This window comes from Pseudomonas zeae, assembly GCF_014268485.2.
Taxonomy (GTDB): Bacteria; Pseudomonadota; Gammaproteobacteria; order Pseudomonadales; family Pseudomonadaceae; genus Aquipseudomonas; species Aquipseudomonas neuropathica.
Genome location: NZ_CP077090.1, coordinates 1644544 through 1756071 on the forward strand (window position 1 = coordinate 1644544; position 111528 = coordinate 1756071).

Annotated in this window: 119 protein-coding genes and 2 tRNA genes (2 of these 121 cut by a window edge); 67 read left to right on the forward strand and 54 right to left on the reverse strand. The window is 59.2% G+C overall.

The annotated features are described in order from the left end of the window. From surE to rpoS, 4 genes are all read left to right on the forward strand, one after another. Positions 1-85, forward strand: partial view of a 5'/3'-nucleotidase SurE gene (gene surE, locus HU754_RS07170; RefSeq protein ID WP_007908831.1) — the 3' portion only. The gene continues 665 nt to the left of window position 1, outside the view; 85 of the gene's 750 nt are visible here — the last part of the coding sequence; its start codon lies beyond the left edge, outside the window; the stop codon is at positions 83-85. A gap of 41 nt (positions 86-126) precedes the next feature. Next, positions 127-762 carry a protein-L-isoaspartate(D-aspartate) O-methyltransferase gene (locus HU754_RS07175; RefSeq protein ID WP_171057346.1) on the forward strand — a complete coding sequence of 212 codons (636 nt, stop codon included), beginning with the start codon at positions 127-129 and terminating at the stop codon, positions 760-762. A gap of 212 nt (positions 763-974) precedes the next feature. Next, the gene (locus HU754_RS07180) at positions 975-1844 is read left to right on the forward strand and encodes a peptidoglycan DD-metalloendopeptidase family protein (RefSeq protein WP_093436549.1); all 870 of its coding nucleotides are present in this window, start codon (positions 975-977) and stop codon (positions 1842-1844) included. Positions 1845-1950: 106 nt separating this feature from the next. Next, on the forward strand, positions 1951-2961 hold the full coding sequence (gene rpoS / locus HU754_RS07185) for an RNA polymerase sigma factor RpoS (protein WP_038357938.1): 1011 nt from the start codon (positions 1951-1953) through the stop codon (positions 2959-2961). 511 nt (positions 2962-3472) lie between these two features. On the opposite strand, the gene fdxA is transcribed toward rpoS, so the two are convergent. Continuing rightward, positions 3473-3796: a ferredoxin FdxA gene (gene fdxA, locus HU754_RS07190; RefSeq protein WP_007908827.1), complete on the reverse strand. Its 324-nt coding sequence runs from the start codon at positions 3794-3796 to the stop codon at positions 3473-3475. A 163-nt stretch (positions 3797-3959) separates the two neighbouring features. Continuing rightward, positions 3960-6542 carry a DNA mismatch repair protein MutS gene (mutS, locus tag HU754_RS07195; RefSeq protein WP_186622054.1) on the reverse strand — a complete coding sequence of 861 codons (2583 nt, stop codon included), beginning with the start codon at positions 6540-6542 and terminating at the stop codon, positions 3960-3962. 211 nt (positions 6543-6753) lie between these two features. Between mutS and HU754_RS07200 the strand changes: the two genes are divergently transcribed. The 38 genes from HU754_RS07200 to recX all read left to right on the forward strand — a co-directional run bounded on the left by HU754_RS07200 (position 6754) and on the right by recX (position 36919). Continuing rightward, the gene (locus HU754_RS07200; protein WP_123374600.1) at positions 6754-7488 is read left to right on the forward strand and encodes an XRE family transcriptional regulator; all 735 of its coding nucleotides are present in this window, start codon (positions 6754-6756) and stop codon (positions 7486-7488) included. A 526-nt stretch (positions 7489-8014) separates the two neighbouring features. Then, positions 8015-8437, forward strand: a complete 423-nt coding sequence (locus HU754_RS07205; RefSeq protein WP_186622055.1) for a tail fiber assembly protein — start codon at positions 8015-8017, stop codon at positions 8435-8437. A gap of 143 nt (positions 8438-8580) precedes the next feature. Next, positions 8581-8928 (forward strand): phage holin family protein, encoded by a 348-nt coding sequence (locus HU754_RS07210; protein WP_186622057.1) that lies wholly within the window; start codon positions 8581-8583, stop codon positions 8926-8928. Between the two features lie 24 nt (positions 8929-8952). Further along, positions 8953-9144: a hypothetical protein gene (locus HU754_RS07215; RefSeq protein WP_186622059.1), complete on the forward strand. Its 192-nt coding sequence runs from the start codon at positions 8953-8955 to the stop codon at positions 9142-9144. A gap of 90 nt (positions 9145-9234) precedes the next feature. Then, positions 9235-9726 (forward strand): phage tail tube protein, encoded by a 492-nt coding sequence (locus HU754_RS07220; protein ID WP_186622061.1) that lies wholly within the window; start codon positions 9235-9237, stop codon positions 9724-9726. Between the two features lie 8 nt (positions 9727-9734). Then, on the forward strand, positions 9735-10085 hold the full coding sequence (locus HU754_RS07225) for a phage tail assembly chaperone family protein, TAC (protein ID WP_186622071.1): 351 nt from the start codon (positions 9735-9737) through the stop codon (positions 10083-10085). A gap of 29 nt (positions 10086-10114) precedes the next feature. After that, the gene (locus HU754_RS07230; protein WP_186622073.1) at positions 10115-10369 is read left to right on the forward strand and encodes a hypothetical protein; all 255 of its coding nucleotides are present in this window, start codon (positions 10115-10117) and stop codon (positions 10367-10369) included. A 56-nt stretch (positions 10370-10425) separates the two neighbouring features. Beyond that, a complete protein-coding gene (locus HU754_RS07235) occupies positions 10426-11652 on the forward strand; it encodes a phage tail tape measure protein (RefSeq protein WP_186622075.1) in 1227 nt (408 codons plus the stop codon). Positions 11653-11689: 37 nt separating this feature from the next. Next, the gene (locus HU754_RS07240) at positions 11690-12028 is read left to right on the forward strand and encodes a phage tail protein (protein WP_186622077.1); all 339 of its coding nucleotides are present in this window, start codon (positions 11690-11692) and stop codon (positions 12026-12028) included. Between the two features lie 66 nt (positions 12029-12094). After that, positions 12095-12778 carry a phage minor tail protein L gene (locus tag HU754_RS07245; RefSeq protein ID WP_186622079.1) on the forward strand — a complete coding sequence of 228 codons (684 nt, stop codon included), beginning with the start codon at positions 12095-12097 and terminating at the stop codon, positions 12776-12778. Positions 12779-12780: 2 nt separating this feature from the next. Beyond that, positions 12781-13584, forward strand: a complete 804-nt coding sequence (locus HU754_RS07250) for a C40 family peptidase (RefSeq protein WP_186622081.1) — start codon at positions 12781-12783, stop codon at positions 13582-13584. 27 nt (positions 13585-13611) lie between these two features. Then, a complete protein-coding gene (locus HU754_RS07255; RefSeq protein WP_186622083.1) occupies positions 13612-14217 on the forward strand; it encodes a tail assembly protein in 606 nt (201 codons plus the stop codon). A gap of 30 nt (positions 14218-14247) precedes the next feature. Continuing rightward, positions 14248-14853 (forward strand): tail assembly protein, encoded by a 606-nt coding sequence (locus tag HU754_RS07260; RefSeq protein WP_186622085.1) that lies wholly within the window; start codon positions 14248-14250, stop codon positions 14851-14853. Between the two features lie 68 nt (positions 14854-14921). Beyond that, positions 14922-18485 (forward strand): TipJ family phage tail tip protein, encoded by a 3564-nt coding sequence (locus tag HU754_RS07265; RefSeq protein WP_186622087.1) that lies wholly within the window; start codon positions 14922-14924, stop codon positions 18483-18485. 49 nt (positions 18486-18534) lie between these two features. Then, on the forward strand, positions 18535-18789 hold the full coding sequence (locus HU754_RS07270; protein WP_225919966.1) for a hypothetical protein: 255 nt from the start codon (positions 18535-18537) through the stop codon (positions 18787-18789). Positions 18790-18878: 89 nt separating this feature from the next. Beyond that, on the forward strand, positions 18879-19679 hold the full coding sequence (locus tag HU754_RS07275; RefSeq protein WP_186622091.1) for a hypothetical protein: 801 nt from the start codon (positions 18879-18881) through the stop codon (positions 19677-19679). A 123-nt stretch (positions 19680-19802) separates the two neighbouring features. Beyond that, positions 19803-21017: a hypothetical protein gene (locus HU754_RS29370; RefSeq protein ID WP_225919967.1), complete on the forward strand. Its 1215-nt coding sequence runs from the start codon at positions 19803-19805 to the stop codon at positions 21015-21017. After that, positions 21017-21334, forward strand: coding sequence for a hypothetical protein (locus tag HU754_RS07285; protein ID WP_186622093.1), 318 nt, complete (start codon positions 21017-21019; stop codon positions 21332-21334). Before HU754_RS29370 ends, HU754_RS07285 begins: the two co-directional genes overlap by 1 nt. Then, complete coding sequence (locus HU754_RS07290; RefSeq protein ID WP_186622095.1) at positions 21331-21684, forward strand: phage tail protein; 354 nt, start codon at positions 21331-21333, stop codon at positions 21682-21684. Before HU754_RS07285 ends, HU754_RS07290 begins: the two co-directional genes overlap by 4 nt. A gap of 91 nt (positions 21685-21775) precedes the next feature. Next, positions 21776-22744 carry a hypothetical protein gene (locus HU754_RS07295; RefSeq protein WP_186622096.1) on the forward strand — a complete coding sequence of 323 codons (969 nt, stop codon included), beginning with the start codon at positions 21776-21778 and terminating at the stop codon, positions 22742-22744. A 96-nt stretch (positions 22745-22840) separates the two neighbouring features. Next, a complete protein-coding gene (locus tag HU754_RS07300) occupies positions 22841-23425 on the forward strand; it encodes a phage tail terminator protein (protein WP_186622097.1) in 585 nt (194 codons plus the stop codon). Then, entirely contained in the window at positions 23422-23601 is a 180-nt protein-coding gene (locus HU754_RS07305; RefSeq protein WP_093436496.1) for a DUF2635 domain-containing protein, read from the forward strand. Before HU754_RS07300 ends, HU754_RS07305 begins: the two co-directional genes overlap by 4 nt. Further along, positions 23601-25097, forward strand: a complete 1497-nt coding sequence (locus HU754_RS07310; protein WP_186622101.1) for a phage tail sheath subtilisin-like domain-containing protein — start codon at positions 23601-23603, stop codon at positions 25095-25097. Before HU754_RS07305 ends, HU754_RS07310 begins: the two co-directional genes overlap by 1 nt. Positions 25098-25164: 67 nt before the next feature. After that, positions 25165-25512 (forward strand): phage tail tube protein, encoded by a 348-nt coding sequence (locus HU754_RS07315; protein ID WP_007908779.1) that lies wholly within the window; start codon positions 25165-25167, stop codon positions 25510-25512. Continuing rightward, entirely contained in the window at positions 25509-25805 is a 297-nt protein-coding gene (locus HU754_RS07320; protein ID WP_007908778.1) for a phage tail assembly protein, read from the forward strand. Before HU754_RS07315 ends, HU754_RS07320 begins: the two co-directional genes overlap by 4 nt. Before the next feature lie 130 nt (positions 25806-25935). Next, on the forward strand, positions 25936-27507 hold the full coding sequence (locus HU754_RS07325) for a phage tail tape measure protein (RefSeq protein ID WP_186622103.1): 1572 nt from the start codon (positions 25936-25938) through the stop codon (positions 27505-27507). Further along, positions 27494-28732: a DNA circularization protein gene (locus tag HU754_RS07330; protein WP_186622104.1), complete on the forward strand. Its 1239-nt coding sequence runs from the start codon at positions 27494-27496 to the stop codon at positions 28730-28732. Before HU754_RS07325 ends, HU754_RS07330 begins: the two co-directional genes overlap by 14 nt. Positions 28733-28735: 3 nt before the next feature. Further along, on the forward strand, positions 28736-29785 hold the full coding sequence (locus HU754_RS07335) for a phage baseplate assembly protein (RefSeq protein WP_186622106.1): 1050 nt from the start codon (positions 28736-28738) through the stop codon (positions 29783-29785). A gap of 61 nt (positions 29786-29846) precedes the next feature. After that, complete coding sequence (locus HU754_RS07340) at positions 29847-30356, forward strand: phage baseplate assembly protein V (protein WP_186622108.1); 510 nt, start codon at positions 29847-29849, stop codon at positions 30354-30356. Then, positions 30356-30754 carry a phage GP46 family protein gene (locus HU754_RS07345; RefSeq protein ID WP_186622110.1) on the forward strand — a complete coding sequence of 133 codons (399 nt, stop codon included), beginning with the start codon at positions 30356-30358 and terminating at the stop codon, positions 30752-30754. Before HU754_RS07340 ends, HU754_RS07345 begins: the two co-directional genes overlap by 1 nt. Beyond that, positions 30744-31787, forward strand: coding sequence for a baseplate J/gp47 family protein (locus HU754_RS07350; protein WP_186622112.1), 1044 nt, complete (start codon positions 30744-30746; stop codon positions 31785-31787). Before HU754_RS07345 ends, HU754_RS07350 begins: the two co-directional genes overlap by 11 nt. Then, positions 31775-32374, forward strand: a complete 600-nt coding sequence (locus HU754_RS07355) for a YmfQ family protein (RefSeq protein WP_186622114.1) — start codon at positions 31775-31777, stop codon at positions 32372-32374. The genes HU754_RS07350 and HU754_RS07355 overlap by 13 nt, the downstream gene beginning before the upstream one ends. A 14-nt stretch (positions 32375-32388) precedes the next feature. Next, positions 32389-33549, forward strand: a complete 1161-nt coding sequence (locus HU754_RS07360) for a tail fiber protein (RefSeq protein WP_186622116.1) — start codon at positions 32389-32391, stop codon at positions 33547-33549. A 120-nt stretch (positions 33550-33669) separates the two neighbouring features. Continuing rightward, a complete protein-coding gene (locus HU754_RS07365; protein ID WP_186622118.1) occupies positions 33670-34236 on the forward strand; it encodes a glycoside hydrolase family 19 protein in 567 nt (188 codons plus the stop codon). Beyond that, positions 34215-34733, forward strand: a complete 519-nt coding sequence (locus HU754_RS07370; RefSeq protein ID WP_186622120.1) for a lysis system i-spanin subunit Rz — start codon at positions 34215-34217, stop codon at positions 34731-34733. The genes HU754_RS07365 and HU754_RS07370 overlap by 22 nt, the downstream gene beginning before the upstream one ends. A gap of 67 nt (positions 34734-34800) precedes the next feature. Continuing rightward, positions 34801-35301: a CinA family protein gene (locus tag HU754_RS07375; protein WP_186622122.1), complete on the forward strand. Its 501-nt coding sequence runs from the start codon at positions 34801-34803 to the stop codon at positions 35299-35301. An 83-nt stretch (positions 35302-35384) separates the two neighbouring features. After that, entirely contained in the window at positions 35385-36440 is a 1056-nt protein-coding gene (gene recA / locus HU754_RS07380; protein ID WP_007908746.1) for a recombinase RecA, read from the forward strand. Positions 36441-36448: 8 nt separating this feature from the next. Further along, a complete protein-coding gene (gene recX / locus HU754_RS07385; protein WP_007908744.1) occupies positions 36449-36919 on the forward strand; it encodes a recombination regulator RecX in 471 nt (156 codons plus the stop codon). A gap of 55 nt (positions 36920-36974) precedes the next feature. Here recX and HU754_RS07390 read toward each other — a convergent pair whose 3' ends face one another. Continuing rightward, entirely contained in the window at positions 36975-38093 is a 1119-nt protein-coding gene (locus HU754_RS07390; protein ID WP_093436427.1) for an LOG family protein, read from the reverse strand. A gap of 350 nt (positions 38094-38443) precedes the next feature. Between HU754_RS07390 and HU754_RS07395 the strand changes: the two genes are divergently transcribed. Further along, positions 38444-38638: a hypothetical protein gene (locus HU754_RS07395; RefSeq protein ID WP_077571372.1), complete on the forward strand. Its 195-nt coding sequence runs from the start codon at positions 38444-38446 to the stop codon at positions 38636-38638. On the opposite strand, the gene HU754_RS07400 is transcribed toward HU754_RS07395, so the two are convergent. Further along, a complete protein-coding gene (locus HU754_RS07400) occupies positions 38639-39064 on the reverse strand; it encodes a PA3611 family quorum-sensing-regulated virulence factor (RefSeq protein WP_016985722.1) in 426 nt (141 codons plus the stop codon). Between the two features lie 186 nt (positions 39065-39250). Between HU754_RS07400 and HU754_RS07405 the strand changes: the two genes are divergently transcribed. Beyond that, positions 39251-40000, forward strand: coding sequence for a tRNA-uridine aminocarboxypropyltransferase (locus HU754_RS07405; protein ID WP_099758165.1), 750 nt, complete (start codon positions 39251-39253; stop codon positions 39998-40000). 72 nt (positions 40001-40072) lie between these two features. On the opposite strand, the gene HU754_RS07410 is transcribed toward HU754_RS07405, so the two are convergent. Then, complete coding sequence (locus HU754_RS07410; RefSeq protein ID WP_157786312.1) at positions 40073-40231, reverse strand: hypothetical protein; 159 nt, start codon at positions 40229-40231, stop codon at positions 40073-40075. Here HU754_RS07410 and erdR point away from each other — a divergent pair. Further along, the gene (gene erdR / locus HU754_RS07415) at positions 40224-40874 is read left to right on the forward strand and encodes a response regulator transcription factor ErdR (protein ID WP_095119237.1); all 651 of its coding nucleotides are present in this window, start codon (positions 40224-40226) and stop codon (positions 40872-40874) included. The two genes, HU754_RS07410 and erdR, sit on opposite strands and share 8 nt — an antisense overlap. Positions 40875-40948: 74 nt before the next feature. Further along, entirely contained in the window at positions 40949-41311 is a 363-nt protein-coding gene (locus HU754_RS07420) for a diacylglycerol kinase (RefSeq protein WP_003222276.1), read from the forward strand. Here HU754_RS07420 and HU754_RS07425 read toward each other — a convergent pair. Beyond that, positions 41308-42234, reverse strand: coding sequence for a LysR family transcriptional regulator (locus HU754_RS07425; protein WP_093436421.1), 927 nt, complete (start codon positions 42232-42234; stop codon positions 41308-41310). The genes HU754_RS07420 and HU754_RS07425 overlap by 4 nt on opposite strands. Positions 42235-42367: 133 nt before the next feature. Here HU754_RS07425 and fpr point away from each other — a divergent pair, with 133 nt between their 5' ends. Next, positions 42368-43147 carry a ferredoxin-NADP reductase gene (fpr, locus tag HU754_RS07430; protein WP_007908723.1) on the forward strand — a complete coding sequence of 260 codons (780 nt, stop codon included), beginning with the start codon at positions 42368-42370 and terminating at the stop codon, positions 43145-43147. Between the two features lie 101 nt (positions 43148-43248). Here fpr and tsaA read toward each other — a convergent pair whose 3' ends face one another. The 6 genes from tsaA to rimO all read right to left on the reverse strand — a co-directional run bounded on the left by tsaA (position 43249) and on the right by rimO (position 48834). After that, entirely contained in the window at positions 43249-43947 is a 699-nt protein-coding gene (gene tsaA, locus HU754_RS07435; protein ID WP_186622129.1) for a tRNA (N6-threonylcarbamoyladenosine(37)-N6)-methyltransferase TrmO, read from the reverse strand. Between the two features lie 183 nt (positions 43948-44130). After that, positions 44131-44901, reverse strand: coding sequence for an SDR family oxidoreductase (locus HU754_RS07440; protein ID WP_186622131.1), 771 nt, complete (start codon positions 44899-44901; stop codon positions 44131-44133). Positions 44902-45030: 129 nt separating this feature from the next. Beyond that, positions 45031-45501 (reverse strand): YehS family protein, encoded by a 471-nt coding sequence (locus HU754_RS07445; protein WP_007908719.1) that lies wholly within the window; start codon positions 45499-45501, stop codon positions 45031-45033. 72 nt (positions 45502-45573) lie between these two features. After that, positions 45574-46284, reverse strand: coding sequence for an rRNA pseudouridine synthase (locus HU754_RS29775; protein ID WP_042704893.1), 711 nt, complete (start codon positions 46282-46284; stop codon positions 45574-45576). A 190-nt stretch (positions 46285-46474) separates the two neighbouring features. After that, entirely contained in the window at positions 46475-46948 is a 474-nt protein-coding gene (locus tag HU754_RS07455; protein WP_186622134.1) for a GNAT family N-acetyltransferase, read from the reverse strand. A gap of 548 nt (positions 46949-47496) precedes the next feature. Then, positions 47497-48834 carry a 30S ribosomal protein S12 methylthiotransferase RimO gene (gene rimO / locus HU754_RS07460; protein WP_034154944.1) on the reverse strand — a complete coding sequence of 446 codons (1338 nt, stop codon included), beginning with the start codon at positions 48832-48834 and terminating at the stop codon, positions 47497-47499. A 350-nt stretch (positions 48835-49184) separates the two neighbouring features. Here rimO and HU754_RS07465 point away from each other — a divergent pair, with 350 nt between their 5' ends. Beyond that, positions 49185-51026 (forward strand): potassium transporter Kup, encoded by a 1842-nt coding sequence (locus HU754_RS07465; RefSeq protein ID WP_437182485.1) that lies wholly within the window; start codon positions 49185-49187, stop codon positions 51024-51026. A gap of 196 nt (positions 51027-51222) precedes the next feature. On the opposite strand, the gene HU754_RS07470 is transcribed toward HU754_RS07465, so the two are convergent. The 5 genes from HU754_RS07470 to HU754_RS07490 form a co-directional block, all read right to left on the reverse strand. Further along, positions 51223-51534, reverse strand: a complete 312-nt coding sequence (locus HU754_RS07470) for a DUF3077 domain-containing protein (protein ID WP_186622138.1) — start codon at positions 51532-51534, stop codon at positions 51223-51225. A 716-nt stretch (positions 51535-52250) separates the two neighbouring features. Then, entirely contained in the window at positions 52251-53546 is a 1296-nt protein-coding gene (locus HU754_RS07475; protein WP_186622140.1) for a virulence factor family protein, read from the reverse strand. Next, a complete protein-coding gene (mprF, locus tag HU754_RS07480; RefSeq protein ID WP_186622142.1) occupies positions 53546-56185 on the reverse strand; it encodes a bifunctional lysylphosphatidylglycerol flippase/synthetase MprF in 2640 nt (879 codons plus the stop codon). The genes HU754_RS07475 and mprF overlap by 1 nt, the downstream gene beginning before the upstream one ends. Before the next feature lie 279 nt (positions 56186-56464). Further along, positions 56465-56541 (reverse strand) — tRNA-Met (locus tag HU754_RS07485). A gap of 222 nt (positions 56542-56763) precedes the next feature. Then, positions 56764-56840, reverse strand: a tRNA-Met gene (locus HU754_RS07490). A gap of 280 nt (positions 56841-57120) precedes the next feature. Between HU754_RS07490 and dinB the strand changes: the two genes are divergently transcribed. Beyond that, the gene (gene dinB / locus HU754_RS07495) at positions 57121-58182 is read left to right on the forward strand and encodes a DNA polymerase IV (protein WP_095049107.1); all 1062 of its coding nucleotides are present in this window, start codon (positions 57121-57123) and stop codon (positions 58180-58182) included. Between the two features lie 110 nt (positions 58183-58292). Here dinB and HU754_RS07500 read toward each other — a convergent pair whose 3' ends face one another. The 4 genes from HU754_RS07500 to HU754_RS07515 form a co-directional block, all read right to left on the reverse strand. After that, positions 58293-59246 carry a hypothetical protein gene (locus HU754_RS07500; RefSeq protein WP_093436376.1) on the reverse strand — a complete coding sequence of 318 codons (954 nt, stop codon included), beginning with the start codon at positions 59244-59246 and terminating at the stop codon, positions 58293-58295. Between the two features lie 17 nt (positions 59247-59263). Then, a complete protein-coding gene (locus HU754_RS07505; protein ID WP_186623644.1) occupies positions 59264-60979 on the reverse strand; it encodes a proline--tRNA ligase in 1716 nt (571 codons plus the stop codon). A 129-nt stretch (positions 60980-61108) separates the two neighbouring features. Then, entirely contained in the window at positions 61109-62668 is a 1560-nt protein-coding gene (locus HU754_RS07510; protein WP_093436370.1) for an AmpG family muropeptide MFS transporter, read from the reverse strand. Between the two features lie 43 nt (positions 62669-62711). Then, positions 62712-63065 (reverse strand): MGMT family protein, encoded by a 354-nt coding sequence (locus HU754_RS07515; protein ID WP_016985281.1) that lies wholly within the window; start codon positions 63063-63065, stop codon positions 62712-62714. Positions 63066-63230: 165 nt separating this feature from the next. Between HU754_RS07515 and HU754_RS07520 the strand changes: the two genes are divergently transcribed. Next, positions 63231-64238 carry a DUF481 domain-containing protein gene (locus HU754_RS07520; RefSeq protein ID WP_186623646.1) on the forward strand — a complete coding sequence of 336 codons (1008 nt, stop codon included), beginning with the start codon at positions 63231-63233 and terminating at the stop codon, positions 64236-64238. A 118-nt stretch (positions 64239-64356) separates the two neighbouring features. Here the strand turns inward: HU754_RS07520 and HU754_RS07525 are convergent, their stop codons facing one another. Further along, on the reverse strand, positions 64357-64566 hold the full coding sequence (locus tag HU754_RS07525; RefSeq protein WP_002554837.1) for a cold-shock protein: 210 nt from the start codon (positions 64564-64566) through the stop codon (positions 64357-64359). 354 nt (positions 64567-64920) lie between these two features. On the opposite strand from HU754_RS07525, the gene dcd reads away from it, so the two are divergent. Then, positions 64921-65487: a dCTP deaminase gene (dcd, locus tag HU754_RS07530; protein WP_093436360.1), complete on the forward strand. Its 567-nt coding sequence runs from the start codon at positions 64921-64923 to the stop codon at positions 65485-65487. A gap of 107 nt (positions 65488-65594) precedes the next feature. Further along, the gene (locus tag HU754_RS07535) at positions 65595-65804 is read left to right on the forward strand and encodes a hypothetical protein (RefSeq protein WP_007918615.1); all 210 of its coding nucleotides are present in this window, start codon (positions 65595-65597) and stop codon (positions 65802-65804) included. 46 nt (positions 65805-65850) lie between these two features. Here HU754_RS07535 and pdeM read toward each other — a convergent pair whose 3' ends face one another. The 11 genes from pdeM to HU754_RS07590 form a co-directional block, all read right to left on the reverse strand. Continuing rightward, positions 65851-66507 carry a ligase-associated DNA damage response endonuclease PdeM gene (gene pdeM / locus HU754_RS07540; RefSeq protein WP_093436351.1) on the reverse strand — a complete coding sequence of 219 codons (657 nt, stop codon included), beginning with the start codon at positions 66505-66507 and terminating at the stop codon, positions 65851-65853. Continuing rightward, positions 66504-68993, reverse strand: a complete 2490-nt coding sequence (locus HU754_RS07545) for a ligase-associated DNA damage response DEXH box helicase (RefSeq protein ID WP_186623648.1) — start codon at positions 68991-68993, stop codon at positions 66504-66506. Before HU754_RS07545 ends, pdeM begins: the two co-directional genes overlap by 4 nt. Before the next feature lie 192 nt (positions 68994-69185). After that, positions 69186-69950: an ABC transporter ATP-binding protein gene (locus tag HU754_RS07550; protein WP_034154958.1), complete on the reverse strand. Its 765-nt coding sequence runs from the start codon at positions 69948-69950 to the stop codon at positions 69186-69188. Positions 69951-69963: 13 nt separating this feature from the next. Next, on the reverse strand, positions 69964-71082 hold the full coding sequence (locus HU754_RS07555) for a succinylglutamate desuccinylase/aspartoacylase family protein (protein WP_099758172.1): 1119 nt from the start codon (positions 71080-71082) through the stop codon (positions 69964-69966). Positions 71083-71110: 28 nt separating this feature from the next. Continuing rightward, complete coding sequence (locus HU754_RS07560) at positions 71111-71821, reverse strand: ABC transporter permease (protein ID WP_093436336.1); 711 nt, start codon at positions 71819-71821, stop codon at positions 71111-71113. Beyond that, on the reverse strand, positions 71818-72546 hold the full coding sequence (locus HU754_RS07565) for an ABC transporter permease (RefSeq protein ID WP_093436331.1): 729 nt from the start codon (positions 72544-72546) through the stop codon (positions 71818-71820). Before HU754_RS07565 ends, HU754_RS07560 begins: the two co-directional genes overlap by 4 nt. 56 nt (positions 72547-72602) lie before the next feature. Then, entirely contained in the window at positions 72603-73385 is a 783-nt protein-coding gene (locus tag HU754_RS07570) for a transporter substrate-binding domain-containing protein (RefSeq protein ID WP_008083900.1), read from the reverse strand. Positions 73386-73608: 223 nt separating this feature from the next. Next, the gene (locus HU754_RS07575; RefSeq protein WP_186623650.1) at positions 73609-75297 is read right to left on the reverse strand and encodes an ATP-dependent DNA ligase; all 1689 of its coding nucleotides are present in this window, start codon (positions 75295-75297) and stop codon (positions 73609-73611) included. After that, the gene (locus HU754_RS07580) at positions 75294-76328 is read right to left on the reverse strand and encodes a ligase-associated DNA damage response exonuclease (protein WP_186623652.1); all 1035 of its coding nucleotides are present in this window, start codon (positions 76326-76328) and stop codon (positions 75294-75296) included. Before HU754_RS07580 ends, HU754_RS07575 begins: the two co-directional genes overlap by 4 nt. 409 nt (positions 76329-76737) lie before the next feature. Then, positions 76738-79188: a penicillin acylase family protein gene (locus HU754_RS07585; protein ID WP_186623653.1), complete on the reverse strand. Its 2451-nt coding sequence runs from the start codon at positions 79186-79188 to the stop codon at positions 76738-76740. A 191-nt stretch (positions 79189-79379) separates the two neighbouring features. After that, positions 79380-80024, reverse strand: coding sequence for a glutathione binding-like protein (locus tag HU754_RS07590; protein ID WP_186623654.1), 645 nt, complete (start codon positions 80022-80024; stop codon positions 79380-79382). A 146-nt stretch (positions 80025-80170) separates the two neighbouring features. Here HU754_RS07590 and HU754_RS07595 point away from each other — a divergent pair, with 146 nt between their 5' ends. Next, positions 80171-80728, forward strand: a complete 558-nt coding sequence (locus tag HU754_RS07595; RefSeq protein WP_186623811.1) for a cysteine hydrolase family protein — start codon at positions 80171-80173, stop codon at positions 80726-80728. Positions 80729-80882: 154 nt separating this feature from the next. On the opposite strand, the gene HU754_RS07600 is transcribed toward HU754_RS07595, so the two are convergent. From HU754_RS07600 to HU754_RS07615, 4 genes are all read right to left on the reverse strand, one after another. Beyond that, positions 80883-81086 carry an SEC-C metal-binding domain-containing protein gene (locus HU754_RS07600; protein WP_034154967.1) on the reverse strand — a complete coding sequence of 68 codons (204 nt, stop codon included), beginning with the start codon at positions 81084-81086 and terminating at the stop codon, positions 80883-80885. Beyond that, complete coding sequence (locus HU754_RS07605) at positions 81083-81577, reverse strand: LEA/WHy family protein (RefSeq protein WP_186623657.1); 495 nt, start codon at positions 81575-81577, stop codon at positions 81083-81085. Before HU754_RS07605 ends, HU754_RS07600 begins: the two co-directional genes overlap by 4 nt. Before the next feature lie 115 nt (positions 81578-81692). Then, positions 81693-82169: a YchJ family protein gene (locus HU754_RS07610; protein WP_095049121.1), complete on the reverse strand. Its 477-nt coding sequence runs from the start codon at positions 82167-82169 to the stop codon at positions 81693-81695. A 4-nt stretch (positions 82170-82173) separates the two neighbouring features. Then, on the reverse strand, positions 82174-82671 hold the full coding sequence (locus tag HU754_RS07615) for a DUF6231 family protein (RefSeq protein ID WP_186623659.1): 498 nt from the start codon (positions 82669-82671) through the stop codon (positions 82174-82176). A gap of 199 nt (positions 82672-82870) precedes the next feature. Here HU754_RS07615 and HU754_RS07620 point away from each other — a divergent pair, with 199 nt between their 5' ends. The 4 genes from HU754_RS07620 to HU754_RS07635 all read left to right on the forward strand — a co-directional run bounded on the left by HU754_RS07620 (position 82871) and on the right by HU754_RS07635 (position 85576). Beyond that, positions 82871-83566 carry a PA1041 family peptidoglycan-binding anchor lipoprotein gene (locus HU754_RS07620; protein WP_186623662.1) on the forward strand — a complete coding sequence of 232 codons (696 nt, stop codon included), beginning with the start codon at positions 82871-82873 and terminating at the stop codon, positions 83564-83566. A gap of 91 nt (positions 83567-83657) precedes the next feature. After that, complete coding sequence (locus HU754_RS07625) at positions 83658-84380, forward strand: PA1041 family peptidoglycan-binding anchor lipoprotein (RefSeq protein WP_186623664.1); 723 nt, start codon at positions 83658-83660, stop codon at positions 84378-84380. A 163-nt stretch (positions 84381-84543) separates the two neighbouring features. Further along, positions 84544-84825, forward strand: coding sequence for a DUF1145 domain-containing protein (locus tag HU754_RS07630; RefSeq protein ID WP_095049124.1), 282 nt, complete (start codon positions 84544-84546; stop codon positions 84823-84825). Continuing rightward, positions 84818-85576: a collagen-like protein gene (locus HU754_RS07635; RefSeq protein ID WP_186623666.1), complete on the forward strand. Its 759-nt coding sequence runs from the start codon at positions 84818-84820 to the stop codon at positions 85574-85576. Before HU754_RS07630 ends, HU754_RS07635 begins: the two co-directional genes overlap by 8 nt. A 236-nt stretch (positions 85577-85812) precedes the next feature. Here HU754_RS07635 and HU754_RS07640 read toward each other — a convergent pair whose 3' ends face one another. Further along, positions 85813-86277, reverse strand: a complete 465-nt coding sequence (locus HU754_RS07640; protein WP_093438783.1) for a CopD family protein — start codon at positions 86275-86277, stop codon at positions 85813-85815. A 99-nt stretch (positions 86278-86376) separates the two neighbouring features. Here HU754_RS07640 and dinG point away from each other — a divergent pair, with 99 nt between their 5' ends. The 5 genes from dinG to pdxH all read left to right on the forward strand — a co-directional run bounded on the left by dinG (position 86377) and on the right by pdxH (position 94365). Next, positions 86377-88521: an ATP-dependent DNA helicase DinG gene (dinG, locus tag HU754_RS07645; RefSeq protein WP_038358136.1), complete on the forward strand. Its 2145-nt coding sequence runs from the start codon at positions 86377-86379 to the stop codon at positions 88519-88521. 95 nt (positions 88522-88616) lie between these two features. Next, on the forward strand, positions 88617-91097 hold the full coding sequence (locus HU754_RS07650) for a beta-galactosidase (protein ID WP_186623672.1): 2481 nt from the start codon (positions 88617-88619) through the stop codon (positions 91095-91097). 236 nt (positions 91098-91333) lie between these two features. Continuing rightward, a complete protein-coding gene (locus HU754_RS07655) occupies positions 91334-92479 on the forward strand; it encodes a serine hydrolase domain-containing protein (protein ID WP_093438768.1) in 1146 nt (381 codons plus the stop codon). 113 nt (positions 92480-92592) lie between these two features. Then, positions 92593-93693: an OmpA family protein gene (locus tag HU754_RS07660; protein ID WP_093438763.1), complete on the forward strand. Its 1101-nt coding sequence runs from the start codon at positions 92593-92595 to the stop codon at positions 93691-93693. Positions 93694-93717: 24 nt separating this feature from the next. Next, entirely contained in the window at positions 93718-94365 is a 648-nt protein-coding gene (pdxH, locus tag HU754_RS07665) for a pyridoxamine 5'-phosphate oxidase (protein WP_186623676.1), read from the forward strand. Between the two features lie 5 nt (positions 94366-94370). On the opposite strand, the gene HU754_RS07670 is transcribed toward pdxH, so the two are convergent. Further along, positions 94371-94607 carry a hypothetical protein gene (locus HU754_RS07670; RefSeq protein WP_186623678.1) on the reverse strand — a complete coding sequence of 79 codons (237 nt, stop codon included), beginning with the start codon at positions 94605-94607 and terminating at the stop codon, positions 94371-94373. A 168-nt stretch (positions 94608-94775) separates the two neighbouring features. Here HU754_RS07670 and HU754_RS07675 point away from each other — a divergent pair, with 168 nt between their 5' ends. Then, positions 94776-95240: an outer membrane lipoprotein gene (locus tag HU754_RS07675; protein WP_007969461.1), complete on the forward strand. Its 465-nt coding sequence runs from the start codon at positions 94776-94778 to the stop codon at positions 95238-95240. 60 nt (positions 95241-95300) lie between these two features. On the opposite strand, the gene HU754_RS07680 is transcribed toward HU754_RS07675, so the two are convergent. The 3 genes from HU754_RS07680 to nhaA all read right to left on the reverse strand — a co-directional run bounded on the left by HU754_RS07680 (position 95301) and on the right by nhaA (position 98098). Further along, positions 95301-95534 (reverse strand): DUF7683 domain-containing protein, encoded by a 234-nt coding sequence (locus HU754_RS07680; RefSeq protein WP_095119200.1) that lies wholly within the window; start codon positions 95532-95534, stop codon positions 95301-95303. Beyond that, complete coding sequence (locus tag HU754_RS07685; protein ID WP_186623686.1) at positions 95531-96742, reverse strand: colicin E3/pyocin S6 family cytotoxin; 1212 nt, start codon at positions 96740-96742, stop codon at positions 95531-95533. The genes HU754_RS07680 and HU754_RS07685 overlap by 4 nt, the downstream gene beginning before the upstream one ends. Before the next feature lie 171 nt (positions 96743-96913). Beyond that, positions 96914-98098 carry a Na+/H+ antiporter NhaA gene (gene nhaA / locus HU754_RS07690; RefSeq protein ID WP_116254522.1) on the reverse strand — a complete coding sequence of 395 codons (1185 nt, stop codon included), beginning with the start codon at positions 98096-98098 and terminating at the stop codon, positions 96914-96916. Positions 98099-98348: 250 nt separating this feature from the next. Between nhaA and HU754_RS07695 the strand changes: the two genes are divergently transcribed. Next, on the forward strand, positions 98349-99443 hold the full coding sequence (locus tag HU754_RS07695) for a PLP-dependent cysteine synthase family protein (RefSeq protein WP_186623687.1): 1095 nt from the start codon (positions 98349-98351) through the stop codon (positions 99441-99443). Positions 99444-99574: 131 nt separating this feature from the next. On the opposite strand, the gene HU754_RS07700 is transcribed toward HU754_RS07695, so the two are convergent. From HU754_RS07700 to HU754_RS07710, 3 genes are all read right to left on the reverse strand, one after another. Next, complete coding sequence (locus HU754_RS07700; protein WP_186623688.1) at positions 99575-101188, reverse strand: NAD(P)/FAD-dependent oxidoreductase; 1614 nt, start codon at positions 101186-101188, stop codon at positions 99575-99577. A gap of 97 nt (positions 101189-101285) precedes the next feature. Further along, entirely contained in the window at positions 101286-101939 is a 654-nt protein-coding gene (locus HU754_RS07705) for a COG3650 family protein (RefSeq protein ID WP_186623692.1), read from the reverse strand. Between the two features lie 59 nt (positions 101940-101998). Beyond that, positions 101999-102598 (reverse strand): short chain dehydrogenase, encoded by a 600-nt coding sequence (locus HU754_RS07710; protein WP_186623694.1) that lies wholly within the window; start codon positions 102596-102598, stop codon positions 101999-102001. A 104-nt stretch (positions 102599-102702) separates the two neighbouring features. Between HU754_RS07710 and HU754_RS07715 the strand changes: the two genes are divergently transcribed. Next, entirely contained in the window at positions 102703-103617 is a 915-nt protein-coding gene (locus tag HU754_RS07715) for a LysR family transcriptional regulator (protein ID WP_186623696.1), read from the forward strand. Positions 103618-103728: 111 nt separating this feature from the next. Here the strand turns inward: HU754_RS07715 and HU754_RS07720 are convergent, their stop codons facing one another. The 4 genes from HU754_RS07720 to HU754_RS07735 are packed head-to-tail and all read right to left on the reverse strand — an operon-like array spanning position 103729 to position 106175. Beyond that, positions 103729-104205: a DoxX family protein gene (locus HU754_RS07720; protein WP_116254517.1), complete on the reverse strand. Its 477-nt coding sequence runs from the start codon at positions 104203-104205 to the stop codon at positions 103729-103731. Continuing rightward, positions 104202-104960, reverse strand: coding sequence for an HvfC/BufC N-terminal domain-containing protein (locus tag HU754_RS07725; protein ID WP_186623702.1), 759 nt, complete (start codon positions 104958-104960; stop codon positions 104202-104204). The genes HU754_RS07720 and HU754_RS07725 overlap by 4 nt, the downstream gene beginning before the upstream one ends. Beyond that, positions 104957-105844, reverse strand: a complete 888-nt coding sequence (gene bufB, locus HU754_RS07730) for an MNIO family bufferin maturase (protein ID WP_186623703.1) — start codon at positions 105842-105844, stop codon at positions 104957-104959. The genes HU754_RS07725 and bufB overlap by 4 nt, the downstream gene beginning before the upstream one ends. 25 nt (positions 105845-105869) lie before the next feature. Beyond that, entirely contained in the window at positions 105870-106175 is a 306-nt protein-coding gene (locus HU754_RS07735) for a BufA1 family periplasmic bufferin-type metallophore (protein ID WP_186623704.1), read from the reverse strand. Between the two features lie 267 nt (positions 106176-106442). Here HU754_RS07735 and HU754_RS07740 point away from each other — a divergent pair, with 267 nt between their 5' ends. Together HU754_RS07740 and HU754_RS07745 are read left to right on the forward strand one after the other, a co-directional pair. Next, the gene (locus HU754_RS07740) at positions 106443-106694 is read left to right on the forward strand and encodes a hypothetical protein (RefSeq protein WP_186623705.1); all 252 of its coding nucleotides are present in this window, start codon (positions 106443-106445) and stop codon (positions 106692-106694) included. A gap of 32 nt (positions 106695-106726) precedes the next feature. After that, on the forward strand, positions 106727-106993 hold the full coding sequence (locus HU754_RS07745; protein WP_437182479.1) for an acyl carrier protein: 267 nt from the start codon (positions 106727-106729) through the stop codon (positions 106991-106993). 118 nt (positions 106994-107111) lie between these two features. Here the strand turns inward: HU754_RS07745 and HU754_RS07750 are convergent, their stop codons facing one another. The 5 genes from HU754_RS07750 to HU754_RS07770 all read right to left on the reverse strand — a co-directional run. Continuing rightward, positions 107112-107813: an ABC transporter ATP-binding protein gene (locus tag HU754_RS07750; RefSeq protein WP_008082262.1), complete on the reverse strand. Its 702-nt coding sequence runs from the start codon at positions 107811-107813 to the stop codon at positions 107112-107114. Next, a complete protein-coding gene (gene livG / locus HU754_RS07755; protein ID WP_041478028.1) occupies positions 107814-108581 on the reverse strand; it encodes a high-affinity branched-chain amino acid ABC transporter ATP-binding protein LivG in 768 nt (255 codons plus the stop codon). Beyond that, positions 108578-109834 carry a high-affinity branched-chain amino acid ABC transporter permease LivM gene (locus HU754_RS07760; RefSeq protein ID WP_093438700.1) on the reverse strand — a complete coding sequence of 419 codons (1257 nt, stop codon included), beginning with the start codon at positions 109832-109834 and terminating at the stop codon, positions 108578-108580. Before HU754_RS07760 ends, livG begins: the two co-directional genes overlap by 4 nt. After that, positions 109831-110754 carry a high-affinity branched-chain amino acid ABC transporter permease LivH gene (gene livH, locus HU754_RS07765; protein ID WP_007918526.1) on the reverse strand — a complete coding sequence of 308 codons (924 nt, stop codon included), beginning with the start codon at positions 110752-110754 and terminating at the stop codon, positions 109831-109833. The genes HU754_RS07760 and livH overlap by 4 nt, the downstream gene beginning before the upstream one ends. Positions 110755-110985: 231 nt before the next feature. Next, a protein-coding gene (locus tag HU754_RS07770) for a branched-chain amino acid ABC transporter substrate-binding protein (protein ID WP_016986598.1) crosses the window boundary here: on the reverse strand, positions 110986-111528 show its final stretch. Its footprint extends 585 nt past the window's final position; the window shows 543 of its 1128 coding nt (coding positions 586-1128); its start codon lies off the right edge, out of view; it ends in the stop codon at positions 110986-110988.

Consider the following 111528-nt stretch of genomic DNA (forward strand, 5'->3'; position numbering starts at 1 on the left):
CGTTTCCATCACCCCGTTGCAGCTCGATCGCACCTTCAACGATGCGTTCAGAAGCCTCGATGGCTGGCTGGAGGGACTGCGCTGATGGCCCGTGAACATGAAGACAGGCTGCGCAGCGGGATCGGCATGACCTCTCAGCGTACCCGCGAGCGGCTGATCCAGCGCCTGTACGAAGAGGGCGTGTCCAACGCCAAGGTGCTGGAAGTGATCCGGCGTACGCCGCGTCACCTGTTCGTTGATGAAGCGCTGGCACACCGTGCTTATGAAGACACGGCGCTGCCGATCGGCAATAACCAGACGATTTCCCAGCCTTATATGGTGGCGCGCATGAGCGAGCTACTGCTGGAGGCGGGCCCACTGGATAAGGTGCTGGAGATCGGCACCGGTTCCGGTTACCAGACGGCGGTGTTGTCACAACTGGTTGAGCGGGTGTTCTCGGTTGAGCGCATCAAGGTACTGCAGGATCGCGCCAAGGAACGTTTGGTTGAACTGAACCTGCGCAACGTGGTGTTCCGCTGGGGCGATGGTTGGGAAGGGTGGCCGGCGCTGGCACCTTATAACGGCATTATCGTCACCGCCGTGGCCACGGATGTACCGCAAGCCTTGCTTGATCAACTGGCTCCGGGCGGACGCATGGTGATTCCGGTAGGCTCCGGGGAAGTACAGCAATTGTTGCTGATCGTGCGTGAGGAAAACGGCTTTTCCCGGCATGTTCTCGGGGCTGTCCGTTTTGTGCCTTTGCTCAATGGGCCACTGGCCTGAGCATTTGTTTACGCGCGCTGAATTCCTTTCGTTCGCCTGTGTCTTACTCGGGCAACGATGGTTTAAACGCAGCAGATTGTCAGCTGGCAAACGTGTGCGTGAAGCGATTTCGCTTCATTAAAGGTAAAGCCGATCCGGCCCGTTATACTTGCGACACCTCATGCCGAAAACCGGCATTCCACATTTTTCAGCCACCACAAAGGGAGCGGCGGGTGAGTCTCACAGTCATTGCGCAGCGTATGGGTAACACGAGCTTTCAGCGCCTGGTGACTGGCCTCGTCTTGAGCACCTTGCTGGTCGGTTGCTCCAGCACCAAATCGAGCAATGTGCGGGTGGTCGATCGCAACAACGCGGTGGCCCAGCGTCCTACGGTGACGACCGGACAATATGTAGTCCGTCCGGGCGATACGATGTTTTCGATCGCATTTCGCTACGGCTGGGACTACAAAGCCCTCGCGGCCCGGAACAATATTCCTACGCCATATACGATCCATCCGGGTCAGACGATTCGCTTCGACGGCCGCACCGGTTCAACGCCGACGGCGGTGGTGAGCAACAGCAGTTCTTCACCTTCTTCGTCGAGTAAAACCACGGTAATCCGGCGCCAGGCAAATGGCACCACGACCACTACAACCACCGGTTCTACGGGGGCTGTACCGTCCGTCGCCAACAAGCAAGCGCCCGCGCCGTTGCCTCCGGCAGGCCCAGCCCCGACCGGCTGGGGATGGCCATCTAATGGCATTCTGATTGGAAAATTCTCTTCAAACGGTAGTTTGAATAAAGGAATTGATATCGCCGGAGATTTGGGACAGCCTGTTTTAGCTGCGTCTGATGGGACGGTGGTATACGCCGGGAGTGGCTTAAGGGGCTACGGCGAATTAGTCATCATCAAACACAGCGAAACCTACGTCAGTGCCTACGGACATAACCGCAGGCTGTTGGTTCGGGAGGGACAGCAGGTCAAGGTCGGACAGACAATTGCCGAAATGGGGTCAACGGGTACAGACCGGGTGAAACTGCATTTTGAGATTCGCCGCCAAGGTAAACCTGTAGATCCGCTGCAGTTCCTGCCAAGACGTTGATTTGTAAGCCAGCCTGTTCCGTCGCGTAGAGGGGACAGGCTCCAGCGCTGCCAAGGATAAAGGCGTCGCTTGAGCTTGGGGTCGAACTCACCAAAGGACTATAACAATGGCTCTCAGTAAAGAAGTGCCGGAGTTTGACATCGACGATGAGGTTCTCCTTATGGAGACCGGCATCGATTCGGAATCTTCGATGTCGAATGATGAAGGGGCTGCTCCACCTTCCGTTCGTTCCAAATCCAAACACTCCGCTTCACTTAAACAACATAAGTACATCGACTACACGCGTGCACTTGATGCCACGCAGTTGTATCTCAACGAAATCGGCTTTTCCCCACTGCTCTCTCCGGAAGAAGAAGTTCATTTTGCGCGACTGTCGCAAAGTGGCGATCCGGCCGGACGCAAGCGCATGATTGAAAGTAACCTGCGGCTGGTGGTCAAAATCGCCCGGCGTTACGTCAATCGGGGGCTGTCGCTGCTGGATCTGATCGAAGAGGGCAACCTCGGATTGATCCGGGCGGTGGAAAAGTTCGATCCCGAGCGCGGCTTCCGCTTCTCGACCTACGCGACCTGGTGGATTCGTCAGACCATCGAGCGCGCGATCATGAATCAGACCCGGACCATCCGGTTGCCGATCCATGTGGTCAAGGAACTCAACGTGTACCTGCGGGCTGCACGGGAGCTGACGCAGAAGCTCGACCACGAACCTTCACCCGAAGAAATTGCCAACCTGCTGGAAAAACCGGTGGGCGAGGTCAAGCGCATGCTTGGCCTGAATGAGCGGGTTTCTTCGGTCGACGTCTCGCTGGGTCCGGATTCGGATAAAACCCTGCTGGACACCCTTACCGACGATCGTCCGACCGATCCTTGTGAACTGCTGCAGGATGACGACCTGTCGCAGAGCATCGATCAATGGCTGTCGGAGTTGACCGACAAGCAGCGCGAAGTGGTCGTACGCCGCTTCGGCCTGCGCGGTCATGAGAGCAGCACGCTGGAAGATGTAGGCCTGGAGATCGGCCTGACCCGGGAACGGGTGCGGCAGATCCAGGTAGAAGGCCTCAAGCGCCTTCGTGAAATCCTCGAGAAGAATGGCCTGTCGAGCGAGTCGCTGTTCCAGTAAGCGCCTCACACGCTCGCCCGCAAGAAGCCCCGACTGGTTCGGGGTTTTTTGTTGGCCTCGATTTGCTGGGCATTCCGCCGCTCTTTTTCATTGTCGGACGTACGGTTGGCATTTCCATCCTTTGTAGTCTCGGGGTGTAAGCCTTGGCTTACTCTCTCGTAAGTGTTCCCTATTTTTACAAGACGGCAGACGTCGATTACGGCCATCGCCGCAATTTAACTTATTGTTTTATATGTTTATTTTTTAACATTAAGTGCTTATGACAATCTTTTTCGGCACCCACAGCCGATTGCTCTTGTCAGGGAACTCTCTAGTATCGGGGCTGTGTCGACGGACAGACACGCCCTTCAAGGAAGAGGGGAACGGACATCGCAGGACGCGATTCATCAGGACGATGAAAAGGAATACAGGGAATAGGGAAAAAATGTGGGCGGGTCATACCGCCCCTTTTTTCGCCTGCAGAAAAGTAAAAAGGCCCGCGAGGGGCCTTTTCGTTCGAGCGCGTGGCTGATCAGCGTTCGAGGTCTTTGATCTTGCCTTTGACGCCATCCCACTCTTCGGCATCCGGCAGCGATTCTTTCTTCTCGGTGATGTTCGGCCAGATTTCAGCCAGCTCAACGTTGAGTTGAATGAATTCCTGCATCTCTTCCGGAACTTCGTCCTCGGAAAAAATAGCTACAGCCGGGCATTCCGGTTCGCACAGGGCGCAGTCGATGCACTCATCCGGGTGAATCACCAGGAAGTTCGGGCCTTCGTAAAAGCAGTCCACCGGACACACTTCTACGCAGTCGGTGTACTTGCACTTGATGCAGTTGTCGGTGACGACGAAGGTCATTTCTAATTTTCTCCTCAGGCGGCGGCAGCGTTGCCCCTTCACGGTTGGGGTCGCCAGGTTCGGGAGCGATACCTGCTGGCCAGGCTATTAGCCAGCAGCATCCCAAACCGCGCGAGATTCTAACAGCTTGAAGCCGTTTGCGTTATATCCGCTTCTTCAGTGCTTATATCCGGTTCTTCAGTGCATAGAGCATTTCGAGAGCTCGGCGCGGGGTCAGGTCATCCAGATCCAGTTTAGCCAGTTCATCGAGCACCGGGTGTGGCAAGCTGGCGAACATGTCGCTTTGCTGTGGCGTCGCCGGTTTGCCCTTGGCGGCAGGTTTCGGCGCTTCATGCGGCAAAGCGGTTTCTTCCAGTCGGCTCAAGTGCTCACGGGCACGCACGATCACTTCACTTGGCACACCGGCCAGTTGCGCCACCGCCAGACCGTAGCTCTGGCTGGCAGGTCCCGGCAGCACGTGGTGCAGGAAGACGATGCGTTCGTTATGCTCGGTCGCATTGAGGTGGACGTTGGCCACCAGTGGCTCGGCTTCCGGCAACACGGTCAGTTCGAAGTAGTGGGTGGCAAACAGCGTATACGCGCGCAGATGCGCCAGACGCTCGGCCGCCGCCCATGCCAGCGACAGACCGTCGAAGGTGCTGGTGCCGCGCCCGACTTCGTCCATCAGCACCAGGCTGCGCTCGGTAGCGTTGTGCAAGATGTTGGCGGTTTCGCTCATCTCGACCATGAAGGTCGAACGGCCACCGGCCAGGTCATCGCTGGAACCGATTCGAGTGAAGATGCGGTCGACCAGCGACAGTTCGCAACTGGCTGCGGGCACGAAGCTGCCAATGTGAGCGAGCAACACGATCAATGCGGTTTGGCGCATGTAGGTGGATTTACCACCCATGTTCGGGCCGGTGATCACCAGCATACGGGTGTTGTCATCCAGGCTCAGGTCGTTGGCCACGAACGGCGTGGTCAGCACTTGCTCGACCACCGGGTGACGACCCTGGGAGATGCGCATGCACGGCTCGCTGACGAAGCGCGGGCAGTTCAGGTCAAGATTCAGCGCACGCTCGGCGAGGTTGCTCAACACGTCCAGTTCGGCCAGCGCACTGGCGGTGTCCTGCAGCGGTGGCAACTGGCTGATCAAGTCTTCCAGCAGGGCTTCGTAAAGCATCTTCTCGCGCGCCAGGGCACGGCTCTTGGCAGAGAGCGCTTTGTCTTCGAACTCTTTCAGCTCAGGCGTGATGAAGCGCTCGGCGCCTTTCAGGGTTTGCCGACGGATATAGTCCGCCGGTGCTGACTCAGCCTGCTTGCTCGGCAGTTCGATGAAGTAGCCGTGAATGCGGTTGTAGCCGACTTTCAAATGGCTCAGGCCGGTACGGGCCTTCTCGCGGGCTTCCAGATCGATGAGGAACTGGCCGGCGTTTTCGCTCAGCGATTGCAGCTCGTCGAGTTCACTGTCGTAACCGGTTTTCAGCACGCCGCCGTCACGGATCACCGCCGGCGGGTTGTCGATAATGGCTTTTTCCAGCAACGCCGCCAGCTCCGGGTAAGTGCTGGTGATGGTCGCGAGGTTTTGCAGGTGCGGCGCTTCCAGATCGGTCATTGCCACTTGCAGTTCAGGCAATGCGCCAAGGGCGTCACGCAGCCGGGCAAGGTCACGAGGACGCGCGTTGCGCAGGCCGATCCGCGCGAGAATTCGCTCGATGTCGCCGATTTCCTTGAGCTGTGGTTGCAGCTTTTCGAAACGATAGCGATCGAGCAGGCAGGTGATCGAGGTCTGGCGCGCCAGCAACACAGTCAGGTCGCGCAGCGGGCGATTCAGCCAACGGGTCAGCAGGCGGCTGCCCATGGCGGTCTGGCAGCGATCGACGACTGATTGCAGAGTGTTGTCGCGACCACCGGCCAGGTTGGTGTCGAGTTCGAGGTTGCGACGGCTTGCACCGTCCAGCACCACGGTGTCATCCAGACGTTCGTGGCGCAGGCTGCGCAGGTGGGGCAGGGCGGTGCGCTGGGTTTCCTTGGCGTAGGCCAACAGGCAACCCGCAGCGCCGATGGCCAGGGTCAGGTTCTCGCAGCCAAAACCCTTCAGGTCTTGGGTGGAGAACTGCTGGCAAAGGCTTTTCAGTGCTGAATCACGCTCGAAATCCCACGGCGCACGACGACTGACGCCACGGCGTTTTTCCGCTGGCAGATCCCTCGGCCAGTCATCCGGGATCAGCAACTCCACCGGATTGATCCGCTCCAGTTCCGCCAGCAGGTTTTCCCAGCCTTTGATTTCCGACACGCTGAAACTGCCGCTGGTGATGTCCAGCACGGCAAGGCCGAACAGACGTTCGTCACCCAGCAGGGCTGCAATCAGGTTGTCGCGGCGTTCATCAAGCAGCGCTTCATCACTGACCGTACCCGGCGTGAGGATCCGTACGACCTGACGCTCAACCGGGCCTTTGCTGGTGGCCGGATCGCCGACCTGCTCACAAATCACCACGGACTCGCCAAGCTTCACCAGCTTCGCCAGATAGCCTTCCGCCGCGTGGTAAGGAATCCCACACATCGGAATCGCCTGCCCCGCCGACTGGCCGCGCGCGGTCAGAGTGATGTCCAGCAACTTGGCCGCCTTCTTCGCGTCTTCGTAGAAGATCTCGTAGAAGTCGCCCATGCGGTAGAACATCAGCTGATCTGGATGCTGATTCTTCAGGCGCCAGTACTGCTGCATCATCGGGGTGTGGGAGGACAGGTCGGAGACGGCTTTATTCATCGGATTGTCAGGCAACTCGTTAAAAGATGTAGGGCAAAAGCGAGGGCATAAGCCGGGCTTTTCCGCGATGGGCGCAAGGTTACCATGGGCAGTCTGTCGGACGCAGGCATCGCGGCCGGGTGAGGGCTTTCTTCATCGGAAAGTGTATTTATGCATGATTTATGCAAATCAGCATTTGTCTTCGCGAATAACTTCAAGCACTATGCGCGTTATGCAAAAACGCAACGTAGCCTCCGTCTTAAGAGCACTGCTCGACCAGCACGGGATCTCCCCCACGGAGCTCCACCGTCGCACCGGCGTGCCTCAATCCACTCTCTCGCGGATTCTCAGCGGGAAGATCGTCGATCCCTCGGATAAACACATCTCGAAGATCGCCGAGTACTTCGCCGTGAGTACCGATCAATTGCGCGGGCGCGCGGATGTCGCGCCGTCGGCCGGTGCCGTGCGTGATGACGTGCACGCGGAACTCAAGGACATAATGCTGTGGGACGACGATACGCCTGTCGATGATGACGAAGTATCGGTGCCGTTCCTTCGCGAGGTTGAATTGGCTGCTGGATCAGGAAGATTCGTCATCGAAGAGAGCGAGCGCTCTAGTCTGCGCTTCGGCAAGCGCAGCCTGCGTCATAACGGTGTGCAGTTTGACCAGGCCAAATGCGTAACAGTGCGCGGCAACAGCATGTTGCCGGTGTTGCGTGATGGCGCCACTGTTGGCGTCAACGCGGGCAAGTGCGGCATCGGTGACATCATTGATGGCGACCTGTACGCGATCAATCACAACGGCCAGTTGCGCGTGAAGCAACTCTATCGCCTGCCGACCGGCATTCGTCTGCGCAGCTTCAATCGCGATGAGCATCCGGACGAGGACTACAGCTTCCAGGAAATCCAGGAAGAGCAGATCGTCATCCTCGGTCACGTCTTCTGGTGGGGCATGTACGCCCGCTAACCCGACCCTTCTCAGATAAACCCGCCTCGCAGGCGGGTTTTTTTTCGCCTTGATGAAACCGCCAAACCCTTGAGTTGCGGGGCTTCCATGCATCTGCGCATTTTCAATGCATAAATAAATGCATTTACGCATTGACTGGATATGCATGAATGCATATCCTTGCCACCAAGCCGCTCGACAAAGCGGCTGGCAAGAAAGCTCTTTAGTTCCACAAGAACAGGCAGCGATGAACCGGCCTCAACGGTTCAGAGGGTTGGCAACTGACCCGGGTGTGCAGCGTAAAGCACCAGAAGCAGTTATCCGGCGGGCAGGGACCGCGGTCGGAAAAACAATTTGAATGGACTCGTACCGCGCCAGTAGCGCCGAACAGTCAGCTTCCTTCTTGAACACAGGATTTGAAGGAAGGCGAAGGAGCGCATTACTGAAAAGCCCGGTGCATTGCCGGGCTTTTTGGAATGCTCCTCCGAGCAGATCACCATGAATGGTGTACAGCAGGGCCTGGTTAAATAAACAAGAGGAAACAGGAATGAATCGTTACGCACTTACGACCACCGTGATGGGGTACACCGTGATTCTTCAGATAGTCGACTCTGAGGGGGAGGCGCCCGCAGTGCCGGCAAACGAACCCTATGCCGGATGGCGGGACATCACCGGTAACGACACTGCGCAGCCGGGAATGAAAATCACCTGGGGACCTACTGGGGAAGAATATGCTGAGACTACGCTCCCCGAGCAACAACTGATCACCACCGGTCGCATGCAACAACGCTTTGATGCAGCCGAGCGCTGGCTGATGTTTAACCCTTTGCAATACAAGTTGGACCTGGGCATCGCCACTCCAGCGGACGAGTCGGCGTTGATCGCCTATAAGCAGTACTTCGTTGCCGTCAGCGAAGTTGTCGAGCAAAACACATTCCCGACGATCAATTGGCCAGTCGCTCCGTTCTGATTCGGCATATCCCCCGTAATCAAGTCTGGAGAGCATTACTGAAAAGCCCGGCTCTAGCGCCGGGCTTTTTGGAATGCCTACCTGAAGAGACATCGCTTGAACCCAACACACAACACTCATCAACTAAAAACAGGAGGCGTGACATGACAAACGAGCAACAAGCGTTGGCGGACATGCCGATCTGGCTGGTCATCCTCCTTGCTGTCGTCGGCGGGGTGTCCGGCGAAATGTGGCGTGCCGACAAGGAGGGGGCACGCGGCTGGTCATTGCTGCGGCGCCTGGCCCTGCGTTCCGGCGCCTGCATGATCTGCGGCGTGTCGGCGATCATGCTGCTGTATGCCGCAGGATTATCAATCTGGGCCGCCGGCGCGTTCGGTTGCCTGACCGCGATGGCCGGTGCTGACGTAGCTATCGGCCTCTATGAACGTTGGGCTGCCAAGCGCATTGGTGTCTGCGAAGTACCGTCGCGCGATTCCCCCACCGATAAATGATCCTCTCGAAGAGAACTATTGACGATGAATGACGAAGATCTGGCCGCAATCAACAGGCTGGTCGCGGCGCTGCAAGTTCAGACTGACGGCCAGGCAGCGCTGAATGTTTCTATCCGATTATTGGCGCAGAGCAATCAGGCTCTGGTGGATCTGATCAAGAGTCGGGAGCCAGATCCGAATGCGCCTCCCTACCTTGATGGTACGCCTGCGCCCTGATCCACCTCGTGTCTTTCAGGTCGTCCCCAAACCAAGCAACACAACCCACCCCGCTTGTGCGGGTTTTTTATGTTCATTGGAGAACGTTATATGTCGATCCTCACCCAAGGTACGCAAATTTTCGCCCTGGTGCCGCCAACTCCCGGTACCGGTCCTCACACTGTTCTGGAAATTGAACACGCCACGTCTTTTGATCCGGGTGGTGCTCCAGCGGAACAGATTGAGGACACCAGTCTCGATGCTGAGGCGCGCACCTATAAAAAAGGTCTGCGTACCCCTGGTACCGCCAGTCTGGGCCTCAACGCCGATCCTACCAATGCCAGTCACATTCGCCTGCATCAACTCTCCGAAACCGATGGCGACAACGGTATCAAATGGGTGGTGGGTTGGTCCGATGGCAAGGGTGTAGTGCCCACCGTGAATACTCAAGGCAATGACTTTGAGCTGCCAACGACCCGTACCTGGTTTTCGTTCGACGGTTATGTTTCGGACTTCCCATTCAATTTCGCGCTGAATGCTGTGGTCACGACCACTGTCACGATTCAACGCACCGGCGGTTCCGCCTGGATCAAGAAAGCCTGAGAGACGTCATGAACCTCAAACAACTTAAAGCCAAGGGCGGTATCGTCGATGCTCAGCTCGTCCGCAAAGATGTGAGCTGGACGCATCTGGACAGCAAATCGGGCAAGGAAGTAACGGATACCTTCACTTTGCATATTCGCCGACAGTCGTTTGGCGTCATCGAGCGGCTGTTTGCTCAAGGCGAAAACGAGCAGAGCCGAAATGCGAGCTACATCGCCGCTTCGGTGTCTTTGGGGGCCGAGGGCACGGAAGCGCTCTCCTACGACGATGCCTACAGTCTTGAGCCCGCCCTGGGCTTTCTAATGCTCAATGCAGTCAATGAGGTGAATGGCACGGGTGGTCACGCAGCAAAAAACTGACTGCCGCCGATGAGTTCTGGCACGAGTTGGTGCTTAACGGAATCGGCGGCCGGACGATTGTCGAAGCCAAGGAGCGCATGACCTACCATGAAGCTCTGGCGTGGGGCCGCTATATCGATCGATATGGTTCGCTTCATACCGGTAGGCGGCTGGAGGCGGGTAGTGCGATGGTCGCGCTACAGACTTACCGGCTGGGCGGTGGCCTCGCAGAACTGCTGGACTTCATGCCCCATGAGCAGCGTCAGGGGCTCTCCCTTGAACGCGCGATTGAGCAATGGCGATAGGCAGACAACTACATGACCCGTTTCGGCGGGTTTTTTTATAGCCCGGAGAAATGCACATGGCAGTTACTTCCTCAGCGGGTTTGACGCCGAACCTGGACGGCCTTGAACAAGCCTGGACTCAGGCGTCACGTATCACTGAACAAAAGCTGCGCCAGATGCAAAAGCAGATCGCGGATGCAGCAAAGAAAATCGGCGTGACGTTGCATACGTCAGCCAGCTCGATTGCCCAAGCCAATATCGCTACTTATGTCGATGTTCAGGAGCAAGCCAGTAAGCAAGTCAACTATTCAAACGACTTCGACAAGTTGCGGCGCGATGGCTCATTGGCTGCCGCACTCGTTGGAATGGGCTCACGGGAAGGTGAGCGTGCGAAAGCGTTGAGTGAAATCGACCAAAAATATGCAGTCTCGCGAAAAGCGCTGGATACTCCTGTGTCTGGAGGTGTTGCGCCTCAAGACGGTGCCGACTACGGCACTCGACTGGCGGCGTTGAAGTCCGAGCACGACTCAATGACTCTTCAGGTTCAAAGCAATTATGAGTCGATGACCGAGGCTCAGGGCAATTGGATCAACGGGGCCACTTCGGCCTGGGATGATTACCTGACCAGCTCCAACAATGTTGCAGCCAAATCCAAGGCAGTGTTTACCAATGCGTTCAACACCATGGGCGATGCGGTGTCGACATTTGCGCTGACGGGCAAGTTTTCGTTTTCCGATTTTGCCAAATCGGTGCTTGGAGACATGGCCAAGCTGGCCGCTCAAACAGCGATGTCCAAAGGTCTGAGTTCGTTGTTCGGTCTGGTCGGAACGGCGGCGACGTCGCTGTTTGGTGGTGGTAGCGCACCTGGGGTGACGACCGCCAGAGTAGGGTCGGACACCACCATCTTCAACCCGGCTTTATCGCTTGGGTCGGATTTTAGATACACCGGATTCGCCAAGGGGGGTGCCTTTACAAACGGCGTTGCCACGGGGCCGATCCTGGCGCCGATGGCCATGTTCGGCGAAGCCGGAGCAGAAGCCATCATGCCGCTCAGTCGAGGTTCCGATGGCTCCCTCGGCGTGCAGGTGCAGGGTGGCGCATTGGGCGGTAACAGCAACCATCAAGTAGTCATCCAGCAAACCATCAATGTGGGTGACAGTTCGGGGGGGAGCGTAGCAGGCGACATGAACTCGCAAACCGTCGCCAAGGCCTACGCCGGTGCCGCCAAACTGGGTGCCGCCGAACAGATTGCTCGTGACCTTAAACCGGGTGGGCAGATCTGGTCCGCCATCAACGGCCGCTGAAGATCAGCGGCTGCAACCACTCACGCCCGGAGGAAACATGAGCACGGAAACATTCAGTTGGCTTCCAAAAGTAGAGCCTGTCGGCAATGTCGAGTTTCGCCTCAAATCGGCGAAGTTTGGTGATGGTTATCAACAAGTGGCCGAAGACGGCATCAATAACAAAACACAATCCTGGCCGCTGACCTTCGTCGGTGACGAAGTGCGGATCAGATCCATTGTGCAGTTTCTTGATCGTCACGCCGGAGCCGCACCTTTTTACTGGACGGCACCGTTGAGCGAGCCGGCCCTCTATCGCTGCAAAGGTTATCAACCGACTCCGATGGGAGCAGGTCTCTATACCTTGGTAGCCACCTTCGAGCAGGCATTTCACCCGTAAATCGGGATACGCCTGACGCCAAAACCACCCTGCCTTGCGCGGGGTTTTCTTTGCCCGGAGATTCAAATGTCCATTACTGCAGATATCCAGGCGCTGGAACCGGGTGCCTGGGTCGAGCTGTTTGAGCTCGATGCCACCAGCCTCGGAGCCGAGCTATACCGCTTCCACGGTTATCCACAGCAAACCTCGATTTTCTGGCAAGGCCTGGAGTATTCACCCTGGCCCATTCAGGCCGAAGGCTTTGAAATGACCGGGCAGGGCACACAACCGACTCCATCGCTTTCGGTTGGTAACGTCGGTGGTTTCATCACTGCTCTGGTGTTGTATTTCGATGATCTGGTCGGGGCGCGGCTGATCCGTCATCGCACGTTGGGCAAGTACCTCGATGGTCAGCCTGAAGCCGATCCCGAAGAAGAACTGCCGCCAGATGTCTGGTACATCGAGCGCAAGGTCAGTGAAGACAGCGAAGTGGTGAAGTTCGAACTCGCCAGTGCACTGGACTTCAACGGCGTACAACTGCCGCGTCGGCAAATCGTTGCCAATGTCTGCTGGTGGCTCAGTTGCGGCGGTTATCGCGGTCCGTACTGCGGCTACAACGGCGGCCCCGTTGCGGACGCCAATGACGTAATCGTCAGCGACGCGGCCAGGGACAAGTGTGGTGGACGCCTGAGCAGCTGCAAGCTGCGTTTTGGCGAAAACAATCCACTGCCCTACGGCTCGTTTCCGGCGGCGGGACTGATTCGGAGCTGATCATGAACAAGACCACACTGGCCGCCATCGAGCGTCATGCCATCGCGCAGTATCCCGACGAATGCTGCGGTTTGCTGATTCGCGAGGGGCGCAGACAACGTTATGTGCCTTGCCGCAATACTGCGACGACGCCCAGTGAACACTTTCGTCTGGCACCACAAGACTACGCGGCGGCCGAGGAGTGCGGCGAGATCCTCGCCGTCGTTCACAGTCATCCGGATTATCCGGCGACGGCCAGCGAGGCAGACCGGGTTTCTTGTGAGGCCTCCGGGTTGCCTTGGCACATTCTCGAAGTGCGCAAGGATGATGCGGGGCGGGTTTGCAAGGGTGAACTGGTCACCATCACACCCAGTGGATATCTGGCGCCCTTGATTGGGCGCGCATTCGTCCACGGGGTACATGATTGCCTGAGCATCATTCTCGACTATTACCGAAGGGAAATGGGTATCGAACTCGGAGACTATGACCGCGAGGACGGCTGGTGGGACAAGGGCGCAAATCTCTATCTGGAGAACCTGCCCGCCGCGGGTTTTGAACAGGTCAGCCAATTGCAGCAGGGCGATATCGTGCTGATGCAGATTCGTTCGCCGGTGCCCAACCATGCCGCCATTTATCTTGAAGATGGCGTACTCAAGACTGATCCCGATCACTTCCCCGCGCCGGGTTCAATCCTGCATCACCTTTATGGGCGAGACAGCCGGCGCGATACCTATGGCGGATATTGGGCAGAAGTGACGGTGAGCTGTTGGCGGCATCAATCGAAAATTTCTCATCACCAGCCCTCTGACTCAATGACTGAAACCTGACTGGAGGTCTTCTCCTGGAGCTGTGAAATGCATCAGCAAAAACTTAGGACTATTCGCCTTTACGGCACCTTGGGTGCCAGTTTTGGTCGCGTGCACCGGCTCGCTGTGAACAACGCCGCGGAAGCCATTCATGCCTTGTGCATTCTGGTTCCGGGGTTCGAGCGCTTTCTGATGGAGTCCCGGGACCGGGGGCTTACGTACTCGGTTTTCCTGGGCCGCGACAACATTGGCCAGGACCGGCTCAAAGCGCCGAGTGGCACGATGGATATTCGTATTGCGCCAGTGGTTATTGGCAGCAAGCGAGCGGGCTCATTGCAGACGGTTGTCGGTGTCGTATTGATCGCCGCAGCAACATTTTTCACCGGTGGTTTTGCTGGTATTGCCGCTGGTGGTACCTGGGGAGCAGTGGGGTCTGTAGGCATATCCATGGTGATTGGGGGCGTCATGCAGATGCTTTCTCCACAAGCCAAAGGCCTGGGCGCCCAGGATGGCCCTGCCAATCGAGCCAGCTACAGTTTCAACGGCCCCACCAATACCAGTGCTCAAGGCAACCCGGTGGGTCTGCTCTACGGCCAGGCCATTGTCGGCAGCGCAGTGATCAGTGCCGGGATCTACGCGCAGGATCAACTGTAGCGAGCGGCTTTTTTACTGCCGGAGAAATCTATGGCAATGCAAACAGATCAACAAAAAATTCAGACGGTCCTGTTATCCGGATCCCTGGCGCGATTGTTTGGGCGCAAGCATCGTTTGACAACTTCCGGCGGGTTTCGGGATGTCATGGGCTACTTCAAGCAGTTCCCCGGTTTCGAAAGGTACATGAACGAAAGCGTTGGCAAAGGGCTCCGGTTTGCGCTGTTCAATGGTCGAGAAAATCTTTCGCAAGATGAACTGGGTAAGCCTACCGGCAAAGAGGTGCTGCGAATTGTGCCGGTCATCGCAGGGTCCAAGCGCGCAGGATCACTTCAAACCATGGTCGGCAGTGTGATGATCGCTGCCGCATTCGTACTGTCGTTTACGCCATTCGCCGGTGCTTCACCCTTTCTGTACCAAATGGGAACCGCGATGGTGATCGGTGGTGTTTTGCAAATGCTGTCCCCCCAAGCCAAAGGCCTGGGGTCTCAGGACAGCCCCGCCCATCGGGCCAGCTACAGCTTCAACGGCCCGGTCAACACCAGCGCCCAAGGTAATCCGGTAGGTCTGTTGTATGGCCAGTTGGTCGTCGGCAGTTCCGTGATCAGCGCAGGTATCTACGCGCAGGATCAACTCTAGCGTTCGATCTTTTATTGACGTCCACCCAACCCGCCCTGTGCGGGTTTTATTTCGCCTGAAGGAAAGCCATGACTGACCTCATTCTCGCTGGCAGCAAAGGTGGCGGCGCCAAGCCGCGCCCCTCCGTGGAGGCGCCAGACAGCCTGCAAAGCACGGCTTACGCTCGTATCCTCGATCTCGTCAGCGAAGGCGAGATTGTCGGTCTGAAAAACGATGCCCGCTCGGTGTTTCTGGATGAAACACCGCTGGCCAACGACGACGGTAGCCTGAACTTCAATGGCGTCACGCTGGATGTTCGTACCGGTAGCCAGGATCAGGCACATATCCCCGGTTTTCCCGCAGTGGAAAACGAGACGGTCGCAGCGGTCGAGCTGCGTAGTGATCAACCGTGGACCAAGGCCTTTACCAACCTGCAACTGTCGGCTGTGCGGATTCGTCTGGCGGTGGCGCGACTGGCGCAGACCAATACCAGCAACGGCGACACTAACGGTTATACAGTCAAATACGCGATCGATCTGGCCACCGATGGCGGTGCCTTCGTCGAAGTGCTGACGTCTGCGTTCAGTGGCAAAACCACCACCAAGTACGAGCGATCGCACCGTATCGATTTGCCTGTGGCCAAAAGTGGCTGGACCGTGCGGGTACGCCGGTTGACCCCCAATTCCACCAGCGGCGCCATTGCCGACACCACCAGTGTCGAATCGAGTACTGAGGTGATCGACGCCAAGTTGCGCTATCCCGGCTCGGCGATCATCGGTTTGCAATTTGATGCTTCGCAGTTTCAGTCGATTCCTTCACGTTCGTTTGAATTGCTCGGACGAATCATTCGGGTGCCCAGCAACTACGATCCGCAGAGCCGCACGTACAGCGGCAATTGGGACGGTACGTTCAAATCGGCCTGGACCGACAACCCGGCGTGGATTTACTACGATTTGCTGCTGCATCCGCGTTATGGCTTGGGCCATTTGCTCAATGCCGGTCAGGTCGATAAATGGGAGCTGTACCGCATCGGTCAGTACTGCGACCAACCTGTTTCCGACGGCAAGGGCGGGACTGAACCGCGCTTTACCTGCAACCTGTATTTGTCGGTGCGTGCCGATGCCCTGAAGGTTTTGCAGGATCTGGCGACCACGTTTCGTGGCATGTCGTATTGGGGGGCGGGCTCGGTCATGGCAGTGGCCGACATGCCGGAAGACCCGGTGTACACCTACTCCAACGGCAACGTCATTGATGGCAAGTTCGTCTATGGCGGGTCGGCGAAAAAGACCCGGTTCACCGTGGCGCTGGTCAGTTGGAATGATCCGACGGACTTCTACCGGCAGAAGGTTCAGTACGTCGATGATGCTGATGGTATCGCCCGTTATGGTGTACAGCAGACGGAGATCACTGCTACCGGTTGCACGTCTCAGGCCCAGGCCCAACGCATTGGCAAGTGGGCACTGCTGACCAATCGCCTGGAAACTGAAAGTGTCACTTTCTCGGTCGGTCTGGATGGGACGCTGGCGCGTCCGGGGCAAATTATCCGTGTGGCTGACAACGACCGTGCCGGCCGACGGATTGGTGGTCGCCTGCGCGGTGCAACACTCGATACGCTGACCCTGGATGCCCACGTGACCGCCGAAGCTGGCGATACTCTCACCTTGGTCATGCCGACCGGTAAAGCCTTGTCGCGTGTGATCAAGTCAGTGAGTATCAGTGACGAGGCGCAGCGTGTGGTCCTTACTCAGCCTTTGAGCGAGTTGCCGCCGGCGCAGTCGATGTGGGCCATTGATTCCGTTTCTCTGGCTGCACAGCAATTTCGCGTGTTGTCGATTGCTGAAGACTTCACCGACACTGAAATCAAGTACAGCATCAGCGCCGTAAAACATGTGCCGAGCAAGTACGGCGCGATCGACAACGGCTCCCGCATCGAGCGCCCCCCTGTCACGGTCATACCGCCAGGCGTTCAGGCTCCGCCGACTTCAGTCACGATCAGCAATAACCACTTTGTCGATCAGGGCAGTGCAGTCGGTGTGATGACCATCGAGTGGGCGCGCCCGGCCAACGCCATTGCATATGAAGTTTACTGGCGCAAGAACGACAGTGAATGGGTATATGCCGGTCGAACCGGTGGGTCGTCGATGGAGGTACGCGGCATTTATGCCGGACGTTACGTGGCCAAAGTGCGAGCCATCAACGCGCTGGACATCGGTTCGATCTATGCGACTTCGGTGGAAACGCAACTGTCCGGGAAAACCACGCCACCGCCTTCAGTGACGTTCCTCAAGGCTGACAGCCTGCTGTTCGGTATCGGCCTGAAATGGGAGTTTCCCGAGGGCGCTGAAGACACGCAGCGAACTGAAATCTGGTATGGGCCAACGGCAAACCTTGAGGCCGCTACCAAACTGGCGGACTTGGCGTATCCGCAATGTGATTACACGATGCAGAGCCTGTTGGCCGGTTCGTCGTTCTTCTTCTGGGCAAGACTGGTCGATCGTACGGGCAATATCGGGCCGTGGTATCCGACCGGTAATGGCGTGCTGGGGCAGGCCAGTTCGGAGGCTGGACCGATTCTCGACATGCTCGCGGGCAAGATCTCGCAGACCGAACTGGGGAAAGATCTGCTCGGTGAAATCGAGAAAATTCCCGGATTGCAAAGTCGGGTTGATGCCCTGGATGAAAGCTATGATCCGACGAGGACTTATGCGAAATATGCCGTCGTCCGTCAGGGCGATCGCTTGTATCAGGCCAAGGCGCTGGTCCCCGTCAATCTGCCACCGCCGAACGCCGAGTATTGGGTCGATGTAGGGCAAACGGTCGAGACCGCTACCGGACTGGTTCAGCAGGTCGAGACCAACACCGCCGATATCAGCAAGATCGATGGCGCGGTAACGGCTCAGGCCGCCGCATTTCAGTCGCTACGCGCAGCGTCTCGGGACGACAACGGTGAAGGCGAGCTGGCAGATGCGCTCAAAGGCTGGACCAGTACGGCGGCCATTGCTATGGAAAGCAGCGTCCGTGCGTCCCAGAACGAGGCAACCGCCCAACGTGTTTCAACGCTGGAAGTCGGTATTGGCAATAACGCGGCAAGTATCCAGTCGCTCGAGAAAGTTGTAACAACCAATAGCTCGGCCACGGCGACGAAGCTCGAACAGTTGAACGTGTCCGTTGGGCAAAACACTGCCGCCGTTCAGCAAGCCTCAAGTGCCATTGCCGATACCAATGGCAAGTTATCGACAATTTGGTCGGTGAAGATGGATACGACGGCGGGCGGCCAAAAATATGCTGCGTCGTTTGGTTTGGGGCTGCAGGTCGATCCTTCTGGCGTTTCGTCACAATTCGTCGTGCGCGCCGATACGTTTATGTTATTGAATCTGGCAAATGGCGTACCGGTGTCTCCGTTTGCGGTGAGTGGTGGCCAGACCTTTATTAGAGATGCATTCATTCAGGACGGCACTATCACCAATGCCAAAATTGGTGAGTACATTGCCTCAACTAACTACGTGCCAGGCAAATCCGGCTGGGCCATCAATAAAAGTGGTGGTTTTGAAATGAATGGGCAGGGCGCGGGATCAAGCAGAATTGCGATAACTCCAAGTAGTGTGAAGCTCTTCCATCCTAACGGTGTTCTGGCCATTGATATGAGTGTCTGAAATGACGGGACTAATAATTAGAAGTCCTACGGGAGCGCTCCTGGTCGATATGACTATGAACATTAGTCAGGATCAAGGTTATGTCGACACTGGGGGATTAAATGGTTCTGTCGCCATTCCTCCACCGCCCGCCGGGAAAACCCGATTTTTCGGAGTTGTTCCACTGGTTGACATGCAGCGAGAGGCGGGCCATCTGCCGGGCGTCACACTGTCGTCTAATGTGCTGTCGTGGAACTACCGTTTTGTCACCAGTGGCTGGGGCTTCTTTGCGGCCAATGCCAGAATCTTCTATGGGTACTATTAGGTATGACGGGCTTAACTGTATATAAAGATAACGGTCAGATGCTCTTTGATACTACTAAGATATCTTACGGGCTCGTGAAAAGTGGAAACATGACTTACCAGCAGTCGTGGTCACGCAGACAGCTAAGGTCGGCCCAGCTTGACCCGTCACAAGGCTCGAACTGGTATCCAGTGCAAAATGTTGCTCAAGATAAGGGTGACAATCTGTTCGGTTTTACTTTGAATAATGCACGTAATCCGATTGTGTTTCTTGTGGGGTCGGGAACCCTGAACGGATCCCAGCGATCAGGCAATACCATCACGTTTCTCTATTCGAACGCGAGTGCTGATACCCGATATTATTGTTTCGATTTGATGTCCGATAATATTGCTGGAACAACATTTCTGAAAATCTATAACGATGATCGAATATTAACGTTCAACTCTCTGCAAGCACCGCTGAATGTGATTGGTCAATATACGGCTCCGCCGCCGGATCCTCGTACGCAGGCCGGCCGGTATTATCTCCTTTACCAAGGGGGGAGAACCCAGAGGCGACAGCTGAGAATACCTCCCGACTATAGAGTGCCGCAGGCCGATTGTATTTTTGATGTGCCTATGACGCCAGGCGTTGAGTATGCTGTCTTTCTCCCATGGTCCAGAGGGTCGAGCATCATGGATTTCAGCTCTGGATATCAAGGTGATGCTGCAGCTTATGCAGTTTTGGAAGGCGCATATGGTCGTACGGGAGGAATAAGCTTCATGTTTGGAGCTTCAGCCGGAACGACGGACTCCCGAGCCATGGCCGGAGGTGGGGTACCTGCCGGGATAAGTTATGGCGGAGTAGCAACGGACAAATACCCTACGGCTTTGATTATTCAAACAGCGTCCCTTCCGATTCCGTTTGGTTGAATAAAGTTAAACTACTGGCGAATGTGGTTTTAGATTTTTTGCATTTAAGGCTAAGTTCCAGCATTTGTCTTTGAGAGCGCAAGTGCTGAGTAATTAATGTTTTTTTCGTTACTGGAGATATCTATGCCATGGTACAAGGCTGGAACAGTTTCTGTTGTCCGGAATTCAACTTCCGTATTGGGAGACGGTACGGCATTTATTGCCAATAGTCGTGTGGGCGATGCTTTTCGAGGGCCTGATGGCGGATGGTACGAGGTCGTCAATATCGCCAGTGATACAGCACTGTCCATCGCACCGGAGTACAAGGGGGACACCAGCAATGGCGCATACACGCTGGCCCCTATGCAGGGCTATGTCAAAGACTCGGCTGACCAATTGCGAACTTTTGTCAATCAGGCTGGAGCAAAACTCGCTGCACTTGGGAGCTCCGGCAACTACGAAGTATTGCCCGTTTCAAAAGGCGGAACCGGTGGCACAACGCCCGCTGAAGCCCGGGCCGCTCTGGAGCTCGGCACCACTGGCAACTTCGACGTCTTGCCTATTTCGAAAGGTGGTACCGGCAGCGTGACAACTGCAGCTGCGAGGGCTGCCCTGGAACTGGGTTCTGCCGCAACAGCCACTCTTCAAACGACTCCCAGCGATGCAACGGCTGGCCGCGTCATGCAGGTCGGCGCATTCGGCATTGGAGGGAACCCCCCGGTCTATACCGGCAACATCGACGACACCGCGGCTGTTCCGGCGGGACGCTGTTTTGTCATTAACACCGCAACCGGGGTGAAACCGACGGGGTCCCCTTACGGTTTGATGGACACCATCAAGTACGCTGGTCAGCCGGTTCATCAGGCCTGGCACGAGGTCAACGGCACCGCAGGTGGTGGCACTTTACGCACTTGGGAGCGAGATCAATACGGCACGGGGGGGTTCGGCCCCTGGCGCATGGTTTATCGGCAGAACAACATCCTCGGCGTCGTTTCAGGGGCAGGAGCCCCCACGGGAGCGATCATCGAGAGGGGTGCCAACGGCAACGGTGAATACACCAAGTTTGCAGATGGCACCCTTGTTTGCTGGAGAGTTATCCCCACCAACTCAACCGGCACGTACGCCGTGGGCGCTCTGTTCGGTAGTGATGCCTATGCTCCTGGCCCGTTTCCTTCGGCTTATGCATCGGTGCCTACAGTCACGTCGGGGGCCACAGGGGCCGTACACGCGGACTGCATTTTCGCCAGTGCCTGGATTCCCCCAGCGCTTAACAATTGGGGGGGGTGGCGTGCTATGGCAACCACGAACGTAGCCGCGGCTGCCCAAATTAACCTGATCGCCATCGGGAGGTGGTACTGATGAATATTGTTTTGTCTCCACAGCGCAGAGAGGATTCTCTGGCGCTTTACAAATCGGGTGACGTGCTCACCATCAACGGTGAAGCGTTCGATTTCACGCTGCTCTGCGACGGCGATACGTTGCCACAAGGCGCGATCAAATCTGAATGGTTCGTGGGTGACGTTACTCGCGAGCAGGGGCAACTGACGCTTCATCTGTTGTTGCCTATTCCCGCCCATTACAGTCAGGCGCAAGCGTTTCCTGCCGACCTGATCGATATTCCTGACGGTGACGTGGCATTGCCACAGCCTTTGCCGGAAAAGGAGGTTGAAGTATGAACATCGACTGGTCGCAATTGATCACCAAAGCCATGAAAGATGCGATGGCTGCCGCAGCACGATTGACCGAAGCTCAAGCGCTGCTCAAGAGCAAAAACGAGGGGGCTGCAGCACAGGTCGCTCGCATTCAGGATCGGATCGACACCCTCGGTTACGGCATCGATCTGGGGGAGGCGACGACTGAAGATAAGGCGGAACAGCAAGCACTGCTTGCCAACCTGAAACAATGGAAAGCCTACAAGTTCAGTTTGGGCAAAGTGAGCACGCAAGCGGCATGGCCCGTTGCGCCAGAGTGGCCTGTTCAGCCCGATGTTCCGGTGATTGTGGTTGACGCGGTCCTGGCGGGCTGACTGGCTTTCTTACAGCTACCTGATTGAGATCGTCATGAACATCCCATACCGCCGAGTGCGGTTTTTTTTCGCTTAAAAGAAGGACTGCACCATGCCATGGCTTAGAACAGGTACGGTCAATGTCACCAATAATTCGCCCGCAGTCATTGGCCTCAACGTTGATTTCGTGACTAACGTCCGGGTGGGCGACGCCTTCGTCGGACCTGATGGACGACAATATGAAGTCAGCAACATTGCCAGTCCGCTCATGTTGGCGATCACCCCGGCTTACCAAGGCGCAACGGCAAACGAGGCGTCCTATTCGATCATGCCGGTGCAGGGGTATCCCAAAGCACTGGCTGATGCATTCAACAACCTGAATGTTCAATACGGCCCGAAGCTGGCAACACTGGGTGCCGCCAGTGGCTTCGATGTCCTGCCCGTGCGAAATGGCGGAACCGGGGGAACTGATCCTGTTTCCGCTCGCCTGGGCCTTGGACTGGGCGCAGTGGCAACCGATGCAATCGTACCGCTCATGCGCGGCGGCACCGGTGCGACGGATGCCGCGTCGGCTCGCCAGGCGCTTGGGCTTGGCGCCGTTGCGTCGGACGCTGTGGTACCGGTAGCGAGAGGTGGGACAGGCGGAAGCACTCCGGCCACCGCCCGAGCGGGCCTTGGTCTGGGAAGCGCTGCTGTCGCCGCGTTGGTTGGTACGGTCAGCCAGGACAAAGGCATTGCAACCGGAGCAATCATCGAACGTGGCGCCAATTCCAATGGTGAGTACATCAAGTTTGCCGACGGCACGCTGATTTGCACGCTCTACGGCCGAGGTGGCATCGCGTTCAACAACCCGTCCAACATGGGCTTCAACTGGACTTATCCAATGACCTTTGTTGCACCGGGATTCGTCACCGCAAATCTGGTGGGTGTCCTGGGTGTGGCGAAACAAGTGACCAGCGTAGGTGCTTACAGCAGAAACTCTGGTTTTGCCAGCATCTGTGTTTTTAGTCTTGGTCAGTTCATTGAGACCGACACGTCCATAGTCGCCTTTGATTGCCTCGCCATCGGCAGATGGTTTTAGTCGGATCCCTGCCCAACGCACCTGCGCTGCTGCCCATCGTTAATCCGGGTTGCCTGTTGAACTTGACTGGCGGCGACCTCTATTCGGTATTACCTCATGAAAATGACTCCTCTGGTCACGCAAATGCGTGCTCAGTGCCCGACGCTGGGCAATCGGATCGCAGTAGGCATTGACGTTACGGCACTGCAAGCCGACGCGGCGCTGCAAACCCCATGCGCCAGCATCACGCCCCTGGCCGATCTGGCCAGCAACAGCACCACCCAAAACCTCACCACCCAACCGATCCGCGACCGCTTCGAAATCGTCCTGGTGCTTGACGCCACCGACGCTACAAAAGCGCTGGATCTGTTGCACGACCTGCGCGCCGAGTTGTGGCGCGCGCTAGTCGGTTTCAAACCTGATTCCACCTACAGCGCCATCGTCTACGACGGCGGCGAGATGGTCTCGATCAACAGCAGCCGCGCCTTTTACCGGCTGCGCTTTTTTGCCGAGTTCCAGCTCGGCCGCAATCTGCCGAGTCAGCCTGCGGAGAGTTGGCATGAACGCGAACTGGACGGTTTGTCGTCCTTTACCGGGGTCACCGTGCGTGTCGATGCGATCGACCCGGCCGACCCCAACCTGAAACGCCCGGGCCCCGATGGGCGCGTGGAAATGACTTTCTCTGGAGACGTAACCCCATGAGCAATCGCATCACCGTACTGCCGGCCGCTGGCCGTGTCGTACCGGACCCGGAGGCGGGTGATCTGCTGCCGGCCGAAGGCCGTGAAGTGCTGGACAGCGCCTGGTGGCGCCGACGTCTGGCCGACGGCGATATCACCCTCAAAACCGCACCAGCCAAACAAAAGGGAGCCAAATAATGGCGATCGGATTCAGCAACATCCCCGCGGACATTCGTGTACCGCTGTTCTATGCCGAAATGGACAACTCGGCTGCCAATAGCGCGAGCTCGACCATGCGTCGTTTGATCGTTGCGCAAGTCAACGACAACATCGCTCCGAGCGAAGTCGGCAAGCTGGTACTGGTCTCCAGCACCGCGCTGGCCAAGAGCATCGGCGGTCAAGGCTCGATGCTCGCCTCGATGTACGAGACCTTCCGCAAGGCCGACCCGATCGGCGAAATCTGGTGCCTGCCGCTGCATAACGCTGAAGGCGCCATCGCCAAAGGCGTGCTGACCCTGACCGGCACCGCCACTCAGGCGGGCGTGCTCAATCTGTATGTCGGCGGCGTGCGTGTGCAAGCCACCGTGGTCAGCGGTGCTACCGCAGCCCAAGCGGCCACGGCACTGGCGCAGAAAATCAACGCCACTGCCGATCTGCCGGTCAGTGCGGCGGCCGTCGACGGCACCGTGACCGTGAGCGCCAAATGGGTTGGCGACAGCGGCAATGACATCAGTCTGCAGTTCAACCGCCTGGGCAAGAGCAACGGCGAAGACACACCGGCCGGCCTGGTCACGGCGATCACGGCGATGATCGGCGGCGCTGGCGTACCGGATCAGGTTGCAGCGGTTGCTGCGCTGGGTGACGAACCGTTCGAGTTCATCGCATTGCCATGGTCGGACCTGGCCACGCTCAATACCTGGCAAGCGGTCATGGATGACAGCACCGGTCGCTGGTCGTGGGCCAAGCAACTGTTTGGTCACGTCTACAGTGCCAAGCGCGGCACTGTCGGTACACTGGTCGCTGCAGGTCAGGCACGCAATGACCAGCACATGACCATTCAGGCGCTGGAGCCGGGCGTTCCGCAACCATTCTGGGTACAAGCCGCGGCACTGGCTGCGCGCACCGCGGTGTTCATTTCCGCCGACGCCAGTCGTCCAACCCAGAGCGGCAGCCTGCCGGGTGTCGATCCGGCGCCGGCCAGCGAGCGCTTCACGCTGACCGAGCGTCAGTCGCTGCTCAACTACGGCATCGCCACCGCGTACTACGAGGGCGGTTACGTGCGCATCCAGCGTTCGATCACCACCTACCAGAAGAACGCTTTTGGTCAGGCCGACAACTCCTACCTGGACAGCGAAACCATGCACCAGTCGGCGTTCATCGTGCGTCGTCTGCAGAGTGTGATTACCAGCAAATACGGTCGGCACAAACTGGCCTCCGACGGCACTCGTTTCGGCGCCGGCCAACCAATCGTCACCCCGGCGACCATTCGCGGTGAGCTGATCGCGCAGTACGCCAAGCTTGAACTGGAAGGCCACGTCGAGAACGCCGAGCTGTTCGCCGAGCACCTGATCGTCGAGCGCGACGTGCAGGACCCGAGCCGCGTGAACGTGCTGTTCCCGCCGGATTACATCAACGGTCTGCGCGTGTTCGCACTGCTCAACCAATTCCGTCTGCAGTACGACGACGCGGCTTGATCCGCGCGTTTGACGGCAAGTTTTCAGCCCACCTCGCGTGGGCTTTTTTATGCAAGGGAGTAACACCATGGGTCAACTGATTGCAGGTACCTGCTACGTCAAAGTCGACGGCGCACAACTGACCATCAATGGCGGCTGCGAAGCCCCGCTGATGGCGGTCAAACGCGAAACCGTCGTACCTGGCTTCTACAAGGAAACCGACATCGCGCCGTCGTTCAAAGTGACCGCGCTGCACACCGCCGACTTCCCGCTGAAGAAGCTGATCGAAGGCACCGACATCACCGTCACCTGCGAATTCAGCAACGGCAAAGTCTACGTGCTGGCCGGTGCCTACCTGGTCGAAGAGCCAGTCTCCAAAGGCGATGACGCCACCATCGAACTGAAATTCGAAGGCATCAAGGGGACCTGGCAATGAGCGGCGCCGTGAAGCTTCAGGTTGCGATCGAAGCTCACGGCGAGCCCCTGACCGAACTCGTCCTGCGCCGTCCGACGGTGCAGGAAGTGCGAGCGATCAAGGCGCTGCCGTACAAGATCGACAAGAGCGAAGAAGTCAGCCTCGACATGGACGTGGCGGCCAAATACATCGCCGTGTGCGCCGGCATTCCGCCGTCGTCGGTGAACCAGTTGGATCTGGCTGACCTCAATGCGCTGAGCTGGGCCGTTGCGAGTTTTTTCATGAGTGCGGCGTCGGCGCCATCACCGACCTGATCGCCGTCGCCTATGACCTGGCCTGGTTCTGGAAGGTTGACCCCGAACAGATGATGGCCAGGCCACTGGATGTGCTCCGCGAATCGCTGGAGCACGCGCAACGGATCAATGCGATGCAGCAGGTGCAGTGATGGCTATTACACAGATAAACGCGATCCAGCAAAACGTTCAGACCACGGTCAATATGCTCGTGGTCATGCAAGGTCTGCAGAAAATGGAGACCGAGATGAAGGGCGTCCGGGGCAAAGTCGCGGCGTTCAAGAAAAGCCTGGAAAGCACTGGGATCAAGCCGCTTGATCTGTCTGGGTTTATCTCGGGCGGTGGCTTGCTCAAGCCGTTTCAGGAGGGCTTGAAAAAGGCGATCAAGGCCGAGGACGAACTGGCGAGCAAAAGCAAAAATATTAAAACCCCGACGCTGGGCAAGGACGCCCTGATTCCCGCGCCACTGGGGGCACCTGCAACGGCGCAGGTGCCCGCCGTGGTGAAGGGCGAAACGTCCACCAACCTTGCGAAGTTCAACGTTTCGCTTGATGACATTTCGTTGAAAATCGGTCAGGCGTTGTTGCCGGCAGTCAATGGCTTGGTGACGGCGCTGGTGCCGGTCATGACCTCGGTCGGTGAATTTGTCGCCGATCATCCGCAACTGGTCGAAGGGCTGGCGGCAGCAGCGGTAGCGTTCACCGTCGTGACGACGGCGGCTGCGGGTTTCAGTGCTGTGCTCACGCTGCTCGCTTCGCCTATCGGCCTTTTTGCCGCCGGGGTTGTATTGGCGGCAGGTTTGATCGTCGCCAACTGGAAGCCGATCTCAGCGTTTTTTGCCCGGCTGTGGCAACAGATTGCTCCGGTGGTGATCCCGATGGCTGGCTTTTTCCGGACGCTGTTCGGCTTCACTCCGATGGGGATGCTGATCAACAACTGGGGGCCGGTCAGTGGCTTCTTCGCGGCATTGTGGGACGTACTAAAAGCGCTGGCGGCACCAGTCATCGACTTCTATGCGACGTTGTTTGCGTATTCACCGCAGGCGCTGATTCTGAAGAACTGGCAGCCGCTGGTGGGTCTGTTTGCATCGATATGGGATTTGCTCAGGGCGGTGTCGGTGCCGGTAGCGGCTTTTTTTCGCGACCTTGTGGATTACATCAAACTGCCGATCCTTGCGCTGTATGCCGTTATCCGCGAGCAATTGGGCTGGTCGCCTCTGGAGATGTTCATTCAGGCCTGGGACCCTTTGACCGCCTGGATTAAAAAGTGGAGCGACACGTTTTACGAAGTGCTGGCGCCGATCAGGGATTTTTTCAACGGAGGCCTGGGGAAACTTGCGGCCGAAGCATCGGCCAAGGTCGACGTGCTCACCCGCTCTCAGGAAAAAACCAATGCCGAAGGCAAAGGTGAATGGGCGCCGCAATTCCTTGGCTCCAGCACGGACGTTACGTCCAAAGCCCCGTTGTCGGCGGGGTCACTGACGCAATCATCGAGCTCACTGACGCAATCCTCCAGTTCGCTGACGCAGACGTCCAGCGCGCTGATCCAGCAAAGCGCAATCAACAACCGTACGCAACTCGAAGGCGGCCTGACCGTGCGCTTTGAAAATGCGCCGGCGGGGCTGCGCACCGATCAACCGCAAACCAATCAACCGGGCCTGGCACTGTCGTCGCGCATCGGCTATCGCTCGCTGTCCATGGGAGGTTCCAATGAACTGGCGTGACCGTTTGTTGCCGGCATCCTTTCGTGGTGTTGGTTTCTGGATCGATCAGGCGAAAACCCCGGTCGGTCGCAAGGGGCAGTTGCACGAGTATCCGCAACGCGACTTGCCATTTTTCGAAGACCTTGGCCAACAGGCCAGGACTCACGACATCACGGCGTTCATCATCGGTGCCGATTGCCTGGAGCAGCGCGACAAGCTGCTCAAGGCATTGGAGGCGGGCAGTGGTGAACTGGTGCATCCGTGGCTGGGGCGACTGCAAGTCAAGGTCGGCGAATGCGACATGACCCACACCCGCCAGGACGGCGGGTTGGTGACCTTTGCGCTGAAGTTCTATCCCGACCAACCGGTGCCGTTTCCGACCGCTACTGTCAGCACACAGAAAGTGTTGTTGGCCAAGGCCGATACGCTACTGGGCTCGGCCGTCGCGCGCTTCGAGCAGGCGATGACGCTGATCAAGGCTGCGCGGATCGGTATTGCCAATCTGCGCAACAGCCTCACCGGCGTTTATGAGGTGATCAAGGAACAGCTCAAGCCGCTGATCGAGCAGTACAAAGAAATCACCGAGCTGGTCAAAGCGGTCAAGGAATTGCCCAGGGAAGTGGCCGCTGAGTTCAAGGGTTTGCTCGGCGATATCAAGGAGCTCAAGGCGTTCGCGAAGGAAGGCTACCGTGGTGTGATTGCCGACGTGTCGCAACAGCTCGAAGCGATCCGCAAGGCTGATGCGCCGAAGCTCACCACCGGTAAAGACACCAGTGCGGCGGCGCAGGCCATGGCCGATCTGGTGCAGGACACGATGCTGGTCAAAGTCGCGCAATGGGTCGCATCGATGCCCGTGGCAACAACCCCGGTGAAGCTGCAATCGACACCGTCGGTGGGGCAGCAGGTGCACCAGCCAGTCACTCGCCAGGAAGTGCCGGTAACCGACGACATGCAGGCGTTGCGGGATGCGGTGGCGGTGGCCGTCAATCCGATGCTGGACAAGGCTGGTCCGGTGCATTTTCAGGCGATCAACGATCTGAAAGATGCCTTGAATGCGCACCTCAAGGCCGTGGCTTCGTCGGGCGTGCGGCTGGTCAGCAAGTCTTTCCAGGAAAGCTTGCCGGCGCTGGTGGTGGCCTACAAGCAGTTCACCGATGCCACGCGAGTCGACGAAGTGAGCCAACGCAACGCGGCTGCCCATCCCGGGTTCATGTCGCCCAATGACGTGAAAGTCTCCAGGGAGTGATTCATGAGCGAGATGGATAATCGCGTCACGCTGACCGTTGGCGATATGGAATACGGCGGTTGGAAAAGTGTTGAAATCACCGCGGATCTGGAGCGCCAGTTCCGCACTTTCAAACTCGATATCACCTGGCAATGGCCGGGACAGACGGTGGATCAGCGCATCGCCGCAGGCGATGCCTGCGAGGTGCGGATCGGCAAGGATCTGGTGTTGACCGGGTATGTGTTCAAGGCGCCGATCCGCTATGACGGGCGACAGATCAGTCTGAGCATCGAAGGCAGTTCCTGTACCCAGGATCTGGTGGATTGCGCCGCGATCAATCGCCCGAACCAATGGAAAGATCAGCCGATGCTGAGCATCGTCGAGGCGCTGGCTTCTTCCTACAAGGTCAAGGTGGTCAGCGAGATTGCCGAAACGGCGCGATTGGGCAGTTACACCATCGTGCCCGGTGAGACGGTGTTTCAAGCCATCGACCGATTGCTTTCATTGTTTCGGGTGTTTTCCACCGATGACGCACAAGGCCGGCTGTTGTTGGCCAGCCCCGGCAGCAGTGGCCGGGCCAGTGATGTGCTGGAACTGGGCAAGAACATTCTTTCGGCTAACGCGTCGATGGATTACAGCCAGGTGTTTTCCGAATACCGGGTGATCGGCCAGCAAAAAGGCAACGATCAAAAAAACGGTGCAGCCGTCAGCGAGATTGAATCGGTTGCCACTGATCTGGGTTACAAGCGCCGGCGCGTCACGGTCATCAACGAAGGCCTGCAAATCAGCCCCGATTTTTCGTTGCAGCGCGCGATGTGGGAAAGCTCGACGCGTGTCGGGCGGGCACAGACCACCACTTATCAGGTGCAGGGCTGGCGCCAGTCCAATGGTGATTTGTGGCGTCACAACACGTTGGTCCGGGTCAAGGATCCGGTGCTCGGGTTTGATGACGACATGCTGATTTCCAAAGTGACCTATTCATTCTCGGCGCAAGGTTCGGTGACCACACTGCAAGTGGCACCGCCGTACACCTTCGACGCCAATCCGACGCCGCCGAAAAAACCTTCGGCCTGACACCCAACCTGACGGACATCCCCTGACCGGTTTTGTGTTGGCAAAGTCTTGAGGACAATTCATGAGCCTACTGACACGCCTCCTGGCGCGCGGCACTGTCGTGCTCGCCAACTCGGCATCCAAGCTGCAATCGCTGCAAATGCGCCTCACCGCCGGTGAGCTGAACGACGACATCGAGCACTTCGAACCCTACGGCTTCACCAGTCGCCCCCTGGCTGGCGCTGAGGGGGTCGTCACGTTTCTGGGCGGTGACCGTTCCCACGCCATCGCCCTGGTGATCGCCGATCGGCGTTATCGCCTGCAATCGCTGAACAATGGCGAAGTGGCGATCTACACCGACGAAGGCGACAAGATTCACTTCAAGCGTGGGCGGATCATCGATATCGAAACCGTCACGCTGAACATCCGCGCCAGCAGCGCGGTGAACTTCGATACGCCGGTGATCAACCAGACCGGCAAGATCGTTTCCACCGGCGATCAGCTGGCCGGCGGCATCAGCCAGATCAAACACGTGCACGTCGGCGTACAGGCCGGCAGCGGCCAGACCGGCGCGCCGGCAGGAGGCAAGTGATGCTGATCAGCCCGAACCTCCACGCCGCGCTGACCCGCGCCGTACTTATCAGCCTGTTCACCTGGCGCCGCGCCGCCGATGACGACGCCCTCGACGACGAAGAGCGTTATGGCTGGTGGGGCGACACCTTTCCAACCGTCGCCGATGACCGTATCGGCTCGCGGCTATGGCTGCTGCGCCGGGTCAAGCTGACGCGGCAAACCCAGATGGACGCCGAGTTCTATGCCCGCGAAGCCCTGCAGTGGCTGATCGACGACGGCCACTGCAGCGCCATCGACATCATCAGCGATCGCCTTGACGCCCAGCGTCTGAACCTGCGCACGGTCTTGACCCTGGCCGACGGCGAACGCCTGGACATCAATCCCGAAAACAGTTGGCAGGTGATCTATGCCGTTTGAAATCCCTTCGCTGCCGGTGCTGATCAAGCGCACCCAAAGCGACCTGGCCAGCGATGCGCTGCGCCAGTCCGATGCGCAAGTGCTGGCCCGTACTCTCGGTGGCGCGGTGTACGGTCTGTATGGCTATCTCGACTGGATTGCCCAGCAGATCCTGCCCGACAAGGCCGACGATTCGACCCTGGAGCGTATCGCCGCATTGCGTCTTAATCAGCCGCGCAAACCTGCCCAGGCAGCCAAAGGCAGTGTCAGGTTCACGGCCACCCTCGGAGCCGTGCTGGATGTCGATACGCTATTGCAATCGACTGACGGGCGAACCTACAAGGTTACGGCTGCCCGCATCGCGCGCAATGGCATCAACACCACGACCGTCGCTGCACTGGAGGCCGGCAGCCTGGGTAATGCCGATACCGGTCTGACGCTCAGCCTGGTGCAGCCGATCGCCGGCATTCTCAGCAATACTTTTGTGGTCCTGGCGCCGGGGCTCACGGGCGGTGTAGCCGAGGAAAGTCTGGAGTCGCTGCGCTCGCGGGTGATTCGCTCCTACCGTCTCATTCCTCACGGTGGTTCGGCGCAGGATTATGAAACCTGGGCGCTGGAATGCCCCGGCATCACCCGCGCCTGGTGTCGGGGCAACTTTCTCGGGCCCGGCACCGTAGGTGTATTCGTCATGCGTGACGACGATCTGCAGCCGATCCCCAACGAGCAGCAACTGGCCGATGTTCTGGCCTACATCGAGCCATTGCGCCCGGTGACTGCCGACGTGAGGGTATTGGCGCCGGTGCAGGTGCTGGTCAATTACAAACTGCGGATCACTCCCGACACCAGCGCCGTGCGCGCAGCGATCGAAAGCCAACTGCGTGATCTGCACAACCGTGAGGCCGGCCTTGGGGAGACCCTGTTGCTCAGCCATATCAGCGAAGCGATCAGCAGCGCCACCGGTGAGACCGATCACCGGCTCGATACACCTTCGGCCGACGTCACGGCCGCCGCGAATCAGTTGCTGACTTTTGGGGGTATCGAATGGCTGTCTTGAGAGGCGTCCCGCAGTACCGCAACCAATTGCGCAGCCTCCTGCCCAGCGGCCCGGCCTGGGAGCTGGAACGCCTGCCTGAACTCAATCAAGTGCTCGAAGGCATTGCTGCGGAGCTGGCGCGTCTGGATGCACGTGCCGTTGATCTGCTCAATGAAATGGATCCGGCGGGCGTCAGCGAACTGGTGCCGGACTGGGAACAGGTGATGAACCTGCCAGATCCGTGTCTGGGCGCGACGCCGCTGTATGACGATCGGCGTCTGGCCGTCCGCCGACGGTTGCTGGCAGTCGGTAATCAGAACGCCGCGTACTTCGTTGAAGTCGCCCGCAGCCAGGGTTATGCGGACGCCACCGTCACCGAACTGCGCGTTCCGCGCATGGGCCGTTCGCGGTTTGGTCTCGCCCGTTTTGGCACCTGGAAGGCGCAGTTCATGTGGGTCCTCAACACCGGCGGACGTCTGGCCACCGGACGTCGTTTTGGCGCCAGTTATTGGGGCGAACGCTTCGGCATGAATCCGGGCTCGGCCCTGGAATGCCTCATTCACCGCAGTGCACCGGCTCATACCCAGGTGTACATCAATTTCGACTAAGGAAATAAAAGCAAATGGATTACCCGAAAAGTGTACCCAGCGCAGGTCTGGTCAATGGCAAGTTTGTCGATGAAAACCCCATTGCCGGGACACCGGGATCGCTGATCCCGGCGGTGTGGGGCAACTCCGTTACTGAAGAAATACTCGGCGTGATCAAGGGCGGCGCGCTGGTTCCCGACGAAGCCAATGTCGGGCAGTTGTTGACCGCCGTACGTAAAATCAATCAGGCCGGTCTCATCGACTTCGCTCTCGATACCGGCACTGCCAATGCGTACGCTGCGACGTACTCGCCGGCGCCGACCGCGCTGGTCGATGGCATGGTCTTGCGTTTCAAGGCGCTGAACACCAACACCGGAGCCAGTACCTTCTCCGTCGCAGGTTCAGTAGCCAAGCCCCTGGTCAACATTGACCACACGCCGCTGCGCTCCGGCGAAATCGTTGCGACCGGGGATGCCTGGGTGCAATGGAACAGCTCCTTGGGCAGTGGCGCCTGGATTCTGATCGCGAGCACGGGAGTGGCGAGACAGCTGGGTGCCGATGTCGGTGATGTGAAAACCGTTGCAACCGTCGATGCACCCAGTGGCTGGCTCAAGTGCAATGGTCAGCCGGTACTGAGGACGCAATACGCCAATCTGTTTGCCGCCATCGGTACGCGGTTTGGCGCGGGCGACGGCGCCAACACGTTCAACCTTCCGGATCTGCGGGGTGAATTCGTCCGCGGTCTGGACGAGGGACGTGGTGTCGACCCGGGTCGCGTACTCGGGAGCAAGCAGGCGGGGCAAAACGCCTCGCACACTCACGATGTATCCGCCGCCGCAGCGGGCAATCATGCCCATACGGCGCGCACTGACGCCGCCGGTTTGCACGCACACGGTGGGGCCGTCGTGAGCGGTGGTGCGTTCAATATCGACACAGTCATGGGTGGGCAGGGCCAGATTAACGGCGGCAACACCGCAGGTTCGATCATGGGCTCCAGTTCGGCGCCCTTTATCAATCGCAACTTTACAACAAACGCACCGGCTCACAGCCACGGCATCGTGGCGGATGGCAACCATGCGCACAACGTCGGCGTGGACGCTGCCGGGCAACATACCCATACGATGTCGGTTGCGGCGTCGGGTGGTAATGAGGTTCGACCAATGAACACCGCTCTGTTGTATGTCATCAAGTACTGACGGCCTGCGCCGGGAGCTATCGACCGTCCAGACGCCCTGACAACTCTGGCAAAAAAGTGGCTGGCAGGTAATGACCGCCAGCCATGATTCAATCGGAGCATCCAGGGAGGATTACGTATTATGCAAATAACCGAAAACAACCTTTTATCCATCATGCCCAACGCCCGCTCCCAAGCGGGCGTTTTTGTTTCTGCACTCAACAGTGCCATGGCTCGCCGTCATATCGACTCGCCCAAACGCGTCGCGGCGTTCCTTGCGCAAGTCGGCCATGAGTCGGGGCAGTTGCGCTATGTGCGCGAACTGGGCAACAACCAATACCTGAGCAAATACGACACGGGTACGTTGGCCTTGCGTCTGGGCAACACGCCGGAGGCTGACGGCGACGGGCAAAAATACCGAGGGCGCGGGTTGATCCAGATTACTGGCCGTTCGAACTATCGCCAGTGCAGCGTTGGCCTGTTCGGCGATGAGCGTCTGTTGTCCCTGCCCGAACTGCTCGAACAGCCACAATGGGCCGCCGAGTCTGCGGCATGGTTCTGGGAACAGAACGGCTTGAACGAATTGGCCGATCACGATCAGTTCAACACCATCACCCGGCGCATCAACGGCGGGTTGAACGGCCTGCAGGATCGCCTGGAAATCTGGGCACGGGCGAGGGCGGTGCTATGCCAATCCCCTGGCGAGTGATCGCTGTTGTGTTGCTGGCTGCTGGTGCCTTTGCAGCGGCCTGGCAATTTCAGGAGTGGCGCTACGGCCGACAGCTGGCCGAGCAGGCCCGGTTAAACGCCGAAATCCTCAATCAACTGACGCAGACCGCCGCCAGCGCGCAACAGGCCGAGCAGGATAAACGCCTGGCGCTGGAGCAGCGGCTCGCGACCAGTGAACAAACCCACTACCGAGCGCTTAGCGATGCCCAACGTGATCAGGATCGCCTGCGCGATCGTCTTGCCACTGCTGATGTGCGCCTGTCAGTCCTTCTCGACGCCAGCGACGTTGCCCCAGGCTGCAACGTGCCAGCCACCGCCGGCGCCAGCGGCGTGGATCATGCAACCGTACGCGCCCGACTTGACCCGGCGCATGCTCAACGAATTATCGCCATCACCGACACCGGCGACCGTGGACTGATCGCCTTGCAGGCTTGTCAGGCCTATGTCAGAGCGCTGGTGCCCGAACATTTTGAATGAGTCTGTGTATTGAAAGCGCAACCGGCTCGTGTACGGTGGAGGCATTCCACACGATCCGGAGCACGCCGTGAAAGAGATCACTCAACTGGCCGCCGACCTTGGCCGACGTCTGCAACTGCTCAATGCCCACGTCACCACCGCTGAATCGTGTACCGGTGGCGGGATTGCCGAAGCCATCACGCGGATCCCGGGCAGTTCGGCGTGGTTTGAGGCTGGCTACGTCACGTATTCCAACCGGCAGAAAACCCAGCAACTGAATGTACCGACCGAGTTGTTCGAAACGGTGGGCGCGGTCAGTCGCGAGGTGGTTGAGGCGATGGTGCGTGGCGCTCAGGACAAAAGCCTGGCGCGATTTGCCGTAGCGGTCAGCGGTGTCGCCGGGCCGGACGGTGGCTCGCCGAACAAACCGGTCGGTACGGTGTGGCTGGCGTGGGGCGTTGGCGAGATGGTCACCACTGAGGTTCAGCACTTTCCCGGCAACCGCGATGAAGTCCGCCGACAAACGGTGAAGGCCGCGCTAGAGGGGCTCCTGCGACTAGCGGCACGAGAAATCGAAAATCAGGGGTAGGCGATCCGCGAACGCTGTGGAATAATACTGGCTACTTATACAGGTGTTGGCCGTCAGGCCTTATTGATTACGTGAGGACTTTAATGGACGACAACAAGAAGAAAGCCTTGGCTGCGGCCCTGGGTCAGATCGAACGTCAATTCGGCAAGGGTGCCGTGATGCGTATGGGCGATCAAGACCGTCAGGCGATCCCGGCTATCTCCACTGGCTCTCTGGGTCTGGACATCGCGCTCGGCATTGGCGGCCTGCCAAAAGGCCGTATCGTTGAAATCTACGGTCCTGAATCCTCCGGTAAAACCACACTGACCTTGTCCGTGATCGCTCAGGCGCAAAAAGCCGGCGCGACCTGCGCATTCGTCGACGCCGAACACGCCCTCGATCCTGAATACGCCGGCAAGCTGGGCGTCAACGTCGACGACCTGCTGGTGTCCCAGCCGGACACCGGCGAACAGGCACTGGAAATCACCGACATGCTGGTGCGTTCCAACGCGGTTGACGTGATCATCGTCGACTCCGTGGCAGCTCTGGTACCAAAGGCTGAAATCGAAGGCGAAATGGGTGACATGCACGTGGGCCTGCAAGCCCGTCTGATGTCCCAGGCGCTGCGTAAAATCACCGGTAACATCAAGAACGCCAACTGCCTGGTAATCTTCATCAACCAGATCCGCATGAAGATCGGCGTGATGTTCGGCAGCCCGGAAACCACCACCGGTGGTAACGCGCTGAAGTTCTACGCCTCGGTTCGTCTCGACATCCGCCGTACCGGCGCGGTGAAAGAAGGCGACGAAGTGGTCGGCAGCGAAACCCGCGTCAAGGTTGTGAAGAACAAGGTCGCTTCGCCGTTCCGTCAGGCCGAGTTCCAGATTCTTTACGGCAAAGGCATCTACCTCAATGGCGAGATGATCGACCTGGGCGTGCTGCACGGTTTCGTTGAAAAATCCGGCGCCTGGTATGCCTACGAAGGCACCAAGATCGGTCAGGGCAAGGCCAACTCGGCCAAGTTCCTGGCAGACAACCCGGAAATCGCCGCGAAGCTTGAGAAACAACTGCGTGACAAGCTGCTGACGCCGGCAGTGATCGACTCCAAGGCCTCTGCAGTCAAAGAGACTGAAGACGACCTGGCCGACGCTGATATCTGATTGCAGCGATGACCACCGCAGTACTCGATACCCTCGTCGCGGTGCGACGAACCGCCATGGACCTGCTCGCACGTCGCGAGCATGGTCGAGTCGAGCTGACGCGCAAATTGCGTCAGCGCGGCGCCGAGGCGGAGATGATCGAAACAGCCCTCGACCGTTTGACGGAAGAGGGGCTGCTTTCCGAAGCTCGCTACCTTGAAAGCTTTGTTTCCTACCGTGCCCGTTCCGGCTATGGCCCTCTGCGGATTCGCGAAGAGCTGAGCCAGCGCGGTTTGCAGCGCGCCGATATCGAACTCGCCCTGCGCGAAAGCGGTATCAGTTGGCAGGAGCAATTGCAGGAGACGTGGCAACGCAAGTTCTCCGGGCATTTACCGATTGATGCGAAAGAGCGGGCCAAACAGGGCCGGTTCCTGGCCTATCGGGGGTTTTCGATGGAAATGATCAACCGCTTGTTCAGCGGTCGAGGGATGGACGATTAAACCGATTCAATAAAAACGGCCCGCTATGAAAATAGCGGGCCGTTTTTTTTTGCCCTCAAATTACCTTTGACGGTTCGCGGCTGCGTTGCGCTGTTTGCGGTTGGGAATCTGCCCAGTTTTCCGGCAGGTTGATGTAATCGATCAACTCCCTCAGACGCCCGTGAGTGCGCGCGTTGAAGGTGAAGGCCAGTCGCGCCAAATGGCTGAACTGCGCTTCATCGTGTTCCTCGCCGGCGTAGTCGTGCTGATGAAACTGGTCACTCAGGCACAGATCGGCGAATGCTTCCTGCATGTGCTCCAGCGCCTGATCGCTGAGTTTGTGATGCATGCGAATTACGAATTGGCGCTTGAGCCAGCGACTGGAGTGGAAGTTACTGTAGAACTGGTTGATCTGCTCCACCGCCTCGTCGACGCTGTAGACCAGTCGCATCAGTTTCATGTCGGTCGGCAGGATGTAGCGGTTGCTCTCCAGTTGCTGGCGGATAAAGTCCATCGCGCCCTGCCAGAACGTGCCGCCCGGCGCATCCAACAGCACCACCGGCACCAATGGACTTTTACCGGTCTGGATCAATGTCAGCACTTCCAGCGCTTCATCCAGCGTGCCGAAGCCACCGGGGCATAAAACCAGTGCGTCGGCCTCTTTGACGAAAAACAACTTGCGGGTAAAGAAGAAGTGGAACGGCAGCAGATTGCCGGTGCCGTCCACCGTCGGGTTGGCATGCTGTTCGAAGGGCAGGGTGATATTGAACCCGAGGCTGTGATCGCGGCCGGCACCTTCGTGCGCGGCGGCCATGATGCCGCCGCCAGCACCGGTGATGACCATCATTCCCGAGCGGGTCAAGGCTGCACCGAGTTCGCGAGCCATCGCATACAACGGATGTTCGACCGGTGTGCGCGCCGAACCGAATACGGTGACTTTGCGTCGGCCCTTGAATTGCTCCAGTACCCGAAACGCCTGCTCCAGTTCGCGCAGGGCTTGCAAGGTTATCTTGGCATTCCAGCGGTTATGGTCTTCCTGGGCCATGCGCAGCACGGTCAGGATCATGTCGCGGTAGATGGGGATATTCGGGCTGTTGGGGGAAACACGGTTGAGTTGTTCTTCGACCTTGCTGATGAGGTCGGGGCCGCTTTCCTGAAAATGACGACTGAGCAAGTCATTCGGTTGGTAAGGCATTCAACGTCTCCTTCTGCACAGGGCGTCGGCCCTGACGAGCGGCGTCAGTGCCGCGCTGCAAAAAACACACGATCGGCAGTTCCTTGCCTGCCGTTGAAAAAAGATCGGGAATACACTGAATCTAGACCCTCGCACGGATTTGCGCTGACTTGATCATTGCGCCGTAAAGTTTTGGCTGGCAATCGTTAATTGATTTTCCGCGCGTTGCTTCACCGCTCGTCCGAACGTGCGCCAAGCGTCAATCCCTCTGATTAACTAACGTACAGGCGCCGTACGACAGCTTTGCGTCAACGACTGTAGGCCAGGCGCATGCAATTCAAGGATTCGTGGGTGGCAAGGAGGCGGGACATATGGCCAGAGTGATTCTGGAGATCGATACGCAGCTGTATCGGATGTTGAAAGCGGCAGCCGAGACCAATCAACTCAGTCTCGAAGAGGAGTGCTGCCGGCGGTTGGCGGGCGGCGAGCGCCGTTCACACTATCTACAGGCCTTGCTGGCCGAACTGCGCGCCGAGGATGAACAGCGGCGCGCCAATTCGCGATGATTACTTCTTCTTCGCCGGGGCGGCTTTCGGGCAATCCGATTCCTGGTAGCTGGCGGAGCCGATCGCTTTGTTGGTTTTCACTTCAGTGAAGTCGTAACGCATGATCGCACCCTTGGCCATCAGCTTGCGGAACGACGGGTTGTTGCACACCGAGGCGCCCAACTGGAAATACACGGCTTTAGGGTCAGCGCGCATTTTGTCGGCGTGGCTCTTCTGCACGCTCAGGTGGTTGATCAACTGCGTGCCTTCCACGGTGAAACCCTGATCAAGAATGTCTTCACTGATGGCGCGTGGCGTGCCGACGCTGCTTTGTGCGGCGACGTTGCGCAGCTCGCGGTTCAGATTCTGCTCACTCAGGGATGCAGCCTGAGCGGTGAAGGACGACGCCAGCAGAATGGCAGCGGTAGGAACGATAAGGCGCAGCATGAAACTCTCCTGATTCAGTGACTGGTGGTTCGACCAGCCCTGTGGCTGTGCGTTCAGTGGCGCCGGATTATAGGGGAGCCGGTCGGGACGGTACAGGTTTGCACTCGCCGCTCTGGTAAACTGCCGGCCTTTATAGCCTTGCCGAGTGCTGTGCGTGTCGAGTTTTCCTGCCGTAAGGCGTTGCCCGTGACCCATCATGCCCCCAACGCCGTAGCCCGCTTGCGCGATCAGCGCGAGGACGAGGGCATCAAGCCGATTCAGGCCCGTGGCTTTCGCTCCGAACGTTGCCGCGATTGCCGGGTGATCATCAGCCATTGCCTGTGCGCATGGCGACCTAGTGTCGAGACGCGGTCGGGCGTGTGCCTGATCATGACCGGCAAGGAAGTGTTCAAACCGAGCAACACCGGTTGGCTGATTGCCGACGTGGTACGCGATAACCATGCGTTTATCTGGTCGCGTACCGAGCCCGATCCGCAGATGCTGGCGCTGCTCAATGACCCGCAATGGCAACCGTACCTGGTGTTTCCCGGCGAATACGTGGAGCCCTCGCGAGTCACCAACACCGTCGCCATCGATAGCAGCAAGCGCCCGCTGTTCATTCTGCTCGACGCCACCTGGACCGAAGCGCGGAAGATTTTCCGCAAGAGCCCGTATTTCGACCGTTTGCCAATCCTCAGCCTGCTGCCCGACAAACTCTCGCGCTACCGCTTGCGCCGTTCGACCCGCAGTGAGCACCTGTGCACCGCCGAAGTCGCGGCGTTGTGCCTGGAGCTGGCCGGTGACAGCGACGCCGCCTCGGCGTTGGACGCCTATTTCGATGTGTTCAGCCAGCATTACCTCGGCGCCAAACAGCAACTGGACATGAATGAAGCGACGCCGGCCCACGCCGAGTTGTTGCCTTATATACGAAAGCCGCAGCCGGAGTTGGCCCAATAGTGGCCCATACTGTACAAGCCAGCGGCCGTGCTGCTTGACCACCCCGTCTTCGCTGGGCATGCTTGGCGCCGATTAGGGTGCGGCCAAGGTTTGAAACGCCGTGTTTGCTGTTGATTGGCGTTGAACGTGCCCCTGTGGATATCGCTTGAAAGCGGCATCTTGAGTTGCTTTGGCCAGACCGGAATGCTCCGGATCTGCCATCAAAAACAGGATCATTTGAAAAATGGCCACATACGACATCCTGATTGCCGATGATCACCCCCTGTTTCGCAGCGCCCTGCATCAAGCGGTGACGCTGGGCCTTGGCCCGGATGTACGGCTGGTGGAAGTGGCGAGCATCGCCGAGCTGGAAGCGCGTCTGACCGAAAAGGCTGATTGGGATCTGGTCCTGTTGGACCTGAACATGCCCGGCGCTTTCGGGTTTTCCGGGTTGGTCATGCTGCGCGGGCAGTACCCGCAGATTCCGGTGGTGATGGTTTCGGCGCAGGAAGAAGCTTCGGTGATGGTCAAATCCCGTGAGTTCGGCGCCAGTGGTTTTATTCCCAAGTCCAGCGACCTGAGCGTGATTCAGGAAGCGGTGCGCAAAGTGCTCGATGGCGATGTGTTCTGGCCGCCACAAGCGTTCGAGGCGGTCAGTGTTTCCGACGAAGCCAAAGCCGCCAGCGATGGCCTCGCCAGCCTGACGCCGCAGCAGTTTCGCGTGTTGACCATGGTCTGCGAAGGCCTGTTGAACAAGCAGATTGCCTATGAACTGAGCGTGTCGGAAGCGACCATCAAGGCCCACGTCACGGCGATCTTTCGCAAGCTGAATGTGCGCACTCGCACGCAAGCGGCTTTACTGCTGCAACAACTTGAGTCAATTCCGAGCCAATAATGGCTGGCGTCTTCACGCTTTTTTGACTTTTGTTGATCTAGCTTTCCCACTCCTTTTTGGTTGGTTTCTACTTTATGTCACCTTTCAAGGGCCAGACCGGCCTGAAACGTATCCTCAATGCCTCCGGTTACTCGCTGGATGGCCTGCGCGCAGCTTTCACTGGTGAAGCGGCGTTCCGCCAACTGGTACTGCTCAATGTGGTGCTGATTCCGCTGACGTTCTTCCTCAATGTCAGCCGTGTCGAACAAGCGCTATTGATCGCTGTGTGCCTGTTGGCGCTGATCGTCGAGTTGCTGAATTCGGCGGTGGAAGCGGCCATTGACCGCATCTCGCTGGAACTGCATCCACTGTCGAAGAATGCCAAGGACATGGGCAGCGCCGCACAATTCGTGGCACTGAGCATGATCGCGCTGGTGTGGGCAGTGATTCTGCTTTAAGCGATTGTCGGCAAAACGATCTCGTCGCTGCGCTGCACCCCGGCGGTGAAAGCGCGGCACAGATCGAGAAATTCGCGCATGGCAGAAGTCTGATATTTCTGTTTGTGCCAGATGAAGTAGAACTGTCGCGCCAGATCCAGATCCGGCGTTTCCACCGGTACCAGACTGCCGCGGCGGAACGCATCACGCAGCGCCAGCCGCGAGATGCAGCCAATCCCTAGTCCTGATTCCACCGCGCGTTTGATCGCTTCGGTGTGTTCCAGCTCCAGTCGGATATTCAGTGCGCTACGATGGTGACGCATGGCCTGATCGAAGGTCAGCCGCGTGCCGGAACCCTGTTCACGCAGAATCCATGCCTCGCGAGTCAGTTCTTCCATGGTCGCGCTGCCGCGTTGGGCCAGCGGATGCTGCGGCGCGCAGAACACCACCAGCTCATCTTCAACCCAGCTCTGCACTTCGATGTCCGGGTGGCTGCAATCACCTTCGATTAGACCCAGATCAATTTCGTAGTGGGCGACTTGTTGCACGATATTGGCCGTGTTCTGTACGTGCAGCTTCACCTGGCTTTCCGGGTGGCGCTGCATGAAACTGCCGATCAGCAGGGTCGCCAGATAATTGCCGATGGTCAGCGTCGCGCCCACCGACAGCGAGCCGAAACCGGATTTGCCGTTGAGCAGGTCTTCGATTTCCTTGGCCTGATCGAGCAGGGCCACCGCTTGCGGCAAGAGCTGTTTGCCGAGGGCATTGAGGCTCAGCCGTTTGCCGGCGCGGTCGAACAGCTGGCAGCTGGATTGGCGCTCGAGTTCGGTGATCGACGTGCTGGCGGCCGACTGCGAGAGGTTGAGCAGACCCGCAGCACGGGATACGCTTTCCTGCTGGGCGACGGCGACGAAGACTTGCAGTTGACGGAGAGTAAATCGCATATCGATATAACCGATAACCCTTATCTTAATAATCCAGTTAACAGATATTGTCGTCGCTATTAGAATGCGATGCAATTGCGCACCGTCGCCTTCAAAAGCCAGCGCAGACCCAATCTCCAGGAGTCAAACGTACATGAGCAACATGAACCACGAGCGTGTCCTCAGTGTTCATCACTGGAACGACACTCTGTTCAGCTTCAAGTGCACCCGCGATCCGGGCCTGCGCTTCGAGAACGGTCAGTTCGTGATGATCGGCCTGCAACAGCCCAACGGCCGCCCGCTTATGCGCGCTTACTCGATCGCCAGCCCGAACTGGGAAGAGCATCTGGAGTTCTTCAGCATCAAGGTGCAGGACGGCCCGCTGACCTCGCAACTGCAGCACTTGAAGGAAGGCGACGAGATCATCATCTCGAAGAAGCCTACCGGCACCCTGGTTCTCGACGACCTGAACCCGGGCAAGCACTTGTACCTGCTGAGCACCGGCACCGGTCTGGCGCCGTTCATGAGCGTGATTCAGGACCCGGAAACCTACGAGCGCTTTGAAAAAGTGATCCTGGTTCACGGTGTGCGTTACGTCAACGAAGTCGCGTATCGCGAATTCATCACCGAGCACTTGCCGCAGAACGAGTTCTTCGGCGAGGCGCTGCGTGACAAGCTGATCTACTACCCGACCGTGACCCGCGAGCCTTTCGAGAATCAGGGCCGCCTGACCGACCTGATGCGCAGCGGCAAGCTGTTCAGCGACATCGGCCTGCCACCGATCAACCCGCAGGACGACCGCGCGATGATCTGCGGTAGCCCGAGCATGCTCGACGAGACCAGCGAAGTGCTCGACAGCTTCGGCCTGAAGATCTCGGCGCGGATGCGCGAGCCGGGTGATTACCTGATCGAGCGTGCGTTCGTCGAGAAGTAAGCCCCCCCTTAAAAAGCCCCCATTGCCTATGCAGGCAATGGGGGCTTTTTTATGCCCGAAACATTTCCTTCATGCCTGCCACGATCCATGTGGGTGCGGCCTCAGGCTGTGGCAGGAATGACTTCGAGCACGCGGATCTGCTCAGGCGTCGGGTAATGCCAGCGCACATCCAGATCCCAGAATTGCGCGCCGTACTCGCGTTCAGGCGCCGGGATTTGATAGGCCGGACGCGGATCCTGGGCCAGGCACTGTTCAATCAGCTCAACCAAGGGTTCGCCAAGGCGCTGAGCGTGTGTGTGCGCTTGTTTCAGCGCTGAGTCCGTCCACCGCACGTCAATCAACTGCGGCGCGGCGCTGGCGATGCTGTTGGCGGCGTTGGGAATGATGTCGGCGTAAGGCACGTAGGGCTTGATGTCGAGAATCGGCGTGCCGTCGAGCAAGTCGATCCCGGAGATGAACAACCGATTGGCTTCAACCTTGTCCAGTTTCACCACCGATTGGCCGATGCCGTTTGGTCGATGGGTGGCACGGGTGGCGAACACGCCCATGGACTTGTTGCCGCCCAGTCGCGGTGGGCGGACTTTCAGCCGTGGTTTGTCTTCCAGCGCCTGATGGAACAGAAACAGTAGCCAGACATGACTGACCTGTTCCAGGCCTTGCACCGCGTCACCCTGATCGAACGGCGCCACCAGTTCCAGCACGCCACGGGCGGCGGGGGCCAGTTGCGGTTGACGGGGGATGGCGAATTTCTCCTTGAAGCAGGAGCGCACGAAGCCGATGGGGGAGACGCTGTAAGTCATGGTTTGCATTCGAAGCGGGGCAGGGGTGGGCATGATAACCCGTCCCGTCTCAAGTCTGGTGGTGGCAGGGCGGACGCCATCGCGAGCAGGCTCACTCCTACAGGGTTGTGGATGTATACAAAATCTCTGTTCGCTGAAAATCCCTGTAGGAGTGAGCCTGCTCGCGATAGCTTCACCGCCGACCTAGAGGCTGAATCCGCCATCAAGAGGAATAATATTCCCGGTCATATAAGCCCCGGCCGTACTCGCCAGACTGATCGCCAACGCCGCCATTTCCTCTTCACGCCCCCAACGCTTCATCGGAATCAGCGCCGTATCCTCGGCCAACGCCTGCTGATCATTGCCAATATGCTGAGTCATCTTGCTCGGAAAGCGCCCCGGCGCGATCACGTTGACGTTGATGTGCTGACTCACCAGCTCCCGCGCAAGAATCCGCGACAATTGATGCAGGGCGGCCTTACTCGGCCCGTAGGCATACGCCTGCTCGCCAAACGAAGAAATCCCCGCCACCGAACCGATGTTGATGATCCGCGCCGGGTTCGCCGCCGAACCCGCTTTGCGCAACAACGGTAGAAACTGCTGGATGCAACTGAACACCGACGTCACGTTGAGCTGCATGACTTTTTCCCAACCCTTGACCGGGTAGCTCTCCAGCGGCGCGCCCCAAGTAGTGCCGGCGTTGTTCACCAGAATATCCAGATGCGTGATCTGCTCGCCCAGGCGCGCGGCCAGTTCCTGCACGCCTTCTTCTGTCGCCAGATTCGTCGCCACGCCGTGACACTTGCCCAAGGCGCTGAGTTCTTCCGCGGTTTGATGGCAGGCTTCGGCGTCGCGCGAGCAGACATAGACGCGCGCGCCAGCCTCGACAAAGGCTTTGGCGATCATTTTGCCGATACCACGGGTGCCGCCGGTCACCAGAGCGGTGCGGCCTTGCAGGGAGAAATACGGGTGCATGGCGATTCCTGAGTGCTAGGGATCAATACACCCTAGTCGTCAGCCGCGAAAAGCGGAGCCACTATTTTCAGAGGGAATGAGCGGTCATGCGTTGCGGCGGCGACCATCAGTCGCCACCGCAGAAGGGGATCAGGCCGGGCGAACGCGCAGGGTCAGACCCTTGAGGAAGTTGCGCAGCAACTGGTCGCCACACGGGCGGTAGTTGGTGTGGCCGACCTTGCGGAACAGCGCACTCAGCTCAGGCTTGGACACCGGGAACTCGGCGGCCTTGAGGATCGCGTGCATGTCGTCTTCTTTCAGTTCGAAGGCCACGCGCAGCTTTTTCAGAATGATGTTGTTGGTCACCGGCACTTCGATCGGCTGCGGCGGACGGCTTTCGTCCTTGCCACGCTTGAAGATCACCAGACCGTCGAGGAAGTGCGCGATGACTTCGTCCGGGCAGCGCACGAAACCTTCTTCGTCTTCTTCTTTCTTGTCGAGCCAGGTCACTACGTCGGCGAGCGCTACTTCCATGCCGCCGAGCTTGATGATTTCGACAACTTTCTTGTCGCTGATGTCGAGCATGTAGCGCACGCTGCGCAGTACGTCGTTATGAATCATGTGAATAATCCTGATAAGCGTTGTGGGCAGCACGCGGGCGCGCTGCCGGAATGTGTGGCGGCAGTGGAAGTCTTAGAACTTCTCTTTGCCGGACAGGTAGCGCCATTGGCCAACCGGGACCTTGCCGATCGAGACGCCGCCGATACGGATGCGACGGATGCCGATGACCTTCAGGCCCACCGCTTCGCAAAACTGGGCGATGATGCCGGGCTGCGGGTTCTTCATGGCGAAGCGCAGCCGGTTTTCGTTCTGCCAGCTGGCCTTGACTGGCGGCAGCTCCTTGCCCTTGTGGGTCAGGCCGTGCTGCAGGCGATTGAGGCCGTGGGCGACCATGTCGCCTTCGACCTCGACCACATATTCCTGCTCGATCTTCGCGGCGTCGGCAGTGAGCTTGCGGAGGATTTTCCAGTCCTGGGTGAATACCAGCAGGCCGCTGGCCTTGGCTTGCAGGTCGGCGCTGGCGGTCAGGCGCAGGAAGTGCCCGCGCAACGGGCGCTTGCTGAATCGGTGTTCTTCGCTGAGGGTTTCGGCGCTCAGCGATTGCATGGCGGTCTCGACATCCATGCCAGCCGGCGCGTTGAGCAGGATGGTCACCGGCTCCGGCGCGGTGGCCTTGGCGTCCTTGTCGAGCTCGACCTTCTGGTCGCCGACCTTGAATTGCGGCTCGTCAATCACTTCGCCGTCAACGGTGACCCAGCCGCCCTCAATGAACAGTTCGGCCTCCCGGCGGGAGCAACCGACCAGTTCGATGAGGCGTTTGGAGAGGCGAATCGGGTCAGTCATGACAGGGCCGTAACAAAAAAGGGGTGGGCATTGTACCTGTGTGGCGCCGGTTAAGCCCGGTTCCATTTACAGGCTGTTTGCAATTCCCTGTGGGAGCCAGCCTGCTGGCGATTGCATCACCGCGGTGTATCTGACTGACCGCGGCGCATGCATCGCGAGCAGGCTCACTCCTGCATGGGGTTGTGTTGTGTCAGCCGTTGCTTGAGCGTTGCTGGTTTTGGCGTAAGCGCATGTGCAGCAACGGATACGGCTGGCCCATGCCATCCACCTCCGAACGGCCGATCACCTCAAAACCCTGCTTGAAGTAAAAGCCCAAGGCTTGTGGGTTCTGCTCGTTGACGTCGAGTTCATCGGCATTCAAGTGCTGCATCGCGTAGGTGAGCAGTTTCTTGCCCAAGCCCTGGCCACGATGTTCGGGATCGATGAACAGCATTTCAATCTTGCCCGCCGCGACACCGGCAAACCCGGTGATGCGCTGATTGGCGTCTTTGGTGCAGATCAGCATCACTGCATCCAGATAACGCGTGAGCACCAGATTGCGCAGCAGCTCGATATAGCTGTCCGGCAGAAAATCATGTGTCGCGCGAACCGAGGCCTCCCAGACCCGGGTCAGTTCCTGGTAATCGCTGAGTTTCGGCGTGTGGATGACCGAATGGTGACGCATGCCCGTCTGCCTCTTGTCCGTTTCAAGGGAGTCCGTCCCCCGCTAAACGATAGCCGTAAAAAAGCCCCGCATCTCGTAAAAAGAGCGGGGCTTTTTGTATTTTTTGCGGTGTCTGGCTGGCTGTTTCTGTCGCCAGCAAGAGCTCACCCCCTCACCCCAACCCTCTCCCCCAAGGGGGCGAGGGGGAAGGGAGCTGATCTTCGTGCTGTTCAAAACCTGAGTTCGACTCGAACGTTCAGGTCGGTGCAGCTCGCAAGAACACATAGATCAGTCCCCTCTTCCTCCGGGAGGGAGCGAGGGGGAAGGGAGCTGATCTTCGTGCTGTTCAAAACCTGAGTTCGACTCGAACGTTCAGGTCGGTGCAGCTCGCAAGAACACATAGATCAGTCCCCTCTTCCTCCGGGAGGGAGCGAGGGGGAAGGGAGCTGATCTTCGTGCTGTTGAAAAGCTGAGCTCGACTCGAACGTTCAGGTCGGTGTAATTCGAAAGAACAACACGGTCAGCTCCCTCTCCCTCTGGGAGAGGGCTGGGGTGAGGGGCTTTTGACCTTAGATCTGCTCAGCCCACAGGTCATATTCGTCAGCGTCAGTAACCTTGCACCAGACCTTGTCGCCAGGCTTCAAATTGCTGCCGTTATCAATAAACACGTTACCGTCGATTTCCGGTGCATCGAAGAAGCAGCGGCCAACCGCGCCTTGCTCATCAACTTCGTCGACCAGCACTTCAATTTCACGGCCAATACGCATTTGCAGACGCGCCGAGCTGATCGCTTGCTGGTGTGCCATGAAGCGATCCCAACGGTCCTGCTTGACGTCGTCCGGTACGATCTCCAGATCCAGATCATTGGCCGGAGCGCCTTCAACCGGCGAGTACTGGAAGCAGCCAACGCGGTCGAGCTGGGCTTCGGTCAGCCAGTTCAACAGGTACTGGAAGTCTTCTTCGGTTTCGCCCGGGAAGCCGACGATGAAGGTCGAACGGATGATCAGGTCCGGGCAGATTTCGCGCCAGTTCTTGATCCGCGCCAGGGTCTTGTCTTCGAACGCCGGGCGTTTCATCGACTTCAAGACTTTCGGGCTGGCGTGCTGGAACGGGATGTCCAGGTACGGCAGGATCTTGCCGGCAGCCATCAGCGGGATCAGCTCGTCAACGTGCGGGTACGGGTAAACGTAGTGCAGACGGACCCAGACGCCGAGGGTGCTCAGCGCTTCGCAGAGTTCGGTCATGCGGGTTTTCACCGGCGCGCCGTTCCAGAAGCCGGTGCGGTATTTCACGTCAACGCCGTAGGCGCTGGTGTCTTGCGAGATCACCAACAGCTCTTTAACGCCGGATTTGACCAGGCGCTGAGCTTCGTCGAGTACATCACCGACCGGACGGCTGACCAGTTTGCCGCGCATCGACGGGATGATGCAGAAGGAGCAGCTGTGGTTGCAGCCTTCGGAGATCTTCAGGTAGGCGTAGTGGCGCGGGGTCAGTTTGATGCCTTGCGGCGGCACCAGGTCTATCAGCGGGTTGTGATCTTTACGCGGCGGCACCACTTCGTGCACGGCGTTGACCACTTGCTCGTACTGCTGCGGACCGGTCACGGCCAGCACGCTCGGGTGCACGTTGCGGATATTGCCTTCTTCCACGCCCATGCAACCGGTGACGATCACCTTGCCGTTTTCCTTGATCGCTTCGCCGATCACTTCCAGCGACTCAGCCTTGGCCGAATCGATGAAACCGCAGGTATTGACCACGACCACGTCGGCGTCCTGATAGGTGGACACCACGTCATAGCCTTCCATGCGCAGCTGGGTCAGGATGCGCTCGGAGTCGACCAGTGCTTTCGGGCAACCCAGAGATACAAAGCCAACCTTTGGATTGGCCGGCGCAGGAGTGGTGGACATGTCTAACCTCGGTATTTTGTGACATCGCTTTCTTGGTGCGAAAGCCGACGGATGGGCGCTTAGGGCGCGCCTCTGATCAAAAAGTGCGCAATTCTAGCGGTGAGGAGCGCACTTGACCAGCTTTATGCCGGGAAATACGACGAGTGCTGCGCTATGCTTCGCGCCGTTGAGCTTTACCAATTTTTTACAGTCAACAAAACGTCTGTAACAACAGGTAAAACAGCGCATGCTGCACCACAAAGCATAGTGCTTCATTCAAAGAAGCCGGTTCTGAGAAGTAGGAGTGTTGGATGGGTCAGGCAAGTAGTCATGCGGCAGGCGCCGAGGGTTCGGCAACCAAGCCGCTGAGCATGCTGGTCGCGGCAGTCGGGGTAGTTTACGGCGACATCGGCACCAGCCCGTTGTACACCCTCAAAGAAGTGTTTTCCGGCGGTTACGGCGTACCGGTCAATCACGACGGCGTGCTGGGCATTCTGTCGTTGATCTTCTGGTCGCTGATCTGGGTCGTGTCGATCAAATACATGATGTTCGTGCTACGCGCCGACAACCAGGGTGAGGGCGGCATCATGGCGCTCACCGCACTGGCCCGTCGCGCGGCCGGGCATCGCAAGAAGCTGCGGTCGTTGCTGGTGGTGTGCGGACTGATCGGTGCGGCGCTGTTTTACGGCGACAGCATGATCACCCCGGCGATTTCGGTGCTGTCGGCGATTGAAGGTCTGGGGCTGGCGTTTGAGGGTATCGACCATTGGGTGGTGCCGCTGTCGCTGGTGGTGCTGGTCGGACTGTTTCTGATCCAGCGTCACGGTACGGCGCGGATCGGCATCTTGTTCGGGCCGATCATGGTCACCTGGTTCCTCGTCCTCGGCGCCCTCGGTGTGTATGGCATCAGCCACACGCCAGAAGTGCTGCATGCGCTGAATCCGGTCTGGGCCGTGCGTTTCTTCATGGTCCACACCGGCATGGGCGTGGCGATCCTCGGCGCCGTGGTGCTGGCACTGACCGGTGCCGAAGCGCTGTACGCCGACATGGGCCACTTTGGTCGCAAGCCGATTGCCCGGGCGTGGTTCCTGCTGGTGCTGCCGGCGCTGGTGCTGAACTACTTCGGCCAGGGTGCCTTGCTGCTGGACAACCCGGAAGCGGCGCGTAACCCGTTCTATCTGCTGGCGCCGAGCTGGGCGCTGATTCCGCTGGTCGGACTGTCGACGCTGGCCACGGTGATCGCTTCGCAAGCGGTGATTTCCGGCGCGTTCTCCCTGACACGTCAGGCGATTCAGCTCGGTTACATCCCGCGCATGTACATCCAGCACACCTCCAGTGATGAGCAGGGCCAGATTTACATCGGCGCGGTGAACTGGGCGCTGATGGTTGGCGTTGTGCTGCTGGTGCTGGGCTTCGAATCCTCCGGCGCACTGGCCTCGGCCTATGGCGTGGCAGTGACGGGCACCATGCTGATGACCACCATTCTGGTGTCGGCGGTGATGCTGCTGCTGTGGAAATGGCCACCGATCCTTGCGGTGCCGGTGCTGATCGGCTTCCTGCTGGTGGACGGTCTGTACTTCGCCGCCAACGTGCCGAAGATCGTTCAGGGCGGCGCATTCCCGGTGATCGCCGGTATCGCGCTGTTCGTGCTGATGACCACCTGGAAGCGCGGTAAACAACTGCTGGTCGAACGCCTCGACGAAGGCGCACTGCCGCTGCCGATCTTCATCAGCAGCATCCGCGTGCAACCGCCGCATCGGGTGCAGGGCACTGCGGTGTTCCTCACCGCGCGCTCCGACGCCGTACCGCATGCGTTGTTGCACAACCTGCTGCATAACCAGGTGCTGCATGAGCAAGTGGTGTTGCTGACCGTGGTCTACGAAGACATCCCGCGTGTACCGCCATCGCGACGCTTCGAGGTCGAGGCCCACGGCGAAGGCTTCTTCCGGGTGATCCTGCACTTCGGCTTCACCGACGAGCCGGACGTGCCGCAAGCGCTTAAGCTGTGTCATCTGGATGATCTGGACTTCAGCCCGATGCGCACCACGTACTTCCTCAGCCGGGAAACGGTGATTGCCTCGAAGCTAGAGGGCATGGCGCGTTGGCGTGAAGCGTTGTTTGCGTTCATGTTGAAGAATGCCAACGGCAATTTGCGCTTCTTCAATCTGCCGCTGAACCGGGTGATTGAATTGGGGACGCAGGTGGAGATGTAAGCCAGGCCTCAAATTAAAGGCCCCCGTCAGCTTCAAGGCTGCCGGGGGCTTTTTTTGCCCGCACATAAACTTCCAATCCACTGCAAATCCTATGTGGGAGCGAGCTTGCTCGCGAAGGCTGAGTGTCAGTCGAGACATGTGGTGGCTGATCCACCGCTTTCGCGAGCAAGCTCGCTCCCACAAGGGTTCTGTGATGTTAGTGGCTTTCAGGCAATTCTTCTTCGGACTCGGTCTTCGTCCGCGCAGGTCGTGGCATCAACGCCTGAATCACATCATCAATCAAGGCTTTGCCCATCACTGTCAGATAATGCGCGGCCCAGGCATGGCGGTCGGTGTCTTTGATGAAGGCTGCATCCTCGGCGAAGGATTTGGCGAGGGATAGCAGGTCGGAGGATTGGGACAAGGCATCGATGATCGGGATGCCGGCGCGGACGTTGAAGAACGCTTGATCCGAGTTGTAGAGGAAAGGGGTGAAGCCGATGGTTTTAAGATCAGGTGGATTGTTCATGGTCAGTTCCCTTGATTTCGAGAGCTGCCGCATCCGATACCAAGCGAATGGGTGGCAGCTGTGCGCAGGTTGGTAAACCGGGGAATCAAGGAAACCGGCACGCCCGAAAGCGTCCCACGCACAGCTGCCATAACACAGGGACTCGGACGGGATTTCGCCTGAGTCGTGTCGGGTGCGCTGTTGCGCCTTATTCCACCGGGTTACCAAGCCCGATCGCTGAATGGGTCAGCGACGTCCGGAGAGTATCCCGTCAAAAAACAGCGCAATAGAGCGGCAAAGCGCCCGAACACGAGTTTCGGAGTTTGCCTACAAGGTCTGTGGGCGTCATCTGATATTGCGAGACCAGACGTAAACGAAACTGAACGTTGCTGGCGGTTTTGTGGGTGATTGTTTGGCAGATGAATGAGTGTGGAGTTGACTATTCGATAATGCCAATCAAGCAGGTGTCCACGTTTTATGGAATGTGGACACTTGGCGTTTTTAGCTTCCTGAAGAGTCAAGAGATTTACGGTCACTGCACAAAATCTCGAATCCAGCGCCATCCCCTGTAGGAGTGAGCCTGCTCGCGATAGCGGAGTGTCAGCCACCTAGTTGCCAACTGACACTCCGCTATCGCGAGCAGGCTCACTCCTACAGGGGAACGGGTTCATCGTCCGAGATGTAAAAAGCCCCCGTAACTGCGAAGTTGCGGGGGCTTTTTGTGGGCGTGGCTCAGATCACTCTTCGGCGACCGAGTCCTTGCTCTGACGCTTCTCGATCAAGTCCACCAAGCGCTTGGCCAACGCCGGGTAGTTCTCGTCGAAGTGGTGGCCGCCAGGCAGTTTCACTGCCTCGCCAACGGCAGTCTTGTCCGTGCAGCCACTTTCATCGGTCTCTTCTTCACCGTAGATGCACACAACCTTGGCCGCTGGCAGCTTGGCCATCTCCGGGCCGGTGGCGGCTTCTTTGCCGGCGTTGCCCAGCCAGCCTTCGACTTCGATTTCGAAGCTGCCGGTGCGGGCGAAGGCCAGCAGGATGATTGCGTCTACGCGTTGCTGCTCGGTGTCTGGCAGGCGGTTGTAGATCGCTGGCAATACGTCAGCGCCGAACGAATAACCGGTGAGGATGAAGCGCTTGGTGCCCCATTTCTGCCGGTAGTGCTGCATCAGTTCGGTCAGGTCCAGTGCGCTTTGTTCCGGGCTCTTGTGCTGCCAGTAGTAGCGCAGGGTGTCGATGCCGACGACCGGGTAGCCGATCTTGGCCATTTCACCGGCCACGTCGCGGTCGAGGTCGCGCCAGCCGCCGTCACCGGAAAGGAACAGGGTCACGGTGTCTTTGGCTTGGCCGGCCGGCACTTCAACCACCGGGATCGCCAGACCGCCGTTGGCCTTGTCGCCGCCGACGAGGATCTTGCGCAGTTCGTTGTTCAGCACTTGCGGGAGGTTGATGTCGTAGTCGCTGATGCTGGTTTCGGCGTTCGGTTGATCGCGCACGAAACCTGCGCTGGCGTCGTCCGGGTTGTCGTTCCACGCCACCAGCCAGTGGCCGTGGGCGGCGGATTTCGGCAGCAGGTGAGTGCAGCCGGGTTTTTCCAGCGCCAGGTCCACGGAAATCGCTTGGGCCTTGTCGTCCTTTTGCTCAGACAACCAACGCCAGGCCAGTACCGCGCCGGGGCCGATACCGCTGACCAGCGTAGCCGGGCCGTTCAGTTCGCGCAGACCGGTTTGCAGGGCGCGGCTTTGCAGCAGGCAGTCCTTGGGCAGAATCACCTGAACGATTTGCGCCGAGGCGCTGCGGCTCAGGGTGGTCAGTTGTTTTTCAGAGAGTTTCTGGTCGTCGTTGACCGCGACCAGCACCTGCGCCTTGGGTTTGGTGCCGGGGACGACGCGGGTCAAAACGGTGCCGTCTGCCGCCGTAACAGGTTCGAGCGTCGGTTCTGGTGCCGGACGTTTGAGGTACCAGAAACCGCCGCCGGCAATCACGGCCAGCACGATCAGTGCGGCCAGGATGTACTTCAGGGAGCGTTGAATCATCAGCGTTTCACCAATCCAGTCAAGCCGCCCGCGATCAGGGCAGCAGTGTCGGCCAGCGCCACCAGCGGATCGAGTCCGGCGGGCACGGCCATATAACGGGGTTCCCAGTCAGGCTGGAATTTGTCTTTGAAGCGGCGCAAGCCTTGGAAGTTGTACAGCTGCTCACCACGGCGGAAAACCATCGAGCCCAGACGCTGGGTCAGCGGTGCACCACGCCGGGGTTGCAACCCCGACAACGGCACCATGCCCAGGCTGAAGCGCGCGTATCCGTGACTCTTATAGTGTTGAATCAGGCCGACCATCATGAATTCCATGGTCAGCTTGGGGGCGTCCGGGTGCGCGCGCATCAGGTCGAGACTGGCCAGGTCATGGCTGTAAGTCTCGAGCAGGTTGGCGAATGCCACCGGGCGACCTTCGAAGCGAATCACCGCGATGCGGAAATGCTTCAGGTAATCGTCGCTGAAGCGGCCGAGGGAGAAGCCTTTCTCACGCACGTTCTTGCCGGTCAGCCACGCATCGGAAATCACTTTCAATTCGTCCATCGGCGCTTGGCCCGGCTCGTGGATCTCCAGCGACAAGCCATCGCGTGTGCCACGGTTCCAGGTGTAGCGCAGGTCCTTCATCTCTTTGCCCTTGGCTTCCAGGTCAAAGCGAAGCAGATCGACCCGGGCTTCTTCGCCGAGTTTGATCGCGGTCAGGCCGATGTCCATGTAGTACGGCAGGTTCTCCGCGCGCACCTGGTAGAACACCGGGCGAGCGTGGTGAATGTCGCAGAGGTCGCGGAACTGCCAGATCATCTCGGCGCGCTGCTGGCCGGGGCCGATCGGGTCGTACAGCGCCACCAGGCTGCGGCCACGGCGTGCGTACATCAGGAACGCTTCGTCGTTCTGGTGAAACAGCAGCGCCTTGTCACCGGTCAGCGCGAGGCCACCGTCGGGTTGCGACGACGCCATCAGAATCTTCGCCGCGCGATCGAGCTCGTCAGGCGTCGGCAGGTGAATGACCGGGCGCGCGGTGCGCAGCAGCCAGGTCAGCGCGATGACCAGCAACAGCACGGCAGCGCCGAGCAGCGAGCGCAGGCCACGCGGGGCGTCAGCGTCGAGGGTGAACTGCCACCACAGTTGATGGCTGTACGGCACGTCCTGATAGGCGAACAGCAGCAGCCACGTCGAAGCACCCAGCACACAGAGGCTGGCCACCAGATACAGGGGGGAGAAGGGCAGTTCGGTCAGGCGGCTCGGGCGATAGAACGAGCGACGGAACACACCGAGCAGGGCTGCGGTGAGGGTCATCAGCGTCGCTTCTTCCCAGTCGAAACCTTTAAGCAGCGAGAGCAGGGCGCCGACCAGCAGCAGAATGGTGGTGAGCATCCACGCCGCCGACAAGCGCCGACGCAGGCCCTGAGCGAGCATCAGGCAGAGCACGCCGATCAGGCTGGCGCCGAAGTGCGAGGCGTCGACCAGACGATGCGGGATCAGAAAGCCGATGTGTTCCAGACGTGTATCGATCTCGGGCGTCGCACCAGAAAACAGCAGCACCACGCCGGACAGGAACACCAACACCGCCAGAATCGGTGCCGCCAGGCCGGACGCCGCGCGCATGGTCTGGGTTTGAAACAGGCGTTGGCCTTCGTTGATCAGCAGGAATACGCAGGCGACCAGCAGCGGCAGCACCACATAGATCAGGCGATACAGCAGCAGCGCCGCGGCCAGTGGTGCGGCACCTAGCGTGTCGGCGAAAGCGGCCAGCAGAATCGCTTCGAACACACCGACACCGCCGGGCACATGGCTGAGTACGCCGGCAGCCAATGCCAACAGGTACACCAGCAGGAATGCGCCGAACGGCGGCGCCTCCGGCAGCAATAGATAGAGGACAGTAGCGGCAGCGGCAACGTCGAGCGCGGTGATGATCAGTTGCAGGAACGTCAGGCGGCGGCCCGGCAGGCGCAGCGTGCGCCGGCCAACCCTGACCAGCAGGTTGTCGCGCAACGGTTGTTCCGGCAGGCGCCGACGGTAGATGCCGATAGCCAGTACTGCGCCAAGCGCCAGCACAACAGCGGCAACCGTGCCGAGCAGACCTTCGGACAAACCCAGGGCTTGAGAGGCAGCAGGCAGGTCGCTCAGCGTTGCCAGTGCAGCCAGCGGCGGCAAGGCGCAGCCCAGCGACAAACTGGCGAACAAGGTCATGTGCGCGACTTCCGACGCCCCCAGACCCAGTCGTGCATATAAACGGTAGCGAACCGAGCCACCGGACAGCAGCGACAGACCGATCGCATTACCAATCGCAAACGCGGTGAAGCCGCCCAGCGCCAATGTGCGCGGCGGCAAGGTCACGCCGGCATAGCGACTGGCCGACCATTCATAGCCAAGCAGAATAATGAAGCCGACCACGGTCGCAGCGAAGGCGCCGAGCAAGGCGGGTTTCGGCACGTCAAGAATCGAGTCGTGCAACGCATCGAGATCGAGTTCGGCGAGCAGATGACGACAGGCAATCAGCGCAATGGCGAACAACAGCAAGGTGACCCCCAGCCCGATGGGCTGACGGTATTTGCTCAACCGATCCAGCAAGCGCAGGCGCTCGGGTTTGATCGGGTGTTCCGCTGTGACGGTGTCTTGTGGATCAGACGAGTTGGCGCGCATCAATCACCTCTTGGATTGTGCGCGACAGGATGGAGGTATCCAGCCAAGTTACCAATCCCTGTAGAAAAAAATAATCACAAAATACTACGCCTCTCACCGGGTATCGGCGAGGGCAGTTCCTGGATTGCAGAGGCCTTGCCTGCGACTCAAGCATAGTCGCAAGTGAGGACTTCTGAAGATCCCAAGCGGTTCACTGCACAGTGACAGATCATTGTTGCGAAAGGACTTTTTCAACAGATACAAAAAAGGCCACTCTTTCGAGTAGCCTTTTTTGATGTTTGGTTGCGGGAGCCGGATTTGAACCGACGACCTTCGGGTTATGAGCCCGACGAGCTACCAGACTGCTCCATCCCGCGTCTGTGTGGCGGCATTCTACAGGCGAACGGCGAGGTGTCAACCGCTAATCCCGTAAAGGGTCAAATAAGTGTGCAATCGCGTCAAACGGTCGCAGGTGGTGCGTTAAGTTTCGGAAATGCAAAGAATTCCTGTTTGGCGATCGCTTCTTTATAAGAAGAGGAAATCGACAAAACAGACGCGCACAAAAAAGGCCACTCTTTCGAGTAGCCTTTTTTGATGTTTGGTTGCGGGAGCCGGATTTGAACCGACGACCTTCGGGTTATGAGCCCGACGAGCTACCAGACTGCTCCATCCCGCGTCTGTGTGTCGGCATTCTACAGAGGAACGCAGGGGTGTCAACCCGCAATCTGGATAAAATCTGTTGAGGTTCAATCGGTTAGCGCTTTTTGTCGGGTGTTTTTCCTGCTGCAGGGCAGGTGGCGCAAGGCTTTCAGCTCTATTGGCGGCCACTCGTCGATTGAGAAAATAAATTCAAAGGACATTTCCTACCGCCTAGAAAGAACCTTCATACCACTGGTGCTATATACAGGTGTCAGTGAGATACTGCCGATCCGGTTCGCCACGTTTCCTTTTCTGACATGACTCAGCGAAAAATCATCCACATTGACTGCGACTGTTTCTACGCCGCCATCGAGATGCGCGATGACCCGCGTCTGGCCGGCAAGCCGCTGGCGGTGGGTGGTTCGGCGGACCGGCGCGGGGTGATCGCCACCTGCAATTACGAAGCGCGGGCCTATGGCGTGCGTTCGGCGATGGCTTCGGGACATGCTTTGAAGCTGTGCCCGGACCTGACCATCGTCAAGCCGCGCATGGACGCCTATCGCGAAGCGTCGAAAGAAATACACACGATCTTCAGCGACTACACCGACCTGATTGAACCGCTGTCGCTGGATGAGGCTTATCTGGATGTTTCCGATAGCGCGCATTTCGGCGGCAGTGCCACACGCATTGCCCAAGACATTCGCCGGCGGGTCTCCAATCAATTGCACATCACTGTGTCTGCGGGCGTGGCGCCGAACAAGTTTCTGGCAAAAATCGCCAGTGACTGGAAAAAGCCCAATGGACTGTTCGTTATTACGCCGGATCAGGTGGAGGAGTTTGTCAGCGGTTTGCCGGTGAGCAAGTTGCACGGCGTCGGCAAGGTCACCGCCGACAAGCTCGGCAAGCTGGGGATCGTCGACTGCCAGCACTTGCGCGAGTGGGACAAGCTGGCGCTGGTGCGCGAGTTCGGCAGTTTTGGCGAGCGACTGTGGAGTCTGGCCCGTGGGATCGATGATCGGTTGGTGCATAACGACAGCCGGCGTCAGTCGATCAGTGTGGAAAATACCTACGACGTTGATCTGCCGGATCTACGCAGTTGCCTGGATAAATTGCCCGAACTGCTCGAAACCCTGAAAACCCGTATGGCGCGGATCGACAGCAGTTATCGGCCGGGCAAGCCGTTCGTGAAAGTGAAGTTTCATGATTTTACCCAGACCACACTGGAGCAGGCCGGGGCGGGGCGGGATCTGGGCAGTTATCAGTTGATGCTGACGCAAGCGTTCAATCGCGGCGGCAAACCGGTGCGGTTGTTGGGGGTTGGGGTAAGGCTGGAGGATTTACGCGGAGGGTTTGAGCAGATGGAGTTGTTTGAGCGTTAGATTTGCGGTGTTTGTCAGGGCCTCTTCGCGAGCAGGCTCGCTCCCACATTGGATTTGTGTCGTTCACCAATCCCCTGTGGGAGCGAGCCTGCTCGCGAAGCTTTCAGCTGTCAGTTCGGCCCTGGGTCCGCCACCAAGCGTCCGGCATCCTTGGTCAACGACTTGAGAAACTCAGTCTGCAACTCAGGATCGTTGCGCGTCAGTTCGATCAGGCTTTGTTCCAGCTCGCTGGCTTCTTCTTCCAGACCCAGTTCCGACAGACGTTTGACCCGGTGCACCCACTGGCTCACTTCGTCGTCTTCCAGGTCGTCATAAATCAGCCCGTGCGCTTCCAGCAGCTTGCCGCGCAGATGACTGCTGATCATCAGCGATGAGTCAGAGTGCACGTCATCCTTGGCGTCTTCGACGCTGATCTGCAGTTTGCCGACATGATTGAGGTCATTTTCGGCAAACGGACTGTCGAGCAGGTTCAGGCGCAGCACACCGTTACGATCAGTGGTCATGTCGAAGGTCTGTTTGCCAGCCTTGACCTGCACCGGGCGTTCGCTCCACGGCAGGCTCGAATACTCCGTACGCTTGTCGCGCTGGACTTCATCGATGCCGGCCAGGTTCTGTTGCGCACGACCGTTGGACTGCGCGTTCATGAACGGGTTGAGCCCGGCAAAACCATAGCTCAGCCAGTCCTTGGTGACGCTGTCCGGCAAGTTGCCGAGGGCGAACACATTGACCACGTTGGCGCCGATGCCGCCCACCACGGCTACCGCGCCCAGCGGAATCTCATAGATCTCCCGCCAAGGCTGGTAAGGCGTGTAGCGATCGTAGCGACGCGTCACTTCGAACTCGGTGACTTCGAAGGTCTTCTGCTCGTTGATCTTCACGCGTCGCTGCGGCAGCTCAAGCTCCTTAGGCTCACCGACATCGATCTGCAGGCTGTGGTCGAGCAATTTTCGCTCGACCCGCTCTTCGTGCTCGCTGCGTTGTGACATGTGATTGGCACAGCCGCTGACCAGCAGGGCACCGCACAGGGCGGTGCCACCGAGGCCTAAGGTGTTTCGCTTGAACATGACGTCTCTATCTGGTTTCAGCGGCGGATACGGGCCTGAAGGAAGGACACCACATCGGCGACCGGCAGCGCTTGCGCTTCCGGCTCGGTACGGCTCTTGTATTCCAGGTTGCCTTCGGCGAGGCCGCGGTCGCTGACCACGATCCGGTGTGGAATGCCGATCAGCTCCATGTCCGCGAACTTGATGCCCGGGCTGGTTTTCTTGTCGCGATCGTCCAGCAGCACTTCGAAGCCGGCAGCTGTCAGTTCGGCGTACAGCTTGTCGGTGGCTTCGCGCACCTGCTCGGTTTCATAGCGCAGCGGTACCAGAGCGATCTGGAACGGCGCCAGGGTGTCGCTCCAGATGATGCCGTTTTCGTCGTTGTTCTGCTCGATGGCCGCAGCCACCACGCGGGAAACGCCGATACCGTAGCAACCCATTTCCAGGGTCACTGGCTTGCCGTTCTCGCCCAGCACTTCGCACTTCATCGCTTTGCTGTACTTGTTGCCCAGCTGGAAGATGTGCCCGACTTCGATGCCGCGCTTGATTTCCAGCGTGCCTTTGCCGTCCGGGCTTGGGTCACCGGCGACCACGTTACGCAGGTCAGCGACGGTCGGAACCGGCAGGTCACGCTCCCAGTTCACGCCGAAGTAGTGCTTGTCGTCGATGTTCGCGCCGATACCGAAGTCGCTCATCAGCTCGACCGAACGGTCGATGATGATTGGCAGCGGCAGGTTGAGCGGGCCGAGCGAACCGGCGCCGGCGCCAATGGCGTCACGCAGTTCGGCATCGGTGGCCATGACCAGCGGGCTGGCCACGCCAGGTTGCTGGGCAGCCTTGATTTCGTTGAGTTCGTGGTCGCCGCGGATGACCAGCGCGATCAGCTTGCCTTCTTCTTCGGCGCGCACGATCAGGGTCTTGATGGTCTTTTCAATCGGCAGATTGAATTTTTCCACCAGCGCCGCGATGGTTTTGGTGTCTGGCGTATCGACCAGGCGCAGCTCTTCTGTCGGAGCAGGGCGCGAAGTTTCGCGTGGCACCGCTTCGGCTTTTTCGATGTTCGCCGCGTAGTCGGAACCGTTGCTGAAGACGATGTCGTCTTCGCCGGATTCGGCCAGTACGTGGAATTCGTGCGAACCGGCGCCACCGATCGAACCGTTGTCGGCTTCAACCGGACGGAATTTCAGGCCCAAGCGGGTAAACACGTTGCAGTACGCTTGGTGCATGCGGTCATAGGTGACCTGCAGCGATGCCTGATCAGCGTGGAACGAGTAAGCATCTTTCATGATGAATTCACGGCCACGCATCAAACCGAAGCGTGGGCGGATTTCGTCACGGAACTTGGTCTGGATCTGATACAGGTTGATCGGCAGCTGTTTGTAGCTGCTCAACTCGTTGCGCATCAGATCGGTGATCACTTCTTCATGGGTCGGGCCCGCGCAGAAGTCGCGACCGTGGCGGTCTTTGATGCGCAGCAGCTCAGGGCCGTACTCTTCCCAGCGCCCCGATTCCTGCCACAGCTCGGCCGGTTGGGTGCTCGGCATCAACACTTCCAGAGAACCTGCAGCGTTCATCTCTTCGCGAACGATGGCTTCAACCTTGCGCATGACTCGCAGGCCCATGGGCAGCCAGGTGTACAGGCCGGAGGCGAGCTTGCGGATCATGCCGGCGCGCAGCATCAGCTGGTGGCTGATCACGACCGCGTCGGAAGGCGTTTCTTTCTGTGTGGCGAGCAAAAATTGACTGGTGCGCATGGTTGGCCGTTGTCGGTTGCTATGACTGGAAATGACTCCGCAGTGTACCGGCGAGTTTTGCCGACGTACAGGCGTGAGGTCAGTAGGGAGGCACGACGGCGGGATTCCTCCCGCCGTTGCCGAAACGTCTTACGATTCTTCTGCGACCGGTGTCGGCACAGGCTCGGGCGTTGGCGTCGGGCCTTGGCGGCGGCTCTCCTGGAACCAGTGCAGGGCGATCAACAGCAGAGTCGGCACACCGAGCAGGGCGGTGATCAGGAAGAAACTGTGGTAACCGAACTTCTCCACCAGAACCCCGGAATAGCCGCCCATCAGGCGCGGCAACAGCAGCATGATCGAGCTGAGCAGCGCGTATTGCGTGGCCGAGAACTTCAGGTTGGTCAGGCTCGACAGGTAGGCAACGAACGCCGACGTCGCCAGGCCGGAGCTGAAGTTGTCGAGGGATATGGTCACCACCAGCATCTGCAGGTTCGGGCCCATGTCGGCGAGCATGACGAACAGCAGGTTGGTGGCTGCCGAGGCCGCGCCGCCGATGAACAGGATCGGCAGAATGCCGAAGCGCACGATCAGCAGGCCGCCCATGCCGGCGCCGACCAGCGTCATGATCAGGCCGAAGATCTTGCTGACACTGGCAATCTGATCCTTGGTAAAACCCTGGTCGATGTAGAACACGTTGGCCATGACGCCCATCACCGTGTCCGACATTCGATAAGTGGCGATCAGGCCGAGCAACAGCAGTGCCTGCCAGCGATAGCGCAGAATGAAGTCGTTGACCGGCGTCAGCACCGGGGCGAGGCCGCGACGGCCCATGGTCGACAGGCACAGACCGGTCAGCAGCGTATACAGAATGGCGCGCAGAAACGCGCGGTCTTCGAGCAGCAGGTCGAGCGGGCTCATGCCGCCGAACAGCACGCTGGCGAAATCAGTGTTGTAGAGCTGGGTGAACATCGCCGGTACCGAGACCAGCAACACGATCAGCACAAACACCGACATCAGTTGGTGCATGAAGGTGTAACGACCGGCCTGCAACTGAGTGCGTAGCGGCACCGGCGGCTCGCGCATGAACAGTGTGGTCAGCAGCGCGGGAATCATCAAGGCACCGAACAGCGCGTAGGTGCCGGCCCAGGCCGAATGCTGATAGTTGAAGCCAGTGGAGCCGAAGCCCTCAGCGAAGAACAGCGCGCCAGCGGTGGCCAGCAGTGCAGCCACGCGATACCCGGACATATAGCTGGCGGCGAGGGCGGCCTGGCGGTTGTCTTCGGCGATTTCCAGTCGATAGGCGTCGACCGCGATGTCTTGGGTGGCGGAGGCGAAGGCGACGACAACCGCAATGGCGATCAACCAGGACAGGTGCTTTTGCGGGTCGCAGAAACCCATGCCGATCAAGCCGAGGATCACCAGGGCTTGTGAGAGCACCAGCCACGAACGGCGACGGCCAAGTTTGCCCAGCAACGGCAGGCGCCATTGGTCGAGCAGTGGTGACCAGACCCATTTGAACGCATAGGCCAGGCCGATCAGACTGGCGTAGCCAATGGTTTCACGGGCGACACCGGCTTCACGCAGCCAGACGGATAGCGTAGAGAACACCAGCATGTACGGCAGGCCGGCGGCGAAACCGAGCAACAACAGCACGAGCGTCGAAGGACTGGCATAAGCGGCTAGCGCGGCGCGCCAGGTTTTACGGGGCATGGGCTGAAGTCTGCCTCAAGATTGCGGAAACAAAGCGCGCACTCTAACCGCTGTGCTCTACCGGACGCCAGCCATGGCGCTGAATATCCACACGATTGTTCAGGACGGTGATGCCTTCCATGCGCAATCGAGCGCGTTGTTCATCGCCGGACGGGCTGCCCACCGGCAGGCTGATCCGACCGCCGGCGCCCAGCACACGGTGCCAGGGCAGCTTTGTATCGCCGGGCAACTGACTCAAGGTGCGGCCGACCCAGCGGGCGGCGCGCCCCAATCCGGCCAGTTCAGCTAACTGACCATAGCTGACGACTTTGCCTTCGGGCACTTGGGCGAGCGTCGAGTAGAGCGCCGTGCGTCGGATTTGCGCATCGTTTTCAACGCTGTCGAGCGGGTCTTTCACGTGCGCGGTTCCTGAGCATGAACAGTTTGATGGCTTTCAGAGTAATCGGTGATCGCGCAATTGAGAAATGAACTCATCGGAAATCGTCCGGTCAGTCCTTGTCAGGGTCTTATTCCTACGGATAATGCCGACCTTTTTTCGCAAACTTGAGCCTTCGATTTGCTTATGTTGTCCAGATCCCTGCTGTGCCTTGCTGTTTTCAGTGCGTCCACGCCCCTGCTTGCCGACACCGTCTGGTTGAAGAACGGTGACAAGTTGAGCGGCACCATCACCGTGTTCGATGGCGGCAAGCTGTTGATCCAGACCAAATACGCCGGTGCAGTCACCATTGACTGGAAAGAGGTCAAGACGCTGGACAGTGATCAGCACTTGCTGGTCAAGCAGGATGCCTACAGCGGTGAAGTGTCCAAGTCGCTGACGGCTGCCGAAGATGGCAAGGTCACCCTGGCCAACGGTGAGGCGCCGAAAACCGTTGAGCTGGCGAGCATTCAGCAGATTCTCAAACCGAAACCGGTGGTCGAAGATCTGGTGTGGAAGGGCAATGTCGACCTGGCGCTGGATTATCAACGCGCCGAGAAAGACACCGATGACTACGATGTCGGCTTTAAGACCACGGCGCGTCATGGTCGCTGGCGTCATACCGCCGAAGGTGAGTACAACCGCGAAGTGCAGGACGAAGAAACCACCACCGACAACTGGCGCGCCGAATACGCACTCGACCGCTTTCTGACCGATAAATGGTTTTGGCAGGGCCGTCTGAACTACAAGCGTGATCACATCGAAGAGCTGGCGCGCCAGCGTGTGGTCGGTACCGGTCCTGGCTACCAGTTCTGGGATGACGAGTTGGGCGCGTTCTCGCTCGGCTCGCTGCTTAACCGCACCGACTACGAGTATCGCGATGGCAGCAAGGACAACTTCTATTCCGTCGCGATGAAGTGGGATTACAACCGTTACCTGATTGGCAAGAAGGTCGAATTCTTCACCAACGGTGAAATCGGCAAGCCGCTTTCCGACGTGGCCAACTACGCGCTGGATGCGGAAATGGGCCTGCGTTACAAAGTCACCGACTGGGCATCGCTCAACCTCAAGGCTGAACGCGACATCATCAGCGGCACCAACGATGCGGATTTGAACAAGACCCGCTACACCGCCGGGTTTGGCGTGGCCTGGTAAGGCACCCACAAAAAATCGCAGCCCTGGCAGGCTGCGATTTTTTTTGCCTGTACAAAACAGACGCCCACAAAAAAGCCCCACTTTTAAGGGCGGGGCTCTTTTCTAAAGAAGCTACAAGTTAGATAACTTGTACTTCTTCAGCTTGCATGCCTTTCTGACCGCGGGTAGCGATGAAAGAAACCTGTTGGCCTTCTTTCAGGCTTTTGAAGCCGTCGGATTGGATAGCTTTGAAGTGAACGAACAGGTCGTCACCGGATTGTGGAGTGATGAAGCCGAAGCCTTTTTCATCGTTGAACCACTTAACGGTACCGGTTTGGCGATTAGACATGGTGTAACTCCTTGAACAAAGATAACTGCGACTCAGGAAGAACCCTGGCCGAGACTGAGTGCAAAGAGCAGGAAAAATTCTTGTAGATGGTTGGATCGAAATTCAACATATCGTGTAGAGATTCTCAGTGACACAAGCAACACAGTGACGCCACCTTAACCCAGTTTCCGAGAAGTGCCAATGCTTCTTGCGAAGGTTTCTCTGTTTTCGGGATCGGCGGTGTGACGGTTCGTCGCCAAAGCCCGTATTTCATGGGTGTTCGGCGAGAATTGCACCGCGCACTTTGAACCCGGCGGCGCGCCCGGTAAGATGCCGGACAGAATTTTTCCACCTCGCTATTCAGGACACCCCGCCATGAGCATCAAATCGGACAAGTGGATTCGCCGCATGGCGCAGGAACAGGGCATGATCGAGCCGTTCGTCGAGCGCCAGATGCGCGGCAGCGATGACAGCCGAGTGATCTCCTACGGTGTATCGAGCTACGGCTACGACGTGCGCTGCACCAATCACTTCAAGGTGTTCACCAACATCAACTCGTCCATCGTCGACCCGAAAAACTTCGATCCGGGCAGCTTCGTCGACGTCCACAGCGATGTTTGCATCATTCCGCCGAACTCCTTCGCCCTGGCCAGCACCGTCGAATATTTCCGCATTCCGCGCAATGTGCTGACCATCTGCCTGGGTAAAAGCACCTACGCGCGTTGCGGCATCATCGTTAACGTCACGCCGCTTGAGCCTGAGTGGGAAGGCCACGTGACCCTGGAATTCTCCAACACCACCAACCTGCCGGCGAAAATCTACGCCAACGAAGGCGTGGCACAGATGCTGTTCCTCGAATCCGACGAGGAATGTGAAGTGTCCTACAAGGACCGTGGCGGCAAGTACCAGGGCCAGCGTGGCGTGACCTTGCCGCGCACCTGATCGGTCCATCCGACAGATCGCGGGAATTCTTTGGCGGGCAGACACTCTATGGGGTGTACTGCCCGTTTTTGCTTTCGGCAAAACGGGCCTTCGCCGAGGAGTGCCCTATGAAGATCGATCCGCAAATCACTGCCGAACTGGCAAGGCTCGAGCCCAATCAGATTGGCGTATTGGCCTGGTCCTTGTTGGCGCATCCGCCACTGAGCATGGCCGGCGGAATTCCCGGACAGCCCGATCCCGATACCCCCAACGAACAACCCACCGAGCCTGGCGAACCGACGCTTCCGGACGAGCCGCCACCGGCACCAGTTGCCTGATCTGCATTGACAACCAATGGCCAGTCAGATGAGGTCTGCAAAGACTTCAACTGACTGGCCATATTTCGTTATCGCCGATGACGAAAATCCTGCAACTCTCTTCGCGCTCGACCGCATAGCCGCCGGTGAAGGCGCCGAATGCCGGTAGCAGGCTGAGGCGTTCGCCGAGCCTGAAACACGCCAGGCGCAAGCTTTGCCGACCCTTGCCGCGCAGCCGATAGACCGGGTGTACGTGACCCGCCAGCACGTGCCTTTCAGGGTGCGGATCAGGCTCGTGCTGCAAGGCGAATGGCCCGAGCAGCAGCGGTTCCGGCACCACCCGGATATTCAGCGATTCAGGTGGATCACCGGCGCGTTTGTCATGATTGCCGCGAATCAGTGTCATCGGCAGATCAGCGTGGCGCGCGCGCCATTGTGCCAGCGCGTCCAGCGTGCCTGGCGCATGAGAGCCGGGCCCGTGGAGGAAGTCACCGAGAAAGATCAATAACCGGCAGGGCAGCTTCGCCAGCAGCCGATCAATCACTGCGATATTGCTCGCCGTGGTGCCGTGCGGAACCGGTTGACCCAGACTGCGGTAAGCCGCCGCTTTGCCGAAATGCACATCGGCAATCAGCAGGACCTGTTGCGCGGGCCAGTACAGGGCTTTTTCCGGCAAAAGCCATAGTTCTTCGCCGGCCAGGCGTACCGGGTAGCCTGAACTCATGAGGATTTATCCTTGTCGGCGCTGTTCTCCAGATCACCAACCATTCGCCTGATGCGATCAGCGAGTTTTTCCGAACTCATGCTTTCGCGCATGCGCTCCACCAGCAGCGGGAAGCCCAGTGGTGTAGGACGTTTAACCTGATGCAAGTCCAGTTTCATCCCGTTGATCCGCTCCAATGTCTGTTCCAAGCGACGAATATCCAGTTCTTCTCGCAGGACTTCTTCCCCGGCCTGGGCCAGCAACAGATTATCTGCGTCGTATTGTTTGAACACTTCAAAAAACAGTCCGCTGGACGCCTGCACCTGTCGGGTGCTTTTCGGTGCGCCGGGGTAGCCGGCGAAGACCAGTCCGGCAATCCGCGCGATCTCGCGAAAACGGCGCAAGGCCAGTTCGCCTGCGTTCAGACTGGCCAGAACGTCCGCTAATAAATCATCGGCATTGAAGAGATCGGCATTCAAATACTCGGCCCAGTCGATCGGCGTGGCGCTGAGCAATTCCAGGCCGTAATCGTTCACCGCGATGGAAAACGTCACAGGCTGCTGTTGACTGACGCGCCATGCCAACAGGCTCGCCAGTCCCAGGTGCACCTGGCGCCCGGCAAAGGGATAGAGGAAAAGGTGCCAGCCTTCGCGGGACTTCAGCACCTCGGCCAATAGGTTTTCGGTGGTGGGCAGTCCAGACCAGCGCATCTGCGTTTCCAGTAACGGCCGCAATGCGTGCATTTCCGGCCCGACAAACTCACCCTGCGCGGCCGCGCTGAAACGACTGACGACGGCGGCGGCGAGTTCATTGGAAAGCGGCATGCGCCCGCCATTCCAGCGCGGCACGGCGGCTTTTTTCGCGTTGCTGCGTTTGACGTAAGCGGTCATGTTTTCCACTCGCACCAACTCCAGCAAACGCCCGGCGAAGAGAAAACCGTCACCCGGTTTAAGCCGCGCGATGAAACCTTCCTCGACACTGCCCAACTGTTTGCCACCGCCGCCCTTGCTCCAGAATTTCAGATGGATGCTCGCGTCACTGACGATGGTGCCGATGCTCATGCGATGGCGCCGCGCCAATCGCGCATCCGGCACTCGCCAGACGCCGTGCTCGTCTGGCTCGACCCGGCGGTAATCCGGATAGGCTGTCAGAGACATCCCGCCATGGCGTACGAAAGCCAGCGCCCAGGCCCAGTCAGCAGTTGTCAGGTCACGATAAGCCCAGGCGCCACGGACTTCTTCGTACAGCTCATCGGGTAAAAATCCACCACCGAGGGCCATGCTGACCAAATGCTGGACCAGCACATCCAGCGGTTTGTGCGGTGACTGGCGTGGTTCGATACGCCGTCGTTCGACGGCATCACGGGCGGCAGCGGCTTCGATCAGCTCAAGGCTGTGAGTCGGCACCAGCGTTACTCGCGAGGTGCGTCCCGGCGCGTGGCCTGAACGACCGGCGCGTTGCATCAGGCGCGCGACGCCTTTGGCCGAGCCGATTTGCAGCACGCGCTCGACTGGCAGGAAATCCACGCCCAGATCCAGGCTCGAGGTGCAGACCACGGCTTTGAGGTGCCCGTCTTTCAAGGCCTGCTCGACCCAGTCGCGAGTCTCGCGAGACAGTGAACTGTGATGCAAAGCGATCAACCCGGCCCAATCGGGTCGCGCCTCCAGCAGTGCCTGATACCAGATTTCCGATTGCGCCCGGGTATTGGTGAACACCAAAGTGCTGGCGCAGGCCTCCAGTTCGGCGACCACTTGCGGCAGCATCTTCAGGCCGATGTGTCCGGCCCACGGAAAACGTTCAATCGCCGGTGGGAGGAGGGTGTCGACCTTCAGCGCTTTTTCGTTTTGCCCCTGAATGCTGATGCCGCCGCCCTGTGGGATCAGCACCTGTTCGGCGTGGGATTGATTACCGAGAGTGGCGGACACCCCCCAGACGATCAGTTCGGGTTGCCAATGCCGCAGGCGGGCGAGGGCCAGTTGCAGTTGCACGCCGCGCTTGTTACCGAGCAGTTCGTGCCATTCATCGACGACGATCATGCGCAGACTCGCCAGCGCCACCTGCGCATCGGTACGAGCAAGCAGTAAGGTCAGGCTTTCCGGGGTGGTGATCAGCGTGGTCGGCAGGCGCCGGCTCTGCCGGGCGCGTTCGCTGCTGCTGGTATCGCCGGTGCGCAGGCCGATGCTCCATGGGATGTGCAGGTCATCGACCGGTGTTTGCAGGGCGCGCGCAGTGTCGGCGGCGAGGGCGCGCATGGGGGTGATCCACAGCACGGTCAGTGGTTCGGCCGGTGGTTTGCGCTTGCGTGGGCTTTCAACAACAGCGGCGGGTTTGGCGAAGCGATTGAGCGCGGCAAACCACACCGCATAGGTTTTGCCGGCACCGGTGCTGGCGTGGAGCAGACCGGATTGGCCGTTTTTGACCGCCGCCCAGACCTGTTTCTGAAAGGCGAACGGCTTCCAGTTGCGGGCGCTGAACCAGATTTTTGCCAGGTCGGAGGATTTCGCCATGCGGGCTGCGCGCGCTCTGGAGGGGTTCTTCCAGTGACCACGGGGCGGGCGGACAAGTTTGATTTTTGTAGACGATGAAGATCCATTGTGGGAGCGAGCCTGCTCGCGAATGCAGTGTGTCAGCCAACGATTTGTAAACTGTCAAACCGCATTCGCGAGCAGGCTCGCTCCCACAGGGGATTGTGTACGGCGTTATTTCAGGTTGCCGCTGAGGAATTGCTTGAGGCGTTCGCTTTTAGGGTTGCCGAGCACATCCTCGGGCGCGCCTTCTTCTTCCACCAGACCCTGATGCAGAAACAACACCTGGCTGGAAACCTTACGAGCGAAGCTCATTTCGTGGGTCACCATGATCATGGTCCGACCTTCTTCAGCCAGCCCTTGAATCACCTTCAACACTTCACCGACCAATTCCGGGTCCAGCGCCGAGGTCGGTTCATCAAACAGCATTACCTCCGGCTCCATCGCCAGCGCCCGGGCAATCGCCACGCGCTGTTGCTGACCGCCTGAGAGAAACGCCGGATATTGATCGGCCACTCGTGCCGGCAGGCCAACCTTGTCCAGATAACGCCGCGCACGGTCGTCGGCTTCCTGTTTGCTGCAACCCAGCACCCGGCGCGGGGCCATGGTGATGTTTTCCAGCACGGTCATGTGGCTCCACAGGTTGAAGTGCTGGAACACCATCGCCAGCCGCGTGCGCAGGCGTTGCAGTTCATCGGCGTCGGCGACGTGCATGCCGTGGCGGTCGGTGACCATGCGGATCGCCTGGCCATCGAGGCTCATGGCGCCATCGTTGGGTTGTTCGAGAAAGTTGATGCAGCGCAAAAAGGTGCTTTTGCCCGAGCCGCTGGCGCCGATCAGGCTGATCACGTCGCCGGTCTTGGCCTTGAGCGAAACGCCTTTGAGCACCTGATGGTCGCCATAGCTTTTGTGCAGGCCTTCAACGGTCAGTTTGTACATGGGACAGACATCCTCAAGGCGAAAGTAGGTAGCCGCTGCGATAGGCTTCAGCGCCCGCGACGTGGGCGATAACCATGCCGGCAGTGGCCATGCGTCGCAGCGAGCGGGCGTACATCACGCCGGCGCTGGTGCAATGAACGGGGGTGACCCGGTCGTGGATCGGGTCGATGATTTCGGCGATCTGTTGCCCGGCTTCGAGGTATTGACCCGCCGTGGCGGTGTATACCAGCAGCCCGCCGACCGGGGTGGTCACCGGTTCCACACCGGCCAGCGGCGTAGCGGGGAACGGCAACGGTGGTTGCGATTTGGTCTCGCCGACAATCGCATCGGACTGGATCAGATAATCGATCAGCGCCTGGCAGTCGCGGCTGGCCAGCGGATGGGTGACGTCACCCTGGCCGCGCAACTCGACGGTGACTGAAAAACTGCCCAGCGGAATCTCGAAGTGTTCGCCGAAGCGCTCTTTCAGTTGCCACCACAGCAGGGTGAAGCATTCGTCGAACGACTGACCGCCGGAGTCGGTGGCCAGCAAGCTCGCCTGAGCTTCGATGTAGCGCGCCAGCGGTTCGACCTGCGGCCATGCTTCGGGCGTGGTGTAGAGGTGCACCACCGATTCGAAATCGCAGTGCAAGTCCAGCACCATGTCCGCGTCGCAGGCCAACCGTTGCAGGGTCAGACGCTGGGATTGCAGTTGCGTGCTGGCGGTCTGGCGGGCGAGCGCGTCGCGCAGATGTGTGCGGATCAGTTCGAGGTTGTGTTGCGGATCGTCGTTCAGCTTGCCTTCGATGGCGTTGCCGATCTCTTCGCTGAGATCGACGAACCAGCGGTTGAAGTTCTGCCCGCTCTCCAGTTCGTAGCGGCCCAACGGCACGTCCATCAGCACTTGTTCGAGGCCGACCGGGTTGGCCACCGGCACCAGCACGATTTGGCTGCGCAGGCGCCCGGCGGCTTCCAGCTCCGCCAGACGCTGCTTGAGGTGCCAGGCGACGAGCATGCCGGGCAGTTCATCGGCGTGCAGCGAGGACTGGATGTAAACCTTGCCCTTGGCCTGCTCCGGGCCGAAGTGGAAGCTGTGGATCTGTCGTGCGGTCCCCGGCAGCGGGGCCAGCAAGTCATGAATCAGGTGGCGCATTTTTTATCTCTTTATTCCTGAACTGGGCCTAGTGAGTCGGCCCGAGGAAGGCCAGCCATCGGCGTTCGGCAAGGCGGAACAGGCCGACCAGCGCAAAGGTGATGGTCAGGTAGATCAACGCGGCGATGCCGAACGACTGAAAGGTCAGGAAGGTCGCCGAGTTGGCGTCCCGCGCAACTTTCAGGATGTCGGGGATGGTCGCGGTGAAGGCCACGGTGGTCGAGTGCAGCATCAGGATCACTTCGTTGCTGTAATACGGCAACGAACGGCGCAGCGCCGACGGCATGATCACGTAGGCATACAGTTTCCAGCCAGTCAGCCCGTAAGCCTTGGCCGCCTCGACTTCGCCGTGGTTCATGCTGCGGATCGCCCCGGCGAAAATTTCCGTGGTGTAGGCGCAAGTGTTCAGGGCAAAGGCGAGGATCGTGCAGTTCATCGCATCGCGAAAGAAACTGTCGAGCAGCGGCTGCGCACGCACGGCGGCCAGGCTGTAGATCCCGGTGTAGCAGATCAGCAGCTGGATATACAGCGGCGTGCCACGGAACAGGTAGGTGTAGAACTGCACCGGCCAGCGGATGTAGAAGTGGCTCGAGACGCGCGCGATCGACAGCGGAATCGACACCAGGAAACCGATGAAGATCGAGGCGCTGAGCAGCCACAGCGTCATCGCCAGCCCGGTAATGTTCTGGCCGTCGGTATAGAGGAAGGCGCGCCAGTATTCCTGCAGAAGTTCGATCATCGTACGGCCTCCCGGGCACCGGCGGCGTAGCGGCGTTCGAGCCAGCGCAGGATGAAGTTCGAGGCACTGGTGATCAGCAGATAGATCAACGCGGCGAGGACCAGGAAGTAGAACAGTTGATAAGTGCTTTTACCGGCGTCCTGCGCCGCTTTGACCAGGTCGGCGAGGCCGATGATCGACACCAGCGCGGTGGCCTTGAGCATCACCATCCAGTTGTTGCCGATGCCCGGCAGGGCGAAACGCATCATTTGCGGGAACACCACGAAGCGAAAGCGCTGGCCGCGTTTGAGGCCATACGCGGTGGCGGCTTCAACCTGACCGCGCGGCACGGCGAGGATCGCACCACGGAAAGTTTCGGTGAAATACGCGCCATAAATGAAGCCCAGCGTCAGCACCCCGGCGCTGAACGGGTTGATCTCGATGTATTCCCATTCCATGTAGTCAGTCAGGGACGTCAACCAGGTTTGCAGGCTGTAGAAGATCAGCAGCATCAGCACCAGGTCCGGCACCCCGCGAATCAGCGTGGTGTAGAGCTGGGCGGGCAGGCGCACCAGTTTAATTTTTGACAGTTTGGCGCTGGCGCCGAGCAGACCGAGCAACACGGCCACCAGTAGCGACAACGCCGACAATTTGATGGTCATCCAGGTGCCTTCCAACAGCAAAGGGCCGAAGCCCTTGAGGCTGAAGGCGGAGAGCCCCAGATTTTGTAAGAGGTTTTCGAACATAAATCAGCAACCTGAGCGGATGGAAAAGGCGCCCATCGAGGATGGGCGCCGGGGCATTATTTGCCGCTGTACAGATTCAGATCGCCAAAGTGTTTCTTTTGAATCTCGGCGTATTTGCCGTCATCGTGTAACGCTTTGATACCTTTATCTAAAAGCGCCTTCAGCTCAGTGTTACCTTTCTTAATACCGACAGCGGTTTTGGCTGGCAGCAATTCGTTGTCGACTGGCTTGCTGACGTCATAGTCGGCACCCTGTGGCGACTTCAAGAAGCCCAGTTCGGCTTGCAGCATGTCCTGAATACCGGCGTCGAGACGGCCGGAGGTCAGGTCGGAGTACACCTGATCCTGATTCTGATAGGCCTGGGTTTTCACGCCGGCCTTGTCCAGCACGGCTTTGGCGTAGGCTTCCTGAATGGTGCCTTGCTCGTAGCCGACGGTTTTACCCTTCAGCGAAGCAACGTCGGCGGTGATGCCGGAGCCTTTTTTCGACACGTAAGCGGTCGGGCCGGAGAACAGTTCGCTGGAGAAGTCGATGACTTTTTCGCGAGCCGGGGTCACGGTCATCGACGAGATCACACCGTCGAATTTGTTGGCCTTGAGGCCCGGAATCATGCCGTCGAAGTCACTTTCGACCCACTTGCACTTGACCTTGAGTTCGGCGCAGATCGCGTTGCCCAGGTCGATGTCGAAGCCCACCAGGCTGCCGTCGGCCGCTTTCGACTCGAACGGTGCGTACGAAGGGTCAACGCCAAAGCGCAGCTCTTTGTATTCCTTGGCCAGCGCGGAGCCAGCGGCCATGCACAACGCCAGTGCAGAAAGGGTCAGCAATGCTTTTTTCATTATTCAATCCCTAAGAACCAATATGAGCGCTTGTGGCGCAGAATTATTGTTACTGGAACGCGTACGACCTATAGAAAGTAGCAATTTCCGAACCAGAGTCCCGAACAAGTGTTTTAAAAGGTTGGGCGGGGAGGGATGAGGGGAACTGAGTGCACGGAAATGGGCATTGCCCAAAGCGTGCACCGATTTGTGGCCGCGTCATGTGTTGTCCCGGGAAAAGGGGTCAGGCCAGCAGATCCTGCAAAGTGGCCAAGCTATCCGCTTCATCCACAGTCTTGTCCTGCCGCCAGCGCAGCATCCGCGGAAAACGCACCGCGATCCCGCTCTTGTGTCGGCGTGACAGGGCAATACCTTCAAAGCCAAGTTCAAAAACCAGACTCGGCTTCACACTGCTCACCGGGCCGAACTTCTCCACCGTGGTCTTGCGCACGATGCTGTCGACCTGACGCATTTCCTCATCGGTCAGCCCCGAATAGGCCTTGGCGAACGGCACCAGCGCGCGCTGACTCGAATCGGGCGGGCCGTCCCACACCGCAAAGGTGTAATCGCTATACAGACTGGCCCGCCGGCCATGCCCGCGCTGCGCGTAAATCAGCACCGCATCGACGCTGAACGGGTCGACTTTCCACTTCCACCATACGCCCATGTCTTTGGTGCGCCCGACGCCATATAACGCGTCGCGCGCCTTGAGCATCATGCCCTCGACACCCAGTCGCCGCGAGGACTCGCGTTGGCGGGCGAGGTCCAACCAATCAGTGCCGGTCAGCACCGGTGAGGCCAGCAGCACCGGGCTGTTGCAGCGCGCAATCACCGCTTCCAGTTGCGCCCGGCGTTTGTCCTGCGGCTGATTGCGCCAGTCTTCGCCTTGCCATTCGAGCAGGTCGTAGGCCAGCACCACCACCGGCACGTCTTCGAGGATTTTCTTGTCGAGGGTCTTGCGGCCGATGCGTTGTTGCAGCAGGGCAAAGGACTGCACGGCTGGCGGTTCGGTCGATTGCGGATCAAAGGCGTCTTCGGTGCGCAGATGCGTGCTTTTCCACACGACGATTTCGCCGTCGATCACCGTGCCATCGGGCAAGCCGTGTACCAGCACCTCCAGTTCGGGAAAACGCTCGGTCACCAGTTCCTCGCCCCGCGACCAGATCCATAGTCGGCCCTCTCGCTTGACCACTTGGGCGCGGATGCCATCCCATTTCCATTCAATCTGCCAATCGCTGGGCGGGCCGATCAGCGTTTCGAATTCTTCCACCGGTTGCGACAAGGCATGGGCCAGGAAGAACGGATACGGCTGACCACCCCGCTGAGCATGTTCATCGCTGGATTCAGGGGCAATCAGCTTTAGGTAACTGGCGGCGCTCGGCCGGTTGGACAGATCGGTGTAACCGACCAGACGCTGCGCCACACGCTTGCTGTCCAGCCCGGCCATCGAGGCCAGGGCTCGGGTGACCAGCAATTTCGAGACGCCGACGCGGAAACTGCCGGTGATCAATTTGATGCACAGCATCAGGCTTGATCGATCCAATTGCGCCCACAGGGCCGGCAGTTGCCGGTTCAGATATTCCGGTGCTTCACCGCGCAGTGGCAGCAGTTTGTCTTCGATCCACTCGGCGAGGCCAGCGTCGGAGCTGTGCGGGTTTTCTGCGAGTACCAGCGAAATGGTTTCCGCGAGGTCGCCGACCGCTTGATAGCTTTCCTCGAACAACCACGGTTCCAGGCCGGAGATCTCGACGGCGAGTTCGCGCAGAATTCTCACCGGCACCAGTTGCCGGGGCCGGCCACCGGACAAGAAGTACACCGCCCACGCGGCGTCGTGCGGTTCGGCCTGGGCGAAGTAGGCTTGCATCGCCGCCAGTTTGGCGTTGCTCGAGGTGGTCGCGTCGAGTTCGGCGTACAGTTCGGCGAATGCTTTCATGCGGGCATCTCTGCGATGGTCGGTTCGGTGGCGAGGTGTTCTTCTTCGTCATCGCCGTATTCGGTGTTGAAACCCTGGGCATCCAGCCCCTGTTCGCGCAGATGCCGTACGAGCACGCCGATTGAACCGTGGGTGACCATCACCCGCTCTGCGCCGGTTTGCTCAATGGCCCAGAGCAGGCCGGGCCAGTCGGCGTGATCGGAGAGCACGAAACCGCGATCGACGCCGCGCCGCCGTCGGGTACCACGCAAGCGCATCCAGCCACTGGCAAATGCGTCGCTGTACTCGCCAAAACGGCGCATCCAGCTGCTGCCACCGGCCGAAGGCGGGGCGATGACCAGGGCCTGGCGCATGATCGGATCGTTTTTTTTCACCTCTCCGGCGTAGATCGTCGGCGGCAAATACACGCCGGCCTCGCGGTAGACCCGATTCAGCGGTTCGACCGCACCGTGGCTGAGGATCGGACCGAGGCTTTCGTCGATGCCGTGGAGAATTCGCTGGGCCTTGCCGAACGAATAACAGAACAACACGCTGGCCTTGCCGGCCGCGATGTTCGCTGCCCACCACTGATTGATCTCGCTGAACACCTGCGCTTGGGGCTGCCAGCGATAAATCGGCAGGCCGAAGGTCGATTCGGTGATGAAGGTGTGGCAGCGCACCGGTTCGAACGGGGCGCAGGTGCCGTCCGGTTCGATCTTGTAGTCGCCGGACGCGACCCAGACTTCGCCACCGTATTCCAGGCGCACTTGTGCCGAACCGAGCACGTGGCCTGCGGGGTGAAAGCTCAGGGTGACACCGTGGTGCGTCAGGCGCTGGCCGTAGGCGAGGGTTTGCAGGTTGATGTCCTGCCCCAGACGCGCGCGTAAAATCCCTTCGCTGGCGCTGCTGGCGAGGTAGTGCTGATTGCCGGTACGGGCGTGATCGCCGTGGGCATGGGTAATCACCGAGCGCTCGACGGGGCGCCACGGGTCTATGTAGAAATCTCCGGCAGGGCAGTACAAACCCTCGGGGCGGGCGATAACAAGGTCCATGTCCTTACCAGAATGGGGGGCTTGTTAGCTATGAGGCTGACGCTGGGCTGGAAGTTCTATCGACTTTGAAGAGCAACCCTCACCCCAGCCCTCTCCCTGAGAGAGAGGGGGCCGACCGCGGTGTCTGGGAGAGCTACGCCGACGTGAAATACCGAGTCGAACACAGATTCTGGACCAGATCAAAAGACCCTCACCCCAGCCCTCTCCCTGAGGGAGAGGGGCCGACTGAGGTGTCTGGCCAGCTACATCGACCTGAAAGACCGAGTCGATTACGGATTCGGCAAGGCACGAACCGAGTTGATTCTGGATTCGGCAGTGCACGTTCAGGTCGGCGTATGACTCAAGCATCCCCCAATCAGTCCCCTCTCCCTCCGGGAGAGGGTTAGGGTGAGGGGCTTTTGATGTACAGCTATTTGCCGGGAGTAAGCGTCAGACGGGTCTTGCCGTAGACCCGGTCAAAGTTCTGCGGCTGCATCGGCAAGCCGATGTACTGCCCCTTCAACCACGCATCGATGCCATTGAGGTAGTTCGGACTCACCGGATTACCCGACTGCCCCGTACCGTTCTGCCCCATCAGCGGTTCAGCCTGGCCGAAGTCGACGATGAAACGCATCGATGGCGCACGCGTCGTGGTGAAATCCTGACCCCAGGCGAACGCCGACGTGTTCAACGTGGTGTGATCGCCACCGGCCGCCAGTGGTCCGCGCACAGTCTGTCCATTGCTGTTCTTCCAGGCATAACTGTGCAGCTTGCCCCATTGCCAGGCGCGGTGATCGCCGCCCAACTGACTCTCGCCAGCGGTGATCGCCGCCGCGAAGCTACGGGCAAGAATCACTGCTTTGTCTTCTTTCTGCGGTGTACGAATGTCGTCCCAGAACGGACTGTCCTCACGTCCCAACAGATGGTCAGCCTGCGCCGCGTAAGACAGATCACCATTGGCGATAAACGCCCTCCACGCCGGGCTCGATTCCGGACCGAGTTCGTCGAGGAAGATCTGCTTCATGCTTTCTTGCAGGAACAGTTCGTAGATCGCCGCATCCGCCGAGGTCGGGCTGAGCTTGCCGTCGAACGCCATCAACCGCGTGAGCGCTTCGCGCGCCTTGCTGCGATCCGCTTCCGGCAGGGCATCGATCGCCTGTTTCAGCGGCTGCTTCATGCCCGGTGCTTCGAAGACTTTCTTCAACTTGGCGGCGAAGGTGGTGGTCTGGTCGTATTGCATGGCGATCACGCTGCGGCTGTCGTGCTTGCCGCTGCCGGCCAGTTCCGCCAGACGTTCGCCACGTTCCGGCGCCGCCCAAGAGTTCGACAGTTGCATGCCGTAGCCGTGAGGAATCACACGCTGGTTGGCGGTGCCGAGCCAGCCTTGCGCCGGATCCTGATCGTACGGATGCAGCATCGGGTCGGCGTAACCGTCCCAGTCGTAGCGACCTTCCCAGCCCGGCGACGGCAGCAAGCCTTCGCCTTCGCGGCGGTTGGGGAAACGCCCGGTGACCTGCCAACCGATGTTGCTCGCATCGGCGAACACCAGATTCAGGGCGATGGCGCGGATCTCGCGGCTCGCGTCGGAAGCGCGTTCAACGGTTTGCGCGCGGGTCAGATCAAAAAACGCATCCAGCGACTTGTCATCAGTGAAGCTCGGGGTCTGCAAGGCAAGACCGAAACCGCTGCCTTGCGCGGCCGCCTGAGTACTGTTGAGCAATGCGCCGTGGCGGGTTTCGTACACTGCTTCGCGAATCGGCCGTTGGCCTTTGACGAAGTAGGTTTCGTTGCGCACGCCCAGCGGCTGCCATTTGCCGTTGACCTCGTAGGTCAGGCTGCTGCCCTGACGTCGAATTTTTTCCAGAAACAGATCCTGGTTGTCGCCGAGCACGCTGGTCATGCTCCACGCGACTTTGCCGTTGAAACCGCCGAGGACCATCGGCAGACCGGCAACGGTGACGCCGGCGGCCTGATATTTCGGTGCGCGGATCTGCACGAAACTCCACAGCGACGGCGCGGCCAGCGGCCCATGGGCGTCACTGGCCAGCAGGCTCTTGCCGCTGCGGCTGCGTTGCGGGGCGATCGCCCAGTTGTTCGAAGACGGTGTGCCGAGCAGGTTCAGCGCCGACAGTTGCTGGCTGGCGTTACTCAGTTCGGTCAGGCCGGGAATCTGCCCGTTGAGCTTGAGCCCTTGCAGCTTGTCGGCCTCGGCCAGTGGCAGGTTTTCGTCAGGCGCGGACGGCGTCAGCCAGGCGAGTTTGTCGGTGGTGACGGTTTGCGCCAGCACCAGCGAGGAAATTTCTTCCGGCAGGTTGGCCGACTGGCTGAAATTCAACAGGGCGAAAATCAGCGCCGAGTCTTCCGGTTTCCAGTATTCCGGCTTGTAACCACTGGAGGCGAGGTCGCCCGGCAGTTTGTCGGCGTAGCGGAACAGGTAGGCGTTGACGCCTCGTGCATAGACTTCGAAGAAGCGCTTTAGGCGAGGCGACGAGGCCTTGTACAGCTCGCCAGCGCTTTTCTTCAGATTGACCGCGCGCATGTAGCGGTCGGCGTCGAGCATTGACGCGCCGGACATTTCCGCCAGACGGCCCTGCGCCAACAGGCGCAAGGTCACCATCTGGTTGATGCGATCGCTGGCGTGGACGTAACCGAGGCTGAACAGTGCGTCATGGAACGTGTTGCTCTCGATCAGCGGCATGCCCATGGCATTGCGACGTACCGACACGTTCTGCGCCAGACCCTTGAGCGGTTGCACGCCGGAGGTCGGCGGGAGGGTGTCCTGAGCATTCCAGGTCTGGCAACCGGACAGGCCCAAAACACCGGCCACTGCTGCGGCAACGCCGAACCGGGGAAGAAAATGTGTGAGGGCTGGCGAGGCCATGGCAAAGCTCCTGCGGGGGGTAGCGTCAGTAAAGGCGCTACGTTAGTGAGCAGGAGGTGGCCGCGCAAGCGGGGGCGGGGGTTATTTGCGTATTTCTGTCGAATGGAAAAGATCGCAGCCTGCGGCAGCTCCTGCATAAGCATGCATTCCCCTGTAGGAGCTGCCGAAGGCTGCGATCTTTTGCCGTTCAATCAAGCCTTCGGTGGATTGATTTTCTGCACCAACGCGTAGGCCTTCACCGTCGCCGGGCGATCCTTGATGCGGTTGAACCAGCGCTGCACATGCGGGAAGTCTTCAAGGTTCTGGCTTTGCCATTTGTGCGAGACGATCCACGGATAGATCGCCATGTCGGCAATGCTGTATTCGCTGCCGGCGACGAATTCGTTATCAGCCAGTTGATTGTTCAATACGCCATACAACCGCGCGGTCTCGTCGATGTAGCGCTTGATCGCGTAGGGGATTTTCTCCGGGGCGAACTGGCTGAAGTGGTGATTCTGCCCGGCCATCGGCCCCAGTCCGCCCATTTGCCAGAACAGCCATTGCAGCGCCGTTTGTCGACCGCGCAGGTCTTGGGGCAGAAACTTCCCGGTCTTCTCCGCCAGATACAAAAGAATCGCCCCGGATTCGAACAGCGACAACGGTTCGCCGCCATCGGCCGGTTCATGATCGACGATGGCCGGGATGCGGTTGTTCGGGGCGATTTTCAGAAAGTGTGGCTGAAACTGCTCACCCTGACCGATGTTGATCGGGTGCACGTTGTACGGCAGGCCGGCTTCTTCGAGGAACAGAGAGATCTTGTGGCCGTTGGGGGTGGTCCAGTAATACAGGTCGATCATGGAGAACTCCAAAGCAGAAATGGACTTGCGTGCGGACAGCAAACGCCGGCGTCAGGTCGTCCCGTGCGCGTTCGATAGCTTGCTTAGTAGGAAGAGGTGATGCTGAACTGCGCAGAATTCAATGACTCTGCATGAGAAAAATCGCCATGGAGCTTCAGGCCAACGCTGCACTGATCATCATCGACCAGCAAAAAGGCATCCTGCAGCCGCGTTTGGGGCGAAGAAATAATCCTCAAGCTGAGCAGCGAATCCTTGATCTGCTGGGGCTGTGGCGGCGTAGCACAAGGCCGGTGATTCATGTGCAGCATCTGTCCCGTGAGCCGGAATCGGTGTTTTGGCCGGAGCAGGAAGGGGTGGAGTTTCAGGAGAGGTTTTTGCCGCAGGACGGCGAATGGCTGATTCAGAAACAGGTGCCGGATGCGTTTTGTGCCATCGGGTTAGAGGCGCGGTTGCGAGAGGCGGGGATCGGGCAATTGGTTATTGTCGGCGTGGCCACTAACAACTCCGTGGAATCGACGGCGCGCACGGCGGGGAATCTGGGGTTTGATGCGTGGGTGGCGGAGGATGCCTGTTTCACCTTCGACAAGGCCGATTATTTCGGCACATTGCGTACGGCGGAAGAGGTGCACGGAATGTCGCTGGGGAATTTGCAGGGGGAGTATGCGACGGTGGTCAGCTCCGCGCAGATTCTGGCGGCTGGCTGAAAACTTCACCGTATGAGCCGGCCCCTTCGCGAGCAGGCTCGCTCCCACAAGGATCGCGGTGGGCACAAAAGGCATGACCGGCGCAGATCAAATGTGGGAGCGAGCCTGCTCGCGAAAGCGGTCTGTCAGGCGAAACGACTGTCCGCCCCGGGGATCACGCCCCGTGGCACTTCTTGAATTTCTTGCCGTTGCCGCATGGGCACGGGTCGTTACGGCCGACGTCTTTCAGGGCGTTGCGCACCGGTTCCTGGTGGGCGTGGCCGCAGTTCGGGCCGTGCACGTGGCCGTGGTCATGTTCGTGATGATGGTCATGATCGTGGTTGCAGTCAGGGCCATGGACATGAGGTTGCTGGGTCATCGGTGTTGCTCCGGAATTAAATCGGCGGGGATTATCACGCCATTGCGCTCAAGGTGCACGTAGTGGGCGATGAATAAACCGGTTTCCATCTCACCCTGCAAGCGATAGGGAATCTGTTGATTCGAGCTTTTCAGCATTTTCACCACATCTTTTACCCGGGGCCACAGGTTGGTGCGGATCGGCACTTTGAAGTAGGCACTGCGTTTTGGTCCGACCGTAAACCAGTGTTCATGCTCACCCTCGGCCAGCAGTATGTCGGCCAGATGAATGCGGTATTCGAGGCCGCGCACGGTCAGGTCGCTATCGTTGGGGTTATCGACGCGAAAGTGCAGGATGAATTTCTGTTCGAGCAGTTTGGCGCGCACCACTTCGACTTTCACCAGATGCACGGCGGGGTCGACGCTGTCATCGCTGAACCACGACGCGCAACCGCCGAGGTTCAGGATCAGCATCAAAAACAGAAAATATAGTGTGCGCCAGCGACCGAGCATGGTTTTACTCCCTTTGCTGGCAGTCTAGCCGCTAAAAGATCGCAGTCTGCAGCAGCGCCTACAGGCGAAGCACAAATCCTGTGCAGGAGCTGCCGCAGGCTGCGATCTTTTGATCTTAAGCGCCGAAATATCCCGCACAGCACTTCTTGAACTTCTGCCCACTGGCGCACGGGCAACTGTCATTGCGCCCCAGCTTCAATTGCACCGTCGGATCAATGAAGTACCAGTGCCCGGCGTTCTGCACGAACGACGAACGCTCGCGATGGCTATGCTCGCCCTGACCGTCATGCCAGCGCGCGGTGAAGGTGACGAAAGCGTGTTCCGGCTGGCCACCGAAGACTTCCGAACTCTCGACTTCAAGGCCGAGCCAGGTGCTCTGTGCACTCCAGTCGGTGATCGATTGGCGATTGAGGCCCGCTTGCTGGGCGGGCAGGGTGGTCGCCACCAGATAGTCGATCAGCCCCAGCACATAGGCGCTGTAGCGCGAACGCATCAGCGCTTCGGCGCACGGTGCCGGATGGCCGTCGTGATAATGGCCGCAGCAGGCCTCCAACAGATTGCCGCTGCCGCACGGGCAAATGGCTGTACTCATTGCATTACCACCAGTATTTCCCGAAGTTTTCCGGATTGGCCCAGAACCGTGAGTTGAGCCAGTCGGGGACTTGTTTGTATTCAAGCAGATCATAGGTGAACAGGGTCAGCACTTGTTTGTCGCGTTGAAAACGTTCACTGGCTTGCAGCGCCAGTGAATAGAAGTCGGTTTCCTGCCAGCCGCTGGCCGCCAGGTCCGCCAGCACGGCGATGCGGCTGGTGTTGAGATTGCGAATCCCGCCCAACAGGTTCAGGCCATCGCGTTTGGGCAAATGTTCCAGGCAATCGACCACCAGCGCCAGATCGAAACGCTGTGCCGCCAGTTCAGCAGGCAGTGCGCCGGGCGCCGCATGGGCGACGACGGTGTCTGGATGTGCCTCTTTAAAGGCGCTCAGGGCTGGAAATTCGCTGGCGCCGATCAGCAACAGCCGCGCCGGGGCGTAGCGATCCAGCAAAGCGGCTAACGCCTGTTGCGGCGTGCGGGAAGAAATGGCGACGTTCATCGAAGCTCCTCAATCAGACCGCCAAGACTAGCCTGCCTGACGGTGGCGGCAAAGCGCCCTGTTTCGCCCGTTTCAGGTAAATGTGCCGAAGTCCTGTGAACAGGCTCGCAAACAGCGGTGGCCTATTGCTGGCGGAGATTAAAACTCCGGTCTTTACTCCCTGAATCGGTTCTAAGCCGATCCCTCAGGAGAAAACCAGATGAGCATAGTTCGGACAGCATTACCTTTGATTCTGCTAACCAGTGTGTTGACTGGTTGCGCAGGTTTGCAGAAAACCGACTGGCCGACCTGTGCGGCGGTCGGGGGTGTTGTGGGTGCGGGTCTCGGCGCGACGGAAAGCTCGGCGTGGGCGGGGTATGGGGCGTTGGTGGTCGGTGGTACGGCAGCGGCCTATTGCTGGGTGCACGGTGATGGCGACGAAGACGGCGATGGTGTGCCGGACAGTCGCGACAAGTGCCCGCACACGCCTAAAGGCGTGCAAGTCGACGCTGACGGTTGCCCACCACCAGCGCCTGCACCCGTGGTCGAAGAAGCTGTAGTGGTCAAGGAAGAAACCATTGTTATCCGTGATGTGCACTTCCAGTTCGACAAAGCCACGCTGACCGGCCCTGACAAGCAAGTGCTCGACAAGGTCGCCACCCGCCTGAAACAGGAATCATCGACCGCGCAACTGACTGTGACCGGTCACACCGACAGCGTGGGCAGCGATGCCTACAACAAGAAACTGTCGGATCGTCGTGCGCACTCGGTGGTGGAGTACCTGATCCAGCAGGGTGTGCCACGCGCCAGCTTCGTTTCGGTGTCCGGCATGGGTGAAAGCCAACCGGTGGCCGATAACAAAACCGCTGACGGTCGCGCACAAAACCGTCGTACCGAAATCAAAATCCAGCGTTAAGCCCCTCTCGCATTCGCGGCTTGTGCAGTCGCGGATGCGGGTCTTTACTCCTGTGTAACCGGTATGGGCCGGTGACACAGGAGCTTTCACAATGACTGTTTTCTCAAGGTCCGTCTTGCCGGTGCTGCTGCTAGGCAGCTTGCTCACCGGTTGCGCCACCCACAGCGATGGCACTGCACCCCTCAATCAACGTACGTGGCCGATCTGCAGCCTTATCGGCGGGCTGGTCGGTGGCGGTCTCGGCGCCATTGAAAGTGGCGGCTGGGCCGGCGGCGGCGCAGCGCTGGGGATTCTTACCGGCGGACTGATCTGTTACGCCCAGGACGGCGATGAAGACGGCGACGGTGTATTCGACCGCCGCGACCGTTGCCCGGACACCCCGGAAAATACCCCGGTCGATCACCGTGGTTGCCCGTTGCCGCAATACCCGGTCACGGAAAAAGTGCCGGAGCCTGCACCGCAAACTGAAGTCATCACCCTAAGCGATGCCGGCAACGTGCTGTTCGATTTCGATGAATCCGACCTGACCCCGGCGGCGAAAGCCCAGCTCGATACGCTGATGGACAAACTGCGCAATGCCGACGTGGTGAGCATCAAGGTCATTGGTCACACCGACAGCAAAGGTTCGGATGCGTACAACCAGGCCTTGTCGGAACGGCGTGCAAGCAGTGTCGCCACGTATCTGCTGAGCCAGGGGCTGGCGCCGAACAAACTCACCAGTGAAGGGCGCGGTGAGAGCGAACCGGTTGCCGATAACGCCACCGATGAAGGTCGTGCGCAGAACCGGCGTGTGGAGTTGCACATCAACCGTTAGGACGCGTCTGTAGGGCGCAGGCTAGAGCTGCCGGGCGACGATCAGCGTCGTTTCGGCAGCCATTTGGCAGACGATCGAAGTTTTTTCATTTTCCCCTCTGGCTTATCCCCCGCAGAAGCCGTTACTGTGCGCCCAAAGAATAATTCGCAACACGGGGGAGCGTATGAAAGTGTTCTGGGGGCTGGGGCGATTGTTGACCCTGCTGTTCTGCTGCGTGGTACTGGCCAATCAGTTGGTGCCGTTCGTACATCCGTTGCATCTGCTGGTCAATCTGGCCGGCGGTCTGTTGTTGCTGATTCATCTATTCGAAGTGCTGCTGTGCAATCGCAGCCTCAAAGGTCGCCCGCACCCTTGGCGTGACCGTGGCCGCATCCTGCTGTTCGGCGTATTCCACCTGCAAACCATCCCGGCCCCGGCCGCTCCGGAGGCTTCTTCCCATGCGTAAACTCTGCTTGCTCGCTGTATTCATCAGCCCATTGGCCTGTGCCCAGGTGGTCAGCGTTGAAACCAATTCGCTGATGCGTTTGCCCAATACCGCCAGCACCTTGCAGCTGGAAAAACTCGAAGTGGCCGATTACGGCACGCTGTTGATTCCGGCGAACGTGACCGAGTTGAGTGTCGGTGAACTACGCCTTGGCCATGAAGCACGCATCGCGATCGTTCCGGGCGAGAACGCTTTGGACATGAAGGTCGTTCGCGCAGAGCTGAGCGATGGCAGCCAGATCACCGCGCGCGGGGCGCCGGGGACGTATGAAAAAGCTGCCCGTGCCGGACGTAATCTGAATCTGCAATTCAAGGCGTTGAGCGCGCCGCAGCTGTTGGTCGATGCCCGTGGCGGCACCGGTGCCCCTGGTTTTGTCGGCCTCGATGGCGGTAATGGTGAAGACCCGGGCTGCACTTATGGTTCGGCCGGGCATGGTTTTGATGGCAGCAACGGCAGTGATGGCCAACCGGGCGCACCGGGAGCGCTGGTGCGGCTGGAAGTGCCGCGCGAGTTTCCGGCTGAGCTGATCAAGGTCAACGTGGCGGGTGGCAACGGTGGCCCGGCGGGTGTTGGCGGCAAAGCAGGGAAGGGCGGCAAGTCCAAGGGCTGCCTTGTGTATCGCGCCGATGGTGGCAAGAACGGCAAGGCCGGGGCGGATGGCCAGCCTGGGCCGGTGGGGGCGGCGGGTGCTGTGACCGTGCAGCGCCTGTAAAGGCAGACCCTCACCCCAGCCCTCCCGAAACGTCGGACCGCCCGTAGGGAGAGGGGGCCGACCGAGGTGACTCAGGCTATCCATCGACCTGAAAAACCGTGTCGATTATGGATTCAAAGCTAATCCTTCAGGTCGGCGTAACTCTTCAATATCCCCCATTCAGTCCCCTCTCCCTACGGGCGGTCCGACGTTTCGGGAGGGTTAGGGTGAGGGGCTTTTGATCTCAGTCCCCAATTTCAGAATATCGGCCGAGCCGCGGCAATCGCCACCAGCACCAGCCCGACAATCAGATTAAGCCCCACCACCCGGCGAATTCGCCCCAGCACCGCCGCACCCGCCGGCCAGTCCTTCGCCTCCACCACCGTACGCAGTTCAGGCAACATCAACCCCTGAATGCGGATAAACAGCGCCGTCATCACCACATACAAGCCCATCATCACCTGCACATACTTCGGCGCGGTCTCAAACCCGACCTGCTGCAAATGCAACATGCCCACGCCGCTGATGGGCAAAAGAATCACCGCGACCCAGACCCACCGAAAAAAACCTTGAAACACTTCCACCCACAAGGTGAGGCGGGCTGGGCCGTCGAGGGCCTTCACAGCCGCGGGGCGCAGGACCATCCAGGCGAAAAACATGCCGCCGACCCACACCAGGGCGGACAGCACATGCAGGGGGTAAACGAGGCTAAAAGGTGTCATTGGGGCACTCCGTTCTGCGCGGGATTAATTAGCGGGGTATGATAGCCGCCATCCGAAACCACTGAAAATTTATCCAGCGTTTTTTGCGCCCGACAATCCATGATCAGTACTGAACTCAAAACCACGATCCAGGGCGCCTATTCGCGTTTTCTAGAGGCCAAGAGCCTCAAACCGCGTTACGGCCAGCGCCTGATGATCGCTGAAATCGCCAAAGTCCTCGGGGATATCGACACCGACGACGAAGGCCGGCGCAGTGGCGACCCCGCGATTGTCGCGGTGGAAGCCGGCACCGGTACCGGCAAGACAGTGGCCTACAGCCTGGCCGCGATTCCGACTGCCAAACTCGCTGGCAAGCGCTTGGTCATCGCCACTGCGACCGTGGCCCTGCAAGAGCAGATCGTCTACAAGGACTTGCCCGACCTGATGCGCAACAGCGGGCTGAACTTCAGCTTCGCTCTGGCCAAGGGCCGTGGCCGCTACATGTGCCTGTCCAAGCTCGACATGCTCTTGCAGGAAGGCCACGCGCAAACCGCCACCGCGCAGCTGTTCGAAGAAGAAGGCTTCAAGATCGAGGTTGATGAGGCCAGTCAGAAGCTGTTCACCAGCATGATCGAAAAGCTCGCCGGCAATAAATGGGACGGCGACCGCGACAGCTGGCCGAATGCGCTGGAAGACGCTGACTGGGCGCGCCTGACCACCGATCACAGCCAGTGCACCAACCGCCATTGCCCGAACTTCGGCCAGTGCGCCTTCTACAAGGCCCGCGAAGGCATGGGCAAGGTCGACGTGATCGTCACCAACCACGACATGGTCCTGGCTGACCTGGCACTGGGCGGCGGCGCGGTGTTGCCGGATCCGCGCGACACCATTTACGTGTTTGATGAAGGCCATCACCTGCCGGACAAGGCCATCGGCCACTTCGCCCATTACACGCGCCTGCGCTCCACCGCCGACTGGCTGGAAACCACCGCGAAGAACCTGACCAAACTGCTGGCCCAGCATCCGCTGCCGGGCGATCTTGGCAAATTGATCGAACAAGTGCCGGAACTGGCGCGTGAGATCAAGGCTCAGCAACAGTTCATGTTCAGCGCCTGCGAGCAGGTCGCCGATTTCAAACCCGGTGAAGACGTCGAGGGTCGCGAACGGCCACGGCATCGCTTCGTCGCCGGGGTGATTCCCGAGCACATGCGCGAAATGGGCATCGAGCTGAAAAAAGGTTTTTCCCGTCTCAACGATCTGTTCACCCGTCTGACCGACCTGCTTAAGGAAGGCATGGACGGCGAGGTCAACATCGGCATCGCCAGCAATCAGGCTGAGGAATGGTATCCGCTGTTCGGCAGCCTGTTGTCGCGAGCCTCCGGCAACTGGGAGCTGTGGACTGCGTTCACCGCCGAAGACCCGGAAGACAGCCCGCCGATGGCGCGTTGGCTGACCCTGGCTGAAAGCGGTTCGCTGTTCGATATCGAGGTCAATGCCAGCCCGATCCTGGCGGCGGAAACCTTGCGCCGCAGCTTGTGGAACGTGGCTTACGGCTGTCTGGTGACTTCGGCGACCCTCACGGCGCTGGGCACTTTCGACCGCTTCCGCATGCGCGCCGGCCTGCCGAAAAAGGCCGTCACTGCTGTGGTGCCGAGCCCGTTCCATCATGCCGACGCCGGAGTATTGCGGGTGCCGGATCTGAAGGCCGATCCACGCGATGCCGCCGCACACACGGCAGCGATCATCCGTGAGTTGCCCGATCTGGTCGAAGGCTCGCGCGGTACCCTGGTGCTGTTTTCCTCGCGCAAACAGATGCAGGACGTGTTCGACGGTCTCGACCGCGACTGGCGCAAGCAAGTGTTCATTCAAGGCAACCTGTCGAAACAGGAAACCCTGAACAAGCACAAGGCGCGGGTTGATGGCGGTGATTCCAGCGTGCTGTTCGGTCTGGCCAGTTTCGCCGAAGGTGTCGACTTGCCGGGTGCGTACTGTGAACACGTGGTAATCGCCAAGATCCCGTTCTCGGTCCCGGACGATCCGGTCGAAGCAGCGTTGTCGGAATGGATCGAGGCCCGTGGCGGCAATCCGTTCATGGAAATCTCCGTGCCCGACGCTTCGCTGAAGCTGGTTCAGGCTTGCGGGCGTCTGCTGCGCACCGAAGAAGACCGCGGCACCATCACCTTGCTCGATCGGCGCCTGGTCACCCAGCGCTATGGCAAGGCGATCCTCAATGCGTTGCCTCCTTTCCGTCGTGAAATATCCTGAGACAACGGTGGGCAGTTTTGCCCGCCGTGTTGTCTATCTCTCTGCCATCGCTTTTCCATTGGCCATTGTTGGTCGTTAGGGAGAACTCCGTTCTTATGATCCGCCGTTCGTTGCCTGCCGTATTTGCCTTGATCTTCGCTGCCCCGTTGCTGGCAGCGCCCGCCGGTCAGCAGACCCTGTTCAACTTTGTCCGTCCTGCCGACGTGGTGAAAATCGCCACTGAAAACGCTGATCTGCCGCAAGCCAACGCCGAGCAAACGCCTGAGGGCGAAGTGCTGCGCCGGGTGACGTTCAACCCGGTGGCGCGCCCGACCTTGCGTCTGACGCCGCAGACCGGCGCTTGGGACTGGTCGCAGTCGGGCATGATGACCCTGCGATTGCAGAGCGCAATGGACTGGGCGGTGACGGTCTACGTACAGATCCAGAGCAACGACGGCCGCACCCTGGTCAGCCGCGTCGACCTGCCGGCCGGGCCTGCGCAAACCCTGTTGGTGCCGCTGGTCGCGTCGACACCGCTGAGTCAAGGCATGAAAGCCGGGCCGCCGATGCCGATGACGGTCGATGGTCAACGGATACTGCTCGCCAGCAGCAGCGGTGAGATCGACCGCAGCCAAGTGGTCTCGGTGAGCCTGTCGATGGATCAGCCGAAAGTCGCGCAGAGTTTGCTGCTGGAGCGTTTCGGTGTGCAGGAGGGCGAATCGGTCACCCAGGCCGTTTACGGCAATCTGGTCGACGCCTACGGGCAATCGACGCGTAGCAAGTGGCCGGAAAAGGTCAGCAACGATGAACAACTGAAATCCGCCGCCGCCAAGGAGCAGCAACAACTGAAAATCTGGCTGGCCGAGCGTGAGAAGTCCTCGCTGGACAAATTTGGTGGCTGGAACAAAGGCCCGGCGTTCAAGGCCAGCGGTTTCTTCCGTACTGAAAAGCGTGATGGCCGCTGGTATCTGGTCACGCCTGAAGGTCATCCGTTTTACTCGCTGGGCGTGAACACCGTCAGCCCGCAGGTCAACCAGACCTACGTGGCCGGTCGTGAGTACATGTTTGAATCCCTGCCTAAACCTGATGAACCGTTGGCCAAGCATTTTGGCGAGGGTGACAACCGTGGCGGCAACGGTGTTGATCAGGGCCGGGGATACGGCAACGGGCGCTGGTACGACTTCTATGGCGCCAACCTGCAGCGCGTGTACGGTGAACCGTGCAAAGCCGACAGTGAGAGCAAGTCCGGAGTCGCCGAAGCGGCCAAGTCTGCCGCCGCTGAAACGGCCGCCGAGAAAGCCGCAGAACCTGTGTCTGTGGCTGCCGAGCCGAAGTCCGGCGTCGCTGAGGCAGCCAAGACTGAAACCGTACAAGCGACAGCGGAAAAGGCTGCTGAGCCGTGCAAGGCCACCATCGATGAGCAACAGTGGGCCAGCCACACGCTCGATCGCCTGCAAGCCTGGGGCTTCAACACGGTTGGTAACTGGAGTGCCGATTCGCTAAGTGATGCCGAGCGTGTGCCTTACACCTTGCCGCTGTCGATCGTCGGTGACTACACCAGCATCAGCACCGGCAGCGACTGGTGGGGTGGTATGCCGGATCCGTTTGATCCGCGTTTCGCCATGGCCACCGAGCGCGCTGTCGCCATCGCCGCCCGCGATCACCGCGACGATCCGTGGCTGATCGGCTACTACGCCGACAACGAACTGGCGTGGGCCGGTCCCGGCGATGATCCGAAATCCCGCTATGCGCTGGCTTATGGCACCCTGAAGATGACCACCGACGTACCGGCCAAACGTGCGTTCCTCAAGCAATTGCGCGACAAGTACCGCAATCAGGCGGGGCTGTCGAAGGCGTGGGGCATCGATCTGCCGGCGTGGGAATTGATGGAAGACCCGGGTTTCGTGCCACCGCTGCCGAATCCCGAGCATCCGGAAATCGAGGCGGACTTCAAATATTTCCAGAAAGTCTTCGCCGACACCTACTTCAAAACCATTTCCGACTCGCTGAAATGGCATGCGCCGAACCAGTTGCTGCTTGGCGGTCGCTTCGCCATCAGCACGCCGGAAGCCGTGGCGTCCTGCGCGCAGTATTGCGATGTACTGAGCTTCAACATGTACACGCTGAAACCGCAGGACGGTTATGACTTTGCAGCCCTGGGCGCTTTGGACAAACCGGTAATGATCACCGAATTCAACTTTGGCTCAGCGGATCGTGGCCCGTTCTGGGGCGGCGTCACCCAACTGGCCAAGGAAGAAGATCGCGGCCCGGCCTACGCCAACTTCCTCAAACAAGCGCTGAGTGAACCGTCGATTGTTGGTGTGCATTGGTTCCAGTATCTGGACCAACCGGTAACCGGCCGTCTGCTTGATGGTGAGAATGGCCACTTCGGCCTGGTGGGAATGACTGATCTGCCGTATCAGGGTTTTGTCGAGTCAGTGCGCAAGAGCAATTTGCAGGCGATTGATCAGTTGGGCAAAGAGGCCGAGAAAGCGGCCGCCGCAGCGGGGCATGAGGCTGAGGGTGGCCGCAAAGGCGAGGCCGGTAAAGGGCCGGGAGCAGGGCATGCTGGTGGACATTCCGGCAATGGTCACTGAGTCCTGAGCCACCGCGTCATCGTTCTTCGTCGGAACGCCGCCCGGAGCAGGCTCGCTCCCACAAGAGATCTTCCGTGATACACAGATCCAGTGTGGGAGCGAGCCTGCTCGCGAAGGCGTCAGCCGCCTCAACAAAAATTCCGAAATAACCGTCCGGCCCGCAGCTGTTCCCAAATCCCTCAAGGGCTGGAACAATGCGGGCCACTTTGTAGAGCGTTTTCGCGGGGGAGTTGCGGGTGCAGATTCAGGGACATTACGAGCTTCAATTCGAAGCGGTGCGCGAAGCTTTCGCCGCACTGTTCGACGATCCCCAGGAACGCGGCGCAGCCCTGTGTATCAAGGTCGGTGGAGAAACAGTTCTCGACCTCTGGTCCGGCACTGCCGACAAGGATGGCACTGAGGCCTGGCACAGCGACACCATCGCCAACCTGTTCTCCTGCACCAAAACCTTCACCGCCGTCACCGCGCTGCAACTGGTCGGCGAAGGCAAGTTGCAACTGGATGTTCCGGTCGCCCGCTACTGGCCGGAATTCGCCGCTGCCGGCAAAGAATCCATCACCCTGCGCCAATTGCTCTGCCACCAGGCCGGTCTGCCGGCCCTGCGCGAGCTGCTGGCGCCGGAAGCGCTCTACGACTGGCAAACCATGGTCGACGCCCTCGCGGCAGAAGCGCCATGGTGGACGCCGGGCACCGGTCACGGTTATGCCGCGATCACTTATGGCTGGCTGATCGGTGAATTGCTGCGCCGTGCTGACGGTCGTGGGCCGGGTGAATCGATCGTCGCTCGTGTCGCCAAACCGTTGGGTCTGGATTTTCACGTCGGTCTGGCTGACGAAGAATTCCACCGGGTGGCGCATATCGCTCGCGGCAAGGGCAATGCTGGTGATGCCGCCGCGCAACGTCTGCTGCAAGTGACCATGCGCGAACCGACTGCCATGACCACCCGTGCTTTTACCAATCCGCCGTCGGTGCTGACCAGCACCAACAAACCTGAGTGGCGACGCATGCAGCAACCGGCGGCCAATGGCCACGGGAATGCGCGCAGTCTGGCCGGTTTTTATGCCGGCCTGCTCGACGGCAGCCTGCTCGAAAGCGACATGCTCGAAGAGCTGACCCGCGAACACAGCCTCGGCGAAGACAAGACTTTGTTGACCCAGACCCGTTTCGGTCTGGGCTGCATGCTTGATCAACCGGATGTGCCCAACGCCACTTACGGCCTTGGCCCACGGGCGTTCGGCCATCCGGGCGCGGGCGGTTCCATCGGTTTTGCTGACCCCGAGCATGATGTCGCGTTTGGTTTTGTGACAAATACCCTTGGGCCGTACGTCTTGATGGATCCGCGCGCGCAAAAGCTCGCGCGGGTGCTTGCCACTTGTCTGTAAAGTTCCATTCGGGATTCCAGGGCCGGAACCTCGAACGTTTTTTCGTTTCAAAGCGACTGTTTATCCGGGCGAAAGTGCTCTGATTTTTCATTACTTCATTTTGTGGATTTTCAATGTCATCTAAAAAGACCCTCGCCCTGGCCCTGTGTGTAGCGATCACCGGTTGTGCACAGACCCCGAAAAACGATGCGGACGGCGGCAGTTGGTGGCCGTTCGGTTCTTCCGACAAGGTGGCGGCCAAAGAACCCGCGCCGGCGCCTTTGAAACCGGCTGCTACCGCACCGGTTGCCAAATCTGAAAGCAGCAGCCCATGGTACTGGCCGTTCGGTTCCGATGATGAAGCGGCCAAGGCCGATATGAAGGCTGAAGTCGCCCCTGAAGCGAAAAAACCGGTCACCGTGGCCAAAGCTGAAGCCGACGCGGGTGGCAAATGGTGGTGGCCGTTCGGCGGCAAGGATCAACCCACCACCAAAGCCGTGCCGATGCCGGATCCGAAAGTGACCCAAGCCTGGCTCGACGACTACGAGCCGCGCCTGCGTGAAGCGGTCAAGGACAGCAATCTGCAACTCGAACGCCGTGAAAACGTGCTGGTCGTGACCGCGCCGGTGGAAGGCTCGTTCAACCCGGATCGTCCAGCCATGTTGCTGCCGGTCACCCTCGGCCCGTTCACCCGCGTGGCGAAAATCCTCGAAGCCGACCCGAAAACCGCCGTGCTGGTCCTTGGACACAGCGATACCACTGGCGCAGCGCCAGCCAACATCAAGCTGAGCCAGGAACGTGCCCAAGCCGTTGCCGCGATCTTCCGCCTCAGCGGCCTGCAGCGTGATCGCCTGATGCTGCGTGGCATGGGTTCCGAAGCACCGCGTGCCGCCAACGACAGCGTTGAAGGTCGTGCCTTGAACCGTCGTGTTGAACTGCTGGTGACCCCGCAGAACACCATGGTTGCCTTGCTGAGCAAGTACAACATGCCGGCACCGAAGCCAGTGACCCTGGTCGCGGCACAGGACGTCAAGCCAGTCGCTAAACCGGTCACTCCGGCTCCTGCCGCGAAAAAAGCCGCTGTACCGGCAACCAAAAAGGCTCCGGTAAAAAAAGCGGCTGCCAAGGCACCGGCCAAAAAAGCCCCGGCCAAGGCCCCAGCGAAAAAGACTGCTCCAGCCAAAGCCGCCGCGACCGACAAGAAAGTCGCCGCGACCGATACCACCAAGAAGTGATCCGCTAACGAAAAGGAATGCGCCATGACCCAGGCTCTGGCAGATATGCGTCGTGATTACACCCGGGATGGGCTGACCGAGGCGCAAGCCCCGGCTGAGCCATTTGCGTTGTTTCACCAGTGGTTTGCCGACGCGGTGAAAACCGAACAGGCGCCAGTGGAAGCCAACGCCATGACCCTGGCCACGGTCGACCAGGATGGGCGACCGCATTGCCGCATTCTGCTGCTCAAGGGCCTGGACGAGCAGGGCTTCACCTTCTTCACCAACTACGACAGCGCCAAGGGCCAGCATCTGGCGGCCAACCCGTTTGCCGCCATGACTTTCTTCTGGCCAACCCTCGAACGCCAGGTGCGCATCGAAGGGCAGGTGGTGAAGGTCACGCCTGCGGAGTCGGATGCGTATTATCAGGTGCGTCCGCTGGGCAGCCGTCTCGGTGCCTGGGCATCACCACAGAGCCGGGTGATCAACGGGCGCGGTGAACTGGAAGATTTGCTCAAGGCCACCGAGCAGCGTTTCTCCGACACGCAACCCGACTGCCCGGAACACTGGGGCGGTTACCGCTTGCTGCCTGAGCGCATCGAATTCTGGCAGGGCCGTCCGAGCCGTCTGCACGATCGCCTCAACTACCGTGTGCAGGACGCCGACTGGATTCTTGAACGTCTGGCACCTTAAGCAGTCTACCGAGCGGGATAGCCTGCCGCAGCGGCCTCCAGCCACTTCGGCAGATCCCGGCGCTTGATCTTTTGCGCCTGAGCGCGAGCCAGCTGTTCGAGCATGAAGGCACGTTTTCCTTCATCCTTGCCCGCCAGTGACAGCGCCAGGTCGCGATCCATCCAGCGCTTGATCCGCACGTACAACCACCAATGGAAGTACAAACCAGCGGCAGTGGTGACGACGATGATGAAGTAATCCATGAAAATCCTTGGTGTCCGTGGCGCGGAATCGGTAATTTGGCGCTACTGTTGGGAAACCTTGCAGGCGTCTGTACCGCGCCTGAATGAAAGCCAATTTATCCGGGCGGCGTCGTGACAGGCGTCAAGCCACGGAGTTTAATGAATATATGTTCCTTTGGAGTTGATGCTATGCGTAAGTCTGTTCTGCTGGTTGCTTCCTTTTCCACGATGGCGATGTTGCTTACCGGCTGCCAATCGAGCCTGACCGGTGACTCCTACTCCCGTGACGAAGCGCGTCGTGTGCAGACGATTCGCATGGGCACCATCGAATCTCTGCGTCCGGTGAAAATCGAAGGCACCAAGACCCCGATCGGCGGCGCTGCAGGTGCAGTGGTCGGCGGCGTCGGCGGCAGCGCGATCGGCGGCGGCAAGGGCAGCATCGTTGCTGCGGTTATCGGTGCGGTGGCGGGCGGTCTGATCGGCTCGGCGACTGAAGAAGGCCTGACCCGTACCCAGGGTGTGGAAATCACCGTGCGTGAAGACGACGGCAGCATGCGTGCCTATGTGCAGCAGGTGCAGGAGAACGAAGTGTTCCGTGTTGGCGAGCGCGTGCGCATCTCCACCGTTGGTGGGACCAGCCGCGTTTCGCACTAAGCGGAATTCAGGGTAAAGAAAACCCCGATCAGGTGACTGGTCGGGGTTTTTTTTTGCGTTTCAATGTCCATTACACGTCAGTTGAAAGTAATAGCGCGGATCTTCGATGGACTTTTGAATCAGTGCCTCAATGGCTTTGATCTGTTGCTGATTCAGGTCGTAGCCTTCCCAACCTTGCTGCTCTGTTTTCCAACCCATGATCGATTTGAGTTGCTCGGTACAATTCTCGGGCAGTTCAATTACTGATGTTTGGAAGTCAGTTTTTTTGTCAAAAGCTTCTACTAAGAATCTCAAGGCTCAATACTCCTTTTCTTGCCTTTTTTCGATTTTTTGTTCTTTTTTGTAGACGTTGGCTCGCCAGTGTTTGGATCGAACTCGCCAATGTGTTTGCCTCTGGCGTCATACTTTTCTATAGCGCCATGCATCGAGTCCCATTCAAGAATAAGTCCTTTAGCGGTTTTCCATCTTTTGCGTTTCGCGCCGCCCCCTTGAACAGCTGTTTTGCGTCCCACAACTTTCGCATCAGGGAAGGCTGGCAGAAAATCAGGCGGCGGATGGTACTCGTGATCCCCAGCTCGGGAATTGATTACGATATATACCGGCTGAACCAACGAACCTGGTGGAAAAACCAGAATGAAATCCCGGTACTCCGGCGGATAAACCGGATTCACCAGAATCCCGTCCGCTGCTTTCGTCGGTGGATACACCCAGATGTGCGGTGCCTGCGGTGCAGCCTCCAACGCGGGAATACCAAGGATGTCCGAGCCATTCACAGCCGGCGTCCAGATCAGTTCTACGCCTTCTCCCAAGTCAGCAATGAACTGGCTGTCGCGCAACTTGAACTGCACGACATCAACCATTTCCCAATCGCGATTCTTGCCGGTGTAGAAGCCATAGCCCTTCAGGCTGCCGTCGGCCTGCTGTTCGACCCTCAGCCGAACACGCGTTCGCGCCTGTTCAAGTCCACGCAGTTGCTCGTCGGTATAGAGTGCGCTGTCACCAAGGTTCGAGGGCATGAGCAGCGCTACCAGGGTCACCAATGGCGTGACCACTGCGGTGGATATAACTGTGGGCAGTGCTTTGAAAGCCGAACCCGTCAACGCAAAACTGCCGAAGCCTGCCGGGATGGCCGTTGCGCCGATTTTCTTGAGAGGCACTGCGCCGCTTTCATCGGCTTCACGCGCGCCCAGCAGAATCAGATCGCCGTAATCCTTCAGGCTGTCGGTCGGCACCATCCCCGAAGGACTGGAGTAATCGATAATCGCATCCGGCAATTTGCAGGACTTGGCAAATACGCAGCCGGCACGAACGGGCTCTGTCTTTTTGGCGGCCACCTCACGGCTGCGCTCGAACGCTTCTTGTCGCGCCAGCATGGCGTCGTAAGCGTTTTGTCTGGCATCGCGCTCGGCCAATTCCGTGGCCGTCATGTAGCGGTAGGTAACGTGATGCCCGTCGCCTTGCGGTGGGTTTTGAACCCGGGGGATGTCCTTGTTGCCAGCCACTGATCGTCCTTTCGTTCATCCATCGACAGCCCTTCGCAAAGGGCTGCGCAACGTTAACGAAGCAGGAAAATGGTGGCTGTAGGACGCGTCTCTAAAGACGTGGGATTGTTCGCTGTGTAACAGGAACGCAGGAAACTTGTGGCGAGGGAGCTTGCTCCCTCGCCAAAGAGGTTATATCGCTTGGGAGTTCTTGCGACTCGCCGCCGCCGTCACCGCATAACCAATCAACGCCGCCAGAATCGACCCGGTCAAAATTCCCATCCGGTCCATCCCGGCGTAATCACTCACACCCGGCTCAAACGCCAGTGAACCGACAAACAGGCTCATGGTGAAGCCGATGCCGCACAGGATCGCCACGCCCAGCACCTGACCCCAGTTGGCGCCTTGGGGCAGGGTGGCGATGCCAATCTTCACGGCCAGCCATGTCAGGCCGAATACACCGACGGTCTTGCCCAGCAGTAGGCCTACCGCAATGCCCATTGGCACGTGGTGAGTGAAGCTTTCGACGGTTACACCGCTCAGTGAAAGGCCGGCGTTGGCAAAGGCGAACAGCGGCAGGATGCCGTAAGCCACCCATGGGTGCAGCGCATGTTCGAGGGTCAGCAACGGCGACGGTTCGGCGTTTTTCGTGCGCAGCGGGATGCAGAAGGCCAGGGTTACGCCAGCCAGCGTTGCGTGGACACCACTCTTCAGTACGCAGACCCAGAGGATCAAACCGATGATCATGTACGGCCCAAGCTTGACCACCCCGAGCCGGTTCATCGCCACCAGCGCCGCGATGCACGCCGCCGCCAGCCCCAGCGACAGGGTCGAGAGTTCGCCGGAATAGAAGATCGCGATGATCACGATGGCGCCGAGGTCATCGATGATTGCCAGGGTCATCAGGAACAGTTTCAGCGACACCGGTACGCGCTTGCCGAGCAGGGCCAGCACGCCGAGGGCGAAGGCGATGTCGGTCGCGGTCGGGATCGCCCAGCCGTCGAGGGCCGCCGGATTATCGCGGTTGAGGAACCAGTAGATCAGCGCCGGCACCAGCATGCCGCCGATCGCGGCTGCACCGGGCAGGACGATCTGCGACGGTTTCGACAGCTGACCGTCAAGGACTTCGCGCTTCACTTCCAGGCCGATGAGCAGGAAGAACATCGCCATCAGACCGTCGTTGATCCACAGCAGCAGGGGTTTAGCGATTTTCAACGCACCGATCTGCGCCACCACCGGGGTGTCGAGCAGGCCGGTGTACAGCCACGACAGCGGCGAGTTGTTGATAATCAGGGCCAGGATGGCCGCGGCGATCAATAACAGACCGCTGGCAGCTTCCAACTGAAAGAAACGCGTGAAAGTGCTACGCAGAGGCAAGGTCGCTCTCCATCGATAAAGTCAAAAGGTGGGACACCCTAACCCGTACTGTTAGTTGTTAAAACAAAAGTTATATTCTTTTTTGTTATATGTCGTTACAAGGTGTCTGGCTCAAGCCATGCTGAGCCTAGCAGTTGCCTGACATATTGAGACTCAGCTGTATCTGTGCGCGCTATAGGATTTTTCCTAAGCTGATGAGTGAGCCTTTCTAACAGCTTCATCTCCTGCCGATTCAACGAGAACCAACACCATGAGCGACAACCGACAGTGGGCCCGCGAAGCCATCCGCATCATCGAGGCGGATTTTCAGCGCAGCGCCGACACCCACCTGATCCCTTTGCCGCTGCCAGGTTTTGCGGGTATCGAGTTGTATTTCAAGGATGAGTCCAGTCATCCAACCGGCAGCCTCAAGCATCGGCTGGCTCGTTCGCTGTTTCTCTATGCATTGTGTAACGGCTGGCTGAAACCCGGCGCGCCGGTGATCGAGGCGTCCAGCGGTTCGACGGCGATTTCCGAAGCGTATTTCGCGCGGATGCTCGGATTGCCATTCATCGCAGTGATGCCGGCGACCACTTCCAAAGAGAAGATTGCGCAGATCGCTTTCTACGGTGGCCAGAGCCATCTGGTGAAAGATCCGACGCAGATCTACGCCGAATCCGAGCGCCTGGCCCGCGAACATGGCGGCCACTTCATCGACCAGTTCACCTACGCCGAACGTGCCACTGACTGGCGCGCGAACAACAACATTGCCGAATCGATCTTCCAGCAGATGCGCTACGAGAAGCACCCGGAGCCGAGCTGGCTGATTTCCAGCCCCGGCACCGGCGGCACCACCGCGACCCTGGGGCGTTACGTGCGCTATCGCCAGCATTGCACTCGCGTGTTGTGCGCCGATGCCGAGCGTTCGGTGTTCTTCGATTACTACCAAACGGGCGATGCGAGTTTGCGTCTGGATTGCGGTTCGCGCATTGAAGGCATTGGCCGGCCGCGTGTTGAGGCGTCGTTCCTGCCGAAGGTGATCGATGCAATGGTCAAAGTGCCGGATGCCTTGTCGCTGGCGGCCATGCATTATCTGGCGCAGCGTCTGGGACGGCATGTTGGCGGGTCGAGCGGGACCAATCTGATCGGTGCGTTGATGGCGGCGCAGCAGATGAAAGCGGCGGGAGAATCGGGGTCGATCGTGGCGATTCTGTGCGATGGCGGCGAGCGGTATGCCGACACCTATTACGATCAGGATTGGCTGAAGGCGCAGGGGTATGAGTTGAGGGGGTTGATCGAGGCGGTGGCGGCGAGTGCCGAGCGCGGTGAGCTGCTGCCGACCTCAGTCCTGCGCGCCAATATCTAAAGAAACACACAAAACAAATGTGGGAGCGAGCCTGCTCGCGAAGGGGTCATCTCATTCAACATCATCGTTGACTGAAATACCGCTTTCGCGAGCAGGCTCGCTCCCACAGGGTTTCGTATTGCTTCAGATGATTAGTCAGTCAGGCCGAGAATATCCCGTGCCACGGCTTCTGCGATGCGAATCCCGTCAACACCTGCTGACAGAATCCCGCCCGCATAACCCGCGCCTTCGCCCGCCGGGAACAAGCCCTTCACGTTCATGCTTTGCAGCGTTTCGTTACGGGTAATTCGCAGCGGCGAAGAGGTGCGCGTCTCGATCCCGGTCAACACCGCATCGTGCAACGAATAACCGCGAATCTGCTTCTCGAACGCCGGCAACGCTTCGCGGATCGCCTCAATGGCAAAATCCGGCAATGCCAAGGCCAGGTCACCCAGCGCCACGCCCGGTTTGTACGACGGCTCGACTTCGCCCAGTTCGGTCGAAGGAATGTCGTTGATGAAATCGCCGACCAGTTGCGCCGGGGCTTTGTAATCGCTGCCGCCGAGAATAAAGGCGTGTGATTCCAGACGTTCCTGCAACTCGATCCCGGCCAGCGGGCCACCCGGGTAATCGACTTCCGGGGTGATGCCGACAACGATGCCGGAGTTGGCGTTGCGCTCGTTACGCGAATACTGGCTCATGCCGTTGGTGACCACGCGGTTCGGCTCGGAAGTCGCCGCGACCACGGTGCCGCCCGGGCACATGCAGAAGCTGTAGACCGAACGGCCGTTCTTGGCGTGGTGCACCAGCTTGTAGTCGGCGGCCCCGAGTTTCGGGTGGCCGGCGTACTTGCCCAGGCGCGCACGGTCGATCAGCGATTGCGGGTGTTCGATACGGAAACCCACCGAGAACGGCTTGGCTTCCATGAACACGCCACGACTGTGGAGCATGCGGAAAGTGTCGCGGGCACTGTGGCCGAGGGCCAGAACCACGTGTTTCGAATGCAGGGTTTCGCCGCTGGCCAGTTGCACGCCGACCAGTTGGCCGTCTTCGATCAGCACGTCGCTGACGCGCTCCTGGAAACGCACTTCGCCGCCCAGTTCGCGGATCTGTTCGCGCATGTTTTCAACCATGCCGGTCAGACGGAACGTACCGATGTGCGGTTTGCTGACGTAGAGGATTTCCTCCGGCGCGCCGGCCTTGACGAATTCGTGCAGGACTTTGCGGCCAAGGAATTTCGGGTCCTTGATCTGGCTGTACAGCTTGCCGTCGGAGAATGTGCCCGCGCCGCCTTCGCCGAACTGCACGTTGGACTCGGGGTTGAGCACGCTTTTACGCCACAGGCCCCAAGTGTCCTTGGTACGCTGACGGACTTCGGTGCCGCGTTCGAGAATGATCGGCTTGAAGCCCATCTGTGCCAGCAGCAGGCCGGCGAAGATCCCGCACGGGCCGAACCCGACGACGATCGGGCGCTGGCTCAGGTCGCTTGGCGCTTCGCCGACGAATTTGTAGCTGACATCCGGCGCCACGTTGACGTTACGGTCGTCGGCGAACTTGCCCAACACTTTGGCCTCGTCGCGCACTTCGAGGTCGATGGTGTAGATGAAGCACAGTTCGGAGGACTTTTTGCGCGCATCGTAGCTGCGCTTGAACAAGGTGAAATCGAGCAGATCATCGCTGGCGATGCCCAGACGTTGCACGATGGCAACGCGCAGGTCTTCTTCGGGATGGTCGATTGGCAGCTTGAGTTCAGTGATTCGTAACATGGCGAGGATCCGGGTTCGCGGGGCGCACAACTGCGCCAGGGCGTTTGAAGGCCGCGATTATAAGCCGCAAAGGCCGGATCCGGTGAGGCTAAAACGCTCAGTCGTTGCGCGATCCGCCGAAATACCCGCAACCGCGCTGCACCTGGCCGTCGATGCGCAGTTCGGCGCTCATGTGCTGCACGCTGCCGGTGCTGCTGTCGACGCAGCGCTGCGGCGCGACCCACAACTCGATGCGCTGGTTATTGGCTTCGCTGCTCAGATTGAAGCGGCCGTCGCCCAGTTGTTCTTCAACATAGGGCACCGCGAGTGGCGGCTGGCCTGCGCGGTCGATGACCATGCCTTTGCCGCTGACTTTGACGTTCCATTCCGGGCCATGGCCGGCCGCGCGCAGGATCAGTTGTTTGAAGTTGGGATCATCGCAAGCCGAGCCCGAGCGCTCGACGCGGTACAGCTGAGTCAGGTCGAGTCGATCGCCGGCAACTTTGCCGCGAACATCGGCAAACAGTTTGCCTTGCTCATCAGCCAGCGTTGCCGCTTCTTGCAGAATGCTGGTGCCACCAATGTCATTGACCACCAGTTGACGCTGATCCTGACATGGCTGAAACACCAGTTTGCCGTCGGCAGCGGTCAGTTGCCCCTGCATCCGCGTCTGCCCGACGTGCGAGGTACTTTCTCGCTGGCCATCGAGCAACTGGCAAGCGGCAAACAATGGCAGCAGGGCAATAACGACTAACGAACGGGCAACACGCATCTTCGGCTCTCCAGACAAGTGCCGCCACGTTACGCAGCCTGACCGTTCATCACAAGGGTTTAGCCCACGTGAAATGTCTGACCTGTCTGCAGGCCTTCCACACTCTTCGCGTAGGCCAGCGCCACATCCGCCGCAGGAACCGGCTTGTAACCACGGAAATACGGGGCGTAGCTACCCATGGCTTCCAGCAGTACGGTCGGGCTGATCGAGTTCACTCGCAGGCCGCGTGGCAGTTCGATGGCCGCTGCGCGGACGAAGCTGTCGAGGGCGCCGTTGACCAGCGCTGCCGAGGCGCCGCTGCGGATCGGGTCGTGGCTGAGCACGCCGGTGGTGAAGGTGAATGACGCGCCGTCATTGGCGAATTCACGACCAATCAGCAGCAGATTGACCTGGCCCATCAGTTTGTCTTTTAGGCCGAGGGCGAAGCTGTCTTCCGTCATCTCGCCCAGCGGGGCGAAGGTCACGTTGCCGGCGGCGCACACCAGGGCATCGAACCTGCCAGTTTTTTCGAACAATTTGCGGATCGATGCGCTGTCGCTGATATCCACCTGCAAGTCACCGCTGGTGCGGCCAATGCGGATGACTTCATGGCGTTGCGACAGTTCTTTGTCCACCGCCGAACCAATGGTGCCGCCAGCGCCTATCAACAGAATCTTCATCGTGCCGTACCTCAAGTGATTGAACGAGGTTTCAGTCTAGAGTGGTTTTTTCTGTGGATAAGCGCGCTAATAGGCAACCTTTGGTTTTCAAATGGAAACAATCCATGAGCGAAATGGATGATCTGGCGGCGTTCGCAGTGTTGATCGAAGCGGGCAGTTTTACCCTGGCGGCGCAGCAGTTGGGCTGCAGCAAGGGTCAGTTGTCCAAACGCATCAGTCAGCTCGAAGCACAGTTTTCCGTAGTGTTGCTGCAACGCACCACCCGGCGCTTGAGCCTGACCGCCGCCGGCGCAGCATTGTTGCCGCAGGCCCAGGCGTTGGTCGTCCAGGTGGAAAGGGCGCGTCAGGCCTTGGCGCGGTTGAAGGACGATATGGCCGGACCGGTGCGCATGACGGTGCCGGTGTCGCTGGGCGAAACCTTCTTCGATGGTCTGCTGTTGGAGTTCTCGCACACATACCCCGAGGTGCAGATCGAGCTGGAGTTGAATAACAGCTACCGCGATTTGTCTCGGGACGGCTTTGATCTGGCAATCCGCAGCGAAGTGGCCAACGACGAGCGACTGGTCGCCAAACCGTTACTGGCATGGCAGGAAATGACCTGCGCGAGCCCGGCTTACCTCGAGCGCTTCGGTGAACCGTTGACGCCGCAGGCACTGGCCGATCATCGGTGTTTGCTCAACAGCCACTACAGCGGGCGCGAAGAATGGTTGTATCACCAGCAACACGAATTGCTGCGGGTGCGGGTGTCGGGACCGTTTGCCAGCAACCATTACAGCTTGCTGAAGAAAGCCGCGCTTAGCGGCGCCGGTATCGCGCGACTGCCTTCCTACTTGCTGCAAGCGGAATTGGCTGACGGCCGATTGCGCTGGCTCCTGCGCGACTTTCAGACCCGACGCATGCCGATGTACCTGGTGCATCCGTATCAGGGCGGACTGCCGAAGCGCACGCAAGTACTCGCTGACTATCTGATCGGCTGGTTCAAACGCAGCGGTGAGGCGCTGGATCGCCTTCAGCGCTGACTTCATTCTCCTGTGGGAGCGAGCCTGCTCGCGAAAGCGGTTTCACAGACACTTCATGTGTTGACTGAACTAACGCATTCGCGAGCAGGCTCGCTCCCACAAGGATTTTGTTTATTTTGCGAAATGGCGGGCGATCAGATGATCAATCGACAACTTGCCTGGCCCCGTCGCCATCAGGTACAGCAACACCGCCGCCCAGGTGCCGTGAGTCGGATAGGCATCGGGATACACAAACAGTTGAATGGTCAGGGTCATCCCCAACAGGGCCAACGCCGAAAAACGCGAAGCGAAGCCGATCAGAATCAGCAGCGGAAAAAAGTGCTCGGCGAACGCGGCCATGTGCGCGGCAATCTCTGGCGACAATAACGGCACGTGGTATTCGCTCTTGAACAACGGAATCGTCGAGTCGGCCAGACGTGGCCAGCCGAGTTGAAAAGTGCCGTCAATCAAATCAATGGCCAAACCTTCAACCTTGGTCTGTCCTGATTTCCAGAACACCGCGGCAATCGAGAAACGCGCAATGAACGCGATCAGGCTGTGGGGGATTTTTTCCAGCAGCGCAATGGCGCGGGTGATGAGCGTTTTCATGGCAGTTCCTTGTTATTCAAGTGGGTAATGGCGTTGTGCGCGATCAGCAAGCCAAGGGTTTGCGCGAGGTCGAACTCAGGGCTGTTTTCCGCCGCTTTCAGCAGTGGCTGGCCATCGATCAGGTTGCGGATAAACGTACTGGCGCCGGGATCGAGGGCAAACACTTCGACGTCCAGGCCATTGCGCAATACCAGCGCGTGTTGCCTTTGGTTGATGTCGATGCCCTCCAGTGTCGCGTCGTGTTGATGTGCGCCCCAGATCGCCACCACGGCATAGGTTGAGTCGAGCAGGTGCAGGGAGGGATGAAGGTCGAGGCGCAGCTCACTCAGCGTTTGCGCATCAGTCAGGGCTGCCGTGATTTCTTCCGGCCGGACGGGCAGGGCGTCGGCGGCGTGATAGGCGAGGGTGCGCAGGTGCTCAAGGCGCGCCACGTCGGCCAGATAAGGCACGCTGCCGGCCGGTTCAAACGCTGCAATGAAGTCCGCAAATTGTTCGCCGTAGCAGCTCATCAACCGACTTTGCGGCGGTTGCTGTTGTACGAAAACGGCCGCCATGGCGCGGAAGAATTCTTCGCCCACCAATTGCACAACCACTGGATAGCTGTCGCCCAACGCATTGCTCAGCGAGCCCTGCACGTTATTGCGATACACCGCGAAACGGCTCGCCGGATCAGCGCCGTTGGCACTGCACAGACCTTCGGGGCAGGGCAGCCGCGTGTCGATGAGCGCAGCCGCGAAAGCGCGTTGAGTGCTCATGTGCGGCCTCCGGCATCGCGCAAAAGCGCATCAGCCTGTTGCGCCTCGGCCAGCAGCACCGTGAACGCCGGCACTTGATTGTCGCGTTCGATCAATGTCGCCACCGGGCCGGTGCGCTGCAGTGCTTGCCGGTACAAACCCCAGACGGCTTGATCGATCGGCGCGCCGTGATCATCGATCAGCAAACGGTCGCCGAGGCTGTCGCTATCTTCGGCAAACCCGGCCAGGTGAATCTCGCCGACCCTGTGCAGGGGCAGGGCATCGAGATACGCCAGCGGATCACGCTGATGGTTCACGCAGGAAACGTAGACATTGTTGACGTCCAGCAACAGGCCACAGCCGCAGCGGCGAATGACCTCTGCGATGAAGTCTGCCTCATCGATCGTCGAGCGCTCGAACGCCAGATAGGTTGCCGGATTCTCCAGCAGCATGGGTCGTTGGAGGGTGTTCTGCACCTGATCGATATGTTCGCAGACGCGGTTCAGCGTCGGCGTGTCATAGGCCAGTGGCAGCAGGTCATTGAGAAACACCGGGCCGTGGCTCGACCAGGCCAGATGCTCGGAAAAGGATTGCGGTTGATAGCGCCGAATCAGTTCGGCGAGGCGCTTGAGGTGCTGTTCATCCAGCGGCCCTTCAGCACCGATGGACAAGCCGACACCGTGCAGCGACAGCGGATACTGCTCGCGGATCAAACCGAGAAAATGATGAAACGGACCGCCGGCCACCATGTAGTTTTCGGCGTGGACTTCGAAGAAGCCGATGTCCGGTGGTGAGCCGAGCACTTCACGAAAGTGCCCGGTCTTGAGTCCCAGCCCGGCACGGGGCGGAAGCCCGGTGAGGGCTGCCTGAGTGCGGGGTTGGGCATGGTCATTGAGGGTGAGCATGATCGTCACTCAGGCAGGCCAACGATCAGGACTTGGCTTTGAAGGCTTCCATCTGACCGAAACCGGTCGGCGAGGTTTTGCTTTCAGTGGTAGCGCAGGTGCCCTTTGGAACGAGTTTCCAGGCGTTGGCCTGGTAGTCCATTTTCGCCGTGCCGGCACAGGTAGTGCCTGCACCTGCGGCGCAATCGTTCTTGCCTTTCAGGGCTACGCCGAAGCATTTTTCCATGTCGGCGTCAGCGGCGTGGACGGTCGATACAGCAGCCATGCTCAGGGCAGAACCGAGGGCCAGAACCAGGGCAGTGGCGGACAGGGTGCGAGTGGTAGCAGTCATGATGTTTCTCCAGTCTTGTTCAGGGTTTTTACAAGCGGATTGCGCTTGCTTACCCCACTAGAGAACGCTCACTGCGATGCGTTACAGCAACGCTCAAATCTTTTTCAAAAGAACCAACGCACATCGCCGGTGGGAGCAGAGATAGCCCGAGGGAATTGAATAATGGTTATCGTGAACGGTTATTAAAAACTGTCATTTATGACAGTTGGCAGGGTTTTTCGACTGAGTATATTGGGCTTGTGGCGGTACACATCAGGGAGAAAGACCATGAATTTGTCCGAATTGAAAAAGCTCGTGCAAGCCAGGATCGACGAGAAGGCCAACATCATCCTGGATGAAAAGGTTGTTAATGACGGCGCTGCATTTGGTGAACTGCAGATCTATTTTTGCCTGCGTCGCATTCTGAATAAAAAAGCCACTCTTGAAGATTTTGGTGTCTTGCACGCGGTGAGTGATTTGCTGCAGGCGACGGGCATTATTTCTGCGAATCAGACGCTGGGCTCAAGAGTTGCCCCCTGATTCGGGATGTTTCCTCGCGGCAGGAACAGTCAATGAAAAGTGAGGTGTTGGAAATGGACGATTTAGAGCAACGTGTTAGAGCGTTAGTTGCTGATCATTTGAGAATCGATGAGGACCAAGTCAAAAATGAAAGCAGCTTTGTCGGCGATCTGGGGATGGACCCAGTGGGCCGGGTGGAATTGGTGAACCTGTTGGGGGAAGAGTTTGGTGTGTCGATCGAAGACTCTGTAGCCGAAACTTTTACAACGGTGCAGGACGCGATCGTTATTGTTGTACGTTATCTAAAAGCAAATCAATGATCAGTACAACACGGCAACCTGTTATGCCCTGTGGGGAACCGCCGAGGGTTGCTGCTCACAGGGGAATGCCAAGCACAAAAAAACGGCCCGAAGGCCGTTTTTTGTTGGCTGAAACACATCAACCGCCGAGATACGCCTCGCGTACTTTCGGGTCGGTCAGCAGCGCTTCACCGGTGCCTTGCATGACCACACGGCCGTTCTCCAGAACGTAGGCGCGGTCAGCGATTTTCAGCGCCTGGTTGGCGTTCTGCTCGACCAGGAACACCGTCACACCATCCTTGCGCAGCATTTCGATGATGTCGAAAATCTGCTGGATGATGATCGGTGCCAGGCCCAGCGACGGCTCGTCAAGCAGCAGCAGTTTTGGCTTGCTCATCAGCGCACGGCCGATGGCGAGCATTTGCTGTTCGCCGCCGGACATGGTGCCGCCGCGCTGGTTGAAGCGTTCTTTCAGGCGCGGGAACAGGCCGAGGACCTTGTCCATTTGTTCCTGGTAGTCGCCCTTGTCGGTGAAGAAGCCGCCCATGGAGAGGTTTTCTTCAACGGTCAGACGGGCGAATACCCGACGACCTTCCGGCACCACCGCGATGCTCTTGCGCATGATCTGCGACGAGTCCTGGCCGACCAGTTCCTCACCCATGTAGCGGATGCTGCCGCTGTGCGCTTGCGGCGAACCGCAGAGCGTCATCAGCAGCGTGGACTTGCCGGCACCGTTGGCGCCGATCAGGGTCACGATCTCGCCCTGACGGACTTCGACGTTGACGCTGTGCAGGGCCTGGATCTTGCCGTAGAAGGTGGAAACGTTTTCGAACTGCAGCATTTACGCTTCCCCCAGGTAGGCTTTGATCACTTCAGGATTGTCGCGGATCTGTTCCGGTGTGCCGTCGGCCAGAGGCGTGCCCTGGTTGATCACGACGATGTGGTCGGAAATGCTCATGACCAGTTTCATGTCGTGTTCGATCAGCAGCACGGTGACGTTGTGCTCTTCGCGCAGCACGCCGATCAGCGCCTTCAGGTCTTCGGTTTCCTTCGGGTTCAGACCGGCCGCCGGTTCGTCGAGCATGAGGATCCGTGGACGGGTCATCATGCAGCGAGCGATTTCCAGACGCCGTTGCTGACCGTAGGCCAGGGTGCCGGCGGTACGGTTGGCGAACTCTTTGAGGTTGACCTTTTCCAGCCAGTACTCGGCAAATTCCATGGCCTCGCGCTCGCTTTTGCGAAACGCCGGGGTCTTGAACAGACCGGCCAGGAAGTTGGTGTTCAGGTGACGATGCTGAGCGATCAACAAGTTTTCGACCGCCGTCATGTCCTTGAACAAGCGCACGTTCTGGAAGGTGCGCACCACGCCTTTGAGGGCGATCTTGTGGCCCGGCAGGCCTTGGATCGGCTCGCCGTCCAGCAGGATGCTGCCGCCGGTGGGCTGATAGAAACCGGTCAGGCAGTTGAACACAGTGGTCTTGCCCGCGCCGTTCGGCCCGATCAATGCAACCACCTGTTTCTCTTTGACGGTCAGGGCCACACCGTTGACCGCCAGCAAGCCGCCGAAGCGCATGCTCAGGTTTTCGACTTTAAGAATCTCGCGGCTCATTTTCGCAACTCCATGTGTGGGCGTTGCATCGGCAGCAGACCTTGTGGACGCCAGATCATCATCAACACCATCAGGGCGCCGAACATCAACATCCGGTACTCGCTGAACTCACGCATCATTTCCGGCAACAGGATCATCACCACGGCCGCGAGAATCACGCCCAGTTGCGAGCCCATGCCACCCAGCACGACGATGGCGAGGATGATCGCCGACTCGATGAAGGTGAACGACTCCGGCGTCACCAGACCCTGACGTGCAGCGAAGAAGCTACCGGCGAAACCGGCGAACGCAGCGCCGAGGGTGAAGGCGGACAGCTTGATGATCGTCGGATTCAGCCCCAGCGCACGGCAAGCGATTTCGTCTTCACGCAGCGCTTCCCATGCACGGCCGATCGGCATGCGCAGCAGGCGGTTGATGACGAACAGCGCCGCCAGCGCCAGCAACAGGGCAACGAGGTAGAGGAAGATCACCTTGTTGATCGAGTTGTATTGCAGGCCGAAATACTCGTGGAAGGTTTGCATGCCTTCCGCAGCTTTGCGTTCGAAGGTCAGACCGAAGAACGTCGGTTTCTCGATGTTGCTGATGCCGTTCGGACCGCCAGTGATGTCGGTCAGGTTACGCAGGAACAGACGGATGATCTCGCCGAAGCCGAGGGTTACGATCGCCAGATAGTCACCGCGCAAACGCAACACCGGGAAGCCCAGCAGGAAACCGAACGTCGCCGCCATCAGGCCGGCAATCGGCAGGCAGATCCAGAAGCTCAGGCCGTAGTAGTGCGACAACAGCGCGTAGCTGTAGGCGCCGACGGCGTAGAAGCCGACGTAACCGAGGTCAAGCAGACCGGCCAGACCGACGACGATGTTCAGGCCGAGGCCGAGCATCACGTAGATCAGGATCAGCGTCGCGATGTCCACCGCGCCACGCGAGCCGAAGAACGGCCACACCAGCGCCACCAGAATCAGCGCAATGATGAAATAGCGCTGGGTGGTCGGCAGAGTCAGGAAGTTGCTGGCCTTGGCCGGAATCAGCGGCAAGCCCGGCGAGGATCGCCAGGCCTTGCTGATCTGCTGATTGAACAGCACGCGCAGGAACATCAGTACCGAGCAGATGGCGATGGTCGCCAGCACGGCCGGGCTGGTGTTGTGCACTTCCAGGTTGATGCCGACGATGGTCAGTTTCAAACCGAGTACCGGGTAGGCCACGGCCCACACCAGCAAAGCGCTGAACAGCGCCTGTTTAAGATTCCTAGTCATACTTTCTCAACCTCCGGACGGCCCAGAATGCCGGTCGGACGGAACAACAGCACCAGAACCAACAAGCCGAAAGCCACGACGTCCTTGTACTGGTCGCCGAAGATATCGGCACCAAAGGCTTCCGCCACCCCAAGCACCAGCCCGCCGAGCATGGCGCCGGGGATGCTGCCTATACCGCCCAGTACCGCTGCGGTGAAGGCTTTGAGGCCGACGAGGAAACCGGCGTTCGGGTTGATTACGCCGTACTGCATGCTCAGCAGCACAGCCGCAACGGCCGCCAGCGCGGCACCGATGACGAAGGTCAGGGCAATGATGTTGTTGGTGTTGATGCCGAGCAGGTTGGCCATCTTGATGTCTTCGGCGCAGGCGCGGCAGGCGCGACCCAGGCGAGAGCGGGAGATGAACAGGGTCAGGCCGAGCATGGCGATCAGGGTCACCACGAACACCACGATCTGCATGTAGGAAATCAGCACTTCTTGTGCGCCACCTGGGCCGAAGGCAATGTTGCCCGGAATCAGGTTGGGGATAGCTTTGTCCTTGGAGTCTTGCGCCAGCAGAACGGTGTTCTGCAGGAAGATCGACATACCGATCGCGGAAATCAGCGGGATCAGACGGTTGCTGCCGCGCAACGGGCGGTAGGCAATGCGTTCGATGCTGTAACCGTAGGAACTGGTGACGACGATGCTGGCGATAAACGCTGCGGTCATCAACAGCGGGACACTGTCGAGTCCCATCATGGTCAGCCCGGCGATGGCGATGAACGCCACGTAGGAACCGATCATGTACACCTCGCCGTGGGCGAAGTTGATCATTCCAATGATGCCGTAGACCATCGTGTAGCCGATGGCGATCAGGGCATACATGCTGCCAACGTTCAGGCCGTTAACCAGCTGTTGGAAGAAGTGATAGATGTCAGGCATTACAGCGCTCCTAAAAACCTGATACGCATTTCACTGGTGGAGTCATTTTCCCGCCCGGCCCCGTGGATCTTTATCCACTTCGAATCCGGGTTTTGCCAGCGAACCGCTGATGACGGTTTTGAGATTTTCAGGTGGGGAGACTGGCGGATCACGCCAGCGCGGCCCAATACATTCGTAAAACAAAGCCCACGGCACGCCGTGGGCTTTATTGGCAGTCAGTCAGGCAGCGCCTTACTGAGGTGACACTTCGGTTTTCGGCTTGCCGTTGTGCCACTCGTAGACTACGAATTTGAAGTCTTTCAAGTCGCCCTTGGCGTCGAAGCTCAGGTCGCCAGTAGGCGTCTTGAAGGTACCGGCATGAATGGCTTCAGCCACTTTGGTCGCGTCTTCGGACTTGGCTGCCTTGATGCCTTCGGCAATCACTTCAACCGCCGAGTAGGAAGGGAACACGAACGGGCCGCTCGGATCTTCTTTCTTCGCCTTGAAAGCATCAGCCAGGGCAATGTTGGCTGGATCCTGGTCGAAGGATTTCGGCAGGGTCACCAGCAGGCCTTCGGCCGCGTCTTTGGCGATCTGGGTGATCGAGTCGTTACCCACGCCTTCCGGACCCATGAACTTGGCTTTCAGGCCTTTTTCCTGGGCTTGACGCAGGATCAGACCCAGCTCCGGGTGGTAGCCGCCGTAGTAAACGAAGTCGACGTTGGCTTGTTTGAGTTTGGCGATGATCGCCGAGAAGTCTTTGTCGCCGGCGTTGACGCCTTCGAACACCGCAAC

Bases quoted from the DNA above. Each gene is read 5' to 3' on its own strand.
- HU754_RS07240 (WP_186622077.1), top strand. From the start codon at position 11,690: ATGAGCACGGAAACATTCAGTTGGCTTCCAAAAGTAGAGCCTGTCGGC.
- HU754_RS07360 (WP_186622116.1), top strand. From the start codon at position 32,389: ATGGATTACCCGAAAAGTGTACCCAGCGCAGGTCTGGTCAATGGCAAG.
- HU754_RS07640 (WP_093438783.1), bottom strand. From the start codon at position 86,277: ATGACACCTTTTAGCCTCGTTTACCCCCTGCATGTGCTGTCCGCCCTG.
- HU754_RS07570 (WP_008083900.1), bottom strand. From the start codon at position 73,385: ATGAAAAAAGCATTGCTGACCCTTTCTGCACTGGCGTTGTGCATGGCC.
- HU754_RS07445 (WP_007908719.1), bottom strand. From the start codon at position 45,501: ATGATTCATAACGACGTACTGCGCAGCGTGCGCTACATGCTCGACATC.
- bufB (WP_186623703.1), bottom strand. From the start codon at position 105,844: ATGCTCACCCTCAATGACCATGCCCAACCCCGCACTCAGGCAGCCCTC.
- HU754_RS07220 (WP_186622061.1), top strand. From the start codon at position 9,235: ATGTCGATCCTCACCCAAGGTACGCAAATTTTCGCCCTGGTGCCGCCA.
- HU754_RS07710 (WP_186623694.1), bottom strand. From the start codon at position 102,598: ATGAAGATTCTGTTGATAGGCGCTGGCGGCACCATTGGTTCGGCGGTG.
- HU754_RS07270 (WP_225919966.1), top strand. From the start codon at position 18,535: ATGACTATGAACATTAGTCAGGATCAAGGTTATGTCGACACTGGGGGA.
- HU754_RS07565 (WP_093436331.1), bottom strand. From the start codon at position 72,546: ATGTTCGAAAACCTCTTACAAAATCTGGGGCTCTCCGCCTTCAGCCTC.
- HU754_RS07695 (WP_186623687.1), top strand. From the start codon at position 98,349: ATGAGCGACAACCGACAGTGGGCCCGCGAAGCCATCCGCATCATCGAG.
- HU754_RS07425 (WP_093436421.1), bottom strand. From the start codon at position 42,234: ATGCGATTTACTCTCCGTCAACTGCAAGTCTTCGTCGCCGTCGCCCAG.
- livH (WP_007918526.1), bottom strand. From the start codon at position 110,754: ATGCCTGACATCTATCACTTCTTCCAACAGCTGGTTAACGGCCTGAAC.
- HU754_RS07750 (WP_008082262.1), bottom strand. From the start codon at position 107,813: ATGCTGCAGTTCGAAAACGTTTCCACCTTCTACGGCAAGATCCAGGCC.
- HU754_RS07600 (WP_034154967.1), bottom strand. From the start codon at position 81,086: ATGACCCAGCAACCTCATGTCCATGGCCCTGACTGCAACCACGATCAT.
- HU754_RS07290 (WP_186622095.1), top strand. From the start codon at position 21,331: ATGAACATCGACTGGTCGCAATTGATCACCAAAGCCATGAAAGATGCG.
- HU754_RS07365 (WP_186622118.1), top strand. From the start codon at position 33,670: ATGCAAATAACCGAAAACAACCTTTTATCCATCATGCCCAACGCCCGC.
- HU754_RS07630 (WP_095049124.1), top strand. From the start codon at position 84,544: ATGAAAGTGTTCTGGGGGCTGGGGCGATTGTTGACCCTGCTGTTCTGC.
- HU754_RS07595 (WP_186623811.1), top strand. From the start codon at position 80,171: ATGGAGCTTCAGGCCAACGCTGCACTGATCATCATCGACCAGCAAAAA.
- dcd (WP_093436360.1), top strand. From the start codon at position 64,921: ATGAGCATCAAATCGGACAAGTGGATTCGCCGCATGGCGCAGGAACAG.
- HU754_RS07350 (WP_186622112.1), top strand. From the start codon at position 30,744: ATGCCGTTTGAAATCCCTTCGCTGCCGGTGCTGATCAAGCGCACCCAA.
- HU754_RS07525 (WP_002554837.1), bottom strand. From the start codon at position 64,566: ATGTCTAATCGCCAAACCGGTACCGTTAAGTGGTTCAACGATGAAAAA.
- HU754_RS07505 (WP_186623644.1), bottom strand. From the start codon at position 60,979: ATGCGCACCAGTCAATTTTTGCTCGCCACACAGAAAGAAACGCCTTCC.
- HU754_RS07705 (WP_186623692.1), bottom strand. From the start codon at position 101,939: ATGCGTGTTGCCCGTTCGTTAGTCGTTATTGCCCTGCTGCCATTGTTT.
- HU754_RS07310 (WP_186622101.1), top strand. From the start codon at position 23,601: ATGGCGATCGGATTCAGCAACATCCCCGCGGACATTCGTGTACCGCTG.
- rimO (WP_034154944.1), bottom strand. From the start codon at position 48,834: ATGTCCACCACTCCTGCGCCGGCCAATCCAAAGGTTGGCTTTGTATCT.
- HU754_RS07550 (WP_034154958.1), bottom strand. From the start codon at position 69,950: ATGTACAAACTGACCGTTGAAGGCCTGCACAAAAGCTATGGCGACCAT.
- HU754_RS07300 (WP_186622097.1), top strand. From the start codon at position 22,841: ATGAAAATGACTCCTCTGGTCACGCAAATGCGTGCTCAGTGCCCGACG.
- erdR (WP_095119237.1), top strand. From the start codon at position 40,224: ATGGCCACATACGACATCCTGATTGCCGATGATCACCCCCTGTTTCGC.
- HU754_RS07210 (WP_186622057.1), top strand. From the start codon at position 8,581: ATGACAAACGAGCAACAAGCGTTGGCGGACATGCCGATCTGGCTGGTC.
- HU754_RS07390 (WP_093436427.1), bottom strand. From the start codon at position 38,093: ATGCCTTACCAACCGAATGACTTGCTCAGTCGTCATTTTCAGGAAAGC.
- HU754_RS07615 (WP_186623659.1), bottom strand. From the start codon at position 82,671: ATGAACGTCGCCATTTCTTCCCGCACGCCGCAACAGGCGTTAGCCGCT.
- HU754_RS07260 (WP_186622085.1), top strand. From the start codon at position 14,248: ATGGCAATGCAAACAGATCAACAAAAAATTCAGACGGTCCTGTTATCC.
- HU754_RS07605 (WP_186623657.1), bottom strand. From the start codon at position 81,577: ATGCTCGGTCGCTGGCGCACACTATATTTTCTGTTTTTGATGCTGATC.
- mutS (WP_186622054.1), bottom strand. From the start codon at position 6,542: ATGAATAAAGCCGTCTCCGACCTGTCCTCCCACACCCCGATGATGCAG.
- HU754_RS07735 (WP_186623704.1), bottom strand. From the start codon at position 106,175: ATGACTGCTACCACTCGCACCCTGTCCGCCACTGCCCTGGTTCTGGCC.
- HU754_RS07560 (WP_093436336.1), bottom strand. From the start codon at position 71,821: ATGATCGAACTTCTGCAGGAATACTGGCGCGCCTTCCTCTATACCGAC.
- HU754_RS07470 (WP_186622138.1), bottom strand. From the start codon at position 51,534: ATGAACAATCCACCTGATCTTAAAACCATCGGCTTCACCCCTTTCCTC.
- HU754_RS07330 (WP_186622104.1), top strand. From the start codon at position 27,494: ATGAACTGGCGTGACCGTTTGTTGCCGGCATCCTTTCGTGGTGTTGGT.
- HU754_RS07590 (WP_186623654.1), bottom strand. From the start codon at position 80,024: ATGATCGACCTGTATTACTGGACCACCCCCAACGGCCACAAGATCTCT.
- HU754_RS07245 (WP_186622079.1), top strand. From the start codon at position 12,095: ATGTCCATTACTGCAGATATCCAGGCGCTGGAACCGGGTGCCTGGGTC.
- HU754_RS07235 (WP_186622075.1), top strand. From the start codon at position 10,426: ATGGCAGTTACTTCCTCAGCGGGTTTGACGCCGAACCTGGACGGCCTT.
- pdxH (WP_186623676.1), top strand. From the start codon at position 93,718: ATGACCCAGGCTCTGGCAGATATGCGTCGTGATTACACCCGGGATGGG.
- HU754_RS07585 (WP_186623653.1), bottom strand. From the start codon at position 79,188: ATGGCCTCGCCAGCCCTCACACATTTTCTTCCCCGGTTCGGCGTTGCC.
- HU754_RS07620 (WP_186623662.1), top strand. From the start codon at position 82,871: ATGAGCATAGTTCGGACAGCATTACCTTTGATTCTGCTAACCAGTGTG.
- HU754_RS07345 (WP_186622110.1), top strand. From the start codon at position 30,356: ATGCTGATCAGCCCGAACCTCCACGCCGCGCTGACCCGCGCCGTACTT.
- HU754_RS07575 (WP_186623650.1), bottom strand. From the start codon at position 75,297: ATGAAAGCATTCGCCGAACTGTACGCCGAACTCGACGCGACCACCTCG.
- pdeM (WP_093436351.1), bottom strand. From the start codon at position 66,507: ATGAGTTCAGGCTACCCGGTACGCCTGGCCGGCGAAGAACTATGGCTT.
- HU754_RS07740 (WP_186623705.1), top strand. From the start codon at position 106,443: ATGAATTTGTCCGAATTGAAAAAGCTCGTGCAAGCCAGGATCGACGAG.
- HU754_RS07660 (WP_093438763.1), top strand. From the start codon at position 92,593: ATGTCATCTAAAAAGACCCTCGCCCTGGCCCTGTGTGTAGCGATCACC.
- HU754_RS07580 (WP_186623652.1), bottom strand. From the start codon at position 76,328: ATGGACCTTGTTATCGCCCGCCCCGAGGGTTTGTACTGCCCTGCCGGA.
- recX (WP_007908744.1), top strand. From the start codon at position 36,449: ATGACCACCGCAGTACTCGATACCCTCGTCGCGGTGCGACGAACCGCC.
- HU754_RS07295 (WP_186622096.1), top strand. From the start codon at position 21,776: ATGCCATGGCTTAGAACAGGTACGGTCAATGTCACCAATAATTCGCCC.
- dinG (WP_038358136.1), top strand. From the start codon at position 86,377: ATGATCAGTACTGAACTCAAAACCACGATCCAGGGCGCCTATTCGCGT.
- HU754_RS07420 (WP_003222276.1), top strand. From the start codon at position 40,949: ATGTCACCTTTCAAGGGCCAGACCGGCCTGAAACGTATCCTCAATGCC.
- dinB (WP_095049107.1), top strand. From the start codon at position 57,121: ATGACTCAGCGAAAAATCATCCACATTGACTGCGACTGTTTCTACGCC.
- HU754_RS07720 (WP_116254517.1), bottom strand. From the start codon at position 104,205: ATGAAAACGCTCATCACCCGCGCCATTGCGCTGCTGGAAAAAATCCCC.
- HU754_RS07700 (WP_186623688.1), bottom strand. From the start codon at position 101,188: ATGTTACGAATCACTGAACTCAAGCTGCCAATCGACCATCCCGAAGAA.
- HU754_RS07325 (WP_186622103.1), top strand. From the start codon at position 25,936: ATGGCTATTACACAGATAAACGCGATCCAGCAAAACGTTCAGACCACG.
- HU754_RS07455 (WP_186622134.1), bottom strand. From the start codon at position 46,948: ATGCGTCACCATTCGGTCATCCACACGCCGAAACTCAGCGATTACCAG.
- HU754_RS07335 (WP_186622106.1), top strand. From the start codon at position 28,736: ATGAGCGAGATGGATAATCGCGTCACGCTGACCGTTGGCGATATGGAA.
- HU754_RS07715 (WP_186623696.1), top strand. From the start codon at position 102,703: ATGAGCGAAATGGATGATCTGGCGGCGTTCGCAGTGTTGATCGAAGCG.
- HU754_RS07650 (WP_186623672.1), top strand. From the start codon at position 88,617: ATGATCCGCCGTTCGTTGCCTGCCGTATTTGCCTTGATCTTCGCTGCC.
- HU754_RS07285 (WP_186622093.1), top strand. From the start codon at position 21,017: ATGAATATTGTTTTGTCTCCACAGCGCAGAGAGGATTCTCTGGCGCTT.
- HU754_RS07305 (WP_093436496.1), top strand. From the start codon at position 23,422: ATGAGCAATCGCATCACCGTACTGCCGGCCGCTGGCCGTGTCGTACCG.
- HU754_RS07760 (WP_093438700.1), bottom strand. From the start codon at position 109,834: ATGACTAGGAATCTTAAACAGGCGCTGTTCAGCGCTTTGCTGGTGTGG.
- HU754_RS07175 (WP_171057346.1), top strand. From the start codon at position 127: ATGACCTCTCAGCGTACCCGCGAGCGGCTGATCCAGCGCCTGTACGAA.
- HU754_RS07400 (WP_016985722.1), bottom strand. From the start codon at position 39,064: ATGCTGCGCCTTATCGTTCCTACCGCTGCCATTCTGCTGGCGTCGTCC.
- HU754_RS07500 (WP_093436376.1), bottom strand. From the start codon at position 59,246: ATGTTCAAGCGAAACACCTTAGGCCTCGGTGGCACCGCCCTGTGCGGT.
- HU754_RS07215 (WP_186622059.1), top strand. From the start codon at position 8,953: ATGAATGACGAAGATCTGGCCGCAATCAACAGGCTGGTCGCGGCGCTG.
- HU754_RS07725 (WP_186623702.1), bottom strand. From the start codon at position 104,960: ATGAGCACTCAACGCGCTTTCGCGGCTGCGCTCATCGACACGCGGCTG.
- HU754_RS07315 (WP_007908779.1), top strand. From the start codon at position 25,165: ATGGGTCAACTGATTGCAGGTACCTGCTACGTCAAAGTCGACGGCGCA.
- HU754_RS07625 (WP_186623664.1), top strand. From the start codon at position 83,658: ATGACTGTTTTCTCAAGGTCCGTCTTGCCGGTGCTGCTGCTAGGCAGC.
- HU754_RS07670 (WP_186623678.1), bottom strand. From the start codon at position 94,607: ATGGATTACTTCATCATCGTCGTCACCACTGCCGCTGGTTTGTACTTC.
- HU754_RS07355 (WP_186622114.1), top strand. From the start codon at position 31,775: ATGGCTGTCTTGAGAGGCGTCCCGCAGTACCGCAACCAATTGCGCAGC.
- HU754_RS07610 (WP_095049121.1), bottom strand. From the start codon at position 82,169: ATGAGTACAGCCATTTGCCCGTGCGGCAGCGGCAATCTGTTGGAGGCC.
- HU754_RS07545 (WP_186623648.1), bottom strand. From the start codon at position 68,993: ATGGCGAAATCCTCCGACCTGGCAAAAATCTGGTTCAGCGCCCGCAAC.
- HU754_RS07440 (WP_186622131.1), bottom strand. From the start codon at position 44,901: ATGCACCCGTATTTCTCCCTGCAAGGCCGCACCGCTCTGGTGACCGGC.
- recA (WP_007908746.1), top strand. From the start codon at position 35,385: ATGGACGACAACAAGAAGAAAGCCTTGGCTGCGGCCCTGGGTCAGATC.
- HU754_RS07745 (WP_437182479.1), top strand. From the start codon at position 106,727: ATGAAAAGTGAGGTGTTGGAAATGGACGATTTAGAGCAACGTGTTAGA.
- HU754_RS07475 (WP_186622140.1), bottom strand. From the start codon at position 53,546: ATGATTCAACGCTCCCTGAAGTACATCCTGGCCGCACTGATCGTGCTG.
- HU754_RS07225 (WP_186622071.1), top strand. From the start codon at position 9,735: ATGAACCTCAAACAACTTAAAGCCAAGGGCGGTATCGTCGATGCTCAG.
- HU754_RS07275 (WP_186622091.1), top strand. From the start codon at position 18,879: ATGACTTACCAGCAGTCGTGGTCACGCAGACAGCTAAGGTCGGCCCAG.
- HU754_RS07465 (WP_437182485.1), top strand. From the start codon at position 49,185: ATGCTGGTCGCGGCAGTCGGGGTAGTTTACGGCGACATCGGCACCAGC.
- HU754_RS07205 (WP_186622055.1), top strand. From the start codon at position 8,015: ATGAATCGTTACGCACTTACGACCACCGTGATGGGGTACACCGTGATT.
- mprF (WP_186622142.1), bottom strand. From the start codon at position 56,185: ATGCGCGCCAACTCGTCTGATCCACAAGACACCGTCACAGCGGAACAC.
- HU754_RS07370 (WP_186622120.1), top strand. From the start codon at position 34,215: ATGCCAATCCCCTGGCGAGTGATCGCTGTTGTGTTGCTGGCTGCTGGT.
- HU754_RS07520 (WP_186623646.1), top strand. From the start codon at position 63,231: ATGTTGTCCAGATCCCTGCTGTGCCTTGCTGTTTTCAGTGCGTCCACG.
- HU754_RS07200 (WP_123374600.1), top strand. From the start codon at position 6,754: ATGCAAAAACGCAACGTAGCCTCCGTCTTAAGAGCACTGCTCGACCAG.
- HU754_RS07255 (WP_186622083.1), top strand. From the start codon at position 13,612: ATGCATCAGCAAAAACTTAGGACTATTCGCCTTTACGGCACCTTGGGT.
- HU754_RS07395 (WP_077571372.1), top strand. From the start codon at position 38,444: ATGGCCAGAGTGATTCTGGAGATCGATACGCAGCTGTATCGGATGTTG.
- livG (WP_041478028.1), bottom strand. From the start codon at position 108,581: ATGAGCCGCGAGATTCTTAAAGTCGAAAACCTGAGCATGCGCTTCGGC.
- HU754_RS07535 (WP_007918615.1), top strand. From the start codon at position 65,595: ATGAAGATCGATCCGCAAATCACTGCCGAACTGGCAAGGCTCGAGCCC.
- fpr (WP_007908723.1), top strand. From the start codon at position 42,368: ATGAGCAACATGAACCACGAGCGTGTCCTCAGTGTTCATCACTGGAAC.
- HU754_RS07340 (WP_186622108.1), top strand. From the start codon at position 29,847: ATGAGCCTACTGACACGCCTCCTGGCGCGCGGCACTGTCGTGCTCGCC.
- HU754_RS07635 (WP_186623666.1), top strand. From the start codon at position 84,818: ATGCGTAAACTCTGCTTGCTCGCTGTATTCATCAGCCCATTGGCCTGT.
- tsaA (WP_186622129.1), bottom strand. From the start codon at position 43,947: ATGACTTACAGCGTCTCCCCCATCGGCTTCGTGCGCTCCTGCTTCAAG.
- HU754_RS07320 (WP_007908778.1), top strand. From the start codon at position 25,509: ATGAGCGGCGCCGTGAAGCTTCAGGTTGCGATCGAAGCTCACGGCGAG.
- HU754_RS07250 (WP_186622081.1), top strand. From the start codon at position 12,781: ATGAACAAGACCACACTGGCCGCCATCGAGCGTCATGCCATCGCGCAG.
- fdxA (WP_007908827.1), bottom strand. From the start codon at position 3,796: ATGACCTTCGTCGTCACCGACAACTGCATCAAGTGCAAGTACACCGAC.
- HU754_RS07265 (WP_186622087.1), top strand. From the start codon at position 14,922: ATGACTGACCTCATTCTCGCTGGCAGCAAAGGTGGCGGCGCCAAGCCG.
- HU754_RS07555 (WP_099758172.1), bottom strand. From the start codon at position 71,082: ATGCGCCACCTGATTCATGACTTGCTGGCCCCGCTGCCGGGGACCGCA.
- HU754_RS29775 (WP_042704893.1), bottom strand. From the start codon at position 46,284: ATGACTGACCCGATTCGCCTCTCCAAACGCCTCATCGAACTGGTCGGT.
- rpoS (WP_038357938.1), top strand. From the start codon at position 1,951: ATGGCTCTCAGTAAAGAAGTGCCGGAGTTTGACATCGACGATGAGGTT.
- HU754_RS29370 (WP_225919967.1), top strand. From the start codon at position 19,803: ATGCCATGGTACAAGGCTGGAACAGTTTCTGTTGTCCGGAATTCAACT.
- HU754_RS07675 (WP_007969461.1), top strand. From the start codon at position 94,776: ATGCGTAAGTCTGTTCTGCTGGTTGCTTCCTTTTCCACGATGGCGATG.
- HU754_RS07510 (WP_093436370.1), bottom strand. From the start codon at position 62,668: ATGCCCCGTAAAACCTGGCGCGCCGCGCTAGCCGCTTATGCCAGTCCT.